General features: G+C 45.8%; 94 protein-coding genes, 1 tRNA gene and 2 pseudogenes (1 of these 97 running past the window's edge). 65 read left to right on the forward strand and 32 right to left on the reverse strand.

What is annotated here, in order from left to right:
* From MKHDV_RS09870 to MKHDV_RS09880, 3 genes are all read right to left on the reverse strand, one after another.
* The coding region (locus MKHDV_RS09870; protein WP_174239236.1) for a zinc-ribbon domain-containing protein at positions 1-553 on the reverse strand (553 nt) is incomplete at its 3' end.
* Between the two features lie 102 nt (positions 554-655).
* The gene (locus MKHDV_RS09875) at positions 656-1,651 is read right to left on the reverse strand and encodes a YIP1 family protein (RefSeq protein ID WP_160714804.1); all 996 of its coding nucleotides are present in this window, start codon (positions 1,649-1,651) and stop codon (positions 656-658) included.
* Positions 1,652-1,762: 111 nt separating this feature from the next.
* On the reverse strand, positions 1,763-2,236 hold the full coding sequence (locus MKHDV_RS09880) for a hypothetical protein (protein ID WP_160714806.1): 474 nt from the start codon (positions 2,234-2,236) through the stop codon (positions 1,763-1,765).
* Positions 2,237-2,764: 528 nt separating this feature from the next.
* Between MKHDV_RS09880 and ahbC the strand changes: the two are divergent.
* The 5 genes and pseudogenes from ahbC to MKHDV_RS09905 all read left to right on the forward strand — a co-directional run bounded on the left by ahbC (position 2,765) and on the right by MKHDV_RS09905 (position 8,892).
* Positions 2,765-3,953, forward strand: a pseudogene (ahbC, locus tag MKHDV_RS09885) (12,18-didecarboxysiroheme deacetylase).
* Between the two features lie 189 nt (positions 3,954-4,142).
* Complete coding sequence (hemB, locus tag MKHDV_RS09890; protein ID WP_160714808.1) at positions 4,143-5,135, forward strand: porphobilinogen synthase; 993 nt, start codon at positions 4,143-4,145, stop codon at positions 5,133-5,135.
* 173 nt (positions 5,136-5,308) lie between these two features.
* Positions 5,309-6,472 carry a heme b synthase gene (ahbD, locus tag MKHDV_RS09895; protein WP_162859855.1) on the forward strand — a complete coding sequence of 388 codons (1,164 nt, stop codon included), beginning with the start codon at positions 5,309-5,311 and terminating at the stop codon, positions 6,470-6,472.
* 35 nt (positions 6,473-6,507) lie between these two features.
* Entirely contained in the window at positions 6,508-6,987 is a 480-nt protein-coding gene (locus MKHDV_RS09900) for a siroheme decarboxylase subunit alpha (protein WP_160714810.1), read from the forward strand.
* A 108-nt stretch (positions 6,988-7,095) separates the two neighbouring features.
* Positions 7,096-8,892, forward strand: coding sequence for a diguanylate cyclase domain-containing protein (locus MKHDV_RS09905; RefSeq protein WP_160714812.1), 1,797 nt, complete (start codon positions 7,096-7,098; stop codon positions 8,890-8,892).
* A 296-nt stretch (positions 8,893-9,188) separates the two neighbouring features.
* On the opposite strand, the gene MKHDV_RS09910 is transcribed toward MKHDV_RS09905, so the two are convergent.
* The 6 genes from MKHDV_RS09910 to aprB form a co-directional block, all read right to left on the reverse strand.
* Complete coding sequence (locus MKHDV_RS09910) at positions 9,189-9,926, reverse strand: hypothetical protein (protein WP_160714814.1); 738 nt, start codon at positions 9,924-9,926, stop codon at positions 9,189-9,191.
* Between the two features lie 94 nt (positions 9,927-10,020).
* Positions 10,021-11,172, reverse strand: a complete 1,152-nt coding sequence (gene qmoC / locus MKHDV_RS09915; RefSeq protein WP_160714816.1) for a quinone-interacting membrane-bound oxidoreductase complex subunit QmoC — start codon at positions 11,170-11,172, stop codon at positions 10,021-10,023.
* Between the two features lie 13 nt (positions 11,173-11,185).
* Complete coding sequence (locus tag MKHDV_RS09920; RefSeq protein WP_160714818.1) at positions 11,186-13,426, reverse strand: hydrogenase iron-sulfur subunit; 2,241 nt, start codon at positions 13,424-13,426, stop codon at positions 11,186-11,188.
* Positions 13,427-13,431: 5 nt separating this feature from the next.
* Positions 13,432-14,670 carry a CoB--CoM heterodisulfide reductase iron-sulfur subunit A family protein gene (locus tag MKHDV_RS09925; protein ID WP_160714820.1) on the reverse strand — a complete coding sequence of 413 codons (1,239 nt, stop codon included), beginning with the start codon at positions 14,668-14,670 and terminating at the stop codon, positions 13,432-13,434.
* Positions 14,671-14,842: 172 nt separating this feature from the next.
* On the reverse strand, positions 14,843-16,840 hold the full coding sequence (gene aprA / locus MKHDV_RS09930; protein ID WP_160714822.1) for an adenylyl-sulfate reductase subunit alpha: 1,998 nt from the start codon (positions 16,838-16,840) through the stop codon (positions 14,843-14,845).
* Between the two features lie 34 nt (positions 16,841-16,874).
* Positions 16,875-17,363, reverse strand: a complete 489-nt coding sequence (gene aprB / locus MKHDV_RS09935) for an adenylyl-sulfate reductase subunit beta (protein ID WP_160714824.1) — start codon at positions 17,361-17,363, stop codon at positions 16,875-16,877.
* A 758-nt stretch (positions 17,364-18,121) separates the two neighbouring features.
* Between aprB and MKHDV_RS09940 the strand changes: the two genes are divergently transcribed.
* From MKHDV_RS09940 to MKHDV_RS09955, 4 genes are all read left to right on the forward strand, one after another.
* Positions 18,122-20,026: a 5-enolpyruvylshikimate-3-phosphate synthase gene (locus MKHDV_RS09940; protein ID WP_160714826.1), complete on the forward strand. Its 1,905-nt coding sequence runs from the start codon at positions 18,122-18,124 to the stop codon at positions 20,024-20,026.
* Complete coding sequence (locus MKHDV_RS09945) at positions 19,995-20,219, forward strand: hypothetical protein (RefSeq protein WP_160714828.1); 225 nt, start codon at positions 19,995-19,997, stop codon at positions 20,217-20,219. Before MKHDV_RS09940 ends, MKHDV_RS09945 begins: the two co-directional genes overlap by 32 nt.
* A 132-nt stretch (positions 20,220-20,351) precedes the next feature.
* Positions 20,352-21,542 (forward strand): pyridoxal phosphate-dependent aminotransferase, encoded by a 1,191-nt coding sequence (locus tag MKHDV_RS09950; protein ID WP_160714830.1) that lies wholly within the window; start codon positions 20,352-20,354, stop codon positions 21,540-21,542.
* A gap of 175 nt (positions 21,543-21,717) precedes the next feature.
* The gene (locus tag MKHDV_RS09955) at positions 21,718-22,791 is read left to right on the forward strand and encodes a DUF6765 family protein (protein WP_160714832.1); all 1,074 of its coding nucleotides are present in this window, start codon (positions 21,718-21,720) and stop codon (positions 22,789-22,791) included.
* Positions 22,792-22,801: 10 nt separating this feature from the next.
* Here the strand turns inward: MKHDV_RS09955 and MKHDV_RS09960 are convergent, their stop codons facing one another.
* The gene (locus MKHDV_RS09960; RefSeq protein WP_160714834.1) at positions 22,802-24,019 is read right to left on the reverse strand and encodes a hypothetical protein; all 1,218 of its coding nucleotides are present in this window, start codon (positions 24,017-24,019) and stop codon (positions 22,802-22,804) included.
* A 371-nt stretch (positions 24,020-24,390) separates the two neighbouring features.
* Here MKHDV_RS09960 and ffh point away from each other — a divergent pair, with 371 nt between their 5' ends.
* The 20 genes and pseudogenes from ffh (at position 24,391) to MKHDV_RS10060 (ending at position 44,909) form a co-directional block, all read left to right on the forward strand.
* Complete coding sequence (ffh, locus tag MKHDV_RS09965; RefSeq protein ID WP_160714836.1) at positions 24,391-25,956, forward strand: signal recognition particle protein; 1,566 nt, start codon at positions 24,391-24,393, stop codon at positions 25,954-25,956.
* Positions 25,957-26,056: 100 nt separating this feature from the next.
* Positions 26,057-26,293, forward strand: a complete 237-nt coding sequence (gene rpsP / locus MKHDV_RS09970; RefSeq protein ID WP_066852338.1) for a 30S ribosomal protein S16 — start codon at positions 26,057-26,059, stop codon at positions 26,291-26,293.
* Positions 26,294-26,375: 82 nt separating this feature from the next.
* Positions 26,376-26,609, forward strand: coding sequence for a KH domain-containing protein (locus MKHDV_RS09975; RefSeq protein ID WP_160714838.1), 234 nt, complete (start codon positions 26,376-26,378; stop codon positions 26,607-26,609).
* A gap of 16 nt (positions 26,610-26,625) precedes the next feature.
* The gene (gene rimM / locus MKHDV_RS09980; protein WP_160714840.1) at positions 26,626-27,156 is read left to right on the forward strand and encodes a ribosome maturation factor RimM; all 531 of its coding nucleotides are present in this window, start codon (positions 26,626-26,628) and stop codon (positions 27,154-27,156) included.
* Between the two features lie 6 nt (positions 27,157-27,162).
* Positions 27,163-28,440, forward strand: a complete 1,278-nt coding sequence (trmD, locus tag MKHDV_RS09985) for a tRNA (guanosine(37)-N1)-methyltransferase TrmD (RefSeq protein WP_160714842.1) — start codon at positions 27,163-27,165, stop codon at positions 28,438-28,440.
* Positions 28,441-28,498: 58 nt separating this feature from the next.
* A complete protein-coding gene (gene rplS, locus MKHDV_RS09990) occupies positions 28,499-28,846 on the forward strand; it encodes a 50S ribosomal protein L19 (protein WP_160714844.1) in 348 nt (115 codons plus the stop codon).
* Positions 28,847-28,975: 129 nt separating this feature from the next.
* Entirely contained in the window at positions 28,976-29,629 is a 654-nt protein-coding gene (locus MKHDV_RS09995) for a ribonuclease HII (protein WP_160714846.1), read from the forward strand.
* Entirely contained in the window at positions 29,623-30,027 is a 405-nt protein-coding gene (locus MKHDV_RS10000; RefSeq protein WP_160714848.1) for a YraN family protein, read from the forward strand. Before MKHDV_RS09995 ends, MKHDV_RS10000 begins: the two co-directional genes overlap by 7 nt.
* Positions 29,969-30,798: pseudogene (rsmI, locus tag MKHDV_RS10005) on the forward strand (16S rRNA (cytidine(1402)-2'-O)-methyltransferase). Before MKHDV_RS10000 ends, rsmI begins: the two are co-directional and overlap by 59 nt.
* 30 nt (positions 30,799-30,828) lie before the next feature.
* A complete protein-coding gene (locus MKHDV_RS10010) occupies positions 30,829-31,587 on the forward strand; it encodes a PTS system mannose/fructose/sorbose family transporter subunit IID (RefSeq protein WP_160714850.1) in 759 nt (252 codons plus the stop codon).
* A 15-nt stretch (positions 31,588-31,602) separates the two neighbouring features.
* Positions 31,603-31,896, forward strand: a complete 294-nt coding sequence (locus MKHDV_RS10015) for an HPr family phosphocarrier protein (protein ID WP_160714852.1) — start codon at positions 31,603-31,605, stop codon at positions 31,894-31,896.
* Positions 31,896-33,683, forward strand: a complete 1,788-nt coding sequence (gene ptsP, locus MKHDV_RS10020) for a phosphoenolpyruvate--protein phosphotransferase (RefSeq protein WP_160714854.1) — start codon at positions 31,896-31,898, stop codon at positions 33,681-33,683. The genes MKHDV_RS10015 and ptsP overlap by 1 nt, the downstream gene beginning before the upstream one ends.
* The gene (gene smpB, locus MKHDV_RS10025) at positions 33,683-34,156 is read left to right on the forward strand and encodes an SsrA-binding protein SmpB (protein WP_160714856.1); all 474 of its coding nucleotides are present in this window, start codon (positions 33,683-33,685) and stop codon (positions 34,154-34,156) included. Before ptsP ends, smpB begins: the two co-directional genes overlap by 1 nt.
* Before the next feature lie 307 nt (positions 34,157-34,463).
* Complete coding sequence (locus MKHDV_RS10030) at positions 34,464-35,843, forward strand: FAD-binding oxidoreductase (protein WP_160714858.1); 1,380 nt, start codon at positions 34,464-34,466, stop codon at positions 35,841-35,843.
* A gap of 12 nt (positions 35,844-35,855) precedes the next feature.
* A complete protein-coding gene (locus MKHDV_RS10035; RefSeq protein WP_160714860.1) occupies positions 35,856-37,190 on the forward strand; it encodes a (Fe-S)-binding protein in 1,335 nt (444 codons plus the stop codon).
* A 189-nt stretch (positions 37,191-37,379) separates the two neighbouring features.
* Positions 37,380-39,893, forward strand: coding sequence for a preprotein translocase subunit SecA (secA, locus tag MKHDV_RS10040; RefSeq protein ID WP_160714862.1), 2,514 nt, complete (start codon positions 37,380-37,382; stop codon positions 39,891-39,893).
* Between the two features lie 657 nt (positions 39,894-40,550).
* Positions 40,551-41,729 carry a bifunctional glutamate N-acetyltransferase/amino-acid acetyltransferase ArgJ gene (argJ, locus tag MKHDV_RS10045; RefSeq protein WP_160714864.1) on the forward strand — a complete coding sequence of 393 codons (1,179 nt, stop codon included), beginning with the start codon at positions 40,551-40,553 and terminating at the stop codon, positions 41,727-41,729.
* A gap of 141 nt (positions 41,730-41,870) precedes the next feature.
* A tRNA-Ser gene (locus MKHDV_RS10050) sits at positions 41,871-41,964 on the forward strand.
* Positions 41,965-42,541: 577 nt separating this feature from the next.
* Positions 42,542-43,294 (forward strand): DNA/RNA non-specific endonuclease, encoded by a 753-nt coding sequence (locus MKHDV_RS10055; RefSeq protein WP_160714866.1) that lies wholly within the window; start codon positions 42,542-42,544, stop codon positions 43,292-43,294.
* A gap of 226 nt (positions 43,295-43,520) precedes the next feature.
* Positions 43,521-44,909, forward strand: coding sequence for an aspartate ammonia-lyase (locus MKHDV_RS10060; protein WP_160714868.1), 1,389 nt, complete (start codon positions 43,521-43,523; stop codon positions 44,907-44,909).
* Between the two features lie 98 nt (positions 44,910-45,007).
* On the opposite strand, the gene MKHDV_RS10065 is transcribed toward MKHDV_RS10060, so the two are convergent.
* From MKHDV_RS10065 to MKHDV_RS10075, 3 genes are read right to left on the reverse strand one after another with little or no spacing between them, the layout of a single operon-like run.
* A complete protein-coding gene (locus MKHDV_RS10065) occupies positions 45,008-48,214 on the reverse strand; it encodes an efflux RND transporter permease subunit (protein ID WP_160714870.1) in 3,207 nt (1,068 codons plus the stop codon).
* Entirely contained in the window at positions 48,211-49,269 is a 1,059-nt protein-coding gene (locus MKHDV_RS10070) for an efflux RND transporter periplasmic adaptor subunit (RefSeq protein ID WP_254060452.1), read from the reverse strand. The genes MKHDV_RS10065 and MKHDV_RS10070 overlap by 4 nt, the downstream gene beginning before the upstream one ends.
* Positions 49,196-50,002: a TetR/AcrR family transcriptional regulator gene (locus MKHDV_RS10075; RefSeq protein WP_160714872.1), complete on the reverse strand. Its 807-nt coding sequence runs from the start codon at positions 50,000-50,002 to the stop codon at positions 49,196-49,198. Before MKHDV_RS10075 ends, MKHDV_RS10070 begins: the two co-directional genes overlap by 74 nt.
* Before the next feature lie 505 nt (positions 50,003-50,507).
* On the opposite strand from MKHDV_RS10075, the gene MKHDV_RS10080 reads away from it, so the two are divergent.
* The 4 genes from MKHDV_RS10080 (at position 50,508) to ade (ending at position 57,310) form a co-directional block, all read left to right on the forward strand.
* Positions 50,508-52,931, forward strand: a complete 2,424-nt coding sequence (locus tag MKHDV_RS10080; RefSeq protein WP_160714874.1) for a Cache 3/Cache 2 fusion domain-containing protein — start codon at positions 50,508-50,510, stop codon at positions 52,929-52,931.
* A 261-nt stretch (positions 52,932-53,192) separates the two neighbouring features.
* The gene (locus MKHDV_RS10085; protein WP_160714876.1) at positions 53,193-54,044 is read left to right on the forward strand and encodes a glycerophosphodiester phosphodiesterase family protein; all 852 of its coding nucleotides are present in this window, start codon (positions 53,193-53,195) and stop codon (positions 54,042-54,044) included.
* Between the two features lie 25 nt (positions 54,045-54,069).
* Positions 54,070-55,419, forward strand: a complete 1,350-nt coding sequence (locus MKHDV_RS10090; protein WP_160714878.1) for a D-serine ammonia-lyase — start codon at positions 54,070-54,072, stop codon at positions 55,417-55,419.
* A gap of 157 nt (positions 55,420-55,576) precedes the next feature.
* Positions 55,577-57,310, forward strand: coding sequence for an adenine deaminase (gene ade, locus MKHDV_RS10095; protein WP_160714880.1), 1,734 nt, complete (start codon positions 55,577-55,579; stop codon positions 57,308-57,310).
* Between the two features lie 368 nt (positions 57,311-57,678).
* On the opposite strand, the gene larC is transcribed toward ade, so the two are convergent.
* A complete protein-coding gene (gene larC / locus MKHDV_RS10100; RefSeq protein ID WP_160714882.1) occupies positions 57,679-58,854 on the reverse strand; it encodes a nickel pincer cofactor biosynthesis protein LarC in 1,176 nt (391 codons plus the stop codon).
* A gap of 223 nt (positions 58,855-59,077) precedes the next feature.
* Between larC and MKHDV_RS10105 the strand changes: the two genes are divergently transcribed.
* Both MKHDV_RS10105 and MKHDV_RS10110 read left to right on the forward strand, forming a co-directional pair.
* On the forward strand, positions 59,078-59,752 hold the full coding sequence (locus MKHDV_RS10105) for a CBS and ACT domain-containing protein (RefSeq protein ID WP_160714884.1): 675 nt from the start codon (positions 59,078-59,080) through the stop codon (positions 59,750-59,752).
* 554 nt (positions 59,753-60,306) lie between these two features.
* Complete coding sequence (locus MKHDV_RS10110; RefSeq protein WP_160714886.1) at positions 60,307-60,624, forward strand: TusE/DsrC/DsvC family sulfur relay protein; 318 nt, start codon at positions 60,307-60,309, stop codon at positions 60,622-60,624.
* Positions 60,625-60,815: 191 nt separating this feature from the next.
* On the opposite strand, the gene MKHDV_RS10115 is transcribed toward MKHDV_RS10110, so the two are convergent.
* From MKHDV_RS10115 to MKHDV_RS10150, 8 genes are all read right to left on the reverse strand, one after another.
* Complete coding sequence (locus MKHDV_RS10115) at positions 60,816-61,091, reverse strand: hypothetical protein (protein ID WP_160714888.1); 276 nt, start codon at positions 61,089-61,091, stop codon at positions 60,816-60,818.
* A 366-nt stretch (positions 61,092-61,457) separates the two neighbouring features.
* Complete coding sequence (locus MKHDV_RS10120; RefSeq protein ID WP_160714890.1) at positions 61,458-62,531, reverse strand: nucleoside hydrolase; 1,074 nt, start codon at positions 62,529-62,531, stop codon at positions 61,458-61,460.
* On the reverse strand, positions 62,515-63,744 hold the full coding sequence (locus MKHDV_RS10125; RefSeq protein ID WP_254060453.1) for an ABC transporter substrate-binding protein: 1,230 nt from the start codon (positions 63,742-63,744) through the stop codon (positions 62,515-62,517). Before MKHDV_RS10125 ends, MKHDV_RS10120 begins: the two co-directional genes overlap by 17 nt.
* Before the next feature lie 319 nt (positions 63,745-64,063).
* On the reverse strand, positions 64,064-64,861 hold the full coding sequence (locus MKHDV_RS10130) for a sulfite exporter TauE/SafE family protein (protein ID WP_160714892.1): 798 nt from the start codon (positions 64,859-64,861) through the stop codon (positions 64,064-64,066).
* Between the two features lie 43 nt (positions 64,862-64,904).
* Entirely contained in the window at positions 64,905-65,630 is a 726-nt protein-coding gene (locus tag MKHDV_RS10135; RefSeq protein WP_160714894.1) for a FadR/GntR family transcriptional regulator, read from the reverse strand.
* 303 nt (positions 65,631-65,933) lie between these two features.
* The gene (locus MKHDV_RS10140; RefSeq protein WP_160714896.1) at positions 65,934-66,293 is read right to left on the reverse strand and encodes a helix-turn-helix transcriptional regulator; all 360 of its coding nucleotides are present in this window, start codon (positions 66,291-66,293) and stop codon (positions 65,934-65,936) included.
* A gap of 106 nt (positions 66,294-66,399) precedes the next feature.
* Positions 66,400-68,418 (reverse strand): PAS domain S-box protein, encoded by a 2,019-nt coding sequence (locus MKHDV_RS10145; protein WP_160714898.1) that lies wholly within the window; start codon positions 68,416-68,418, stop codon positions 66,400-66,402.
* Positions 68,419-68,716: 298 nt separating this feature from the next.
* Positions 68,717-69,025, reverse strand: coding sequence for a hypothetical protein (locus MKHDV_RS10150; protein WP_160714900.1), 309 nt, complete (start codon positions 69,023-69,025; stop codon positions 68,717-68,719).
* Between the two features lie 170 nt (positions 69,026-69,195).
* On the opposite strand from MKHDV_RS10150, the gene MKHDV_RS10155 reads away from it, so the two are divergent.
* The 21 genes from MKHDV_RS10155 (at position 69,196) to MKHDV_RS10250 (ending at position 94,471) form a co-directional block, all read left to right on the forward strand.
* The gene (locus MKHDV_RS10155; protein ID WP_160714902.1) at positions 69,196-70,038 is read left to right on the forward strand and encodes a radical SAM protein; all 843 of its coding nucleotides are present in this window, start codon (positions 69,196-69,198) and stop codon (positions 70,036-70,038) included.
* Complete coding sequence (locus MKHDV_RS10160; protein ID WP_160714904.1) at positions 69,989-70,339, forward strand: tetratricopeptide repeat protein; 351 nt, start codon at positions 69,989-69,991, stop codon at positions 70,337-70,339. Before MKHDV_RS10155 ends, MKHDV_RS10160 begins: the two co-directional genes overlap by 50 nt.
* Before the next feature lie 113 nt (positions 70,340-70,452).
* Positions 70,453-71,658: a glycosyltransferase family protein gene (locus MKHDV_RS10165; protein WP_160714906.1), complete on the forward strand. Its 1,206-nt coding sequence runs from the start codon at positions 70,453-70,455 to the stop codon at positions 71,656-71,658.
* The gene (locus MKHDV_RS18930; RefSeq protein ID WP_254060454.1) at positions 71,651-72,259 is read left to right on the forward strand and encodes a hypothetical protein; all 609 of its coding nucleotides are present in this window, start codon (positions 71,651-71,653) and stop codon (positions 72,257-72,259) included. The genes MKHDV_RS10165 and MKHDV_RS18930 overlap by 8 nt, the downstream gene beginning before the upstream one ends.
* Positions 72,234-73,016: a glycosyltransferase gene (locus tag MKHDV_RS18935; RefSeq protein ID WP_254060455.1), complete on the forward strand. Its 783-nt coding sequence runs from the start codon at positions 72,234-72,236 to the stop codon at positions 73,014-73,016. The genes MKHDV_RS18930 and MKHDV_RS18935 overlap by 26 nt, the downstream gene beginning before the upstream one ends.
* Positions 73,013-74,131, forward strand: coding sequence for a glycosyltransferase family 4 protein (locus MKHDV_RS10175; protein ID WP_160714908.1), 1,119 nt, complete (start codon positions 73,013-73,015; stop codon positions 74,129-74,131). The genes MKHDV_RS18935 and MKHDV_RS10175 overlap by 4 nt, the downstream gene beginning before the upstream one ends.
* A 27-nt stretch (positions 74,132-74,158) precedes the next feature.
* Positions 74,159-74,776 (forward strand): histidine phosphatase family protein, encoded by a 618-nt coding sequence (locus tag MKHDV_RS10180; RefSeq protein ID WP_160714910.1) that lies wholly within the window; start codon positions 74,159-74,161, stop codon positions 74,774-74,776.
* The gene (locus MKHDV_RS10185; protein WP_160714912.1) at positions 74,776-75,978 is read left to right on the forward strand and encodes a glycosyltransferase family protein; all 1,203 of its coding nucleotides are present in this window, start codon (positions 74,776-74,778) and stop codon (positions 75,976-75,978) included. Before MKHDV_RS10180 ends, MKHDV_RS10185 begins: the two co-directional genes overlap by 1 nt.
* A 105-nt stretch (positions 75,979-76,083) precedes the next feature.
* Positions 76,084-76,887, forward strand: a complete 804-nt coding sequence (locus MKHDV_RS10190) for a DUF2334 domain-containing protein (RefSeq protein ID WP_160714914.1) — start codon at positions 76,084-76,086, stop codon at positions 76,885-76,887.
* Positions 76,888-77,035: 148 nt separating this feature from the next.
* Entirely contained in the window at positions 77,036-77,728 is a 693-nt protein-coding gene (locus MKHDV_RS10195; RefSeq protein WP_160714916.1) for an ABC transporter permease, read from the forward strand.
* A gap of 9 nt (positions 77,729-77,737) precedes the next feature.
* Entirely contained in the window at positions 77,738-78,634 is an 897-nt protein-coding gene (locus MKHDV_RS10200; protein ID WP_160714918.1) for a class I SAM-dependent methyltransferase, read from the forward strand.
* Positions 78,616-79,356: an ABC transporter ATP-binding protein gene (locus MKHDV_RS10205; RefSeq protein WP_160714920.1), complete on the forward strand. Its 741-nt coding sequence runs from the start codon at positions 78,616-78,618 to the stop codon at positions 79,354-79,356. Before MKHDV_RS10200 ends, MKHDV_RS10205 begins: the two co-directional genes overlap by 19 nt.
* A complete protein-coding gene (locus MKHDV_RS10210; RefSeq protein WP_160714922.1) occupies positions 79,356-79,931 on the forward strand; it encodes a hypothetical protein in 576 nt (191 codons plus the stop codon). Before MKHDV_RS10205 ends, MKHDV_RS10210 begins: the two co-directional genes overlap by 1 nt.
* Positions 79,928-84,331 carry an FtsX-like permease family protein gene (locus MKHDV_RS10215; protein WP_160714924.1) on the forward strand — a complete coding sequence of 1,468 codons (4,404 nt, stop codon included), beginning with the start codon at positions 79,928-79,930 and terminating at the stop codon, positions 84,329-84,331. The genes MKHDV_RS10210 and MKHDV_RS10215 overlap by 4 nt, the downstream gene beginning before the upstream one ends.
* Entirely contained in the window at positions 84,328-86,304 is a 1,977-nt protein-coding gene (locus MKHDV_RS10220; protein ID WP_160714926.1) for a DUF6785 family protein, read from the forward strand. Before MKHDV_RS10215 ends, MKHDV_RS10220 begins: the two co-directional genes overlap by 4 nt.
* A gap of 3 nt (positions 86,305-86,307) precedes the next feature.
* Entirely contained in the window at positions 86,308-88,263 is a 1,956-nt protein-coding gene (locus MKHDV_RS10225) for a peptide transporter (RefSeq protein WP_160714928.1), read from the forward strand.
* Between the two features lie 515 nt (positions 88,264-88,778).
* Entirely contained in the window at positions 88,779-89,660 is an 882-nt protein-coding gene (locus MKHDV_RS10230) for a formate dehydrogenase accessory protein FdhE (protein WP_160714930.1), read from the forward strand.
* Positions 89,660-90,379: a formate dehydrogenase accessory sulfurtransferase FdhD gene (locus tag MKHDV_RS10235; protein WP_160714932.1), complete on the forward strand. Its 720-nt coding sequence runs from the start codon at positions 89,660-89,662 to the stop codon at positions 90,377-90,379. Before MKHDV_RS10230 ends, MKHDV_RS10235 begins: the two co-directional genes overlap by 1 nt.
* Positions 90,379-90,993: a molybdenum cofactor guanylyltransferase gene (locus MKHDV_RS10240; RefSeq protein WP_160714934.1), complete on the forward strand. Its 615-nt coding sequence runs from the start codon at positions 90,379-90,381 to the stop codon at positions 90,991-90,993. The genes MKHDV_RS10235 and MKHDV_RS10240 overlap by 1 nt, the downstream gene beginning before the upstream one ends.
* The gene (gene moaA, locus MKHDV_RS10245) at positions 90,990-92,024 is read left to right on the forward strand and encodes a GTP 3',8-cyclase MoaA (protein WP_160714936.1); all 1,035 of its coding nucleotides are present in this window, start codon (positions 90,990-90,992) and stop codon (positions 92,022-92,024) included. The genes MKHDV_RS10240 and moaA overlap by 4 nt, the downstream gene beginning before the upstream one ends.
* 323 nt (positions 92,025-92,347) lie before the next feature.
* Positions 92,348-94,471, forward strand: a complete 2,124-nt coding sequence (locus MKHDV_RS10250) for a methyl-accepting chemotaxis protein (RefSeq protein WP_160714938.1) — start codon at positions 92,348-92,350, stop codon at positions 94,469-94,471.
* Positions 94,472-94,550: 79 nt separating this feature from the next.
* Here MKHDV_RS10250 and MKHDV_RS10255 read toward each other — a convergent pair whose 3' ends face one another.
* The 4 genes from MKHDV_RS10255 to MKHDV_RS10270 all read right to left on the reverse strand — a co-directional run bounded on the left by MKHDV_RS10255 (position 94,551) and on the right by MKHDV_RS10270 (position 99,128).
* A complete protein-coding gene (locus MKHDV_RS10255; protein ID WP_160714940.1) occupies positions 94,551-95,027 on the reverse strand; it encodes a glycine zipper 2TM domain-containing protein in 477 nt (158 codons plus the stop codon).
* Between the two features lie 145 nt (positions 95,028-95,172).
* Positions 95,173-95,871 carry a response regulator gene (locus tag MKHDV_RS10260; RefSeq protein ID WP_160714942.1) on the reverse strand — a complete coding sequence of 233 codons (699 nt, stop codon included), beginning with the start codon at positions 95,869-95,871 and terminating at the stop codon, positions 95,173-95,175.
* 15 nt (positions 95,872-95,886) lie between these two features.
* Positions 95,887-97,881 (reverse strand): ATP-binding protein, encoded by a 1,995-nt coding sequence (locus tag MKHDV_RS10265; RefSeq protein WP_160714944.1) that lies wholly within the window; start codon positions 97,879-97,881, stop codon positions 95,887-95,889.
* Positions 97,878-99,128 carry an ABC transporter substrate-binding protein gene (locus tag MKHDV_RS10270; protein WP_160714946.1) on the reverse strand — a complete coding sequence of 417 codons (1,251 nt, stop codon included), beginning with the start codon at positions 99,126-99,128 and terminating at the stop codon, positions 97,878-97,880. Before MKHDV_RS10270 ends, MKHDV_RS10265 begins: the two co-directional genes overlap by 4 nt.
* A gap of 239 nt (positions 99,129-99,367) precedes the next feature.
* On the opposite strand from MKHDV_RS10270, the gene MKHDV_RS10275 reads away from it, so the two are divergent.
* The 5 genes from MKHDV_RS10275 to MKHDV_RS10295 all read left to right on the forward strand — a co-directional run bounded on the left by MKHDV_RS10275 (position 99,368) and on the right by MKHDV_RS10295 (position 105,373).
* Positions 99,368-100,243 (forward strand): transposase, encoded by an 876-nt coding sequence (locus tag MKHDV_RS10275; protein ID WP_160714948.1) that lies wholly within the window; start codon positions 99,368-99,370, stop codon positions 100,241-100,243.
* 268 nt (positions 100,244-100,511) lie between these two features.
* The gene (locus tag MKHDV_RS10280) at positions 100,512-100,748 is read left to right on the forward strand and encodes a hypothetical protein (protein ID WP_160714950.1); all 237 of its coding nucleotides are present in this window, start codon (positions 100,512-100,514) and stop codon (positions 100,746-100,748) included.
* Between the two features lie 25 nt (positions 100,749-100,773).
* A complete protein-coding gene (fdnG, locus tag MKHDV_RS10285) occupies positions 100,774-103,812 on the forward strand; it encodes a formate dehydrogenase-N subunit alpha (protein ID WP_160714952.1) in 3,039 nt (1,012 codons plus the stop codon).
* A gap of 3 nt (positions 103,813-103,815) precedes the next feature.
* A complete protein-coding gene (locus tag MKHDV_RS10290) occupies positions 103,816-104,526 on the forward strand; it encodes a 4Fe-4S dicluster domain-containing protein (RefSeq protein WP_160714954.1) in 711 nt (236 codons plus the stop codon).
* Positions 104,527-104,659: 133 nt separating this feature from the next.
* Entirely contained in the window at positions 104,660-105,373 is a 714-nt protein-coding gene (locus MKHDV_RS10295) for a molybdopterin-guanine dinucleotide biosynthesis protein MobB (protein ID WP_160714956.1), read from the forward strand.
* A 212-nt stretch (positions 105,374-105,585) separates the two neighbouring features.
* On the opposite strand, the gene MKHDV_RS10300 is transcribed toward MKHDV_RS10295, so the two are convergent.
* Genes MKHDV_RS10300 through MKHDV_RS10310 form a run of 3 tightly spaced genes read right to left on the reverse strand, consistent with a single transcriptional unit; the run spans position 105,586 to position 108,644 of the window.
* On the reverse strand, positions 105,586-105,918 hold the full coding sequence (locus tag MKHDV_RS10300) for an STAS domain-containing protein (protein WP_160714958.1): 333 nt from the start codon (positions 105,916-105,918) through the stop codon (positions 105,586-105,588).
* A gap of 13 nt (positions 105,919-105,931) precedes the next feature.
* Positions 105,932-106,372, reverse strand: coding sequence for an ATP-binding protein (locus MKHDV_RS10305; protein ID WP_160714960.1), 441 nt, complete (start codon positions 106,370-106,372; stop codon positions 105,932-105,934).
* Positions 106,365-108,644, reverse strand: coding sequence for a SpoIIE family protein phosphatase (locus MKHDV_RS10310; protein WP_160714962.1), 2,280 nt, complete (start codon positions 108,642-108,644; stop codon positions 106,365-106,367). The genes MKHDV_RS10305 and MKHDV_RS10310 overlap by 8 nt, the downstream gene beginning before the upstream one ends.
* Positions 108,645-108,727: 83 nt before the next feature.
* Between MKHDV_RS10310 and MKHDV_RS10315 the strand changes: the two genes are divergently transcribed.
* Both MKHDV_RS10315 and MKHDV_RS10320 read left to right on the forward strand, forming a co-directional pair.
* Positions 108,728-111,256 carry an ABC transporter ATP-binding protein/permease gene (locus MKHDV_RS10315; RefSeq protein WP_160714964.1) on the forward strand — a complete coding sequence of 843 codons (2,529 nt, stop codon included), beginning with the start codon at positions 108,728-108,730 and terminating at the stop codon, positions 111,254-111,256.
* Positions 111,257-111,319: 63 nt separating this feature from the next.
* Positions 111,320-111,832: a cyclic nucleotide-binding domain-containing protein gene (locus MKHDV_RS10320; RefSeq protein WP_160714966.1), complete on the forward strand. Its 513-nt coding sequence runs from the start codon at positions 111,320-111,322 to the stop codon at positions 111,830-111,832.
* Positions 111,833-112,314: 482 nt separating this feature from the next.
* On the opposite strand, the gene MKHDV_RS10325 is transcribed toward MKHDV_RS10320, so the two are convergent.
* The 3 genes from MKHDV_RS10325 to MKHDV_RS10335 are packed head-to-tail and all read right to left on the reverse strand — an operon-like array spanning position 112,315 to position 113,950.
* The gene (locus tag MKHDV_RS10325) at positions 112,315-112,926 is read right to left on the reverse strand and encodes a C-GCAxxG-C-C family protein (protein ID WP_160714968.1); all 612 of its coding nucleotides are present in this window, start codon (positions 112,924-112,926) and stop codon (positions 112,315-112,317) included.
* Positions 112,913-113,422, reverse strand: a complete 510-nt coding sequence (locus MKHDV_RS10330; RefSeq protein ID WP_160714970.1) for a rhodanese-like domain-containing protein — start codon at positions 113,420-113,422, stop codon at positions 112,913-112,915. Before MKHDV_RS10330 ends, MKHDV_RS10325 begins: the two co-directional genes overlap by 14 nt.
* 39 nt (positions 113,423-113,461) lie before the next feature.
* Positions 113,462-113,950, reverse strand: coding sequence for a DoxX family protein (locus tag MKHDV_RS10335; RefSeq protein WP_160714972.1), 489 nt, complete (start codon positions 113,948-113,950; stop codon positions 113,462-113,464).
* A gap of 153 nt (positions 113,951-114,103) precedes the next feature.
* Between MKHDV_RS10335 and cbiD the strand changes: the two genes are divergently transcribed.
* Positions 114,104-115,216 (forward strand): cobalt-precorrin-5B (C(1))-methyltransferase CbiD, encoded by a 1,113-nt coding sequence (gene cbiD, locus MKHDV_RS10340; protein WP_160714974.1) that lies wholly within the window; start codon positions 114,104-114,106, stop codon positions 115,214-115,216.
* 41 nt (positions 115,217-115,257) lie between these two features.
* Positions 115,258-115,343: the 5' portion of a precorrin-6y C5,15-methyltransferase (decarboxylating) subunit CbiE gene (gene cbiE, locus MKHDV_RS10345; protein ID WP_160714976.1), read on the forward strand. It continues 1,144 nt past the right edge of the window; only the first 86 of its 1,230 coding nucleotides appear in the window; its start codon is at positions 115,258-115,260; its stop codon lies off the right edge, out of view.

Genomic DNA, 115,343 nt, shown 5'->3' on the forward strand with positions numbered 1-115,343 from the left:
GGGGGACAGGCTGCTTCTTAACCTCTAAGGAAGGAGGAGCTGGTTTTGACTCTGCCATATTTCTGGCAGGCTGCTGCGGTTTCTCGCCAAAAGAAGGCTTTTCTGCATGTAATTTTTTATCGTGTTCAGCCTGATTAAGTTTTTCAGCCTGATTACTTTCATCAGACAGTTTTCGCTGTTCAGCTTCTTTATGCGCTTCAGCATCTTCAGCCTTCAATAGCTGCTCAATCTCATCCTGCATCGCAGCAACCATTTCAGACTCTACGTAATCGTCATCAATGGTTGTTTCTACGTGCATACTGTCGCCGGCAGCCTTCTTCAAAGAAGCTTCATTCGTAACTTTAGGCTTTGCTGCTACGCCCAGCTCATCTTCAACATTTTGTGCAACAGGTCTTTCTTCAACGCTTTCCACAATTACCTGATCTTCATCATGCAATATGCGAAATCTAAATTTAGTTTTACAACGTGGACATGTGGCAAGCTGTGCCTTGGACGGAATTGAACTCGCGTTTATGTTTCGAGCAAACTGACATTCAGGACATGTTATAAGCATGAACCAATCCTCTTAAAATCGGAAAATTCACACTCCAAAATTTGGAGCGCGACTGATTCTAACCAATAGCCTTGGCTGGTTGCAGAAAACTGCAACATAGTACTAAATAATACCCTGTAATTGTAAACTATACACTACAAAAGACACAAGGACGAGTACCAGAATTATCACAGGTGGAAGAACACGGGTATATGTTGTTCCGTGTGCACTTTTTAATCCTTTCACGATAATTATCAGCTTCAGCACACCGCCTACCAACGGGCCGACTATCGGAATAATTGAAAGAAGGTCCGCAGTCGCAGCATAGCATAGCACTCGAAGCGTTACGCCCATCCTGCCATTTGCTGCACCGGTTAGTTTAAGTGCCCCGTGGAGTACTGATCCTGTCACAAACAAATAAACTACAAGAATTAACGGGCTGACGAACATAATAGAAAACAGCTCATCAATAGAAAGTGATCCTGCAACTTCCGATGGAATAAGCGGGTTGCCGAAAACACTCTGCCAAACAGTTTCTACAAGCACTGACACAAGAGAGATAATGATAAAGTAACTGAACGGAATGGAGAATTTACCGTTCTTATTCATAATCTCAAAAAACAATGAGGGCTTAAGCAATACACCTTTTATGGTAGCTGAAATTGCGGGGAAAAAGCCCAATTCTTTTACTTCTGCCCATGGAACATCCTGCGGCATACCGTCCAGCGGCTGACCGTCGGTGTAGACCATGCGCAACGGGTCTTCTTGCTCTGAAGTAGACTGTGTTCCATCATTCTTCCAGAATTCGTCATCTGAAAATTCTTCCTGCTCAGGCGCATTGTCTCGGTGGACAGAAGGTGGATACAGATCTTCAGGGCGAACAGGACGCTGTGCTTCGTCAGAAGGCTCGTCCATGCTTGAAGTCTGAATAGACGCAGACGGCTTTGTCTGAGACTTTTCTGTGTCCTGACCTAAAACAAAGTCAGGTTCTTTCTCTTCGACCAAACGGAAACGAAATTTAGAACTGCATTTCGGACAGGTAGCGACAGTCAGATCAGACGAAACTGAGTCCGGATTTACATTACGAGTGTACCCGCACTCTGGACAACGGATTTCCATATTCTATCCTTATATAGTTACGCGACATCCGGCGGCAAAAATAAAAAAGCCGGAGTACTACAAAAATCAAAGGTGTGTGACCTGCATCAAAGCAATATACAAATTCTTACCTTAGGGAAAGAGTAGCCTGCATACGATAAAAAACACGGGGAAATTCACAGAAATAACAGGCAAAACTTTACTCCACTCCGTGCCATGTACAGCTTTTAAGCTGTACGCCAGAAAAATTGAGGCATACATTACAGCGGTAAACGTTCCCGTATACGGAAAAACACTTAAATACAGACACGGTGCAGCATAGCATACACACTGCATTGTTGCAGCATAAGATGCTTTTTTCCCACGCGCTACCCAAAGTAGAGTATGCAAAAAAGCAGCTAGCAGCACCAGTCCGATTGCATAAAATGGCATGAGAACAACCTGCTTCTGCATAATTGCAAGCGGTGTTTCCCACAATGAAAATGCAACAATGACGCTATACGGTCTAAAATAATCTTCTCCGAACATACCGACAAGGTTCCCAAGCCCGATTCGGACAAGCGGAATACTCATCAAAGTAAGAACAGCAAAAAAAAGAGCACGCAATGGTAAACTTTTTCTTTGTTGTGTGGAAAAAAACTTTGTGGGTCTCACATACGGATCTAGAATTGTAACTAGCATATATTTATGGAGTATTGTGTAAAAAAGACGTAGCACGACATGTGCTGGTACATATTGAATTTATGCGGTATACAGATTTTATATCAGTACTAATTACTACTAGCAAAGCTATTCCTTCAGTGGAAACACACGATTAAACAACTCTCTTCCGTACTTTCTTACTAATACCGTTATCTTTTGCTGAATGCAAAGACTGCCTTTCCTACTTTATTGGTTCCAAATTATACAAAAAAGTTTGATTGTATTTAAGACTTCGGAAATTCTTTGCCCTGTGCGAGGTAGTTTGGTAAGGAAAAGCTGCGTCGTTCGTTCGCTCTACGTTCACGCACCAGCAAAATTTTATACATGTTGTTAAAGAGGGGACCTTTCCCTTTTTTATTTTTTTATTGAGGTTCTTCGGATCTCTCATTGGGTCAGATGGCTTTACGCCTTCTCATATTATAAGGAGTCACAATGATAGGCATTTCAAAACTTTACTGTGGTCAGGTTGAACCTTCCGACGCGTTGCGTTACGGCAGGGACTCTGGCAAACTTCCTTCCCACCTGCTGCAGTTTTCAAAAGATAAAAAGCCTGTTGTCGTATGGAATATGACCCAGCGCTGTAACCTTAAATGTGTTCACTGTTACGCACATGCTGTCGATCCTGAAAAGCATGAAGACCTCATCAGCACAGACAAAGGTAAAGAGATCATTGACGATCTTGCTCAGTACGGCGCCCCTGTTATGCTGTTCTCCGGTGGCGAACCACTCGTTCGTAAGGACCTTGTAGAACTTGCAAAGCATGCAACCGACAAAGGTATGCGCGCTGTTATTTCTACCAACGGTACACTCATCACCAAAGAAAAAGCACGCGAACTTAAAGAAGTTGGTCTTTCCTACGTTGGTATCTCACTTGACGGTATGGAAGACGTACACAACAAGTTCCGCGGCGTTCCTAACGCTTTTAAAAAAAGCACTCGAAGGTATTGAGAACTGTAAAGCAGAAGGCCTCAAAGTAGGTTTGCGTCTCACTATCAACAAACAGAATGCTCCTGAAATTCCAAAAGTTTTCCAGCTTCTTAAAGATATGGAAATTCCACGTATCTGTCTGTACCACCTTGTGTACTCCGGTCGTGGTTCCGAAATCATTAAAGAAGACCTCGATCATCAGGCAACTCGTGACGTTGTTGACCTCATCATGGATGAGACCAGAAAACTTCATGAAGCAGGTCACCCTAAAGAAGTTCTTACCGTAGATAACCATGCTGACGGTCCATACGTATGGATGCGCATGATGCGTGAAGATCCTGCCCGTGCTAAAGAAGTCTTTGAACTGCTTCAGTTCAACGAAGGCAACAGCTCCGGTCGCGGTATCGGTTGCATCAGCTGGGACGGCAGTGTTCACCCTGACCAGTTCTGGAGAGAAAAAGTATTCGGTAACGTTCTCGAACGTCCGTTCTCCGAGATCTGGGATGACATGGACATCGAACTTCTTTCCAAAATGAAAGATAAAAAACAGCATGTTGGCGGACGCTGTGCTAAGTGTCGCTTCCTCAACATCTGTGGCGGTAACTTCCGTGCTCGTGCAGAAGCTGTTTACGGCGACGAGTGGGCACAGGATCCAGCGTGTTACCTCACCGACGACGAAATTCGTCCTGAGTAACAGCTCCCCCGCTAAACTATGATTCTACCGGCTCCCGCTGTTCCGCTCTGGAAGAGCGGGAGTCCTTTTATAACTAAGTTTCAGCAGCACAACCAGCCCTACCCTTGTAGCTCGCCGGTTCCATCAACTTCTTGTCACCTCTCCTGCTGAAACAGATACGAACCGATCCTTAACGATCAGGAGGATTCAATGGCTGACTTCTTCAGAGGACGACGTCTTCGCAGCACAGCGGCACTGCGTGCGCTTGTGTGCGAAAATCGTGTTACAGCGCAAGACCTGATTATGCCATATTTCATCGTGGATACTGACGAGTCATCATTCCGCAAAGAAATTTCTTCCATGCCGGGACAATTCCAACTTTCTTTGGACGAATTTGAAAAGCAACTTGCAGAAGCAGTTGCTGCCGGTCTTCGCTCCATCATTTTGTTTGGTATTCCTAAATGCAAAGATGCTACCGGTTCTGAAGGGTACGCAGATGACGGCATCGTACAGCGTGCTGTACGCCTTGCTAAATCCCGCCATCCAGAGCTTGTTGTCATCACTGACGTATGTCTTTGCGAATACACAGACCACGGCCATTGCGGCATTCTTCAGAAAAAGAACGATGACGTTACCGTTGCAAACGACTCCACACTAGAACTTCTTCAGCGTGTAGCTGTTTCTCATGCGAAAGCTGGTGCGGATATTGTTGCACCATCCGACATGATGGACGGACGCATTCAGGCACTGCGTGAAGCATTGGATGATGAAGGTTTCATTAACCTTCCGATAATGTCCTACGCTGTGAAATACTCATCCGCATTCTACGGTCCTTTCCGTGACGCTGCTGAGTCTACCCCGCAAAGCGGTGACCGCAAAAGTTACCAGATGGACCCTGCAAACAGCCGCGAAGCACTTCGCGAAGCAACAGCAGATGTTCTGGAAGAAGCAGATTTTCTCATGGTAAAACCGGCAGGCGCATATCTCGATATTATCCGTATGCTCCGTGACGGTTTTGATCTGCCGCTTGCCGCCTATCAGGTGAGTGGAGAATACTCCATGATCATGGCAGCAGCGCAGAATGACTGGATCGACCTTGACGCAGTTGGAATGGAATCACTTACTGCCATCAAACGCGCAGGCGCCGATCTCATCATCACCTATTTTGCCGAAGACTTTATTAAACGCGGACTGGTACAATAAACATGTCTGATAAAAAAGAATCTCTCTGCGGCTGTGCATCCAAAGATATTGGACGCATTGCCGATAAAGCACCACTTGGTCATATGCACGCTCACAAAGAAGCAATTCTTGATACAGGATTGCCTCCAAAGAACCGCCCTGCAGAAACAGAAAAGCCTGCCGGGCATCCAGAAATGCCAAAAGGCCATCCTGAGGGAATGCCTGCCGGACACCCGCACGGTAAAGCACCCGCTGTTCATCCTCATGGAAACGGTCTTACCGGCTCTATGGCGCGCACTCTTGAAGACGGCTCCCCTTCCTGCAAACTCATTGCATGGGAAGTAACCCGTTCTTGCAACCTTGCTTGCAAACACTGTCGTGCTGAAGCACATGAAGAACCATACCCGGGCGAACTTGATACCGATGAAGCAAAAGCACTGATCGACACCTTCCAGAGCGTTGGTAACCCGATCATCATCTTCACCGGTGGTGACCCTATGATGCGTTCCGATGTATATGAGCTTGTCGCGTATGCGACAGAAAAAGGTTTACGTTGTGTTATGTCTCCTAACGGCACTCTGATTACACCAGAAACTGCTCAAAAAATGAAAGAGTCCGGCGTGCAGCGCTGCTCTATCTCTATTGACGGTCCTGGTGCAGAATTCCATGACGATTTTCGTGGTGTCGAAGGCGCATTTGACATGTCTTTGCGCGGTATCGAATATCTGAAGGAAGCTGGAATTGAGTTTCAGATCAATACGACTGTAACCCGCCAGAACCTTCCATACTTCAAACAGATTTTTCAACTGTGCGAAGAGCTTGGTGCAGTTGCCTGGCACATCTTCCTGCTTGTTCCAACCGGACGCGCAGCGCAGATGGGTGCAGAAGTTATTACAGCAGAAGAGTACGAAGAAGTGCTCAACTGGTTCTACGACTTCCGCAAAACCACAAACATGCACCTCAAAGCAACCTGTGCTCCGCACTACTACCGCATCATGCGCCAGCGCGCTAAAGAAGAAGGTCTTGCTGTTAATGCTGAAAACTTCGGCATGGATGCATTCACCCGCGGTTGTCTGGGCGGCACCGGTTTCTGTTTTATTTCCCACACAGGTCAAGTTCAGCCATGCGGCTATCTAGAACTTGACTGTGGACAGGTAAAAAACACCCCGTTCCCAGAAATCTGGCGCAAGTCCGAACATTTCCGTCAGTTCCGTACTAAAGAAGAATACGACGGAAAATGCGGTGTATGTGAATACCACAACGTTTGCGGCGGCTGCCGTGCACGCGGGTATTCAATGAAAGGTTCACACATGGCGGAAGAGCCATTGTGCAGCTACACACCTCGCCGCCAAAAATAACACAGCCTGTAAACGCCCATATCATCGAGGTCGAAATGGATAAACAACTGGAATCTGCACTGAGCAGCACTGACCGAAAAGTTCTGACAATTATTCAATCCGGTTTTCCGATTGCTCCACGCCCGTATGAAGTTATTGGCGAGCAGGTAGGTATTACTGAAGCAGAGGCTCTGGCGACTGTTCGCTCATTAAAAGAACGAAGAATTATCAGACGCCTCGGCGCAAACTTTAATTCCAAGGGACTCGGCTGGCGCTCTACTTTGTGTGCAGCAAAAGTCCCAGCAGAACAGATTGAATCTTTTGTTGCAGAAGTTAACTCTCACACAGGCGTAACTCATAACTACCTGCGTGATCATGACTTCAACATTTGGTTTACTTTTATCGGCCCAAATTGGGAAACGGTAGTAGAAACCCTTGCAGCAATCACAGAAAAAACCGGTATCGAAGTTTTAAATCTGCCTGCAACAGAACTCTATAAGATTAAAGTTGATTTCAATTTGACGGAAAACGATTAGTCGTCACACTGCACCAACTTTTCTATATTACAAATGGCGCAACTACTAACAAATTATGTAGTTGCGCCATTTACTTATCTTTTCTCTGATAGTATAGAAGGCCATCCTATGCCTCATATTTCAAATCCATACTTTTTCATACTCTTACTGCTACTGTACACAGGCGTAGTGCTCTTTCTTGTGTTCTATTTATTAGTGCATAAAAAGCCTGCATGGATATACAAGTGGGCATGCAACAGAGTAGCAGCTTTCAAAGATTTTGGTAGATTCAGTCCACAGTTTCGGACGAAGCTCTATAGTTCCGGTGCGATCATAGCCATTCGCTTCAATCTTGAGACAGGGAGAGTAAGTGCTATTAACCAGACAGGTGCAGACTTACTCGGAATTACAAAGACCAATAATGAAGTGCATGGCAGCTTTAAACATGGAGAATTTCTTTCACATGAGTCCAGAAAAGGATTAGTAAAAGAACTTAATCTCCATAAGAGAGTTGAAAACTACCCTGCTACATGCGTTGTTAACAACGCACTTGTTAAAATACTCATTACTGCAGAAAAATATGAGAATGGTGATGTTGAAGCAATGGTCATCGACATCACAAAGCACTTCAACATCTATCAAAAAATCGAAGATCAATACCTTTTTCTACAAAATATACTTAACGCTTTGCCTGTTCCGGTATTTGTGCGCGACAAAAGCCATCAATACCCTTTCACCAACCAAGCATTTAACAATACGTTTGGTGATATAAACAGTGACTCCTCTAATAAGTATGCATTTCTGATTCCCCCCGACTTTGAAGAATCAGATGTTCCAACATCTGAGGACTCACAATATCAGGCATCGATTTCATCAAAGTTTCAGGCTGAATTTTCTACTGCCATGAGCACCGGAGTTCATCATTTTGAAGTCCGTAGACGCCCTTTGAAGAAAAAAAATGGACAAATATTCGGAGTAGTCGGAGTCGCAACAGACATCACACATCGCAAACGAATTGAACAAGATTTACGCGATACGACCAAGCGATATAAAAATTTATTTTGGAATGCGGCTGAAGGTATTACAACTGTGCAGCATGACGGTCGCCTTACAGAAGTAAACCCTGCAATGGCTTCGATTTGTGGATACGATTCACCTGAACAACTATTGGAAGAAGTTCATTTCGTCGATAAATTTTGGCGCTACCCTGAGCAACGTGCTGAATACTTGAAAATTGTTCTTGAAAACAAAACAGCAGTTGGTTTTGATTTTGAATTTGTTCGCAGAGATGGAACCATAGGCTGGATGACTATCAGCTCCAGTGGTAAATTTGATGAGCATGGCAATCTTGAATACATTGAAAATATTATTTCTGACATTACCCTGAAGAAACAATCTGAGCTTGAACTTACGCGTTGCGCAACAATCGACAGTACTACTGGGATCTGTAACAGAAATGCTTTAGAGGGACATTTAATAACCCTCCTCAACGCAAAACCTGCCACTCCATTTGCTGTAGTTTTTATTGATTTAAACAATTTCAAACCAGTAAATGACAACTACGGTCACTACACGGGTGACAAAGTTCTAGAAATTATCGCTCAGCGCCTTGTTGCCAACTGTCGTGAAACAGACTTTGCAGCCCGCCTCGGTGGCGATGAATTCATAGTTATTCTCAACGAAGTGAATAACAAAAAAACACTTAGTGGCATTACCGACACGCTGCTGGACATCATTAAAGAACCAATTCTTCTTGGTGGCATCACCCATGTTGTTTCTGCCAGCGCCGGAGTCAGCCAGTATCCGGCAGATGGTGACACAACCGCAGACTTACTTAAAGCTGCCGACGCATCCATGTACGACATGAAACGCTCAAGCAAAGCTAGCAAGATCAATAATCAGCTAGAACTCCTCGCTAACAGCTAGCAAACGACAGTTTGCATATCTGCCTCCAACGCACGATCCTCTGAGACAACCCCAGCATTCCGTTAAAGCGGTTTTCAGTGCTTGGTTGACTCCACCCTAGTCCTACATAGCTGATTACAAGCACACTCGCCTTCCTTATCGCTCCTTCATTGAATTCACACGTGCACCTGTCACGAAAGTAGACACACGCCTTTCGTATAAATCGTTGCGGTCAAAAAAACGTAAGAAGAATACAAAAAAAGCCCAACTGCGAACAGTTGGGCTTTCTTACTGGATGGATTTAAGCTGAGTTATGCTTAGAAACCAAATCCGCTGTCATCGTTACCGGAAGCGCCGAAACCGAAGTCATCCGGTACGGAACTGCCAGCTTCTTCAGCAGGAGCTTCTTCAGCAGGTGCCTCAGCACCGTCTGCTGCAACTACAGCTGCGCCAACAGGAAGAGATGCAATAGCATCCTTCACTGCGCGTGAAACGATATCTTTTACAGAAGATTCAACTTCTGTTTCGTTGATTGCAACTTTGCCGTCGAAAGTTTTGAGTTCTTTCTTAGCTTTTGCGAGATCAGTCTGGGCAGCTTCAAGCTTACCGGAAAGATCTTCAACTTTTTTAGTCAGATCAGCAGTCTGAGCTTTAAACGGCTCAAACTCAGCTACATTAGCCTGAAGGCCTTCTATTGCAGTAGCTTGCTCTGCAACGGTAGCTTTAGCGTCTGCTAATTTATCGAGAACGATAGAAATGCTTGCCATATCTGCAGCTGGAATCGGCTCAACGGAAACGTTGCTACCCAGCTTGGATGCCTGTTTCTTAGTCCATGCATCAAATGGTTCGCCTTCTTCGTAGCAACACTGCATGAAACGTGGTTCCATGCTGTAAAGCCAGCCTTTGGACATTGGTGCTACTACACCTTCTTCGTCAGCGCAAAGTTCGCGCTGTGTGAGGTAGCAAAGTAAATCAGAAACATCGGTGCCGCCTTTACCAGCGATCAAACCGAGGATTGTTTCCATTTTGAAAACTCTACGAGCTTCATCAGACATTGGGGCCTCCTATTATCAAGGAAAGATTTTTTCTTGTAATGGTCTTTTCTTGTTTTAAGAAGTGTGCCTGCCTAGACAGGCACATAGTCGTTTCTTATTGGCGTCCCATGTGACGTACATAGGTAAGCGCGATGGTACGGTACACAATATGGCCAAGCTTAGACCAAGGCAGGTACGCGAAGAGCATCCATACAGCTACCAGGTGGACGTAGTACACGGTGTACGCAATCTGGGGGATGGCGGCCAAGCGGAAGAGCTCGGATAACACGCCTGTCAGAGCGACTGCCCAGATGACATTCAACAAATACCAGTCGTAGTAATTAGACTTGGTTTTTTCCGGATCGTTACCGCGACGGTTATTGGTAAGGATAGCCATACCAACGATCAGAGCAATAGCACCAAGGTTAGCCAGAAGCTTAACAGGGTTAAGCAGGTTAAGCGGTGTATGCAAAAGATCAATCATCGGGATAAGTTTGCCGCCCCAGTGGGATACAGCAATCAATCCGGTAACTACCATCAGTGCAAGGAATGAGTAGAATACAAGCAGGTGACCGGTTTTACGGTCGGACTTGTCGTCCCCACAATCTTTGAACTTTTTATGTGTTGCTACTTCTTCAATAAGGACATCAATAAAGCATCTGAACATGGATTTTTGTTTACCAAGTACGAGTACTTCGCCTTCCGGCTTAAATGTTGCCAAGAGATTCCTGGCACCTTTGAAGAAGATTGCCACCATTCCGAAGAAGGTGATCATGAAAATAGGGTCAATGGTGAAATCACCAGGGAAAAGCTTGCCGTAAACAATCTCACCTTCTGGGAAGAAGGAACCAATCTGCCCTGCACGAATGAACCAAATTACGGCCCAAAGGATTGCAGGAATGGCAATAAGGTTAATCAGGTATTTAGGGCTGGAAAGCCATGTACCGATTATAGGCATCGGATTGATGCGCTTGTATGCCATGTTACGCAGAGCTGCGAGAAGATCGCCCGGTTTTGCACCACGTGGACACATGTCTGAACATGTACCGCAGTTGTGACAAAGCCAGATATCAGGGTTATTCAGAAGCTTATCTTTAAGCCCCCACGAAGCCCATACCATCTCCTTACGTGGATAAGGATTGCTTGCTGGAGAGATGGGGCAGGCTACGCTGCATGTGGCGCACTGGTAGCACTTTTTCAGCGAGTCCCCACCAACAGCTTGCAACTCTTTTACAAACTGGAGATCAGGTTCGATTCTTTGAGCCATTTTCCATCTCCTCCTAGTAGCCCTTGAATGGGTTAGGACCTTTCTCGAAGACCATGTCCATAAAGCCGTCAATCATGCCTGGTACTTTATCGTACTCGTCAATTGCAACTTCATACTGTTCTACGCGGTCAGGTTCAACACCAAGGCGTTCCAGAGTTTCAGCGATGTTTTCTTTACGGCGATTACAAATCTCAGAGCCTTTCACAAAGTGGCACTGGTAATCATCACCGTATTTACAACCGAGCAGCATAACGCCGTCAATACCCTTAGACATTGCATCAGCAACCCAGATGGCGTTAACAGAACCAAGACAACGTACTGGAATAATACGTACGTATGGGCTCCATGACTTACCACGAATTGCAGCCATATCAAGTGCAGGGTATGCGTCGTTTTCACATGCAAGGATCAGAACACGAGGTCCGCCAACTTCCATGTCATCCGGTACATCAATTTCACGGATCATAGAACCGATCTGATCGACACTGTAGTTATCAAAGGAGATAACACGTTCCGGACAAGCACCCATACAGGTACCACAGCGGCGACAGCGGCTGAAGTTAGGAAGCGGAGTACCTTTTTCATCATCATCCAGAGCGCCGAACGGACACTCTTCGGTGCAACGCTTACACTGTGTACAACGAACAAAGTTGAATACAGGGTAGCTAAGGTCACCAGAACGAGGATGAACAGACACACCATGGTTCGCTGCTTCAACACACTGAATAGCTTTCATGGTAGCGCCAATTGCGTCTTCTTCTACAGCGTCCATCATCATTGGCTGACGAACACAACCTGCAGCGTAAACGCCGGTACGACGAGTTTCATATGGGAAGCAGATGTAGTTAGAATCTGCAAAACCGTCGAAGAGATCAAGATCCGGGAATGCTGGACCCTGACGGTATTCAAAGTTCATTACTGGATCTTTTGCAGTAGCAGGAACAATACCGGTAGGAAGAACAACCATGTCTACTGGAATTTCTACGTCTTCACCCATAAGGGTGTTGCCAGCAGAAACTAAGAGAGAGCCGCCTTCTTCAGTAATGCCTTTGATATCAGCCTTGGACATCATGATGCCAAGACGATCCTGCGCTGCTTTGTAGTAACGCTCATGAATACCGGGAACTACCATGGAATCGTACAAAACGTATGCACGTGCATCTTCATGCGCATCGCAAAGGTAGTTTGCATGCTTAAGAGCAATCATTGAGTTTACGTAGCTGGAGTAAGCAAGGTGACGTACAGATTCTAAATCATCATGCACGTACCCTTCTGGCTTCTCTTCATCAGAATCAGCTGTTTCTTCAGCTTCTTCTGGTGCTGCGTAAATGTCGCCGCCTGTTACATTTTCGGTATTAACGATAAATGCAACACGCTTTGCGTCAAGTTTGCCGTCTCGAGCAAGCAGTTCATATTCAGCAGAAGTAACAACATTCGGCATGCTACCGTAACCCAAAGGAGCGAGCAGTTCGTTATCCATTGGCTTCCAGCCAGCAGCAAGAACAACTGCACCAATACTGTATTCCTGACCTGCAACCTGTGCAGTGTACTGACCAGGAGTACCAGCGAGTTTTTCGACAGTAGCGTTAAGTACTACCTTAACATTCTCGTGGGCTGTTACTTCTTCAATTTTTGCTTCAAGACCAGTGTCGTGAGCTTCTTCATACGGGAATGTAAGTGGAACAGTTTTAAGCATGTTCAGCGCTTTACCGCCGAGTTGTGCATCTTTTTCCACAAGAATTACATTGTAACCGTAATCAGCAGCCTGTTTTGCTGCAGTAAGACCTGCCCAACCACCACCGAGAACGAGGATAGTTTTAACAGATTCAAACTCAGGTGGCGCTGGAACTGATGTTTTCTGAAGCTTAACTATACCCATGGTTACGTAATCTTTCGCCATGGCCATAAGAAGTTCAGGAGCAGTACCGCCAGCAGCAGGGATGGTTCCATCCGGGTTCTTATACGTCATTGCACATTGTTCGCGCAGGTTAATGCGCTCCACAAGAACGTTTTCAAACTCGTAGATGTCCCAGTCTACACGAGGGGAAGAACCACAAATTGCGATTCCGTCCAACTCATGCTCGACAATGTCTTTTTTAATTTCTTCACGTGCACTTGATGCAGCAAGTACAGGAAAAATTTTTACGACAGGGCAGGCATCGCCAAACTTTTTCGATACGCCAGTGCTCAGCTCTTCAGCATCAATGATGCCGAGTGCGGACTGGTCAAAATATACGCCAATTTTTTCGGCCATTCTACCTACCTCCCACGAACCGTCTGGATTGCTTTGAGCGCAGCGCTAGTACCAGACTGAGCAGTACGCATAACATCCAGAGGTTTTTGAGCACAACCAGCAGAGAAGATGCCTTTGGCTTCGCCATCAACAACAAAGCCTTCTTCGTCAAGTGTAACCCCAAACGGGTTAGCTTCGCCTGCAAGGCTAGGCTGCATACCGGTAGCAAGAACTACCATGTCATGACGGATTTTAGCTTTGTGGCCTTTTACAGCATCTTCAACTTCTACAATGACATCACCTGTTGCAGCATCTTCTTCTACACCAGCAACTTTACCTTTAACGAGATGTAATTTCTCATCGGCAATAGCTTTGCGCATAAACTTGTCATAACGACCAGGAGTACGCATATCGATGTAGTAGATAGTAACGTCAGCATCTGGGTACTGTTCACGAACATAGAGAGCCTGTTTAAGCGAAGCCATACAGCAGATGTACGAACAGAAGCCTAAGTGGTTCTGGTCACGGGAGCCTGCACACTGCACGAATGCGATCTTATCAGGTGCTTTACCGTCGGTAGGACGGAAAATAGAACCGCTGGTAGGACCGTTAGGAGATGCAAGGCGTTCCATCTGCATGTTGGAAATACAGTTAGTAATCTGACCTGCGCCAAGGCTGGTAAGGTTGGTAACATCATAAGGTTTCCAACCGGTAGCAAGAATGATGCTGCCAACAGAGAGTTCGATCTCTTTTGGAGCTTCATTAAGATCACACGATTCAGAAGCACCGACTTTAATAGCGTCAGCACTGCTCAATTTTTTTGGTTCCAGAACAAAACGGTTCGGGAATGCAAAAGGTGTGTCCATGTAAAGTGGTTTTCGGGTTGCGAGCCCAAGGTTAAACTCATCAGCTACTTCACCTTCAAGAGACGAAGCGAGTTCACCAAGGTCAGCACTGCTCGGAGCAGTACAGCGAGGAGCGATAGAAACTTTAACAGTAAAGTTTCCAGTTTCACCTTCAACAGAATCCACAGTTGCCATTGTTAAAAACTTAACATTTGGATTCTTTTTAATACGCTGGAACTGAATCTCCAATCCACAGGATGGAGGGCAGAGCTTTGGAAAATATTTATTCAGCTGTGCCACTCTGCCGCCGAGAAATGGAGATTTCTCAACGATGTACACTTCGTAGCCGAGCTCAGCAGCTTCAAGAGCGGCAGTAAGGCCGCTGAATCCGCCTCCGACGACGAGTATGGAGTTCGACATTTAGCAATCCTCCCTACAATTGTTTCAGGCCTATAGTCAAAACGGCCTAAGCTAAGACAACAAGTTGAGAGCACTTACTGTCTCAGCTTAGACCGAATTGATAAGGGAAGAAAAAAGGGGCGATTGCGGTGTCCCGCAACCGCCCCGGACGTTCAGTGAGAAGCTCTACAGATTATGCAGTAGGAATGATCTGGTAGTAAGGCTTCTTGTAGATGGTGGTTTCACCAGTCTTAGGATCGTATTTGGAGTTACAGAAGCACTTCCATTTTTCGTCATCGAGGCCCATGAAGTCAGCACGGTAGTAGAAACCAGGGTAACGAGTTTCTGTACGGAAAGAGATGTGCTGCATGTGCAGACGTACGGTCCAGAGACGATGGTAGTTTTCCCAGCAACGGAGAAGTTCGTGAAGGTCACGAGCAGCCAGTTTGAGGGAATCTTCTTCGAGCATATCAAGAAGGTGGAAACCAGTCTTGAGAGCTGCTTCAGAAGTGGTGTAGTATGTGCTACAACCGCCACCGTATTCGTCAGTTGCTTTAACCAGGCGCATCATGAAGTTCTTAGGAGAGATGTACTCTGGGTTAACAACAGGGTCTGTGGATACGTCTTTACCAGCCATGTAGTTGTCGAATGGACGATAGATCAGCTTAGCGAGATCTTTAGAGTCTTCAGCAACTGCAGGTTTGTAATCTTTGTGATCGATGCACCAGCGTACCATCTGTTTACCACAAATACGGCCTTCAGCGTAAGAACCAGAGGAGAACTTGTGACCAGATGCACCAACACCGTCAGCACAAGTCCAGAGGCCCATAACGGAAGTCATACGGTTGTATACTTTGCCGTTAGCTGCGCGAATTTTGTAGTCTTCAGGAACCCATTCTTCATCTGGACCGGAAGCCCAGATACCACAGCAACCGGAGTGGGAGCCGAGGAGGTAAGGTTCGGTAGGCATGATTTCAGAACCAGTTTCTTCAGGCTGAATATTCATTGAAGCCCAAAGGTTAGCCTGGCCAACACACATATCGAGGAAATCTTCCCATGCTTCAGACTCAAGATGCTTCTGTTCTGCAGGGCTAAGAGTTTCGAATGTGGTCTGAAGTGCAGTCTTGGTATCCATGTAAATTGGACCACGACCTTCACGCATTTCACGGAGCATCATGTGGTTACGCAGACATGTTGGGATAACATGGCCTTTAGCGTAGCCGCGATCTTCGTAAGGCTTCAGCATAGCACGGTTAGTTTCACAGTAATCTTCGCCGCGGAAGTTAGTTGCTTTCGCTTTAAAGAGAAGGAACCATGCGCCAACCGGACCGTAGCCGTCTTTAAAACGAGCTGGTACGAAGCGGTTTTCCATCATGGTCATTTCTGCGCCAACCTGAGCACACATGGTGTATGTGGAACCTGCGTTCCATACAGGGTACCATGCACGACCCATGCCTTCACCAGTTGAACGAGGTTTGTATACGTTAACTGCGCCACCACATGCTACAACCATAGCATTGGAACGGTAAACGTGTACTTCGTTCTCACGAAGGTTGAAGCCAACTGCGCCAGCAATGCGGTTTTCTTCGGTAGCATCAAGAAGAAGCTTAACGATGAAAATACGTTCCTGGATGCGTTCTTCACCAAGTGCGTTTTTAGCAGCTTCAGCAACGATGCATTTGTATGCTTCACCGTTAATCATCATCTGCCAGCGACCGGAGCGAACTGGGGAATCACCGTTACGGAGAGACTTGCCAGCAGCTTTAGCAGCAGCACCATCAAGGTTCTTTTCGTTCTCGTCTTTAATCCAGCAAGGCAAGCCCCACTCTTCAAAGAGGTGAACAGAGTCATCAACGTGACGACCAAGGTCAAAGATAAGGTCTTCACGTACGAGACCCATGAGGTCAGTACGAACCATTCGAACGTAGTCGTCTGCTGAGTTATCACCAAGGTAGGTGTTAATTGCAGAAAGACCCTGTGCTACAGCACCGGAACGTTCGAGAGCAGCTTTATCAATGAGCAGAATTTTCAGCTCAGGTGCGTATTTTTCAGCCCAACGTACGGCTTCAAATGCTGCACCACAGTTACCCATACCACCGCCAACCATGAGGATATCTAAGTCATGTTCTACGATTGCAGGTTCTGCGATCGCAACGCCTCGTGGTTGTTCCTTTGTGGGAATCATCGGCATGATAATATCTCCTTAGGAATAAATTCCGTAAAAATTAAACCGCAGAGGCCTTTTTGACCATTGTGATGCCAGCTTCTGCAACTTCAAACTTCTGACCCATAGCTTCGATTGGAGCAACGAGATCTGCTTCAGTAAAGAGCAATTCGTTATCGAGATCAGTTGGCTCCGGCTTACCTTCGAAAGGCTTAATAGAGCCTTCAGGAGTAGTACGGATTGGGAATTTGAAGCGTTTTACATTACCGTTACGGAACTTAACGGTCCACATGATAGAATCAGCGGAACGCATTGGGATACAAGTGCCACCTAGAGGTGCAAAGTCAGCATATGGACGTGCTGTAATTGCGCCCTGAGGACAAATTTTAACACAGGAGTAGCATTCCCAGCATGCTTCAGGCTCCTGGTTGAAGGCCTTCATTTCATCTGCATCGAGAATCATGAGGTCGTTGGGGCAGATGTACATGCAAGCGGTTTTCTCGCCACCTTTGCAGCCATCACATTTGGACGGGTCTACATATGTCGGCATACCTAATCCTCCAACACAACGATTGAGAGTTTACCTAAAAAGCTTTTTTCCCACGATGGGGTCCACCACTCGATGGAGTCGATAAAGCAGGAAATCGTTCCTGCCTCATTCAGGCTCCACCGAATCAGGGGGAGACAGCGACGCGGGCGCTTTCCGTGTCGCTTGTGAAAGTTCTAACAAAGCTTTGGAGAGAAGGTCAAGCATCTTGTGCACTTTTTTCACAAAGACTTTGTCTTTTCTCTTAAATAACTGTTTTCACTATCACTTTTTCAAGAACAACAATTCTTGCCCTGTTGAGCTTTTCCTATTGGACGCCTAACATTTACAATTATTGGCAGGATGTTGCAAGCAATTCAGGCAGAACTTTATACTTTTTTTCACTTACTCATTTTCAGAGCCTATACAAACTACAAGATTGTGTTGCAATTCTAACTGTTTAATTAGATTCAATTACATATTTGTCACCTTTACTGCTTGTTCGCTCATTCACAATGCCCGCTCAGTTTTGGCATTATAATGCCTTTGTGAAAATATGCACATTAGATTTGCCCCCTCTGACCATCAGCCCTCCTAACTATATATAAAGGAGCTAACTACATTCCACCAGCTTCCATTTTGTTTTATAAAACGCACCGTCTCTATTCTTATGATACATTCCTTCAAACAAGAATTTTTGCAAGAAAGCCCGATTTCCACTTGCGACTCTAGCAGTTTCAGGCTAGGGGAACGCCACACCCACAAAGTAAGGCTACATTCTAATGAAAAAAAATATGACCCTTGTTGAAGAAATTTCTGAACTTGATCTTGAGCTTTTGAAACTGCTGGCTCGTCGATCAAAGCTTATTAGTAAAACTCGCCGTCGCAAAAAAGAAGGCGCGGGTACTGATTCTATTTCAAACGAAAAGCGAATTCGTCTGGCATGGGAAGAGTCTGCTTGCAAATTCAGCAAAGACCCTCGCCTCGCACACCAGATGTTTACTTTGCTTCAGGATATTGAATTTATCTCCCGTGACGATGCGGATGACCAGAACACTTTCGGTCTTGCACCTAACACACAGCCTGTGAAGATTGACATTCCTGGCCCGGCTGCACTGAACGCTACCCAGATCTGGATTGCACTTGCCGCTGCTAACGGCGTTGAATGCAACCTTACTGGTATTTCTACTGCTCATCCTATTTCTGACATCGTTAAAGGATTCAACCAGGCTGGCGCACGTCTCAGCTGGAAAGGTAACGATCTTTTCTGTAAAGAGTCTAAAGGACTCGACTTCGCAGATAAGGTTATCTTTGCTGGCAACAGTGAATTTAACGTTTACCTTCTTACACTTCAGGCTGTTGCCAAGCACGGCACACTCAAGCTGACAGGCGGCTCTACCCTTAAAGATGCTGATCTTTCTGCGTTCCGCAACTTCCTGACTCAGCTTGGCGCACGCATCGCACACGTTGTACCTCGTTCAAACGGCTTACCAGTTCGTCTCGAGTGCTCCGGTGTTCTCCCTGAAACTGTTGTTATCCCGGAAAACCTTCCTGAAGAAGCAATAGTTGCTACATTAGTAGCTGCAGCCACATGGGGTGCAAAAATTTCTCTCGATCTTTCACAGAACGAAGCTGCAGCAAACGCTCTTGCGATTGTTACTCCTATCTTCGAATCTGCTGGCATCGCATACGAAGTTGAAGGTACCAACTGTGTAGTTCTTCCTGAAGAACCAGATTTCCCTGTATACCCAGCAATCACCATGGATCCAAAAATCTGTGCAAGCATTCTCGCTTACCCTGCATTTGTAGGCGGCAAAGTTGCATTGCACGGCACATGGCCTACCGACACTGCTGAAGGTGACGCTGTTGTTGCATTGCTTAAATCCGTAGGATTGACTGTTGCAATTAAGCCGGACAGCATCGTAACAGTCAAACCGGAACGTGGTCACACCACTGACCCGATTGACATGCAGAACCTTCCTGCAGGCTACTTCCCGCTCGCTTTAGCACTTACCTGCATTAAAGCAGTTGTAGCGAAAAGCCCTGTACAGATTCCTGCAGCTCCTGCTGGCACTTCCGTTGAAGTTATCGAAAGCTTTGTGGCACAAGCCAACATGCTTCTTGAAGATAATAAAGTACATCCAAATGCAGACGTTCCTCACGCTAAAGTGTGGACCAGCCCTGATGCTTTCTGGACTATGGCACTCGGACAGCTTGCGTTCATGAATCGCCCGCTCCATCTTGCCAACCCAGGCAGCATTACAGACCTGATGCCTACATTCTGGATGTTCTACAACACACTTCCAGAACCAACTATGGTTCGTAAGCCTAGGGAGGAAATGGATGGGGACAAACCAAGAAGACGCAGAGTCTTTACAGACGGCGACCCGAAAAACGAAGAACGCCAGCCAAGAGAGCGAGACAATAACTCCAGAGATGGCGGCTTCTCAAGAGATAGAGACCGTGGCTCCAGAGACGGTGGCTTCTCTCGAGACAGAGACAACAACTCAAGAGACCGGGGCTACTCCCGTGACAGAGACGGCGGTTCCAGAGATGGTGGCTACTCAAGAGATAGAAACAACAGCTCCAGAGATGGCGGCGGCTTCTCAAGAGATAGAGACAACAACTCCAGAGACCGAGATCGCAACTCCAGAGATGGTCAGTCTAGAGATAGAAAAAGATATTAAGCAATTCGATAACGAGCTAAAAGCTATCGAAGACGCTTTTCGCGAATTAATCGCAACAGAAGATCCTGCAAAAGGCATCTTCCACGCCAGCGAGATTCATGAAAACCGTCAGCAAAAAAGCATTGCAGAAGTCAACCGACAGTTTGCAGTGAACAAAAGGAACAGAATCCGGTTGGAAGCTGAGCCATTTTAAGAATAAAAAACGCCGCACTAATTAGTGCGGCGTTTTTTTGTCTTCCAAAACTGGACACTTGTCTCAAGATTGCCTATCAATTTGCTGATTAACAATTTAGTAATTATTGACGCATTTCATACGAGGTATCTCATGCAAATTCTTTCTTCTCAAATTACAGGGTTCATGGAAAACTCTTCATGGATCAGAAAAATGTTTGAATCCGGCATTGCCCTTAAAAAGCAATACGGTACAGATGCAGTATGCGACTTCAGTCTTGGCAATCCAGATGTTCCGGCTCCGGCAATGATCGGTGACATTCTTAACGATCTCGCTAAAGAAACCTCCACTCCGTTTACCTTTGGCTATATGCCAAACGGCGGCTTCCCATGGGCGCGTCAGATTATTGCTGATCTGGTCAAGAAAGAACAAGATGTTGAAATAACTGCTGACGACGCAATACTCACTTGCGGTGCAGCCGGTGCTATGAACGCATTCTTCCGCGCCGTTATGGAACCGGGTGATGAAGTTCTTGCTGTTGCGCCTTTCTTTGTTGAGTACGGTTTCTACACTTCAAACCATCAGGCAACGTTCCGCACAGTCATGTCCAAACCGGACACTTTTGAACTGGACGTTGACGCCATCGATGCCGCGATCACTCCTAACACTCGCGCTATCATTATAAACTCGCCGAACAACCCTACCGGCGCGGTATATACAAAAGAAGAACTCGAAGCTCTTGCCGCAGTGCTGGAAAAGCACAACAAAGCAACCAGTCGTCCAATCTTTCTTATTTCTGACGAGCCATACCGATTTCTCGCTTTTGACGGCGTAGATGTTCCAAGCATCCTGCCGTTGTATGACTACGCGGTAGTTATGTCTTCCTTCTCTAAAAACCTCTCCATGGCAGGCGAACGGGTCGGCTACATTGCTGTCACCCCACGCATGGAAGCAAGACAGGAACTCATCAACGGCCTCATGCTTACAAACCGCATCCTTGGCTTTGTAAACCCGCCTGTTGTTGGCCAGCACATGCTCAAGGCTGCACTCGAAGCTCAGGTTGATCCTGCAATCTACGAGAAGCGTCGTGACGCGATGGCTAAAGTCCTCAAAGAAGCAGGATACGACTTCCATCTTCCAAAAGGTGCATTTTACTTCTTCCCTAAAGCACCTGGTGGTGACGACGTGGCATTCTGCAGCCGCCTTATGGAAGAAAAAATCCTTGCCGTTCCGGGTACCGGATTCGGTGGCCCTGGCTACTTCCGACTTACTTTCTGTGTAGAAGAAGAAGTTATCAACCGATCCGCAGACGGTTTTAAACGCGCTATCGACAGCATGGCGTAACACGCTGAAACGCAATAAGGGTGTGGAACTTTAGTTCCACACCCTTTTTTTATTCTCAACAATTCATCGACAAAAAGCATTAAATAACTGAATTTTAAAAATAATAAGCATATGTTTTTTCAAACATCCAGACTGGCAAAGCCGTCATCAAACGAATTCAGGGGAGTGATGCACCATGCAGATTGATATGCATTATTACGGAACATACACCTTGGCACGAGTCGCAGGACTTGATCAGGAAACTGCTGAACTCATAGCGACCGCTTCCCAATTTGTTGATGACAACACTTCCGTCTCCACTATTCGCTTTTCAGATGGTGGACAGATGACCACAGCCGCTACCGGACACCATTTTGAACATACCGAAAATATATCTTCCAACGCGCAACGAAATATCTGGATTCCATTTCACTTCCTGCCAGGAGCGTACGGAGATACTTTTAGCGAACGAATTATCTGTAAAAAGAACAGTGCGACAGCAGCGGAAATGACAGAAAACCATCTCCGCCTCTCACACAAGCCTTTTTCTCCATTGCTTATAGGGATTGCAGCTCACGTCATTGCGGACACATTCTCTCATTTCAACTTTTCCGGTGCGAGTTCACGTAGAAACAGTATCGACCAAGCATCCATAACAGTACTGGAACCTCAAAATGAAGATACCGCCCTTGCCGAAGAGCGGATGCGATTCTTCGAACGCTTTAAATACGTCCGCCCTAATATCCGAACGATTCCAGAAGAAGAGTTGATGGGTACACTGGGACACGGGGCAGCCGCATCGTATCCTGACCTCCCCTATCTTGCATGGTCATACAACACAGAAGAAGCCCCTGCCCAAACCATACGTCGTCATAATCAAGATGACTTTATGGAAGCCGCAGAAATGCTCTATTCCCTGTTTGTACGGTTTGCTGACCAAAGACCGGATCTAGCAGAATCACCGCCAGTACCGTTCGATTCGATACAGGATTCACTTGCTATCATTTTCGCAAGCCCCGGCAACAAGCACCAACGTTCCGGTTTCTGGCAATTTGCTATGGCTCAAGGAGTATTCTTAGAAGGTCGGCAGGAAGAAATCCCACCTTACAAAGGACAGATGTGGAAGAACAGCTGTGAAGAGCTTGCCAGCTGCCCGGACTGCGCCCTCATTACAGAGATGGATATTTTTAAATTCTATCAAGCTGCATCTATACATAGAACTTATGTATTGCAGGAGTTACTGCCAGCACATGATATCAGCGTGCATTAGCTGAGCAGCTCTAAATCACAGTTATGTCCCTCACAGCTGAGGACAAAAAATCCATATACGCATCAAGCGACATACCTAAAAAGGATATGGTGTAGTCCGTGTGGCTATCGGCACCAATCGAAAAGCACAGTGAATGCTCTCCGCCTGCCCCCACGCTTTCTATTGGATGATTGTCCAATAGAGTCTCCATTGTTTCCGTTTCTAACACCGACTCTATTCGAAGAGAGTCGGCTCCAAGTTCGAACTTCTCGACGACTACAAAACTCCCTGCCCAGGATTTATCTGCATGAAGGGTGAGATCAACATCTCCCCAACTGCAATCAAGCAAATCCATTGTAATGTCATCATCTGGCAAAGAGGTTTGAAGCGAATCACGTTGGTCATCCGGCTCCTCCCCTGATCTATTCCTGGTACCTGGGGCTCCATTCTCAAGAACTCTCCCTGATGACTTATCCATTGGCTCAAGAACAACCGGAACACCTATTTCTATAGGCTCCCCATCATAATAATTAATCAGATCATCATCACCAGTGTCCAACCTCTCGCCGCCAAGAATTCCCTCCACCGTTCTAAAATCATACGTAAATGAATCATCTTTTATCTGAGTAGCACCTGTGTCGTTTTGCACTTCAGCAAAATAATGATTTTCTGTTGAGGAAGAGATTTCAGAGAACTGACAGCCATCATTAAAGGAAGGTTGATCCACATACTGGTGATAATGATTAAAATCAGAAAGAGGACTTGGTTGAAATTCAGTGACCACGTCCGTGTCTATTTCTGAACCTATACCTGCTCCCCGCAAGGAACCAGTGCTCAAGGTGCTAAGAACTTGCTCCACAAAGCAATCAAAAGGATCGTCTGGAGTCAATTCGTGGAAAAGATCAGAAAAAAAAGTCGCACTTTGTTCTCCAAAGTGCGTCAGGCTATCAAAAAAAAGGGAAGATGGTTCATCAACCCCTAAGATGTCTTCTCTATGTACGAAGCTGAGTGGCATGAGACGCGAGAGATCATCACCCATCATATCTTCAGTAAAGCATGTTGAAACGCAACCATCCTTTTCTATTGCTGGCTGCGCGCCCTGCTCATGTATGGCAGGTTCTGCTTCCTGCTCAGAATTCTTTACCTCTATATTTTCACCGTCAGAAATGATTTCATTTTTTGTTTCTCTACTCTCTAACCGTTGCATCAGCACTCGACGAATAACTGAGGGGGTACGAAGTAAATACATATTTCGACATTAATCCTTTCGATCGACAATAAAGAGACCTACGAGCCTAGGGCTATATTTATTCTGCATCACCCAAGGTTCATATTATAACCTGTCGAATCTGACTAAAAGACTCAACAAAGCTATCTGCAAAACATTTTGAATGCGGGAAGCTATCGGCAAAGCGGTTACAACTATCCAAAACTAAACACTATTTATCTATAATTGTTGGCAAATTGCATGCACTGCAAAATGCTTACTTTCCTTTCATAGTGAAATAAAGTACACCTCGCTTGCCGGTTAAGGCGCTTGGGCCTCTGCCTTTCTAAACTTGACTTATTTCGTAATCTCACTTAACGAACCATCTCTTATGTCTATCTTGCGGAGCGCTGATGTTTGAGACCTTATCTGACAGATTAAACGGTGTATTTGAAAAGTTCAGTGGTCAAAAGACCTTGAACGAAGAAAACGTACAGGCTGGCCTGAGAGAAGTGCGCCTTGCACTGCTCGAAGCAGACGTTAACTTTAAAGTTGTTAAAGAATTTGTTGCCCGTGTTGGTGATAAATGTCTTGGTCTCGATGTACTAAAAGGTCTCGACCCTGCTCAGCAGGTAATCAAGATTGTACATGACGAGCTGGTTGAGCTGCTTGGTGGCGACACCACAGACTTAGACCTTACAGGCTCAAAACCGGCAGTCATTATGATGGTCGGTTTGCAGGGTTCCGGTAAAACTACCTCCTCTGCAAAGCTTGCAAACGTGTTGCGCAAGCAGAACAAAAAGCCGTTCCTTGTTCCGGCTGACGTTTACCGTCCGGCTGCTATTGACCAGTTGCAAACACTGGGAAAACAGCTCGGTATTCCTGTGTTCAACTCATCTCCGGATATGAATCCGGTAGATATCGCATCTGCTGCTCTTGCTGAAGCTAAAGAGCAAGATTACGATGTTGTACTCATCGATACCGCTGGTCGTCTGCATATCGACGAACAATTGATGGAAGAACTTGCGACTATTAAGCGTAATGTTTCTCCACAAGAAATTTTGTTCGTAGCTGATGCTATGACCGGTCAGGACGCTGTAACTGTTGCAACCTCGTTCAACGAGCAGCTTGAAATTTCCGGTGTAGTGCTCACCAAAATGGACGGTGACGCGCGCGGTGGTGCCGCACTTTCCATTAAATCCGTTACTGGCAAATCCGTTAAATTTGTCGGTATGGGTGAAAAACTTTCTGAGATGGAAACTTTCCATCCAGACCGTATTGCAGGTCGCATTCTTGGAATGGGCGATGTGCTTACGCTCGTTGAAAAGGCGCAAGCTGAAGTAAGCGAAAAAGAAGCCGAAGAAATGGCTCGCAAGATGCAGAAAGCGGAATTCGACTTCGAAGATTTCCGCACTCAGATGCGCCGGATGAAAAAAATCGGCTCACTGGACAGCATCTTAAAAATGATTCCGGGCATGGGCGCGCTCAAGAACAAACTTGGTGACCTTAATGTTCCGGAAAGCGAACTGAATCGTGTTGAGGCAATTATCAACTCAATGACGAATCAGGAGCGCCGCAGTCCGCAGCTCATCAATCAGAGCCGCAAAGAGCGTATTGCTAAAGGTTGTGGTCTTAAACTCAAAGACGTTAACGACCTTATCAAAAACTTTACGCAAATGCGTCAAATGATGAAACAAATGATGGGTGGCGGTAAGGGCAAGAAAGGCAAATTCCCTAAACTCCCAGGAATGGGCGGTTTAGGTGGCGGCGAAATGCCTGATATGAATGCCCTTGGCGGTATGGGCGGTATGCCTGGCATGGGTGGTTTACCTGGTATGGGTGGCCTCCCAGGCATGGACGGTTTTCCGGGAATGGGAGCGGATGATTCCTCCACCCCTTCCAAAAAGGAACTCCAGAAAAAGCGTGACGCCCGCAAAAAAGAAAAGAAAAAGAAAAAACAGGGTCGTAAGAAGAAATAATTACGCTCCTAATTAAAGAAATATACTGACTCAATAACGTCAGTATTGCATTCTTAAAAAAAAACCATATGATTACAAAATATAATGGGAGAACAACAATATGGCCGTTAAGTTGAGACTGACCCGTATGGGCAACAAGAAGCGTGCATTTTACCGCGTGGTGGCTGCTAACAACCTGAGCCGTCGCGACGGACGTCCTCTTGAGTACCTCGGTTACTATAACCCAATGGTAGAACCAGCTGAAATCAAGCTCGACATGGAAAAGATCGAAAAATGGCTTGCGGAAGGTGCAGAACCTACTCCAACCGTTCGTGGTCTTATCAAGAAAGCTAAGTAGCTTTTTCTGTTGACAGCTTTCTCTCAGCAGGTCATCGATAGTTAATATTGATATCATGCTGAACAACGAGTGGAGGTGAGTCGTGTTGAAAGATCTAGTTGAGTATATCGCTAAGTCACTGGTGGACAACCCTGACGATGTTATCGTTACTGAAGTTGAAGGTGAACAGACATCTGTACTTGAGCTCAAAGTTGCGAAAGAAGACCTAGGCAAGGTAATCGGCAAACAGGGTCGCACTGCTCGCGCAATGCGCACCATCCTCGGCGCCGCCTCCACAAAAGCCAAGAAACGTTCTGTTTTGGAAATTCTTGAATAGAACGTCCTAAGGGCACATGACTGAAACTCATTTCATTGAAATTGGATTGATAGTCAAGCCACACGGATTGCGGGGGGAAGTCTGCGTAAATTACTTCGCGGACTCCCCTTTTCTCTTGAAAAACACAGTCTGGCTTCAAAAAGGCAAAAGCGCCCCTGTTGAACACAAGGTCGTTTCATCCCGCCCCCACAAAGGGCAGGCTTTGCTTACGCTTGAAATTTGCCATGACAGAAACTGTGCTGAAGAGCTTCGCAATGTGAAGGTTTTGGTTCCCGATGCCGAACTACCGGATCTTACTGAAGAAGAAGTGTACCTTCACGAACTAGATGGTATGAAAGTTGTACTCGAAAACGGCTCCTTAGTTGGCCGTATTACAGAATTTCAATTCAACCTCGGTTCAGAAGTCTGGGTTATTACAACCGATGACAAGAAAGAAGTACTCTTCCCTGCTACAGAAGAATTCGTCGTCGACATCGACATTGAAAAAGAAACTGTTACCATAGCGCCGCCTCCCGGCTTACTCGAACTCTACCTAAGCGAGAAGTAGCGCAAAATGCAGTTTAACATTGTTAGCCTCTTTCCAGAGTTTTTTGACTCTGCGCTTACATGCGGGCTTATGAAAAAAGCGTCGGACTCCGGTCTGGTCGCTTTTGATTTTCACAACCCGCGCACGTTTGCATCCGACAAGCATCAAACCGTTGACGCCCGCCCCTATGGCGGCGGCCCCGGCATGGTTATGATGCTTGATCCGCTTGCTCAAACATTGCGTAGCATTAAAAAACCCGGGCGTATTCTTATGATGGCGCCTAAAGGAAAGCCTTTTACCCAGTCCATGGCTAAAGAGCTTTCCAAGGAAGATAATCTTACGATCATTTGTGGTCGGTATGAAGGGTTTGATGCCCGTTTAGAAGAGCTTTTCGACATTGAGCCAGTCTCCATTGGTGACTACGTTCTCAACGGTGGCGAAACAGCTGCTCTATCGATAATTGAATCCACAGCCCGTCTTGTTCCTGGTTACATGGGACATGAAGATTCCGGCGAAGAGGAAAGCTTTTCCTCTGGACTGCTCGAGTACCCGCACTACACTCGCCCTGTCGAGTATGAGGGCTTGACTGTTCCGGATGTTCTACGTTCTGGTGATCACAAGCGCATTGCAGAGTGGCGTAAAGAACAAGCGTTGAAAATTACTCTGCACGAGAGACCCGACATTCTTCATAGTGCCCCACTCGACGCTAATGATATGGAAACTTTGAAGAATGAGGACAGAGAACGTATTGGAAGAAATCTTTATTGCGCGCTGGTACACTATCCTGTGGTCAATAAAGAAAATAAATCTGTTGCTGTTTCTTTGACAAACCTCGATATTCACGATATAGCCCGCTGTTCATGCACCTATGGTCTAGGTGGGTACTATATTTCAACGCCTATTGAAGACCAACAACAAATGCTTGCAGATATTCTCAAGCATTGGGTTACAGGCGCGGGAACAACCGCTAACCCCGACAGAGGGGAAGCCCTGCAAATTATCAAGGGCGTCCGCTATGTTGAAGAAGCGATTGAAGATATTATAGAGCGTACAGGCCAACGCCCTCTACTGGTTGCGACGAGTGCCAGAGGGGCTGGAGACATACATTACGAACAATTTCGTGACGTAATGGTGGACCGACCTATACTGCTCCTGTTTGGTACAGCTCACGGCCTTGCACCGCAAATTCTGGATATGTGTGACAGAATGCTGCGTCCGGTTAGATACCTTGATGGGTACAACCACTTATCTGTAAGAACTGCTGCTGCTATCATCATTGACCGGATATTAGGTGATGCCCTATAGGGCTAAGCCGTAACGTAATTTTATAACGCAGACTCGTGCTGCGAAGAAAGGCATTAATATGAATATTATTGAAAAAATTGAACGCGAACAGCTTCGCATGGATATCCCTAAGTTTAAAGCTGGTGACACTGTTAAAGTTCACATGCGTATTATCGAAGGCGAAAAAGAACGTATCCAGGTTTTCCAGGGTGCAGTAATTCGTGCAACCAAAGGCACAACCGACTCAACTTTCACCGTACGTAAAATTTCTGACGGTGTTGGCGTAGAACGTGTATTCCCTACACATTCCCCATCCATTGAGCGCATCGAAGTTATTCAGGAAGGCCGCGTACGTCGTAGCCGTCTTTACTACCTCCGTGACCTCAAAGGTAAAGCTGCTCGTATCAAGCCGAAAAACCGCTGGTAGTCTTAGGACTTCAACGATTTGGTCTTCAAAGGGAGTTGGCAATGCCAGCTCCCTTTTTTACGGTCAACAATCTCTATATTCTCTGCCCAACACATGCTACGCTGCACCCTGTAATGTAACGACACGCTTATGAATCAAAATACACTCACTATTTTTACCGCTTCACCCGAAGAAGCAGACTGGCCAACGCCATTTGCCGGTATCGATGAAGCTGGTCGCGGTTGTCTTGCAGGCCCTGTAGTAGCTGGAGCCTGTATTCTTGATCCGTCCAATCCTATTGAAGGGCTTACGGACTCTAAGAAGCTTACAGAAAAACGCAGGCAAGCCTTGTACCCGCAGATCAAAGAGAAATCTCTTGCATGGGGTATTGGCGTTATCTGGCCGGAAGAGATTGATCGTATTAATATTCTGCAATCCACCTTTCGTGCAATGTTCAAAGCAGTAAATTGCTTAAAAGTAGACCCTGTTCTGCTGGCTATTGATGGCAATGCCACCATTCCTAAAGAAATTGCAGGGTCCATTGATCAGCAATGCATTATTAAAGGTGATTTGAAAATTCAGGCTATTTCTGCTGCATCCATTCTTGCAAAAACTTTCCGCGATGACCTTATGGTCAAACTAGACAAACGTTACAGCGGATATGGTTTTGCAGGCCACAAAGGATACGGCACAAAAGAGCATATTGCCGCTATTGCAGCAAACGGCCCGTGCAGGATGCACAGACTCACATTTGCCAAAGTAAAGCCTGAACCACCAAAGCAGGAACAAAATTCCCTATGGTAGCACGTCACCTTGAAACAGGCACAGCCGGAGAAGATGCTGCAACCGCCCACCTTGTTGCCCAAGGCTATTCTATAGTAGTCCGCAACTGGCGCGCAAAACAGCTCGAACTGGATATCGTCTGCACCAAAGGTGACTATGTTATTTTTGCTGAAGTAAAAACACGTTCCTGCTCAGGTATGAGTCCGGCTATTAACGCCCTGTCCATGCCTAAAATGAAAAAGCTATGCAAAGCTGCACAGCTCTATATTTCTCAAAACAATCTTTGGGATACCCCCTGTCGTTTTGACCTGCTTGCAGTAACCAGAACCGACACTGAGTATCAGGTGGAGCACATTCAAGATGCCTTCGAACTCTCCCAGCTTATGGGTGGTGGCAACACCGCTTGGCAACCATGGTGATCTTTCCCCAAGGGCACAAGAAGTGCTCGCTACAGTCGATATGGTTCTTTCAGAAGATACCCGCCGTACCGGTCTGCTTTTTAAATCTACAGGGGTCACCGCAAAAAAACTTGTAAGCTTTCACGATCATAACGAAGAAGCGAAAGCTCCCGGTATTATTGCTGCAATGGAAGAGGGTCAGGTCTTTGCGATTGTTTCCGATGCTGGCATGCCGCTATTTTCTGATCCAGCTACCGCCTTGTGAAACTTGCCCGTGAAAAAGGCATAAAGGTTTCCGTCGTTCCCGGTCCAAGTGCACCGCTTACTGCATTAGCTGCAAGTGGCATTGCTCCGCAGCCATTTACCTTTGTTGGTTTTCCTCCGAGAAAAACCAACGATCAAAAAAAACTTTTTGAAGAATTTTCCATGCTGCGCACTACTATTGTGTTCTTTGAACGCAAAAACCGTTTAGCAGCAACGCTTAAAGCCGCTTTTGAAGTTCTTGGCCCACGAGAACTATGTGTGGCTCGAGAATTGACCAAGCTCCATGAGGAGTTTATCTTAGGTCGACTGGAAAAACATGATGAAATACCAGAAGATCTGTTAGGTGAGATAACTGTTGTTATCGGCCCTCCAGAATCTAACGGTAAAACAAGCGAAGCTGAACTGCTTGCTCTTATTACTGAAGAGACTGAAATTGGCGGCAAGCCGAAAGAGATTGCCCGCCGAGTTAAAGAAGAAGCTTCTGGCTGGACAGTAAAAGCCGTTTATCAGTTCATGCAGGACAATTAATCCCAAAACGTTATACGCTCAGGATTACTAATGCTTACTGCCCGCACTCTCATAACCTGTTTCCTCCGTACATACCTTGTAGGTACGGGATTCAACACTCGCGGCCTGCAGAACACAGGCTTAGTGTTTACTATGGAACCGGGACTGCGGGAACTGTACAAAGACCCTGATGCGCTACGTGAGGCCAGAGGCCGTTATTTAGAGCTATACAATACCCATCCTTTTTGGACGCCTCTTCTTGTAGGCGTGTTCCTTTCCATTGAGTCGCATATTGCAAGAGGCAATTTGCCTGCAAAAATGCTCGGCTCAGTTAAAGAAACTACTACCTACACCCTCTCTGCAATTGGTGACTCCTTTTTTGGAGGAAGCTTGCTGTCCATGTGGGCGCTGTCCACAGTTTGCATGCTTGTCTCAGGATTTGATTCTATTGCTTTAGCATGGACGCTGCTACTCTTTGCAGCCTTGCAGGTATTCAAGTTCTTCACCTTTGTATCCGGAGTCCGGAACGGCCTACAGATGATTACAAGTCTCAGGAACTGGGATCTTATTAACTGGGGAGAAAAGATTAAAATCGTTAACTCCTTCATCCTGGTTCTTATGTTGTATCTTTTCTGGCCGGGTACCCACAGCATTCCAGAGTGGCTGCTCATTGCAGGCACTCTACTAAGCGCAAGTTTTGTTGTGGGAAGACTACATTTATCACGCGTATTGCTGGTCTATCTTTTACTCTTTCTTATGTTTTTTATACTACCGTGGATTAGCAAGGTTATTCCACTTTCCCCAATTTAGAGGAATTGACAACCAATGGAACCTACAGGTGAAAATAACAGCTTAGAAGCAGTTGTTTGCGTAGAGAACGAGCTAGGACTGCACGCACGTCCGGCAGGCAAAGTTGCTCAACTTGCGCAATCATTTCAGGCTGACATTGCTTTTTGGGTGGCAGACCAACAAGCAGACGCAAAGTCCATTCTGGACATTCTCTCCCTTGCAGCACCGCAAGGCACAGAGATTTGCATTAAAGCTTCCGGCTCGGACGCCAGTGAAGCCCTTGAACAAATCAGTCAACTTTTTCATGACAAGTTCGAAGGGGATAGATAGTGGCTCGTAAAATTCTTCGCGGCATACCTGTCTCAGCAGGTATCTCTATCGGTAAGGCTTATTTTGTTAACCGCCAGAAAGAACGCCGCATACCGCGCGAAACCATCCCCCATCATCTGGTGGGTATTGAAACCGAACGACTTCACAACGCTGTTGAAGAAGTCCGTCAGGGATTCATGGATGCCCGTGCGCGTATTCCAGAAGAATTAAAAGAACACGGCGCCATCATCGATTCCCACTTGATGATTTGTCAGGACCCAAAACTTATTGCGTCAGCAGCAAAGAATATTGCTGACCGAGCTATCACCGCAGAATGGGCGCTTGAGCGTTCCATCAACGCTATTGGCAAAGCTTTCAGCGCCATTGATGATCCATACATTCGAGAGCGAATGCAGGATGTACGCGTTGTTGGTGATAAAATTATGCAGGCATTGATTGGCACTCCGAAACCGGTAGAGTTACCGACTGGTCGTCGCGTTCTTATGGCGCATGACCTTACACCGGCTGATGCCATTGAGATTGAACTCAGCAGAATTATGTCTTTTGCTACGGCAGAAGGCGGCAAAACCTCTCATACAGGTATTCTTGCACGTTCTCTGCAAATCCCTGCCATCGTAGGCGTTGAAGACCTTGAAGACTCCATCAGAGATGGAGATCTGGTCATTGTCGACGCTTTAAAAGGACTTATCTTCATTGACCCGAGCGAAGAAGAGCTTGCCCACTACGGTGACAGAAAATACCAATTTGAAGACTATCAGAAAGCCATTGTAAAACAGTGCCACCTTCCGGCCGAAACCGTAGACGGCTACCGCCTTGAGGTTTGTGCTAACATTGAGCTGGCAGAAGAGCTGGTTCAAGTAAAAGACAATGGCGGTCAGGGTGTCGGGCTCTATCGTACTGAATATGCATTCTTCAACAAAAAGAAGATGCCGGACGAAGAGATGTTGTATGAAGAATACACCACTCTGGCAGAGCAGCTTTCACCGGGTAAAGTAATTTTACGTACGCTGGACGTAGGTGCAGACAAGTTATTAGATGAGCAGGCCATGTTAGAAGAAGCTAACCCTGCATTGGGGTTACGCGGTATCCGCTTCTGCCTGCGCTATCAAAGTCTCTTCCGTATGCAGCTGCGCGCCATGCTCCGATCATCTGTCCATGGCAATGTTTCCATCATGTTCCCGATGATCTCCGGCTTAAAAGAGTTGCGTCAGGCACGTTTTGTACTTAACTCTGTTAAGAGCGAACTTGATGCCGAAGGCGTTGCCTACAATCCGGATATTCCAGTGGGTATTATGATCGAACTGCCAAGCGCAGTCATGATCGCAGATACCCTTGCCCGGGAAGTAGATTTCTTCTCCATCGGAACAAATGATCTTATTCAATATTCACTGGGTATTGATAGAACAAACAAACATGTTTCTTATCTTTACCAGCCGCTACATCCAGCCATTGTACGTTCGATTAAGTACGTTATCGATGCCGCGCACAAAGAAGGCATTGAAGCGTCCGTATGTGGCGAAGTAGCATCAGACCCGTATTGTGTACCGATTTTAATGGGCATGAGGGTTGACGGAATTTCCATTGCGCCGCAAGCTATTCCGGGAATTAAACGCATAATCCGCCAGATTGATATGGAAGAGTGCATTGAACTGTTGGGCGACGTGCTTACACACGCCACCGTATCCAGAATCAACACTAAAGTTCGTAAGCGTATTTTTAAACGCTTCCCTGAGGAACTTTCATTCTTCGCATCACTCATTGAGCAGGATGATATAACGGAACCGTAATGAGCAAAAAGAAAAAAAAGAAAAGTGGCGGCAGCTTTATTGCCGTTAATAAAAAAGCACGTCGTTACTACGAAGTGCTAGATACCCTTGAAGCAGGCATGTCACTCCTTGGCACTGAAGTAAAATCAATGCGCGCAGGGCAAGTGGCCTTTACCGACAGTTACATCAGTTACAAAGACGGTGAAGCATGGATCGTAGGGCTGCACATTGCTCCTTACGAAAATGCCGGACACTCACAGCACGAGCCAGAACGCGAACGTAGACTTCTTCTTCACCGTCGTGAAATTGAAATGTGGATGACTAAAGTAGAACAGCGCGGCCTTACTGTTGTGCCGCTTAAACTGTACTTTAAGAACTCCCGCATCAAGCTGGAAATCGGTCTGTGCCGTGGTAAAAAACTGCATGACCAACGTGAAACTATCAAGCAGCGTGATGCCGCTCGTGATGTTGCACGCCAAATGCTGGATCGCTAACCATATCTTACCTATGCCGGAAATAACGTATTATTACGTTCTTTCCGGCATATTCTGTTGTATGGTAAAAGATAGTTTGCTGCGAGCAACACTTGTTCGCTGAAGGTCTTTAGCGAACAAACTGTTTGTTATCTCCGGTAGCCAAAGAACCTGACACTGTCGCTAGCCGTCCTCTCTTATTCTTCGAGAACGGCTGCCGCTTTTACAAAAAGGCTTCTTTGAACTTTCTAATAACTTACTAGTGAGTAATTTTTGATTGGCAAATACGCCCAGCGTTTTATTCGCCAATCACTTTCAGGATAGATGTATGCCGCTACTTTCTCTTCCACAGCGTCGTTTTTTACAAGATCTTTTCTCCGATGCAGATTGCCTGCTGACACCCGAAGAAATGGTTGTTTACGAAGCCGATGCGAGCCGACTTGAAGGCACCCCCCTTGCTGTTGTTCGTCCAGAAACAGATGAGCAAATTATTGAGCTCATGCGTTGGGCGCATAATGAATGCATTCCGTTGTATCCAAGAGCCCGTGCAACAAACGTAGTAGGACTTTGTGTTCCGCAACAGCCGGGTATTGTCGTTTCAACGTTGAAAATGGACTCTATTCTAGAAGTCGATTCTGACGACTTTATTGCTAGAGTTCAACCGGGTGTCATCACTGGCGACCTGCAAAAGCGTGTTGAACAAGACAAGCTATTCTACCCGCCAGACCCAGCAAGTTTAGGAATTTCCACAATCGGCGGTAACGTAGCCACCTGTGCCGGTGGTATGCGCGCGTTGAAATACGGTGTTACCCGTGAATGGGTATTAGGCTGTAAGGCTGTTTTACCCGGTGGCAAAACCATCACCTGCGGTGGCCGTAACCACAAGAATGTTGTGGGGCTTGATCTGCTTCGACTGCTCACAGGCAGCGAAGGGACACTTGCGTTCATGACAGAAATTACGCTCAAGCTTATTCCAAAACCAGAATCCACAGCATCAATTCTCGCAGGGTTTGCAAACCTTGAAGAGGCACTGCACGCTGTTAAGGTTATGTTTAAAGCAGGTATGCTTCCCGCTGCTCTCGAATTCATGGGACCAGAAGTTCTAACAGCATTAAAAGATGCCGGAACAGTTCCATGGCCTCCTACAGTCACAGCTTCACTGCTGCTACGTTTCGATGGCTCACATCAAGCTTTGAAAGCAGACCTGGACAAAGCTGAGGCCATCTTTAAAGCATGTAACGTGCTTTGGTCTACCACTGGTCTCGGCAAAGAAGAGGAAGAGCCACTTTGGGATGTTCGACGTTCCATCAACCCTGCTTCCTTTAAAGTAGCGCCAAACAAATTTTCCGATGATGTTACCGTTCCACGCGGCAGACTTTTAGAAGCTGTCACTGGCATCCGTAAAATCGCAGACACGTACAGCCTGCCGATTCTTACGTTCGGGCATGTGGGTGACGGCAACATTCACGTCAACATCATGCACGATGCTACAGACGCAGACGAACTGGCTCGTGCCAAAACGGCTAAGAAAGAAATTTCAGAATTTGTTCTCTCTTTACGAGGAACTCTTTCCGGTGAGCACGGTGTTGGATTGATTAAAGCGCCGTACGTTCATTTACAGCTTAGTGAAACCGAACGCTCACTCATGAAGCAGATCAAAGAGGTATTTGATCCGCACTCCATTATGAACCCGGGCAAAGCGTTTTAAGGGGATAGAAGAATGACACAAGACAACTCACATAAAACTACCCCTGAAGCCAAAGGTCCTACAAAAAAAGAGCGCGAAGCAGCCTGCATTCTTTGCGGCAAATGTGTTTCTGTTTGCCCCGTATTTCTTGCCACCAAACAGGAAGAACTTACACCAAAGGCAAAACAGCGTACTATTGCTTCCCTCAAAGAAAATACGCAAAAGCTTAATGTTACAGACTGTAACAAGCTAGCAGAGATGTGCATATCCTGCGGTAAATGCGCTCAAACTTGTCCTCAGGGACTTAATTTTCCAAAGCAGCTTGCTAACATGCGCGCCGCCCACTCCGGCTGGCGTCAATGGGTCTGGAACCGCTGGGTTAATCAGGGCACTGTGCTCTGGCCTATGCTTTCCACCTTAAGCAAAGCCGCACCGGACTCTAAAGGGAAAAACGAAACAACCCGCTTCGTGCAGTCTATTCAGGCGATGCAATCCCCGACAGATATTCCACCGTACATTGCCATCGCCAAATACGACCAAGAGTTGGCAAAAGGACAACGAGTACTCCTTTTTGCAGGATGTACCGCCAACCGCGTGCAAAAAAGCTGGAAAAAGAAAAGCGAATCCATTCTTAAAAACCTTGGGTACCAGCTGCTTCCTGCCAAAAACTTAACGTGCTGCGGGCTCACACTGGAGCATGCAGGCGTGCCTGATGCTGCACACAAAAGCCGGATGCAAAACTTACGCGCATGGCGAACAGCAGAACGTCCGCTTCTCGTGACATTCTGTGCAACCTGTTATCTCGGATTAGCCGAATATGCCCATGATGAGTCTTTAGACTGGGCAGAAGGCGAACAGAAAGCGTGGACAAACGCATTGCGCCCTCTTTCTTCATTATGGGGCAATTCACTTTTCACAGTCGACACCCCAAGCCATCTTCTTATCCGTTACCATCAGCCGTGCCATTGGCATGGTAAAGATGCAGATTATGCATGGCTGAAGGAAGTTCTCTACGAAGAAATAAGCGCACCGGACTCCGCATCATGCTGCGGCATGGGCGGTATCGCGCAACTTGGCAACCGCAACCTTACCCGAACCGTTGCAAGTCGCTGTTGGGATAATTTGCTCCAAAAGCCACTAAAAAAAGACGACAGTATTCCATGTTACAGCAAGCCGCAGGGAAACTGTCTTTGTGACCTCTATGACGAAGAAGATGAAGAAACACTGGAACTCTGCGATGAAGTAGAATCCACATATCTTGTTATTACCGGTTGCAGCGGATGCACACTTCAGCTTCGTGGGACAGCGCCAACGCACAACGGCGAAAAAATAAAGGTGGGACACTGGCTCGATATTCTCGCGCCATAATCGTTCCTAGGTGCCCATAACGGGCAAAAAGTGGCTGTGCCTCTTGCCAATCCTCATTGCGTTATTAACTGTAATCCAGTACAAATTGTTGGATTGTCCTGTGTCTCAGTGACAACGATCACAGCCCGATTATTACAAATTTTCCTCTCCATGTTCATTTGGAGTTATATACTGTTTTCAGGAGAAAGAATGATCAATTTCGTTATCAAAAAAGTATTCGGCTCTCAGAACGAGCGCTACTTAAAAACCCTGCGTCCGTTGATTGCAGAGATCAACGCACTTGAACCTAACGTTCAGAAAATGCAGGATGAAGACCTCCCAGCACGTATCGCCGAACTCAAAGCTGAAGTTGCCAACGGAACAGAGCTTAAAGAAATTCTCCCTGAAGTTTTTGCAATTGTTCGTGAAGCCAGTGTGCGCATACTTGGTATGCGTCACTACGATGTACAGCTGATTGGTGGCTGTGCACTGCATGACGGTAAAATTGCTGAAATGAAAACTGGTGAAGGTAAAACACTTGTTGCTACTTTGCCAGTTGTCTTGAACGCGCTCACAGGTAAAGGCGTGCACGTAATTACCGTGAACGACTACCTCGCAAGCCGCGATGCCGAATGGATGGGCAAACTTTACAGCTTCCTCGGTCTTACCACAGGTATCATCGTTCATGGTCTGAACGATGAAGAACGCAAAGCTGCTTACGGTTCCGACATTACATACGGCACCAACAACGAATTCGGTTTTGACTACCTGCGTGACAACATGAAGTTCTACAAAGAACAGCTTGTACAGCGCCCGCACAACTATGCAATCGTCGATGAAGTTGACTCCATTCTCATTGACGAAGCCCGTACTCCTCTTATCATCTCCGGTGCCTCTGAAGATTCCACCGCCCTGTACGGACAGATTGATACAATCGTTCCTTTTCTTACAAATGATGTTCACTATACAATGGATGAAAAAGCCCGTTCTGCATCTCTTACAGACGAAGGCGTTGTCCGTGTAGAAGAGCTTTTAAAAGTCGACAACCTGTACGATCCAACCAACATCACCCTGCAGCATCATGTATTGCAGGCACTGAAAGCACACAAAATCTTCAAACGTGATGTAGACTACATCGTCAAAGATGATCAGGTTGTTATTGTTGATGAATTTACCGGTCGTCTTATGCCGGGTAGACGCTTCTCAGACGGCCTGCATCAGGCACTGGAAGCAAAAGAAGGCGTTAAAGTTGAAGCAGAGAACCAGACACTCGCTTCCATCACCTTCCAGAACTACTTCCGCATGTACGAAAAACTGAGCGGTATGACTGGTACTGCAGACACAGAAGCTGTTGAATTTCAGCAGATTTACAACTTGTCTGTGTGTTCCATCCCGTCAAACCGTCCACTGACCCGTAAAGATTTTCCGGATGTTATCTACCGCACCAACCGAGAAAAATTCAATGCTATTGCAGATTCCATTGCCGAACTGCATAAGGCTGACCAGCCAGTTCTCGTTGGCACAATCTCCATTGAAACATCCGAGCTTATTTCTCAGCTTCTCAAACAGCGCCGCACCCCGCATAGCGTATTGAACGCGAAGCACCACGAGCAGGAAGCGGAAATTATCGCTGAAGCAGGTCAAAAAGGCCGCGTTACCATTGCTACCAACATGGCTGGTCGTGGTACTGACATCGTGCTCGGTGAAGGCGTAACAGAAGCTGGCGGCTTACACATTCTTGGTACAGAACGCCACGAATCACGCCGTATTGATAACCAGCTGCGTGGTCGTTCCGGTCGTCAGGGTGATCCGGGTTCCTCCCGATTCTACCTGTCTCTGGAAGATGATCTCATGCGCTTGTTCGCATCCGAACGTATGTCCGGAATGATGCAGAAACTTGGCATGGACGAAGGCGAACCTATCGAAAACAGCATGGTTTCAAAAGCAATCGAAAACGCACAGAAACGCGTTGAGGGTCGCAACTTTGAAATCCGTAAAACTCTTCTGGACTACGATGACGTTATGAACCAGCAGCGTGAGGTTATCTACACCCTTCGCCGCGACATCATGATGAACGAAAGTCAGGAAGAGCTTATTCAGGAATTCCTCGGCGATCTCATGGATGCTCTCTACGAACAGTGGAATGCAACCAAACCAGAAGATCGCAAAGAACTTGCTGAATCTCTGCCAGCACAGCTGGATGAAGTTTTCAACCTCTCCGCATCTATCAATCTCAAGCCTGTTCCATCAGAAGAAGAAACACACAAAGCGGTTCAGGATCGCCTTGCTGTGCTCAAAGATGACGCAAAAGAAGTATACGAAGATGTACTGCGTTACTTCCTGCTTGAAGAACTTGATCGCTGCTGGAAAGAACACCTTCTCACAATGGACCATCTCCGCGAAGGTATCGGTCTGCGTGGCTACGGTCAGCGCGATCCTAAGCAAGAATACAAGCGTGAAGGCTTCGAACTTTTCCAGGATATGCTTTTCCGTATCCGCGAAAACGTGTTCAAAGCGCTTACCCGTCTGCGCATCCAGCGTCCTGAAGAGGAAGAGCAGGAAATTCTTCGCGACGAATTCCGTCACAAAGAAGAAACAGACGTTACCTACTCCGGTAGTGAAGATGAGCACAAGCCGTCCAAACGCACCGAACCAAAAATCGGTCGTAACGCTCCTTGCCCTTGCGGCAGCGGCAAGAAATACAAAAAATGCTGCGGCGCTTAGAGCAGGAATAAAGCGAATTGCCTGCGGCGCGTTATATTTTCTTTTTGTTTTTTAGCCTTCGGCGTGTCGCCGACGGGGAAGGGCTCCGCCCCTCCACCCCGCAAGGGGGAATCCCCCTTGACCCGATTAACGACAACCGCACGTCTCTAAAAACAATTACGACTTAATTACGCTTTATTAAAGGGTGGAGTTTTTAACTCCACCCTTTTTCTTTTTACGCTAGACTATACTCCTAAAAAAACTTCTCTCCTGAGAGCTAGAAATCTTTTTATTAAGCATCTACCATAAAAAATGGTTCTACACGAACAGCATACCCCCTACCTTCTTCCCCAAAATCACAAAGTCAGTGGGGTATAAGCCGCGTGAGAACATAAGCAACAACATGTCTCGCATAATAAAAAGTTTGAAGGGGGGTCTGGGGGGGAAACTTGCAAGCTTTAGCCGTTCTCGAGGCACGAGGGATTACGGATAAAGACAGTGAAACAGTTTCCAGCCCAGCCGCCGGAGGCAACCGTCGGAGACAATTATCAAAAGTTAACCGACTACAAGTTACCATTGAACTTATTGGTAGCCATTGACATTCTAAGAAGTCTCGCAAATTATGACGTGTTGATTAATGGAACTACGTTTTAACCAGTAACAAAGACGAGAGATGCCGTGGATACTCCTAAAGGATACAAATACGCTGCCATTGAAGGGAATTTAAAGTATTCTGGCAGACTCGACCTTGCGCTTATCGTAAGTGAAACACCTTGCGTTGCAGCGGGTACGTTTACGACAAATAAATTTCAGGCTGCTCCTATATTGGTCGCCAAAGAGCTTGTAGAAAATTCTTCACGAGTTCAGGCTGTAATGATCAACGCTGGCAGCGCCAACGCATGCACTGGGGAAGAAGGACTTGCAAATTGTAGGCGATCACTGGAGCTTGTTGCTTCTGGTCTTGGGCTTACATCTGATGCAATTCTTCCTGCTTCAACCGGTGTTATCGGCTTACAATTCGACATGGAAAAATGGGAAGCTGCGGCACCTGTTCTTGTTAATGCTGTTGGCAACCACACGGGTGATGATTTTGCAGATGCAATCATGACCACGGATACCTTCCCTAAAAAAGCAAGCCGATCCATTGTTGTTGATGGTAAGACTGTTACCATTGCAGGCATGGCAAAAGGCGCAGGCATGATTTGCCCTAACATGGCAACCATGCTGGGCACTGTAATTACAGATGCTAAGATTGACGCTGCTATGTGGAAACGCATTGTGAAGGTCGCTGTTGACGGCTCATTCAACTGTGTTTCTGTAGACGGTGACACTTCTACAAACGACTGCGTTCTTGCTTTAGCGAACGGTGCGAGTGACGCGTGTATTACAGATGCTACTGAAGCAGAATTTCAACACGCTGTAACTGCAATTATGCGTGAGTTATCCTACCAGTTGGTGCAGGATGGCGAAGGTGCTACCAAAGTAATGCAGATTATGGTTTCCGGCGCTAAGAACGACGCTGAAGCCGATCAGGTAGCACGTACTGTTGGACATTCTCCGTTAGTAAAGACTGCCATCTACGGCAAAGATGCTAACTGGGGTCGTATTGTCGCAGCAATTGGACGAAGTGGTGCAGAGTTTGAAGCAAACGATGTACAGCTTACCATGTGCGGAATTGAATTATTCAAGAATGGTCAGCCTACTGATGCAGACTTTGACACCCTTCTGAAGCCGTATTTAGAAAAACGTGATATTCTCATCGACATTGTTCTTGGAAATGGTGAAGGTAAAGCAGAATTATTTGCATCTGATCTTACTCATGAGTATATTAACATCAATGCAGATTACCGCAGTTAGCAGCGCTTTTCGCGCAACCCTACAGAAAACGCCGCATATTTTAAATTTATTTTTAAAATTGCGCTTGACAGTTACCCCTCGTTTTCTGTAAACACTCTTTCGTCGCAACGAAGCAATGTCTTCGTGAAGACCACAAAACACGGTGAGGTGTCCGAGTTGGCCGAAGGAGCTCGCCTGCTAAGTGAGTATACGCCTTAAAAGCGTATCGAGAGTTCGAATCTCTCCCTCATCGCCAGTGTTTATTTGGGTTGTATCGCAAGATACAACCCTTTTTTTGTGCCTGTTGTTCAGTAGGCACATCATCACCTTCCCCATCTTCAAAGCTTTTTTTAAAGCGAATCAAGCAATCTCTATCTTTCCATGCCAGTAGGTTTCGTGCTCATCGTTTAACCGTGTGAGTGTTCGTATGCACGTCTTTCTATGAGTGTACTGGTGGTGTCCTTGTGACTGTCTTATGAACATCCACACGTGCACTTTGTTTAGACATGTTTTTGGCTACAACCCACTCCGTTTACATTCATCTGATCACACGATACCTCAGCAATACTTATCCTCAGCTCTTCCTAAAGAAAAATCTATTTTTGTCTGTAAAAAGCTTCTGAGAATTGATGTACAATATTTGATCATCACTTCATTATAAAATTTTCTAATTCATATTCTTTGGAATGAAGAGACATTTTCTCTGTGTTCTATATGTACTTTTATTATCTTTCTTCCAGTCTATAATGTTGGATAACGTAAAAAACACGCAATACATTCGTATTGTTGTTTTTTATTGATATGTATTCCAACTTTTCTGGAAGGGATGATTAATGAAAAAGCTTCTCCTGATTATATCTATTGCTTTGTTTGCAACCTATCCATCCACTTTATCCGCAGAGATATACAAAAATCTTATTCCTCAAGAGAACATTTCTGAATATATAGTTCACCACGACTTCTATTCTCTTGGGTATGATGAAGAGACTGAACAGGCAGCTTGGGTCATGTACGAGTACACTAAGGAAGAAGCCAACACTCCGAGGGTGCAACGAAAAGACAGGTTCCGCCCCGACCCTGCGATTCCCACTCGCTCTGCAAATTTGCGTGATTACAAAAAGTCCGGATTCGACAGAGGACATCTTGCCCCCGCAGCAGACATGGCCTTTTGCACACAAGCAATGCGCGACTCCTTTTTCATGTCAAACATGAGCCCGCAGCAACCTAAATTTAATCGTGGTGTCTGGAAAAAACTCGAAGCAACTGTCCGTCGCTGGGCAGAGCATGACACTGTTATCATAATCACTGCAGGCGTCCTTCATGGTGACCAATTTATCGGGCGCAATAAAGTTCTCGTTCCCGATGCCTACTATAAAATTGTCTACATCCCCTCCCAAAACAAGGCTATTGGATTTCTTCTCCCGAATGAAGGCTCAAAGAAAAAGTTACATTCTTTCGCCGTGTCGATTGATGCCATCGAAGCGACTACAGGTATCGATTTCTTTTCTGCGCTGGAAGATTCTCAGGAAAATGCACTCGAAAGCCAATGCGACATACAGAGCTGGGAATGGGGTCGTTCAAGGTAGTCCTGACTGCACAAAATATCTGCTAGATAACGCTCGCGATAACATTACTTTCATGTTTAACTGCACCTAACGTTAATCTTGTATATGTCATCAGCATCTAAAGAATTTTAAAAGCTTTCTCTTACTCCATTGCTGCTCTGGGAAAGCTGCTGCAACCATCAGATTAAATTCTAGAAGCGCACACTGATGCATATTTCATCAACAGCCACCACGTTGCGGAGACCCTATGAACGAGCAATATCGCATTGAGCGTGACTCTCTTGGCGAATTTCAAGTTCCTATAGATGCGTATTACGGGGTACACACAGCCCGTGCCGTACTGAACTTCACCATCACCGGCATCCCCTTGCATCACTTTCCAGAGTTGGTCATATCACTTGCACGCGTGAAGAAAGCGTGTGCTCTTACAAACTTTGAAAGTAAACTTCTCACAGACATTCAAGCCAATGCCATCATTGAAGCATGTGACGACATTATTGAAGGTGATCACCACGATCAATTCATTGTCGATATGATGCAAGGCGGCGCAGGCACCTCCACAAACATGAACGCCAACGAGGTTATTGCAAACCTCGCTCTGGAAAAAATGGGTTATGAGAAAGGTGACTACATCCACCTGCACCCGAACGATCATGTTAACTGTTCACAATCCACAAATGATGTGTATCCAACCAGTGCCCGCATTGCAGTTTTGAGCAAATGCAAAGCGTTGACAGATCAGCAGCTGGAACTCAGTGAAGCTTTTAAGGAACGGGCAGAAAAATTCAGCACAATTCTAAAAGTTGGTCGAACACAGTTGCAGGACGCTGTGCCCATCACACTGGGCTCTGAATTCGCAGCATATTCAGTAACCATCGAAGAAGATGTTGAACGCGTTAATCAGCTGTCTCAATTGCTTAAAGAGATAAATCTTGGCGGCACAGCTATAGGCACCTGTATTAACACCCCCCCGCATTTTTCCTACAAGGCAGTCCGTCACCTTAGCAAACTTGTTGGATACGAACTTACTCCCGCTGCCAATCTTATTGAAGCGTCATCAGATATGGGTGCCTTTGTTACCTTCTCTGGAACACTTCGCCGTATAAGTGTAAAGCTTTCCAAAATTTGTAACGATCTCAGATTACTCAGCAGTGGCCCTTGCGCAGGTTTTGGTGAAATATCACTACCTCCGGTACAAGCTGGGTCATCCATCATGCCGGGTAAAGTAAATCCGGTTATTCCCGAAGTCGTGAATCAGGTTGCATATCAGGTCATAGGGCACGATGTAACAGTAACCATGGCTGCGGAAGCTGGACAGCTCCAGCTTAATGTTATGGAACCTGTCATTATTTTAAACGTGTTGCAGTCAGTTCATATGCTTATTAATGCAATGCACGCCCTTGCAACCAAATGCGTTAACGGCATCACTGCTAACGAAGAACGTTGCGAAGAGCTTCTGCATAACAGCTCTGTCATGGCAACTGTCTTGGTACCAATTATCGGCTACGAAAAAGCTGCAGACATCGCAAAACTTTCTCTTAAAAAACGTATTCCGGTTGCTGAGGCAGCAGCTAAACTTGGAATTCTGACAGAGGAAGAAGTCTACGACGCCTTTACCACATGCCATCTGGCATAGCCCTATTCATTTTTCTGTAATCCAGTACATAGCAAAAAACGCCCCTGACAGAGTTACTCTGTCAGGGGCGTTCATTTTATCAGGATAACAGGTAGCGGCTAAGCGGCATCACCCGGTGCAGAATCTGCACCCTTTCGTTTTTCGCTTTCTTCTATGGATTCTTTCAAGACTGCCTCAGTATCGTTCTGTTCTTGTGCTTTTTTATTGGTCAATTTTTCCCAGCGCGCTTTTGCGCCTTCTTTAAGGGAACAAAGCACAGGTACAACAAGCAAGGTAAGCATTGTTGCGACAAACAGACCGAAGATAACTGCAACAGCCATCGGGCTCCACCATTCAGTTGAGTCTGACTTCGTAATGAACGAGAACGTAAAGAAGTCAAAACTAATGCCCACTGCCATTGGCAGCAAACCTAGAATGGTTGTAATCGCGGTAAGCAATACAGGGCGGAAACGGGTAAGGCCAGCCTTAACAAGCGCCTCACGTGTTTTCATCCCTTTAGCTCGCAACTGTTCAAAGTAGTCAATAAGTACAATTGCGTTGTTAACAACAACCCCCGCCAATGAAATTACACCAACACCTGTCATAACGACACCGAACGGCATTCCACAAATAAGAAGCCCTCCGAACACGCCGATAAGAGACAACAATACGGATGTAAGAATAATAAACGGCGTTGCCATTGAGTTGAACTGCGCCACCAGCACAAGGAAGATAAGGAAGATCGTCGCAACAAATGCTTCAGTGAGAAACTCCGAAGCCTTACGCTGCTCTTCCTGCTCACCCGAGAAGGTGTATGAGTAGCCGCGAGGCCAGCTCATTTCTTTTAGGCGCACATCAAGCTCACGAATAACATCGTTTGCAAGACGTCCTTCGACGTTTGCAGAAACCGTAACAACTCGTTTCTGGTCTTTATGGTTAATAGCACCAAGACCGGAGGCAAGTTTAACAGAGGCTACAGATGTAAGCGGAATAGGTTCGCCATCTGCGCCGGATACGGTAATACGACGTAACGCTTTAATAGACTGGCGTTCACTTTCCGGAAGCTTTGTCAGAATATCGTATTCGTCTTTTCCCTCACGGAATACGCCAACTTTTACGCCGTTAATCGCTGCCTTGATGGTGTATGCAATTGTATACGTATCAAGACCGAGCAATGCAGCACGTTCTTTATCTACACGAATCTGAATTTCCGGTTTACCGGAAACAAAGTCGTCTTTTATATCAACTGGTCCCGGGATATCACGCATGACAGCACGAATGTTATCAACAATCACACCAAGCTCTCGCATATCCTTACCGTACACTTCCAAGTTGACTGGAGCGCCGGTTGGAGGACCACCTTTTTCTTCTTCAACACGAACTTCCGCACCGGTGATCATAGCGGTAAGGCGGTCACGCACCTCGTTGATAATATCAGAGGATTGTATTTCGCGATCTGCGATTGGTTTAAAGTCCAGAGTTACAGCACCAAGATGTGTACCTGTGCCACCGCCGCCGAATGTTCCTCCGGAGCCGGAACCTGTGTTGGCAATAACAAAACGAACATCTTTATACTCTTCCCCGACACGTTCAATCACACGCATAAATCGGTCTGTAGCATCAAGGTTTGTTCCCACAGGAGCCTTGATGTTTACGTTTGCGCGTTTAGGTTCTGCTTTCGGGAAAAACTCAACACCTTTGCCGTAAGTTCCGAAGGCAAAAATAGATGCGAAGAACATAACTACAGAAATACCAAGAATTATAAGCCGGTGATCCAAAGACCAATTCAACATCCCAAGATAGATGCGTCGTGCGCCCGTAATTTTTTCTTCACCGTTATCCATAAACTTAGCCGGAGCCGCAGTTTGGAATCGTGATGAAAAGACAGGGTTAATAACCAACGCAACGAACAGGGAGCCAAAAAGTGCAAGGATTACTGTACGAGGCAGATAGGACATAAATTCGCCCATAATGCCCGGCCAGAAGATCATCGGGAAAAAAGCACCAACAGTTGTTAATGTAGAGGTAATAACAGGCCATGCAACCTCGTTAGTACCATCCATTGCGGCCTGAAATCTGCTTTTTCCTTCCTGCATATGCCTGTAGATATTTTCAACAATAACAATACCGTTATCCACCAGCATCCCGAGTGCAAGAATAAGCGAGAACAGCACAACCATGTTGAGCGTGATGTCCAGCAATCGTAGCAGCACAAAGGTAATGAGCATGGAAAGCGGGATTGCTATGGAAACAAAGAAGGCAGATCGTCCACCGATAAATAAGAATACAACCGCAAGTACAAGCACAAGACCAGTGAGAATGTTGTTCTCAAGGTCAGACACCATCATGCGGACGTCTTCTGCTCTATCGCCGACAACATCAAGAATCAATGTTGGCGGGAGGAATTTTTTCGCCTCTTCAAGAGCAACAGTAACGCCTTTGTTTACCTCAATAATATTTTCACCGCTTCGCTTAATGATCTGAAGCGTAACGGCGTTTTGTCCGTTCATACGGCTCCGCGTTACAGGATCTTTGTAATGATCCTGAATTTCGGCAATATCTCGAAGGTAAACAGGCTTTCCATCGCGCACAAATGCAACAATGTTATTGATCTCTGAAGGAGTTTGGAAATCCTCAGGAACACGAACTTGATAGCGGGCGTCACCAATATTCATTGAGCCGCCCGGCATGTTCACGTTGCCCTTCTGAACAGAGTTCACCAAGGCGCTAAACGGAACATTGTATGCACCGATACGATCAAGGTCGAACTCAACATGAATCTCGCGTTCGAGGCCACCCATGAGGCGAGCATCAAGAACACCTTGAACAGACTCAAGCTTATCTTCTAAATCTTCAGCAAAAACCTTCAGCCGTTTCAAGCTAAAGGGACCGGACAATACAATCTGCATTGTCGGCATATCAGAAAAGTTTGCTTCCGAGACAAGCGGGTCATCTTCTAAATCGCCCGGAAGGTCGCCTGATGCCTGATCAACTTTATCACGCACTTTTTGCAGTGCATCATCAATAACTACGCTTGGTAAAAACTTAATCGCAATGGCGGATTCACCATCTTTCGATGTCGATCTAAGCTCTTCAACATCTGCAAGTCCCTTGAGCTTTCTCTCAAGAGGAATAGTTACCAGCTTTTCAATATCTTCAGGGGCAACACCTTCGTAAGTTGTATTTACGAAAATATAGGGAATCGTAATATCTGGCTCAGCTTCACGCGGCAGTGAAAAATAGCTACTTAAACCAGCTAAAATTATAAGCCACAGTAGAACAAATACTACGGACTGCCTCTTCAACGCTACTTGGTTAAGTATCATCGAACATCCACCTTCACGCCGTCTTCAACTTCTCGCTGTCCTGCTACAATCAGTTTTTCACCGACATTCAAACCGGCAATAATCTGCACTCTGTCGCCATCAATAACGCCAAGAGTAACTGTACGGGCTTCTGCTACGCCATCTTTTTCAATAAATGCGATACGTTCTCCGCCTTTATCGATAACAGAAAATAGTGGAACAGATACGATATCGCTCAACGCACGACGTACAAAACTTGCACGCGCAATCATACCCGGACGAATACGACCGTCTGCATTTTTAACAATAATTCTAACCGGGAAAGTACGGGTTGCTGGATCTGCTTTCCATGCAACGAAATCAACCACGCCGCTCCATTTCTCGTTCGGGTAGGCATCAAACACAACTGGTGCGATCTGCCCTTTAGAAAGAAAGCGTACGTCCATTTCCGGCACACTGAACGTAATTTTAATCTGATCAACGTTCACAATGTTTGCTATAGGATTGCCTTTAGAAACATATTCACCCGGATCAACATTAACTTTGTTCACAACACCGGAAACAGGAGAAACAACAATACCGTGCTCGTATTTAACTTCTGCTTCTCGCAGATTTGTTTCAGCGACAGTAAATTCTGTTTCAGCCTGCTCCAACTCTTCGCGTGAAAGAACGTTACTTTTGTAAAGCTTTCTACGGCGGTTAAGTTGGTGCTTTTTCATTGTAAGGTTTGCATCAGCACGATCTTTTGCAGCTTTCAATGCTTCAAGATCAATACGAACAATATGCCCGTTTGCCGCAACAGAATCCCCTTCTGTTACACCAACCCACTCAATGAGTCCGTCTTGTTCTGCGGCCAGTGCTACATCGTACATCGCCTCTGTTTCACCCGGCAGCATAATTTTATCTGTAATTGCAGCTGGAATCAGAGTTTCAACCTTAACATTTACAACATATTCTTTTGCAGTCTGCACATTCTCTGTCGTGTCGCTTGCTTCACCATTGCTACATGCCGTCAGACTTACGAGCACGCTTGCAACAATCAGCATCGCACAAATTTGGGAAATCAATTTCTGCATCCATCAACTCCGAATAGTTCTTAATGCCTCCAATAGAGAAGGCAGTAATATGTTGTGCAATACCGAAGACTTCATCATCAGTGAAAACTGTCTGATTTCGAGCTAACAATAAGTCATCAATATGCATTGCGTAGAAAAAAAGCTGTGAAAAATAGCCGCTTGTCAATGAATCAAGTTGTTTTGGACCCCATACATTCCCTGTCATTGTGTCGATAATCGGGATAACTCCCCCGCGTAATTCGAGCCAATCTTTCTCAGAGACATGCAAGAATTCTTCAAAATCATTAATGAAGGCATCAAGCAGCAGCTTGTTAAGTTCCCAATACTCATCACCATGCGAGATAAGCATTCCACTCACACAAGCCAATGTAAAACCAAACAATCGTTCTTCCGGTTCAGCAGAATCTGTTAATCCACCATGCAACGGGTATATCCCCCGAACCTCATGCAAGAACTCTTCTAAAACAGCAGCCAACAACTTATTTTTATTACCAAAATGATAATTTACAGCAGACACATTAGCATTTGCAGCAGTACAAATCTCACGCACTGTTGCGTTGTGTCCCTTTTGAGAAAAAATGATGCGGGCCGTATTAAAAATACGGCTACGGGTATCCAACGCACTTTGCGCTTGATTACGCCGCTCTCTCCATGCGTGTAACGCCTGTTCCCGCGATTTATAATAATTACGCGCAATTTCTTTAAACTGTGCGGGAATTATTTTTCTATCCATTCGAACCTCACCTCAAGCAAATTCAAACACCGTTTGAAACCTTATTTCAAACACTGTTTGAATCTGTCAAGTGGTTTCTATTTATCGCGCGAAATGAACATGTTGAGAAAGGATTCTTACCCCCACTCTGACACTACTTTTTTTCCTTTTACATCAACAATCACCATAAAACATGTAATTCTGCTTATTTTACTCAATACAAACAAACACTTACTCTATCAATAATTCTAAACCCTATATCGGCTCTGGTTAAAGTTTTTTCTAAAATTTCCGATAGATAACTATACTGAATTACAAGATTCATTCTTCATTATGAAATTTTTATGTGCAAACAAAATTTGATTATAGAACTACAAATAACAACTGCCAGCTCACTACTTACTTCAAAAAAAGAACTCAACCAGCAGTACATTGTGCACGCTGGATAAATGGCTTGCTAGATTGGTACATCATGACCACCCATTGACGTATCAAAAAACAATCACAACTATCGGGGGCTAGAAGAATGGAGCTAAACTTTAATCGTAAATTGATCGGCTCTGTATTGCTTGTAATTGTCACACTGTTAGGTGTTCTTAGTTGGAACAACTACTCAGTTTCACATAGTGCACTGGTAAAACTTGGTGACCAGTTTATCAGCACAATGGTTGTGGGACTAAAAGACAGTGTGGAAATGCAGCACCAAATTACACTTGAAAAACTCGAAACCGATGTAAGTGTTTTTGATGATGAAATCGAAAACCACGGGGGGTTACGTGTAAATTCACAAAAAACTGTAACAACTACTATCACCAATCAAATCAGCAAAAAGTCTGAATCCGTAACAATTCCAGTCCTTCAGCTTGGAGCAGAGGATTCCGCTACGGTGCTGAATGCCAGCAACAAACTTGTTGATAAAGTCCAGGAAATGGTCGGTGGTACTGCAACAATTTTTCAGGCACTTCCGGGAAAACTTCTACGTGTTTCCACCAACGTAAAGAAACTCGACGGTAACCGTGCAACTGGCACATACATTCCTGCCAGCAGCGCAGTGTACAAGACAGTTATGAACGGTCAAACCTTCCGCGGCAGAGCCTATGTAGTAAACGCATGGTACGTAACAATATACAAGCCACTCAAAGATTCCAGCGGCAACGTAATTGCAGTTGTGTACTGTGGTAGACCAATGATGACCCCGCCTCTGCTCGAAATGATTAAAAAGATCACCTACGATGGGCATGGGTATCCGTTTATTGTGCGCTCTGACGGTAGTTTCGTATATCATCCGGACGCAGCGCTCATGGCCGACGGAAATTTGAATGACACAGAAGCCGGTAAGATTATGATGAAGAACAAAAACGGCTTCACTCAATACGAATACAACGGCACAAAACGTCTCTCATTTTCTCAGACTATTGAATCCAGAGACTGGCTGATTTATTTCACAATACCGGAAAAGTACTTGAGCCTTGGTGCCGATGAAACCTTGCAAAAGTTAAGCATTGCAAGCATTTCCGGCGGCATTCTCATCTCAAGCCTTGTTCTTATATTCCTGCTGCGTAGTTTGCTCCGACCTCTCGAAGAGTTGGGGAACACCACAAAGAAAATTGCAGCGGGCGACCTGAATGCACGAACTGATTATCATCTTAATGACGCTATCGGAAGTACTGTTACTTCAGTTAATACAATGGTTGCAGAACTTAAGGCCAAACTTGGGTTCTCTGAAGGTGTTCTAAAGGGCATTCCGACTCCGTGTTCCATCATCGGACCGGACTTCACAGTCTCTTGGTCTAATCAGCATCTTTGTGATTTAATCGGAAAAACTGGAACTCCCGAAAGTTATGTAGGAGTTAGCTCCGGTAAGTTCTTCTATAACGATAACAGCTATGAAACCCTGTCTGACAAGGCCATCCGTACTGAACAGTCATTACAGAATGACATTGAGTACAAACATCCTGACGGGAATATTCTCTACATTGCTGTCAGCACCACTCCGTTCTATGACATGGATGGTAAGCTGCTTGGTTCAGTAGCATTCTGGCATGATATGACAGAGATTCATGAAAACGAGTCTGTCATTATTCGTCAGAATGAGCGTATTGCCGACACTGCTGCACAGGCACATTCCATTGCGGATCAAGTGTCCTCTGCTGCTGAAGAATTGTCTGCACAGGTAGAACAATGTAGAGTCGGCGCCTCCACTCAGGCTGCGCGCGTTGGTGAATCTGCCATCGCTATCGAAGAAATGAACTCTACTACCCTTGAAGTAGCTAGAAACGCATCTGATGCCGCAGAAAATGCTGATAATGCTCGGAAAATAGCCGAAGAAGGTGCAACTGTTGTATCTCAGGTTACGACATCAACAGAAGAAGTGCATTCCCACGCCAGCTTAATGCAAAAGACGCTTACGGAGTTAGGAGCACAGGCTGACGGGGTTGGTAATATTATCAGTGTTATTAATGACATTGCAGACCAGACAAACTTGCTCGCACTAAACGCTGCAATTGAAGCTGCACGAGCAGGAGAGGCTGGACGAGGCTTTGCAGTTGTTGCAGATGAAGTCCGCAAGCTTGCTGAAAAAACAATGAATGCAACTAAAGAAGTTGAGTCTGTCGTGCAGGGCATCCAAAAAAGCACCCACGGCACTCTCGACCATATGAGTGACGTTGCTGAACTTGTAGAAAGCACCACTGCCCAGACACATAATGCGGGCAAGGCGTTAGGACAAATTGTAGATACGGTTATGGAAACTTCAGACAGGGTGCGATCCATCGCTACGGCTGCCGAAGAACAATCCGCAGCAGCAGAACAAATTGCCGGAGCAGCAGGTGAGGTCAACCGCCTTGCGGATGAATCCGCATTGGCTCTTACTGAGTCTTCGCACGCAGTTGTTGAGCTTTCCAGACTAGCTCAGAGTTTGAAAACGCTTATTGATGATCTCCAACAGTAATAAAAAAAAAAGAGCTCGTGTCTTAGGCACGGGCTCTTTTTTTATGGTCTCAATATAATTCCTGTCATCCAGATCACATCAGCAAACACAGCCGCACTTGAAAATGCTACCAATGCTCCTTCATAATTTCAGTCTTCACTCTCTGCCCTATGGGTGATATGGCGTTCTTGTCGGTATAAAATTCCATGCAAGTACGTATTGCTGCCACCATCCCTTGCTATATCTTCAACTAAACTTTGGCAGACTGTACAGGAGAAGACTGTGTTTACAGAAAAAGCTAACGAATGCATTACGCATGCGCATCGTGGAGCACGAGCTTACGCTCCGGAAAATACCATGCCCGCGTTTCATATAGCCCATGAACTTGGTGCTGAAGCGATTGAGCTTGATGTAAACCTGACTAAGGATGGGTACGCGGTCATTTTCCATGACTACGTGCTCACCCGCACCACCAACATTGCAGAACTTCCCCATCTGCAAAAGCATGGCGAAAAAACAGGAATCCATCACCTGACACTCGAAGAAGTGCGAACGCTTGATGCAGGCAAGTGGTACGCAGAAAGCGACCCACACGCGCAGATTAAAAACGGCACGATTTCCGCTGAAACTGCGTCAACATTTACCGGCACGACCATTCCTACATTGGACGAACTGCTCATTTTTATTAAACAGTCTGGTATGCTGCTCAATCTTGAGATCAAAGATCAGACTACAATTGATGATCACAGCCATACCATCGTGCATATAGTCCTCGAAAAAATTCTCAAACACGACGTAAAAGAACAGACAATGATCTCTTCTTTTAACCACGACTATTTACAAACTATTCATACAGAAATGCCGGACATGCCTTTAGGGGTTTTGACTGAAAAGCGCATTGAACAGCCTGTTGAATACTGTAAAAAGCTTAACGCTTCCGCATACCATCCATGCCGCACTTTTACGACAGCCGATGACATCAAAGCCCTGCGCGAAGCCGGACTCATGGTTAATATCTGGACAATTAATTGCGAACATGAATTATACGCCTTTGCCAACTGGGGAACCAGCGGCCTTATCTCCGACTTCCCAGACCGTGCCATTGCCGCCATACAAAAAGTAATCTCAAGCTAGCAAATACAATCAACAGGAGTTCTCCGTGCCGACATACTCAGAAAAGACTCTTCAAGAATGGAAAACAGATCCACTTATTCGTGATGCAATAGCGCTGGATGAAACCACATGGTTCAATCCAGACACTCTCCCGTTTGCTGATGCAATGAAGCACATTGCACTCTCAAAAGCAGATGTTGAAGATGCAGCAGCACGGCTCGAACGGTTCCGTCCATACATCGAAAAAGTTTTTCCTGAGACACAAAGGGCTCAAGGGCTTATTGAATCCCCGCTTCGCCGCATCCCGAATATGCAAAATGCGATGGCAAGCTATTTCAATATGACGCTATCTGGAGAACTTCTGCTCAAATGTGACAGCCATCTGCCTATCTCCGGCTCAATCAAAGCTCGCGGTGGTATCTACGAAGTTCTCAATCATGCAGAAAGTCTTGCGTGCGGAACCGGACTCCTTTCCCTCTCCGACGATTATTCAAAATTGGACAGCGCAACATTCCGCCAATTTTTCAGCAACTACACCATTGCGGTAGGTTCAACAGGTAACCTTGGACTCTCCATCGGCATAATGAGTGCTCAGCTCGGATTCTCCGTCAGTGTCCATATGTCAGCAGATGCAAGGCAGTGGAAAAAAGATATGCTGCGCTCAAAAGGGGTAAACGTCATCGAGTACGATTCCGACTACTCCCTCGCTGTTGCAGAAGGTAGAAAGCAGGCAAAAGGCGATCCAAGTTGCCATTTTATCGATGATGAAAACTCCATCACACTCTTTATGGGATACGCTGTAGCAGCGGATCGGCTCAAAAAACAGCTCACAGAAGCAAACATCACAGTAGATGCAGAGCACCCGCTTTTTGTGTACCTTCCATGCGGAGTAGGCGGTGGCCCCGGCGGTGTTGCTTTCGGTCTTAAGCTTGCCTTTGGTGACAATGTTCATTGCTTTTTTGCAGAACCAACCCACTCTCCAGCCATGCTCATCGGCCTGCATACAGGCTTACACGATGCTGTTTCTGTTCAGGATGTTGGAATAGACAACCGCACAGTTGCAGACGGCCTTGCCGTCGGTCGACCTTCAGGCTTTGTAGGCAAGACATTACAACATCTGATAGATGGTGCTTTTACCGTCAGTGATGAGACTATGTTCGAGCTCTTAGCACTGCTTGCAGATACAGAAGATATTTGGATGGAACCTTCAGCACTTGCGGGAATGTCAGGCATTGCACGCGTTCAACACAACGAAGAGTACCTGCATCTGCACGGGTTGCAAGATTATATGACAACAGCAACGCACATTGCGTGGGGAACAGGCGGGAGCATGGTGCCGCGTGAAGAAATGCAAAAATATTACGAAGCCGGATGCAAGTTGCGCGACATATCCTAGTTAATCACTCCGTTAAGCGAACACAATGCAAGTATCATCAGCACGTTATCAAAAGATACAATGAGAGACGCCTTCTCCTTTCATCCAAACGTGTTACGTGATATTTGCTCCATACTTAATACAAATTTTATGCTCCAATCATATATAAGGATAGATCATGACTGAACGCGAAGCTCTTGCACGCCGCATTGACATGGCGGCTGGACGAACTCCAGTAGATACTCTCATCACTAACTGTAAAGTGGTTGATGTTTTCTCTCAGACAATCTTCGAAAGCCCTGTTGCCATCGGTGACGGTAAAGTTGTCGGTTTCGGCGAATACGAAGCGGCTAAAACTATCGATGCTGCTGGTGGATACCTTATGCCGGGTCTCATCGACGGGCACGTTCATATTGAATCTTCTGTTGTTTCTCCTGCACAGTTTGCAAAGTGTGTTCTGCCATACGGCACAACCACAATCGTAGCAGACCCGCATGAAATTGCGAACGTATGCGGCCTGGAAGGCATTCGCTACATGCTGGATGCATCCAAAGACCTACCGCTTAATGTACGCATCATGCTTCCTTCTTGCGTACCGGCAACACCGTTCGAAAACTCCGGTGCTATCCTTGAAGCAAAAGAACTTTCCGAGCTGATCGACCACGAAGGGGTGCACGGTCTTGCAGAAGTTATGAACTTCCCTGCTGTTATCAACAGCGATCCAGCAATGCTGGACAAAATTTACATGGCATCCTCACGCAATCGCATTGCCGACGGTCACACTCCGGGGTTATCCGGTCGTGATCTCATCGCTTATGCGGCAGCCGGAATCAAAACTGATCACGAATGTTGCACCATAGAAGAAATGCACGAGCGTATCCGTCTCGGCATGTACGTGCTCATTCGTGAAGGTTCAGCAACCAAAGATCTTCGCACACTCGCAAAAGGTCTTACAGATGCAAACTACCGTCGCTGCGTATTCTGTACAGATGACCGTGAACCAGCAGATATTCTTGCAAATGGCCATATAAATACGAACCTTAAAATTGCTGTTGAAGAAGGCGTTGACGCACTTAAAGCAATTACCATAGGTACCCTTAACGCAGCAGAGTGCTATGGTCTTAAAGGCAAAGGTGCAATTGCACCAGGCTACGATGCTGACATTATGATTGTGCGGGATCTTACCAATTTTGAAGTAAGCCACGTGTTCACAGATGGTAACCAGATTGCCGAAAACGGCGTTCTGCTTGTTGAACCAAAAGAGATCGTACGTGACTCCGTTCGTGACACTGTGAACCTTGCTGATATCACTCTCGACGATCTTAAGCTCAAGCTTTCCAGCAACAACGTACGCACCATCAGCGTTATCCCAGACACAGTGCTCACCGAGTGTGTTATCAAAGAAGTTGTTCTGGATGAAAATGGCTGCTTCAACGCGAAACAAAACGAAGGGCTCACCAAAATTGCTGTGGTAGAGCGACACAATGCGACAGGCAACATCGGCCTCGGCATCTTCGAAAACTACCACATAAAAAATGGTGCAATCGCCACCACAATCGCACACGATTCACACAACATCGTAGTCGCAGGCGATAACGACGAAGACATGCTCGTTGCCATCAACGATCTCAAAGAAATTGGTGGCGGCATCACCCTCGTTCGCGATGGTAAAGTGCTCGGGCATCTCTCACTGCCAATTGCAGGGCTTATGTCCGACCAGCCTGCGCAGCAAGTTGCTACAAAAATGGAAGAGCTGCTGAATCTTTCCAAAGAATTTAGTATCAACCCGAAACTACAGCCATTCATGACCCTCAGCTTCATGAGTCTGCCAGTAATCCCAGCGCTCAAACTTACAGACGGCGGTCTCTTCGATGTGACTACCTTCTCCTTTGTTCCTGTTGAAGCTGACTAATAGTAAGTAGATTGGCCTCCGGCGGGTCTTCGACGAGCCTCGCCGGCAGCTGGGGAAAACCTTTCTGTAGAAAGGTTCTTAGGAATCTCCAAAGACTTTTACCTGCGAGTTTAGCCCGTTGCTTATTTTGCCTCGCGGCTTACGCTCCACTACCTTTCATACAATAAAAAAGGCTGTCCTTCATATGAAGGACAGCCTTTTGTTATTTCAAGTTAGTACGTTTAAGCCGCGTGAAAACTCTATTGACGGGCGTAATTCGCATACTAAAAGTTTTAGGAAAGGGGTCTGGGGGAGAACCCTTTTCCAAAAGGGTTTCCCCCAGCCGTCGGAGACATAAAAAAAAGCGTCGCAGACAAAAACCTAGCTAGCTACGGCTTAGTATTACCATACAACATGTAGCGAAGCTCTGGCAGACTACGGCCAGTTTTTTTGGAAAATTTGACAAGCTCTTCATACTCAGGCTTAGAAATTGTCATCCCGTCGACGCTGTAGCTTTTGCCATCCATCTCACCGAAGGGAGTTTCTGTGCGCTCTTCTTTACGTGGCAGGAGCACGCGTTCTGTTTTCTGCCTACGGATACCGAGAGTATGCGTGTGCGCAAAGAAAAGTTGCTCTATTTTTGCTAACTCACTTGGCTTGCAGAGAACTTTAAGACTTCCCGCGGGTCGATTTTTTTTCATTACCCCTGCGGTGAAGAATACATCCAACGCTCCGGCATCCATGAATATGTCGAAACAACGTCCTAACTCTTCGCCGGTCAGATGATCGATATGGCTTTCGAGAACGTAAATTTCATCCGTAATTGTGTCGGGATTTGAGGAAGTTGTTTGTGCTTGGATTTCCGACTCAAGAAGACTTATGCGAAGGCCGCCACCGGATTCTCTTTGACCGTAGCCGAGACCTGTTTGCAACAGAACTCCATCAGCACCGGACTTAAAATCAGTTACGAGTTGATCGATGAGTAATGCACCGGTGGGAGTTATGAGCTCTTGTTCACATTCGGTGGCGAATACCGGTTTTCCTTTGAGTAATTCAAGAACAGCTGGCGCGGGAAGTGGTAGCGTGCCATGTTCGCACTCAACAGTTCCGGAAAACCACGGCAGTTTGGAAGCTGTAATGCTTGTGATACCAAGTTGCTCTACAGCCCAGAAAGCACCGATCACATCGACGAGTGTGTCTATTGCACCCACTTCATGAAAATGTATGTCCTGTACGGCTTTACCGTGGACGGCAGCTTCGATTTCTGCCAGTCGCTCGAATGCGTTTATAGAACGTGTCTGCACGTCATTGGAGACTGAAAGCTTTTCGATGATCGAAACAATCTCTGGTAAATGTCGAAGCGGCTGGGCATCTGGCCATTCTATGGAAAGAGACGCGCCTACAATTGATTGTCTCATTGTACTTACAGGTGCGATTGATACGTAAATTCCTGCTTCGATAAAAATGCGCTGTAATAGCGACAAATCCACACCCAGATCATGCATAGCAGCCAAAAACATATCGCCGCCAAGTCCGAATCGACAATCAAGATACAACGCTTTCATTCTCTATTTCCTTTCATCACAGGTACATTAAGGCTACCGGCCCATGCACGACACATTATAAAACACTAATCTGATCTAATATCTACTAAGCCAACAATAGTGCAAAGTACAGTCGCTTTGATATAGCAATTTTCGCTTGTTCACCTACAAAATAAATGCTTATATATAAAACAAGTATACTATCAATGATCAAACGTATGTGTGTATTTCAGGAGGAAAAATCATGCTGATTCGTGACTGGATGGCAAAAGATGTAATTACTGTCTCGCCCGATACATCAATGATGAAGGCCTCCAAGGCTTTAAAAGCACACGACATTAGCCGTATCCCTGTTGTGGATCACAGCGGTCGTGTCGTCGGGATAGTCTCAGATAGAGATATAAAAGAAGCCTCTCCTTCCAAAGCTACGACACTAGATGTGCACGAGCTTTACTACCTGCTCTCAGAAATCAAAGTTAAAGACATCATGACGGTTGATCCGCATGTTACAAGCCCGACCAACACTGTTGAAAATGCTGCCATGATGATGATTGAGAAAGACTTTGGTGGTCTTCCTGTGGTTGATGAAGACGGTAAATTGGTGGGTATCATTACCGTAAGTGACATTTTTAATGTTCTTATCACCATCACGGGTGCCCGTCAGGGTGGTGTTCAGTTCGGTATTCGTTTACCAAACGAAGCTGGCACACTGCGCCCTATCCTGAACCTTATGCGTCAGCATAAAGCGCGTATTGTTTCTATTCTTTCCGCTATGGAAGAAGAGGAAGGAAAAGGCAAACGCGACGTGAACATTCGCATTATGCCGATGGAACGCACCAAGGAAAACCAGATTATCGAGGATCTTAAAGAACAATTTGATGTTATATTCTGGGCACGTGACAACGTTCACCCTCAGTAAAATATCACTCGTCTTGTAGATTTTTAAGCGGCTCTTTTGGAGTCGCTTTCTTTTTGACACTCACACAACAAACGTACCCACTCGCAGCCCTTGTCAAATCGTTGCTCACGCCGAGATGTATCCATTTTGCAACATGCACAGTTGCAACAATGCAACCGGTTTTATAATTCACACCTCTGTCACATTAGATTAGCTCTTCATAGGGTTATCTTTTTTTCATCAGACAGAGGTAGCCCACTATGATCCTTGACAATATCAGCATGTTTGGAAGCTTGTGTTTTTCGGAACACTGTGGCATCTTAGCGCCGTTGATATCACTTGTTTTTTCCTTTTTTTTGTTCCGTAAGGCGACAAGAAAAATCGAATTTTATGGGCTTGCCCATTGACAAAATGACTATCACGGCTTTAACAAGTCAGTGTTTGCTCTATAGAGCAAATCTGTATGGAGACAAGCAGTGGATCACTGCTTTACATCAGGTTGTCAGCTGTTGCTGCAACCCGGCATATGTCTGAGCTAAATATCACGCTTATAGACCATGTCCAAGGAGGACAAAATGGCTGAAATTACTTTTGAAGGTAAATCTTTCGAGGTTGATGAAGACGGCTTCCTGCTTAAATTCGAAGAATGGTGCCCTGAATGGGTAGATTACGTTAAAGAATCTGAAGGCATCTCTGAGATCTCCGAAGATCACCAGAAAATCCTTGATTTCCTTCAGGATTACTACAGAAAGAACGGTATCGCTCCTATGGTGCGTATCCTTTCTAAAAACACTGGCTTCAAATTGAAGCAGGTATACGAACTCTTCCCTTCCGGCCCAGGTAAGGGAGCATGTAAGATGGCTGGTCTTCCTAAGCCTACCGGCTGCGTATAGTCAGCTGATCTTACAGTTTGAGCATATAAAGCGGGAGATTTTTCTCCCGCTTTTATTTTGTCCAAAAAAAACCAGCAAGCGCAATGCGCTGCTGATTCTCACCCTTTACACACACACGTCCCCTCAATGCCTTCGCATCAAGGGGACACATGCCACAACTAAATCGCCTAACAGTCTGATATGAGAATAGCTTAATGCTCTGTTGTCATATCTGCGTTATCAAGCAAATCAATCCATTTTCTTTCTTCTTGCAACAACTCGCTTTCGAGAGCTAACTGCACGGACTCTTGTGTTTCACGCATAGTTCCAAACAGGCTTTCAACGTGTCCCACTATATTACGCATAATCTCGGGAGTGACGACAAAATCTCCGCCGTCATTTTTCTTCACGGAACGCACAGTTCCAGAAAATTCAGAAAATTCTTTCCCAAGTTTTGAAATCATATCATCCATTGCATTTTTGATCACGATGACCCTCCAGCGTATATATTTCATTTCCCGATTCAGCCCGTACTCTTTCAATCAATCGAAAAAGTTAAGCTTTCAAGACGTCGCCTAAAACATCCGCAGGAAACATGAGCTATTAACCTAAAATTACTGAACTTTTAGTTCAGAAACTTATTTTTTCTCTTTCTTGAAATGCACACTAGAACGCAGGTACTTTTGCAACAAGTATATTTTTTTCCACAAGCAGTGCAAAGTTACGAACAAATTCAAGTATACTGGTGCTACAGGGAGTTTTTTTATCTCTAAAAAAGGGTCAACAATAAACAAGCTCACTTGGCTAATTACAATAACAGTAGCAACTAACCTCGCTAAAAACCAATTATTTCTTCAACTGTTAGATTCTAACGAAACAGCTCGGCTCAGCAAATCACATAATACTTGCTCAGCCCTTGCAGTGTCTACGTTAACAGCAACCTCGACCTTCAACTTGGTTGCATAATCAGCAGTTTTGCACAAAGAATCTACATCCTGTGGAAAAAGTTCGTATCCTTCTAGAAACCTTACTATGTCTGCATTCATATATCTGTATGTACATACTGACGTGTCCAGTAGAGCGAGTATGGTTAGGGGGTCATGCATGTGTGCACCAACCAATTTCCGCTCAAAAATACTCCACTCAAGCCACGGTTCAATGTTACGTATTAGAGTTTTTCCTAAAGTCCCATGTGCAGCTAATTTAATTTTTTGCATATGCACATTTCGTAAATAAAAATGGCTTGTGACATTGGCTGTAATAAAACGAACCGGAATATCAGCCTTCAACACTTCAACGGTCGCCTGTTTATCGTACCAGGTATTAAACCTAAGCGTTGTTTCCCATATTTCCGGTGGAATATCCGCAGTATCCCATTCGAATGCCAACTCGCCTTCCTGTGGCTCAAACGAGCCACCCATATGAATGACTTCGTTAATAAGCGGAGCAATATCCGGATCTTTTTGTAATGCTAACGCAAGGTTAGTAAAGCTGCCTAATGCTACCACCACTATCTTGTTTGGATTAGCCCGCACAGCATCAATCAGTACATCAACTCCTGACGGGAGTGTGGAAACATCTACAGCCGGAACCTGTGGCGCATTATCCCAGTAAGCCGTCCATGCGCTGTACGCTTTTGCTTCCAAGAATTGGTGATGCGCCTCTCTATCACCGGAAAGGGGCGTTTCCGCCCCCAACCCTACAGGAATATCAGTAATTCCGAATTGCTTAAGAAGATACAGAGTGTTTTGCGCCGCCTCATATGCCCTGCAATTACAGGCCGAAGCAACAATGGCCTTCACGTCTACCTTTTCTGACACAAGGCTTACAATAAGCGCTATGCCATCATCCAGATCACGCACAGGCATTCCAAAAGCATTGTCTGTATCAATAACAAGCGGAATTGCGTCACTATTTTTTAAGAACATGCTCTTCCCAGCCTTGTTCCAATGCTTCCAGCCACTCAGAAGGGATCTCTGGAACTGCTACAGCACTCAGTTCAGCAGGCTTCAGCGTTGCTTGGCCAAGGTCAACCTCAGCAAACTGCGCTACAACCTCTGGGGATAATTTGTTCATATCCAATACAGGAAAATCACCCCAGATATTCGGAGAAAACTTCGAAAGTTGTGCCTCAGGGGAAAGTAAATAGTTCATAACAATAAGTGCTCCGGATTTGTTTGAAGCATTCTTCGGAATAGCCGTAAAATGGGTGTTGTAAATAGAGCCTTCTTCCATGACGAAAGTGCGGACACTTTCAGGATATGTTCCGTCTATGACACGGTTCTGTGCATGAGTCGGATGGTACGCCATCATCACATCAATTTCCCCGCGAGAGAACAATGTAGCCTGAAATGCTGGATCTTTCGGATATGCTCTTCCTTCCTGCCACAGGTACGGTGCAATATCGTTAAGGTATGCCCAAAGCTTTGGTGCATTAGCGTCAAACAACGCCTGATCAAATCCATTTGCATACTGCTCATGCCCGCCAGTTACTGCATAAAAAACCTGACGGATGAATGCGGAACCTGTGAAGTCCGGCGGAGACGGGTATGTAAATTTACCAGGATTCTTCTTCACCCATTCTTGTAATTCAGCAAATGACTTTGGAGGATTCGGCGTGCGCGCACTGTCGTACTCAAAAACAAATTGTGCACGACCATACGGTGCCTCATACCCATCCACCGGGTATCCAAAATCTGTCGCAGCTTCGTCAGGATTCACATATGCCAAATAGTTTGGAAGAAGCGGCGTGACAGGCCCTTCTATCAGATCGGCCTTACGGGCATTCTTGAAATTTTCACCATTTATCCACAGCAGATCAATGCTGCCTGTGGATTTTCCAGCACTCTTCTCAGCCAGCATTTTATTCATAAATACTGGAGCACTCATAGGCACTCTTTCAACCGTTACCCCGTACTGCTCTTTCACAGCAGGAGCGATGACATTGTCTATCCAGTCGTTGACGTTATTCATGCCACCATACATGTAAAAACGTACGGTCGTGTCTTTTGCACGAGCCACATGTTCATCCCAACTGATATCCGTTGTTGCCTGCTGCTTCTCTTCTGCACCGCAGCCCGCTGCCAACAAAAGCAGCAAGCATACCGCTCCCGTTGCAAAAAAACGAATAAATTGTTTCACAAATCACCTCGGTTTGTTGAACGCCAGATATGCCAGAGGCAACTGACTAAAGTCATTTCTTCAGATTAAGACCATGCGCCCAATGCACCGCTTCAATCTTACACGCACAAGAAGAACTAAGGTAAGAAGTAGTTACGACTCGGCATTACCATTGCAAAACGAGTTTTCTCATGCAATCTGAATCTTAGTTTCAGTATTATTGATATTGCTGATAAATAACAACCACCGACTTGCATTTTTCCTTATCATTACACATAGAAAAAGGCACTCTATCTAATAAGAATAGAGTGCCTTTATAGATTCAGCTGACTTGTATCAACTAAAACAGACTTAAAAGCATCTTTGTTGCCACAACAAGCAGTAATGCAGCAAAAATTTTAGTTAATTTTGCAACAGGAAGAGAGTGCGCGAGTTTGGCTCCAAGAGGAGCTGTAAACCAACTGGCACTGATGATACCGAGAAGCGCCGGAACATAAACATACCCGAAAGAGTATGCAGGTGTGGATGGATCAGAAAATCCAGTTGTCACATACCCGATTGTCCCAGCAAGCGCGATTGGCAATCCGATGGCGGAAGCAGTACCAATTGCAACACGTAACGGCACGTTACAGAAAGATAGGAACGGTACAGACATAGTACCACCACCGATACCTACGATGCTGGACACCATACCGATAATACCACCAGCACCTGTAATGCCAACAGTTCCCGGGAGTTCACGGCTGGCTTTCGGCTTGATACCAAACAACATCTGCGAACCTACGTAGTACAAGAAACAAACAAAAATACCTTTCAACAGGCTGGAAGACATACGGGAAGCAACTTCTGCTCCCAGCAAGCCACCAATAATAATACCCGGTGTGATCATACGGAACACATCCCAACGCACTGCACCACGCTTATCGTGCGCTCTAAAACTTGCAATCGAGGTAAAGATAATTGATGCGAGAGAAGTACCCAAAGCAAGGTGCATCAGCACATCCGGAGAAATTCCTTGTAATGTAAAACTAAACACCAGCAACGGAACAATAACCAGCCCGCCGCCAATACCGAGCAAACCTGCCAGCACACCTGCAAATGCCCCGACAGCCAGATATAAAAGCACCACTGAAATCATAGAAGTTCTCCATTCTCATTACAACAAACGGGGGGGCGAGACACTACCCTTCCCCTTCCAATTCGGAAAGCGCTAGCGATTCAACATACGCTATATGCTCATACATTTCCTTGCGTGCCGTCTCAGGATCTCTATTCTCAAGCGCACGCAAAATACGTTCGTGAGTCTCAATAGCCCAGTGCCTGCGATGACTGTTTTCCAAAGTAAATTCTAAACTCTGCGACACAATATCATGAATTCGCGTGACCATCTCCAGCATAACGCTGTTTCTGGTTCCGGCTGCAATTAACTTATGAAATTCACAGTCTGCCTCAGAGCCTTTGCGCCCCTGACTTATTTCATCAATCTGTTCATCCAGAACCCGTCGCAGTTCAATCAATTCGTCTTCCGTAATATACTGTGCTGCAATTGCGGCTATCTGCGGTTCAATAACTTTTCGTAATTCGAGCACTTCCACATACCGGCACTTATTTCTATCAAGAGCTGCCGAAACAGGCTTCCTGCCCTGTGCTTCTTCAATTCTTCGCACATATGTACCGTCGCCTTGTCTCGAAAAAACAAGTCCCTGCTCTTCCAGCTTACGCAAAGCTTCACGTACCCCGTGACGCGATACTGAAAAAATTTCCGCAAGCTTACGCTCTGAAGGAAGCCTTTTACCCGGAAGAAATTCTCCACGAGTAATAAGATCACGCAGCTGATCCGCAATGTTTTCATGCACTCGGCGCTGCCTTGTACTATTATTGCTAGTTCCCTTTTTGGACGACGTCATACCTACTCCTTACGTATTGCAGCTCACTATACCATGAGCAGGCTCACCTCAGCCACTTGCATTGGTCAGACCAATACGAACGTGATAGCAAGCCCAAAATCGTCTGTAAACAAAAAAGACATCTGTTGTGTATTCTCAAATACATTCAAAACAGCCAATTGCAGGATATCTCTTTCGTTTTACACAAGAATCTAAAATCCAGTGTACGCTTTTGCCTACAAAAAAAGCCAAGTTTCGACATGCATATTGCAAATCAAAACTTGGCTTTTCTTATGTGATTACATTCTTCACTATTTGTAACTTCTACCCTTCCAAAATATGCTCAAGTGCTGTGGAAAGCAGCACTGTCACATGATCATCTGCAAGGGAGTAATATACATTTTTCCCAACCTTTCTGTACCGCACAAGTTTAGCGGTTCGTAATAATCGCAGCTGATGTGAAACAGCAGGTTGGCTCATTCCGATAATCGTAACAAGGTCACAAACGCATAGTTCGTGATGCGACAACGCGTTCAGGATACGCATGCGTGTCCCGTCGCCTAAAATTTTAAATAATTCTGAAAGACTATTCAGGTGCTCACTAGGAGGCATGGCTTCTCGAACTTTCGCCACTGCTTCATCATGAACACATGTAATTTGGCAAACAGGTGTAAGTTCTGCCACCCGCTCCTCCTGCAAAGTTAGTATGCTACAGAATAAATCTGATTAACGGTGATGATACTTTAGTCTACTGATAAAGTCTATTTAGCCAGCTTCGAAAAAAGAAAAGCTATTTACTCATGTCTACAGCGCAAATAGGAACCGCTGCACGTACCAGTGTTCCCTCACCGTTGAGAGATAAAATATCCAAGCTACCGTTAGCAAGTTCAATCCGTTCGCGCATACTGCCAAGCCCGACACCTGCTCTTGAACAATTATCCACAGCAAAGCCTACACCGTCATCCTGTACATACAGTACACAGTTATTGCCTTCCTGCTTGATGTGGAGCGAAATATTATTACCACGACTATGTTTTGCCGCATTGGTGAGCGCTTCTTGAGCCACGCGGAAAAGAACTGTTTTCTGCAACTCACTGAAAATTTGTTCAGACAAGTCAAAAGTACCGGAGAAAGAAAAGGAGGGATGCAGAATAGATGCTTCGTTCAACAACCAGCGCAAGGCAGAAATAAGCCCTAGATCATCAAGAATTGTCGGACGAAGCGCCATAATGATGTGGCGTAATTCAACAATTGCACCTTGCAACAGTTCAATCATTTTGCCGAGCCGTGCAGGAGCAATTTGCGCTCCCCGTTCCATACGCGCCACTTCACTTTCCAATAAATACTTGATGCCGGAAATGGTCTGTGCTGTGCTGTCATGCAACTCACGTCCGATCCGCTTTCGCTCGTCTTCCTGTGCTGAAAGCACCCGTTTTGACAGCAGCTTCATCTGCTCTGCCGTACGTTTTTCAAACGTGATATCTTCCGCATATATCGCGACAGCGCTAATATCCAGACTCTCGGTAAATACGGGAAAAAAAGATACATTCCAGCATCGGCTCACATCCGTTTCTATATGCTCTGCCATCCCCATCACCAACACAGCATCAAAAGCACCGCGCCATGCATCTGCAACGCGTTCACTCAAGATATCAAAAATATTCACACCGTCTGCAGACTGTCCCACGCATTTAAATTCCTGTCCGGCGGCATGGTTCATGGTAATAACCTGCCCATCCGGATCAACAAGCAACGCGCAATCACCCATCGCATTCATTAATGCTTTCAGGTTATTTTTGTGCTCATGCACCTTACGCTCTGCTTCGATCCGTTCACTGATATCAATAATAAATGCGTAAACGAGTAGACGGCCTCTGTTCTTAGCGCCGACAAAGTGAACTTCAACATACTTCATTTCACCATTTGCCTGACGATGAAGCGCAGTAAATGACACCTGTCCGGAACGCCTCACTTCATCAATTCTGTCGTGAACGGCTGAAGTAGACATACCCGTTATCTTCTGCAACGGCTGACCGATCATATCACCCTGTTCATATCCATAAAATTCTGCCGCACCGCTGTTCGCTTCTTCTATTTCGAACGTGGCGGTATCCCACAATAAGCGAACACCATGCTTGTTCAAGAAAATATTGCGGAACCGTTCTTCACTTTCCACAAGCGCCTGCTGCTGGCGTTTGCTTCGCGCAACTTGCTCTTCCAGTGTGTTGTTCACTTTTGCAAGAATGGTGGTGCGTTCTTTTACCCGTTCTTCCAGTTCATCACGGGTTTGTTTTAACCCTATTTGCGCTGTTTTCTGGTGCGTAATGTCTGTAGCGACATACAAATAGACGGTTCCTGCACCATCAGCTTTAACTATCTGTGTACGAGTCTCAAACCACACGTATGTACCGTGTTCGCTTAATTTGCAGCACTCGCCATTTGTTTCTTGCTGTCTTTCCCTAACAGCAAACACATTTTGACCGACACAACGCCACAGGCTCGTTTTCTTTTGTGTAAGCCTTTTAGCGTTGGCACCTTCGAGCGAACCGAAATATTGTTCAAAACGGTCATTCCAATACATGGGACAACATGTCTCAGAAAACAATGCAATCGCCATAGGGCCTGAATCCAGTACCTTTAGCAACAACTCATATGGCAAAACAGATTGCGACGACGGCACTGTATCCGTACAGCTAGGAACTTCAGCATCACAAATATACTGCGCAACAAATGCCTCAAAGTCGTTTGCACTTTGTTGTTTGTCCGCATTGCTTTTTATACGCCCATTCTTTCCTGACACACCTGACATGCAATTCTCCAATAATAATTTCGGCTCTTCGGCTACTCATACTCATACGGAAAATAAGGTTAATTGCAATACGTTACGCGACTTTCTAAAACGTTTGGTCATAGTATTTTGATTCTATAATAACCACAAAACCGCTCTTTATTCGTACTCTTGAACGGTAACACACTCTTATTAATAGTTATAATAACAAAAACACCCCGCAAAGAGTAGTCTCTGCAGGGTGTCATCTGTTTCACAAAACATTGCATGACCTCCTTTAAGAAAGGAAATCACCAAGGATGTTTATCTTATATCAGTGCTAAACGCTTACGCTGGCCATCAGCTCTGTGGCTAACAAGGCAATACGATCCGGATCATCGCTGGAGAGCAGCTCCTGCAATGCTTCGAAAGGCAACATAGCGCTGTCGTAATCAACAGTTAATGTTTGCGTAAAAATGTTCAGATTGGTCTTCTTAATGGCAGAACTTCCACCTTTGGCTGCATTCTGCAATTCCGGGAACTTAGGATGATTGCGGATAGCTAAGCTAACTTTAACCTTCAACCTACCCGGAGTATGTTGTTTTACTGTAAGATATTCTTTTAACTCTGCTAAAACACGTAAATCCATTATACCAAGTCTCCTGCGAGTTACTCGTATCAGAAGCAATCTGACTTATTACAAATGAGAATATTTCTAAAATAAAATGCAGTGGTTCATTACCACTTCAACCAGTTATTTGCAAACCACATCAAGGCTGTTTAACCATGCTTAATTACAACAAATCGATGATATGGAACATGACAAGGAATTGTAACTTTCAATGTTCCTACTGTTATTTTCCCCATACAAACGGCAAAATAACTGATCCAGTATCTACTGACACGCTTTTAGATTTTCTTAACAATAAAAATGCCCGTTGGTTAGTGGGAATGACAGGTGGAGAGCCTTTCATTTATCCTGATTTTGTTTCTCTATGTGAACAAGTTACGCAAAATCATTATATTGGTGTGGACACAAACCTAAGTTTATCTACTCAGATAGCAGATTTTGCAAAAAGAATTTCTCCTTCACGCGTTAATGATATCTATGCATCTTTGCATATAGAAGAACGTGAAAAAAGAAATGCAGTACCACAATTTATAGAAAATTATCATACACTTGCCGATGCAGGGTTCACCATTAAAGTTAACTATGTACTGCATCCTTTAATGGAAGATCGATACGCTGCTGACGTCGAATTTTTCAAAAAAAATGGTGTTCCTATTACGCCCCGTCCATTCAAAGGTATCTACAATTCATTAAAATACCCGCAAAACTACTCTGCAAATATCAAAAGCATCTTTGCTAGTCATCCGGGAGCAGGAACCAAAATGGTGTTCAACTTCCGCGGTGTTGACTGTAAAAGTGGTCATTCTTTCATTCGTATGGAACCGGACGGAACAATCTTACGCTGTCCGGGAGACAGAACCGTACTCGGTAACATTCATAATGATGTCTCCCTCAACGCCGGTGCCACACCTTGCGCCGTTGACAGATGTCCATGTCAGGGAATCAACTATGTGGACCTTAATCCTGCCGAGGGATGGTTCATTGAAGGAATGCGCTCGTTTCTCACCGGATCAGAAAAAAAACGCCGCTAATGCCTTCCGCCAAACACTCGTCTATGACAGCGAGCACTCCAGCGCACTGAACAACATTGGAATCTTTGCACACGGCAATGGAGACTATGCTCACGCCAAACGACTTTTTGAACACGCAAACAGCATCCATCCACACATTCCGCTGTATAAGCAGAACCTTGCCATAATAGAAGATCTTATCAGTGAGCAAAGACTATCTCCTGACCATCCTGAAATCAGCGAAATAGTACGCCCGAGCGCTACAACAGCCGAACATTTTGTCGCAACAGGACAAGCAATACCGCTGTCGGAAGAAAAATAACGTTTCACCACGGGCTCTTACAAAAACAATAATACTATTTTTTTCTGTAATGATTCACAGACTTAGATACTTGCATTCACTGTGAACATCTTACCAAGGTGCGGTAATTACTCATGAGTTCTACATACAATATCCTCATGTATTCCCACGATACATACGGACTTGGGCATATACGAAGAACAATGGCTATTGCACGGAATTTAAGTGCGCCCGGCGTTAATATTCTTATTCTGACAGGGTCTCCCATTGCCGGTCGCTTCCCCATTCCGTTCGGTGTCGACTTCGTCCGCATCCCCGGTATGATCAAGCAAAGCAATACCGTCTATGTGCCGCATTCCATTAAAGTTGATCCACAAAAAGCTTTGGAAATACGGCAGGAAATCATCACTGCCACTGCAAAGTCTTTTGACCCTGATCTGTTCATTGTGGACAAAGTTCCTGTGGGTCTCAAAGGGGAAGTACTCCCAGTACTCCAATGGTTTAAAACATCACGTCCTGACACTAAAGTAGTGCTGGGATTACGTGACATTTTAGACGATTCAGCATCTACCCGTGCAGAGTGGAATGAAAAAAACTACTTCAACGTACTGGATTCCCTATACTCCGAGATATGGATTTACGGACAAGAAAATTTTTACAACCCGATTGTTGAATACGGCCTTCCCCCTTCCATCAGCAACAAGTGTGTCTTCACCGGCTACATACCTCGCCAGACACCCAATCGAAAAATCACACTCAAGCAACTTATGAATGGAAATGGAAACGGAACAGCTGATTCCAGCAAGCTTATTGTTGTAACCGCCGGAGGCGGAGGCGACGGGTATCACATGCTGGATACCTATCTAACAATGATAGAAGAAACACCGGACATTCCATTTAAAACCTATATGGTTTCTGGCCCGTTTGTTCCGCAGGACTTGCAAGACTCGCTTGCAAAACGAGCAAAAAAATGTGGTGTCATTTTCGCCACTTTCCATAAACGGTTGGAAAAGATCATGGCGGCAGCTGACCTTGTAGTGAGCATGGGCGGGTACAATACTATCTGCGAAATTTTATCACTCAAAAAACCATCGCTCATTATTCCTCGGGAAAGCCCGCGACTTGAACAGCTCATCCGTGCACGCGTATTACAATCCGCAAAACTGGCAGACTATATCAAATGGGATTGCCTCACCCCATTAGCACTGCGCGAAAAATTGGTCACCATGCTGGAAGACTCTTCACAGTATGAGCAAAGTATTAACGAATTTTCCATGACCGGACTAGAGATCATTCGCTCACGACTCTCCGCATTTAAAGGGGACACCATCGATGCATAGCGTACCTACACTGGGTATGATTCTGAAAGGATACCCGCGCATCTCTGAAACTTTTATCTCCAACGAGATCAAACTATTAGAAGAACAAGGCTTTACTATTCACATTTTTTCAATGCGAAAACCGCGTGAAACATTTTCACACAAATCAGTAAAGTCAATCCACGCACAGGTAACATACTTACCGGAATATCTTTCTCTAGGCTTCCCGCGTCTGCTGTGGAACACGCTTTTATGTGCCCTGCTGCACACTCCGACGTTCTGCAAGACGTTCAAATTCTTTCTTTCCCGCTTCTCAGGAACCGCGAAAGTCCACACGTGGGTTAAGCATTTTATGCAGGCATGTGTGGTCGCCAATACGGTTCAAGCAAAAAACATTACCCATCTCCACAGCCACTTTGTGCATACTCCGACATCCGTTGCCATGTACGCAGCCAAGCTTGCGAATATTCCGTTCAGCTTTACCGCCCATGCAAAAGATATCTACACTCAGAAGCCGGAACGAGTTGCAGAAAAAATGCAACACGCTCTTTTTGCTATCACCTGCACAAAATACAATAAGCTTGCGCTGGAAACCATTGCCAGATCATACCCCCGCCCCTAATGCTCCGCCCCGTTATGCATTGGCTCCGATAGAGGACGGCTCTCCGGTTCGAACTCCGCAACCCGGCTACTGCCCAATCCATACAATCTACCACGGCATAGACTTGTCCCTCTTCTCTACAAATAAGAACGGACTTACAAACCACCCTCCCTATTCAATTCTCACGGTGGCACGTTTGGTGGAAAAAAAGGGACTTTATACAATTCTGGAAAGCCTTCGCCTCCTATTTTTGCGCAATCTTCCCTTCAGATACACGCTTATCGGTGAAGGACCATTGTTAGAAAAGCTTGAAAGCATTGTGTACCAATATGGACTCACTGATTTTGTAGAATTTACAGGCACGCTTCCTCACGAGGAAGTACTGCGCCATTACCGCAAAGCCGATCTTTTTCTTCTGGGATGCACCACCGCGCAGGATGGCGACAGAGACGGCATTCCCAATGTGCTGGCAGAAGCCATGGCAATGGGAGTTCCTGTAGTTGCAACCCGCGTGTCTGGAATCCCTGAACTTATAGAACACAACAAGTCCGGTCTTCTTGTTCCTTGTGACAATGCAGATGCACTGGCGAATGCCACGGAACAGCTACTTACCAACGAAGCACTTCGTCAGACCATCATATCCGGTGCCGAACGTAAGGTTCATAAAGTATTCAACAACAGACAGCTGATTATGGAGCTTGGGGATATATTTGAAGAAAATGGCATTGTTCGGGAAGAAGCAGACACCATGTCAGAAATGGAGTGGTCATCTTCATGAAAATTGCGTTCTGCACCCCGTTCAAACCACTAACACATCCACGCATATCCGGAGATGTGACCATTGCAGAAGACTTAGCAACATTTTTCAAGACTCAAGGGCATGACGTATGGATAGTTCCACAAGTATCTACACGCTATATCTGGAAAACCCCTCGTAACTGGGGGCAAGCATACGCAACCGCGCAGCTTGTAAAAGAGATACTGCAAAGTAATGAAAAGCCCGATGTATGGTTTACCTATCATTCGTACTATAAGGCTCCGGACATTTTAGGATCTCTGGCAGCAAAAGAAGATATTCCATATACGATTTTTGCCCCGTCCCATGCGCCCAAGCGAAAGAAAAGTTGGAACACCAAGCCGGGGTATTATCTCAATAAAAAAGCGCTGCAACAGGCAACGCATATTTTTGCAAACAAACATCGAGATCTGAAAGGGTTACAACAGATTATCCCTTCCAGCCGTCTAACATTCATCCCGCCCGGTATCCAGACAACTAAGTTCACACGGGATGAAACATTGCGCGAAAAAAATCGCACTGTATGGAATGCAACAAACAGCATTGTCGTGCTGACAGTTGCCATGCTGAGAGAAGGAACAAAATCGGAAGGCGTAGAGCATGTGATTAACGCTTGTCATGATCTGATCTCTCAAGGGCATGACATTCAGCTGGTCATCGCGGGAAACGGCATAATGCGCGCGTATCTCGAAAAAAAAGCTCAGCAATTGTTGCCGAACCGATACACCTTTCTGGGTACTGTTCCTTCAGAACAATTACCGCAAGTCTATTCCAGTTGCGATATTTTTGCCTTTCCCGGCATCCATGAAGGACTTGGAATGGTATATCTGGAAGCCCAAAGCTGCGGCTTACCAGTCGTTGCATGGGATCATGATGGTGCCCCGCAAGTTGTGAAGAATGGAAAGACAGGCATCATTACCCCGTCGTACGACCACAACGCTTTTACTCAAGCAATTGCCAGACTGGTAGAATCGAAAGAATTACGAAGAACCATGGGCACGGCTGCAACAACACATGCTGTGACCAATCATAATATCCAACATAACTATGAAGAAGTAGACGCAAAGCTTCGTGTCATCACAAGAACAACATCATAAGCCAACTACTCCACCCCAGAGGTTGCCATGAAACAAACACATATTGGTCTCCTACGCCACGCTCCCACAGGCTGGAATGCCATGAAACGAATTCAGGGACAATACGATGTTCCGCTTCCGCAAGAAAGTTACGAAGTCATTGACGGATGGATTCCCTCCATCATGCAGCATCCGTGGACACGAATCCTCACCAGCGATCTATCCCGTGCATACTTCACCGCATTAGCATTGAACAAACATTTGAATATCCCGTTTGATCTTGATTCTCGCTTACGGGAGCAGGACTGGGGCGCATGGACTGGTGATTCAATTCGCCATCTGCGTGAAATTGCCCCTGAAGAAGTAGCGCGTCAGGAAGCAGCAGGATGGGAATTTACACCACCAAGCGGTGAAAGCAGAACAAAGGTTCTCAACAGAACGCTTGAGGCATTGCATGATGCAACCCTCCGCTGGGAAGGGGAAAATATCCTCATCGTGACCCACTATGGTAATATCGCAATCCTAGCCAACCATCTTATGCATAAAAATTTTCTTCCCGAGGAAGGAAGGCTTATTGAAAAACATGCCCTGCATCGTCTTGTTGCAGAGCAAGCCACACCGGAATCAACTCAATATTCTGTGTTAGCCCTTAACGAGGTGCTCTAATGCGCATTGTTCACTACTGCCAGCATGTGCTTGGCATGGGGCATTTTTTCCGTAGTCTGGAAATAGATAAAGCACTCGAGGGGCATGATGTAACCCTCATTACAGGTGGTACTCCTTTATCCATCACCTATCCGCCTCATGTGCAGGTTATTGAGCTACCCTCACTCTCCATGGATGAAGAGTTCGGTGCATTCATTCGTACAGACAAAGACGGCACCAAATATGTTCTCACAGAACACGAGCTTGATGCCATTAAAGCGCAGCGCACAACGATTTTAACAGAGTCACTCAAAGCATTGCAGCCGGACATTTTTCTTGTGGAACTTTTCCCCTTTGGTCGTAAGCAATTCAGCTTTGAACTTATGCCTGTTCTGGAACTTTCAAAACAAAACGCCTTCCCCAATATGAAGACAGTGTGCAGCGTGCGGGACATCCTTGTCGAAAAAACAAAACAGCAGGAATTTGAAGAGCGTGTTCTTTCTATTTTGAACACCTATTTTGCTGCTGTCCTCGTGCATACTGATCCAAAAGTGATCACGCTGGATGCAACCTTTCCCCGAATCAACGACATCAAAATTCCAATTTACAATACTGGATACATCACACCGCTGCCTCACAACATCAGCCCTAAAGCAGTTCGAGAATCACTCTCCATTGCACCGGATACGCCGTTCATTCTTGGTAGTATCGGCAGCGGGTCAGTGCATCCGGAAATTATGGAACAACTTGCAGCCGCATCCATTCAACTCAACAATTCAACGCCCCATAAACTCCTCATATCCACTGGTCCTTTTATGCGGCAAGACAGCCAAGTACGCATTCAACAGCTCTGCGATCCACACCCGCATATTACTGTCACCGATTTTATTCCGGATTTCATCAATCATCTCAGCGCAGCTGACATCTCGTTGAGCATGGCTGGATACAACACGACCATGAATTTACTCGCAGTAAACACCTACGGATTGGTGTATCCGTTCGATCAAAATCGCGAACAACGTATGCGTTCAACAAGTCTGGAACAGCTCGGAGCACTCAAAATTCTTGAACAGGAAGACATGCAGTCAGATCACCTTTGCAATCTACTCACGCAGCACATCAACACCCCAGCACCGCCACCGAATCATCAAGTTGATCTACAAGGGGCAGCTGAATCTGTTCGAATATTAGAGCAATTATTGAGTCATAAAGCAGCAGGGTAAAGACAACCTTTCAAAACGCAACACTGTCAAAGATAGCTTTGCTGCAAAACAATTATGTTGAAAGATAATTTTGTGCATTTTTAACCTATTGGAGGCAGTGAGACTATGGCAAAACAACGACCGTATATTTCAGCGCTATGGCATGCAGTGCCTTCCAATATTCTAGCATTACTTGCACAAACTATTCAGGCAGGCGTAGAAGCGCACGCAGAAAACGGCCATCCTATGGGAGAAGTGCCTACAATCTTTTTCCGCGCGGATGACGTAGCCATTCCATCAACTCCATGTCGAAAAATGCTGCAAATTTTTGCAGAGCACGACACACCGCTAGCACTGGCTGTCGTACCTGCATGGAGCACAAAAAAGCATGTTGAGGCTCTTCAGTCTGTATCACCAAACAAAAACCACCTGTGGGGCTGGCACCAACACGGTTGGTCACATGTAAACCACACAACGCATGGTCGTAAGTGTGAGTTTGGTAGCGACAGACTTCATCAGACATGCGCAGAAGAATTGCAGAAGGGGTATGAAACCCTGACATCGCTATTCGGAGAATCTTTCTCTCCTATCTTCACCCCGCCGTGGAACAGAATTTCAGATTCAAACATCCAAATTTTACAAAACATCGGTTGTAAAGCCATCTCACGTGTCTCTTCTGCACCCCATCAAGAAATTCTGCCGGACATTCCGGTAAATGTTGATCTGCACACCCGTAGCGAGCTCACGGCGGCAAGTGGCTGGAATGAACTTCTGGCAGAGTTGCGCTCGGGCATTGCTTCCGGTCGATGCGGCGTCATGCTGCATCACGATAGAATGAACAGTGCTGCCGAAGAATTTTTGCAACGCCTTCTGATAATTTTACAAAGCTACCCTGTCCGACCTGTTCCCATATATTCCTATATGCTATGATGGCGATTACTCATGATTTTGCTCAACCATAGAACACAATTTTACAGCATGCAGTCAAAGATTGTTCCTTTTATTGCGTAGCTTCAGAGAACATTCTTCTCTACTAAAAATCTGGGTTGTATGTTGAGCAGCAACTGTAGGGATAGTTATGCCGGAAAAAACATCACGCACCGGATTTTTCACTCAAGACGAAAGCCATCGTATCGGCTTTCCGTGGAGTAAATCATTCGACTTTGCGGTTCAAAATTTACGCAACCGATTCACCCGCTCTCTCATCACCATGAGCAGCCTTATCCTCGCGGTTGCCTTTCTTGCGTTTATTCTGGTTAACCTGAATATCGCGACCGGACTTGTTCAATTCGGTGGAACCCAATTTGCGTCACTCCTCACAGAAATGGGGTTTGATGTTGATACCGCCCTCGGCACTGTAACAACAGGCCCCAAAGAACGCTGGATAGTCCTCCTCTCTCTTCTCGTATGTACTGTCGGCATCATCAATGCGCAGCTTATGTCCGTTACTGAACGCTTCCGCATTATCGGTATATTCAAATGCCTTGGTGCACTTGATTCTATTATTCTCAGACTATTCCTTATCGAAGCAGCAATCATCGGCATTATCGGTGCAGCCATCGGAGCAGCCGCAGGGATCGCTTTTGCGTTCCTAAACGGGCTGGTCAATTTCGGTGTCGCGTCCCTAATTCTTGTTTCACTGGCCGATGTATTTGTCTCATTTCTTATTGCAACAGCTACCGGATTTACGCTGAGTATTATCGGCGTATTGTACCCCGCAATCCTTGCAGCACGCATGGAACCAGTAAAAGCACTTAACGCACAGCACTAGGAACTACGCATGACACGCACGCTCTCACAGTCCAAACGCAACCGTATGCTCACTGCTTTATGGTACCTGTTGCGCAAGCCGCATAAAGCGCTGAAATCTATTTATCGCGATAGGCATGACACGCAATGGTGGCAGCAATACGTTACGAAATCATACGGACTGGGACTCGGTCTGCCACAGGTGGATCTGCTTGAGCTTATACCGGAATTTGAAGAAACAATTACGCCGTATGCCATGCTGGAAGCCGCAGCAACGCCTATGGACATTGCCCTGCTAAAAGGACTGGCCCGATCATATGACGACTGTGACTATCTGGAAATAGGCAGATGGCGCGGTGAATCTATTACCAATGTGGCACCGCATACCAACACTTGCTATTCCCTGAGCCTTTCCCCAGCGCAACAGTCACAAGCAGGATTCAGCAATTCCATGATCCGGCAGGATGGATTTTTTATTACACCTGAGCAGTATCCCAATATTACATGTATTAACTGCGATACACTTTCATTCGATTTTTCAACCCTTACAGAAAAATTTGATCTTATTTTTGTCGACGGTGATCACCACGCAGCAGCAGTCACCAGTGACACTCAAAATATTTTCCCTCTGCTGAAAGACGATGACTCGATGATTGTATGGCATGACTACGCCGACTCACCGGAAAAAGTTCGTTGGGCTGTTCTGGCAGGTATTATGGACGGACTGCCACCGGAAGAGCACCGGAACCTGTATCATGTATCCAACACTCTTTGCGCCATCTACACACGAAAAAAACTGTCAGCAACGTATCAGGAGTTTGCCATAACTCCGGATAAATTTTTTGAAGTAACCATCCGCGCCCACAAGCTGGAAGCACCGGCAGCAGCGCACAGCCAGGGAGAGGCTCGATGGAACAAAAGCAGATAATTGTCCGAGTTGAAGGCGTTAAAAAGACCTTTAAGATGGGTAAACAACACGTGCATGCACTGCGTGGTGTCAATCTGGAAATCTACGCTGGTGAGTACCTTTCCATCATGGGCTCTTCCGGTAGCGGTAAGACGACGTTGTTCAATATGATCGGCGGGCTGGATAAACCGACCGAAGGAAAAGTCTTTATCGATGAAGTGGATATTTCGCAGTTGGATGCCTATGAACTGGCATGGCTGCGTAACCGCAAAATCGGATACATATTCCAGACATTCAATATTATTCCGACTTTGACCGCGTTGGAAAATGTCACCCTGCCTATGACCTTTGCAGGCGTGCATAGTGATGCCGCAACAGAGAAGGGACTAGAACTGCTTGACCTTGTAGGACTTGGTTCACGCCATCAGCACAAGCCTCTGGAATTATCCGGTGGCCAGCAGCAGCGTGTCGCCATTGCACGTTCCTTCGCGAATGATCCTGCCATTATTCTTGCGGATGAACCTACAGGCAACCTCGACCAGCGCACCGGTGAAGAAGTCATCGAACTGCTGCGAACTCTGTGCAGAGAACGCGGGGTAACCATCATTACCGCTACACACGATTACAAAATGATCAATGTTTCTGACCGAGTTGTATGGGTCAAAGACGGACGTGTTGATAGAATAGAACACCGCGACGAACTGAATGTTTCTCTTGGAACAATCGGAGAGAAGGAGCGCTAATGAACTCCATCTTCGCCATACCGGCTCGCAAGGTCTTATCCTCGTTATGCATAGCTATGCTTTTTGCATCTTGTTTTGTGTTCTGCTTCACCGTTCAAGACAGCTTTGCTAAAAAAAGTTCAGACAGTGCCAAACAGTTTAGAAAGACAACCTACGCTCTTTCTTTACTCCATGACAGATTCACAGGATCGCAAGGAGTAAAAGAGGCTGCACGCTTTATCCATGACCATTTTAAAGCAGATTTTTCGAATCACAAGTCTGTCAAAACTGGCATTCAATCCTTTCTTCTCCCTGTTACACATTTCAAAATTGGCACTCTTAAACGAGCTGGTATCATAAACCAGCAACCAGTAATGCTTCCGCCTTTGCGCCTGAATGCTGTCACTCCGCCAACCACGACAAAGGAAGGTATAACAGGCCACATTATTTACGTTAAGAACGGTGACCTTGTTGAGTTCAATGGCAAGGACGTACAAGGTGCCATTGTCATAATGAATCTGGCATCAGGGAAGAACTGGGTCAACGCTGCACAACTTGGCGCATCAGCCTTATCTACGTTGATGACGGGCATATGACACCACCAACAAAAGCTCTTTTTAATGACAAATTTGAGCTCACACCTATCGACTTTCCCCGCTTCTGGATTTCACATCAAAAAGCGGTAGAACTTTTTGGCGATCTCGACGCGCTCTATGATCAAACCATGGCGCAAAATCAAGAAATCAAAGTGACTGTCTCTGCCAATGTCCAATGGGTTCAGGCAGAAGGTGAAAACGTATGGGCTTTTATTCCCGGAACAGGGGAAGACGCTGATAAAGACTATATGCTCGTTGAGGCATTCTACGACACAGGCGCTTTCGTTCCAGAACACGCCCCGGGAGCAGATGAATCAACTTCCATCGCCACGCTCCTGTCCATTGCTGAACGTCTTGGCGACAATCCGCCTAAAGAATCTGTTCTGTTGCTTGCCACATCCGGACACTCCCAGAGTAATGCCGGAATGCGCTCTTTTGCGTCGCTATTAGCACAATCACTGGGCAACATAAAAAAACTATCCACAGGTCTTGCACAAAAAGCTTCTGACACACGAGACACCATTGCAATTCTCAACAATCCAAATCTGCTGGATACGCCGCAATCACTATCCACTTATTCTCCAAGAGAATGTGAGTTGCTCCGGCTTGCACTCGACTCCGTATCCAAAACACAAGCAGACATGTACACACGGGAAGTTTCACAACTGCGCCTTGCCGCAACCGGCTCAGAGGAAGACAACAGCCGTATTAAAGAACTCGCAGCAAAACGGCTGGAGCTTCGTAATCTCCTCTGGTTAAGCTCCAAACAGCAAGCAACGCGCCCTATTCCACCAGAAGAACTTACAATATTACGCAGTCTATTGTCGCTTGCCACTGCAGAACAGCAGGAACGGTTCGCCGACCTCGTCATTCGTTTACGCAGTGCAGAAAGCAAACGGCTTTTAAAAGAAGCAATTGGCGAACGCACATTACAAGCAGGTTTCGGGCTCTATCTTTCTACCCACAGTTCTGGTGTTGGGGGATTTACCCGAGGCTACTTATATGAATTAAAAGCGAGCATTAATCGCACATCGTTCTTCGGACCATTATCGGAAATGGTAACGGAACATGCCAAAAAATTACCGAACTATGACGAACTATGGCAGGATTCACTACACCCGACTCCGACAACGCCATGGCAAAGTTATCTTCCAGACAATCCGAAGTTCAGTAGCGAAGTTTTAGCTATTGCCGGTTTCCCGATGATCAGTCTTGCGTCTCTGCACGATTTCCGTCCGTTGTGGGGAACTCCGTACGATGTTCTGGAAGCCACAGATCAAGAATACGCACTGATTCAAAATGAATTTATTACGTCACTCATTACAACAATAGCAAACAACCCCCTGCCTGTTATTGATCGAGGCAGAAACGGCTCTGCCACACTGGGCGGAAGCGTAAACTTACAGCGTCAGGGTGAACCGTTTCCAGATAAACCTGCGGTGGGTACGCTTGTTCTTGCCTATCAAGGACCTACCCGTTTTTACTCCATGGTTAATACAGATGGCAGCTTTGATCTTCCGGGACTTGCAACATCCCAGTTCACTGTGCACAAAGCTGTCATTGAAGCCTATAAAATAAATCCTGAGACCGGCCTTGCCGTATGGGCAGTGGATAAACCGACTACCGGCAAAAGCAACTATCGTGTAAAAATGCGCCGCAATAACATGGGGACACAGCTCACCATGTTTGACTGTGCGCAAACTACGCTATTTAACCTGCTTGATGCTCGAACACTTGCGTATCTGTACCGAACAGAGATTATTGATGCGCGGACTGAAACCAGCCCGTTACGTTTCTGGTATTCTCGTCTGGATACACGCAGTTCAACACTGGGGACATTCTTCCTTGAACCGGAAGTACCCTTCAAGCTCACACTTTCGGACACCGTTCTCGGTAAAAAAGTTCTTCTGTTAAATAACACTCCAGAAGATCCGCTGGGTAAGGGATACCTCATCAGCGAGTGGCCTGTTATTCCGTTTACTGAATACCATGCAGCAAAAGACATGTGGACGCTGCTCATTCCACGCATTGCAAATCTGGAAAGCAAAGGTATTCACAACGAGCGTATATCCAGTCTCTACAGCCAGGCACAACTGCTTTTAAAGCAGGCAGATGAATACTATACGCAAAAAGACTGGGTCGGTTTGCTTAACACATCCCGCGCATCACTTGCGACAGCTTCGCTTGTGTACAACGATATTGAAGGAACCCAGCGAGACGTTCTCTCCGGCGTGCTCTTCTACATTGCGCTGTTTGTACCGTTTGCCTACTGCCTTGAACGACTGCTCTTCGGGTATGCTTCCATCTATAAACGAATTCTTGCATTCCTCGGACTGCTCACAGCCACAATCCTTGTGGTCTATTTTGTACACCCTGCATTCCAACTTACATACAGCCCGCTCATTGTAATTCTAGCATTTTTCATCATTGGGCTTTCGTTCCTTGTGTCGATGATCATATTCCTCCGCTTTGAGCGAGAGATTAAGAATTTTCAGGAGCAATCGCACAATATACGAGTTTCTGAAGCGAATAAAAGTGCGACCTTTACTGCTGCGATGGCTATCGGAGTGAGTAACTTACGCCGCAGACCGTTGCGTACTGCGTTAACTATTGCAACGCTTACCATTCTGACATTTACCATTATGAACTTTACCTCTACCAAAAGCATCCGTACTGCCGGATGGGTAGAGTTCAGCAACTCTGCTCCATATTACGGATTACTGCTAAAGAACCCGAACTGGCGTGATATGCCGGTAGAAACACTGCAAATCACCACAGATTTGTTTGGAGCTGAGGGAATATTATCCCCGCGTGTATGGCTTGAAATCCAAGACAAAACACGCGCCCCGTTCCTGCCTGTGGAATATAACGGCAAGGAATCAGTAGCACGTGCACTCATCGGGCTTGCTCCTTCTGAAACAGAGATGAGTACGATAAGTAAGCATCTTATCTCCGGGTCATGGTTTGAGGAAAGTGATCAGCACGCCATTATTCTTCCTGAAGAAATTGCGACCCAGCTTGGCATAACCTACATCGGTGCAATTGCTCCTGAAGTTCTCTTTTGGGGGATACCTTACACCGTACGTGGCATCATAAAGAACAAAGCACTGGCCGAAAGTAAAGATCTTGATGGCGAGCCAATCACGCCGATCATTTACCCTAACATTGCCGCTTCCGACCTAAGTGATACTGAGGCTGAAGCACTCAATCGAGGGGAAGACCTCTTACGTTACGAAAGCCGGTACGAACATATAAGTGGCGCACGCACCGTTATTATTCCTGCACGAACACTTTTATCCGAAGGCGGCTCACTTAAAGCTGTCGCCATTAAAACAGGGAAAGATAAACCGGACGATGTAAACCATGGTCTGCTAAATCTCGGCTACCGCTTCGGTATGCTTATATTCAGCGGCACCACTTCTGGTACATATCTGTACTATGCCTCTAATTTTATCAGCTACAGTGGTCTTTCCACTATCCTGATTCCTATTGGCATTGCTGTACTGATTGTTCTGAACACTATGATCGGTTCAGTGTATGAACGCCGCGGTGAAATCGGCGTTTACACATCTGTCGGACTGGCACCGTCCCACGTGGCTTTCCTCTTTGTCGCAGAATCTCTAGCCTTTGCGGTCATCAGCGCAGTGTTCGGTTATCTCATAGCGCAAACGGTGTCCGGCTTTATGTCCGGCACGGAGCTGTGGGCTGGCATGACTGCTAACTATTCCTCCACTGCCGGTGTTATGGCTATGTTGCTCATCATAATTGTTGTGCTCATATCCTCCATCTACCCTTCCAGAATTGCGTCAGAAATTGCCATTCCGGATGTCACACGAGCATGGAAACTGCCAAAACCGGAAGGCGATGTTATGCGCATCGAATTGCCATTCCTTGTAAGAAGCTCTGAACAGGCCTTCGCCGGAGGCTTCCTGTACGAGTACTACCATGGACACGCGGACATATCGCATGGGGACTTCTCAACTGAAGACATCACATGCTCTTTCCTGCCGCCCGATGATCTTGTTGAAAAAGGACTCATACCAGACGCAGTACAGCAGGATGCCGCAGGTGACGCATGTCTTACTTTCGATTTTAAAACGTGGCTTGCCCCGTTTGACTTTGGTGTACGCCAAAATGTGCAGCTTATCATGTGTCCTTCTGAATCGCATCACGGTTTCAAAGAAATTCATGTAATCCTGACCCGCGAAGCAGGAGAAAAACGCGTCTGGCAAAATCTGAATAAGCCATTCCTGCATGGTCTGCGGAAACAACTTCTTGTATGGCGTTCTATCGAAAAAGGCTCACGCAAAAGCTATGAAGATGACTTTAAAACTGCCTTTGCTGAAACAGGAAAAGAGATTCCGCATACAGCGATGGAGACCAAAGGAGACAGCGCATGAATACATTACGACTCCCCGCTCTAGCCTTTGCCATTCTTCTCGGCATACTCATGTGCGCAGCAGGGCCATTCAATACCGCATGGCTTGGCGGTACACCGCTTGGTGGTGGACATTTTCCACTTGCACCGTTTTTCATCTCATTCTTTTTATTTATTGGCACAGCAATTATTGCCACATCAACAAACACAAAACCTATACTGAATGGTACTGAGCAACTTGTCACATGGCTCTTTATGGTCATCGGTATAGGTATCGGATATTCCGGACTGGCAGAATCATTCTTCCTTAATATTACTGCACCGGTTTATTACCAGACTGGTGGATACGGCTGGGTAAAAACACTCACTCCTTACCTTCCAGACTCATGGTATATGAACGACCCTTCCGTGGTGAAACCGTTGTACGAAGGATTCATCGGCGGACGGAACATGAGCCTCCTGCAAGTTGTTCAACAGATCCCTTGGGTAGCGTGGACAGGTGTTCTTACATTGTGGGGACTATTCATCATGATGGCGTACCTCACCATGCTTTGCCTCGTTAACCTGTTCGGCAGACAATGGGTAGAAAACGAACGCGTCAACTTTCCTCTCCTGCGCGTGCCGCAGTTTTTGAGCGATGCTTTGGACTCCGGTACAATGCGGGAATTTCTGACCAATAAATTCCTGCTCTGGGGCATTGGTATTCCAGTATTTATTCACATGATTAATGGGCTGAGCTACCATTATCCGTCCATTCCTCAACTGCCAATGATCGTACTTGCCGGACAATATTTCCCGAAATATGGGCTCTTTTCCGGTTTCAACAAGCTGCAACTGTTCCTTGTTCCGGCATACATCGGCTTTGCCTTCCTCGCCACACGGCAAATCGCGTTCAGTTTCTGGTTCTTCTATATCTTCGGTGCTCTTTTTATGGGTATCCTGTATGTACTGGGATTCAATGTTCCTCAATCTGCCATGGGCATTAACTTCGGACCAAACCTTGCGCGCCCGGCAGAAGCTATGGTCATGGGCTCTACCCTGATTTTCTTTTTGTTTATTCTCTGGCTCGCACGTGAGCACCTCGTTAATGTTTTTAAATCAGGCTTACGAAATACAGATGTTCATCAAGGCGAAATTATACCTGCAGCATGGTCTTTATGGGGCGCAGTTGCCGGTATCGCAGCCATGATGGTTTGGTGCCGATGGTTCGGTATGTCCATTGGTGGTTCCGTGGTAATGCCTGTCATCTTCTTTGTAATCTTACTGGTTATTTCCCGCGTCATCACTCAAGGCGGGCTGCCACAGTTTATGCTTACTGCTGCACCTTCCGACGGTGTTACCGGTATACTTGGAACCCGCTTCCTTGGCGTAGCTGGTATTGCCCTTACGGCTGTGATGCAAAAAATGATGTTCCTTGATGTTCAAGAATCCCTCATGCCGAACCTTGTGCACGGCAACAAGATTTCCGAAAACACAAAAAGTAAACGGCGCTTCTTCCTTGCGCTGACAATTCTTCTCGCCCTGTGCGTCTGCACCGCATTCTGCTCCATGCTCATTCTTGGATACAAAACAGGACTGCGTGATCTTCAACTCGAAGTTCAATCACAGTCCATATTATCCATCTATGAAAATGCAGGCAGATTAATTGATGCACCACTGAGCGCCAACTCGTGGACCACATCTTTCGCTATCATTGGTGCCATATTCATGGGCGTACTTGTATTTTGCTTCTACAAGTTCCCTTGGTGGCCGCTTCATCCATTAGGTTTTATCGCAGCGTACAGCAAAAGCATGCGCATCCTGTGGGTTTGCTTCTTCCTCGGGTGGCTCTGCAATTATTTGGTACTGCATTACGGGGGCACAGCTCTCTATCGAAAGATTCAGATGGTATTTGTGGGGCTTGTTATCGGTGACATGCTTATGGGCGGCGTATGGGCTATCGTGAGTCTCTTCTCTGGAATTGTGTATCCAGTATTTCCGGTACTTGGGGGATAGGTCATGTATCAAGATAAAGAATTACAAGAATATCGTGATCTACTTCAGCCGCCTACTCAATTTGAAGAAGGCTTTGACTGGAAAACCATAATCGGTGCTGTCTTCATCGGCTTCCTGATGATGCCGGGCAGCATGTACTTGCAGCTCGTTATCGGGCAAGGAATCGGCCCTGCTGCACGTTGGGTAACCATTATTCTCTTTGCAGAAGTAGCCAAGCGCTCATATACCGAATTAAAACAGCAAGAAGTTTTTCTCCTGTTTTACATGGCAGGTGCTGCGCTTGCATCGCCATTTTCCGGTCTTTTATGGAGCCAGTATCTTGTCCAGTCGGACGCGGCCAAGATGCTGGGACTTACAGAATTTATTCCAACGTGGATTGCGCCACAACCCGGCTCAGAAGCACTGGCGGACAGAACATTTTTCCATCAGGATTGGCTCATTCCAATTTTGCTTCTAGCGGGCGCGCAGCTTGTTCAGCGTATTGACCATTTTGGTCTGGGCTACGCTCTCTTCCGTCTTACATCTGATGTGGAAAAACTGCCGTTCCCAATGGCACCGGTTGGTGCATTAGGTACCATGGCTTTAGCAGAATCTACTGAAGACCGTAAATCCGGCTGGAAATGGAGAGTGTTCTCCATAGGCGGGGTAATCGGACTTCTCTTCGGCTTTTTCTATATACTACTTCCGGCGCTTTCCGGCTTACTTTTTGAAGAACCCATACGGCTGATCCCGATACCGTGGATTGAGCTGACACGACATACAGAGTCGATTCTTCCTGCGGTTGCTACCGGCTTCCAGTTTGACCTGACGCTCGTTTTTGTTGGTATGGTTCTTCCGTTCTGGGCAGTCATCGGTGGGCTTGTAGGTCTGCTTGTAACCATTGCCGCAAACCCTTTCCTCTTCGATGCTGGAATTCTTCATCGTTGGAAACCGGGAATGGAAACTGTTGAAACGGTCTTCGCTAACAACTTCGACTTCTACATGTCTTTCGGTATCGGCCTTGGTCTTGCCATTGCGATTATCGGTATCTGGCAGGTTATCCGTTCTTTCAGCTCAAAAAGCGGAAAACTGGACTTTTCAAAACTCTTCAAGCCACCTCCTGGACGTGGTGATATTAACTTCTGGCTTTCAATCGGCATCTATTTCTTCTCAACCATGACCTACATACTCATTTGCCACTGGCTTGTTCCAAGTTTCCCTTGGATTTTCTTTCTCATTTACGGCTTCATCTATACACCGATTGCATCATACATCAGCGCCCGTATGGAAGGTATTGTCGGACAGTTTGTTTCCCTGCCGTTTGTACGTGAGGCAAGCTTCATCGCTGGAGCTAAATATTTTGGCTACAACGGGATAGAAATTTGGTACGCCCCGATTCCTTTGCATAACTATGGTGAAGCAACCGTTCAGTTCCGTGAAATCGAGCTTACCGGTACAAACTTGCGCGGCATTATTAAAGCTGAGTTTGTAGTGTTCCCAATTGTTATTATTGCCTCGCTCATCTTCTCCCAGTTCCTCTGGAGACTGGCACCGATACCTTCGGCAAGTTATCCATATGCCCAAAAGATTTGGCATTTGCAGGCACTGAACTCTCTTCTCCTGCAATCATCAACGCTTGAAGGTAACTCGCTATTCTATCAGGCTCTCAGCTACGCCTATGTTGGCTCCGGTGTCGGACTCGGGATCATTTTGTACGCGTTCCTATCCGTATTCGGGCTCCCCATAATGCTTATTTATGGAGTTGTGCGCGGACTTGGGCAATCTACCCCGCACGGCATTATTCTAGAAGTAGTCGGCGCGTTGCTAGGACGCTATTTCTTCCTAAAAAAATACGGAAAAAAATGGAGGCACTACGCACCAGTTCTACTTGCTGGATTCTCCTGCGGCATGGGGCTCACCGGCATGCTTGCCATGGGTTGCACATTGATTCTGAAGTCCCTAAGCCAACTTGCGTACTAAGGGGAGATTTCATTTGTAACCTCCCCGCACATTCTAGAATCACAACTTGCTAATCTGACACCATAAAAAACAAAAAACCGGAAAATCGACACACGATTTTCCGGTTTATTTTGTCTAACGCTCTGTTATTGACAGAGCATAATCAAAACTTACTATAATAGTATTATCTACTAACCACCACCTCGCCTCTTTTGTCCACATCCGGTGCATAGTGCTTCCTTCACAGAATGGCATTCATCCTGTAAATACAAGCACTGCAACCATGTCGACCCTCAGTTACGTATTCGTTCATCATTTCAATACATAACGTGCGATGTGCTTTTGCTTTAAACAAACAATGTTCATTCTGGTTATTTCTGGTTCTTTTTAGTTATACAGTGTCGTGCTATTTTTCGTACAAAAATTCACATTGTGTAATACTATGAGCAGGAAATAAAAGCGTTGTTCTCACTCGTAGTCACGATACAGTACGACCTTCCTGAATGTTCAGATATAAATCTTCCTGAGGAGATAGCATGGAATTCGATTTGGAATTAGAAACAAAAAGACTTGAACGTAAACTTAAACATATCGCTGGAAAAGGTTTTCTCCCTCAAGCTCTTTTGCAAATCGTAAGCAACACAGCTGTGCTTCAACTTGCAAGCCGTGTTAATGTTTCTGTGCAGCCGCTGCGTCCTCAAGTTACACAGGACATGCACATTCAAGGTGCACCGCTTGTAAACAGAGCTACGTTTACGTATGATCCTAAAGAAACTGCTATTCTCTTTGGAAAATTACTGGCAATGCTGGATAAAGCTGAGGAACCGCTGGCATCTTCTGCTGTTAAAATCCGTGAAGCCATTGAAAAACAAGAATTAAGCATTCAGGAAGCATGTGATGCATTTATTGCAGATGACAATATGTTCTACGCTGACTGGGCTGCCCGTATTCCAGAATCACCGAGCCTCGTACGTTTTCTGGCTCAAGGCAGCCTGACCCCGTCATTACAAGTACAGACAGATCTTTTAAAAGAGCACAGAAGCGACGAAGAACCTTGGCCTCATGGACACTGTCCGCACTGTGGTTCCCAGCCGCTCATCGCTACTTTGAAAGAAAAAGAAGGTCTTAAACACCTCACCTGCTCCTTCTGTCGTCTTGAGTACCGTGCAAAACGCTTACAGTGTGCTTTTTGTGGTGAAGAAGGCCACGATAAGCTTGAATACTTTAAAGCTGACGGCGAACCGGGGTACGAAGTACATGTATGTAAAACATGCACCTGTTATATCAAAGTTAGCGATTTCCGCGAATTTGACCGGGTGAGCATCCCAGTCCTTGATGATCTTGAATCTCTCACTCTTGACATTCTAGCACGTAAACAAGGATACGCTCGCCCTACACTCTCAGCATGGGGGTTCTAATGCCAAAAAATGAAACTCGTTGTAGCTGCGAACCAAAACCAATTACGGTTACGCAGTATAAAGACGGCCAGTGGGCTGTGCATCCTGACGTCGTAAGTATTGAAGTACCCATCAAACTGAACTTCAACGGTGAACAGCACATGCTATGGGCATGGCCGGAGCACCTTGAAGATTTGGTAGCAGGTCATGCTCTACTCGACCTTGGTGGCGGTAGTGTCAAAACTACGGTTGAAAAGGTCAGTGAAGGCGAATTTACCGTGACCACTGGTGATGCCATTGAAAACGACCTTGAGCCGGGTAAACTTCACGGTTCAGAAATGCTCGGAGCAATGGCTACCTTTATTGCAGAAGAGGGCCAATGGCATGGCACTGGTTGTTTCCACCGTGCCGGTGTGTACAATGCCAGTACACACACCATGCTCCACCGCACAGAGGATATCGGACGTCACAACTGCGTTGACCGCCTTGCCGGATGGGCAAGCCGTACAGAAACACCGTTGTCCGGTCTCGTACTCATGGTCTCTGCCCGAGTAACAGCTAGTCTGTGCGCCAAGGCCATCCGTGCCGGATACAAGTTTATTATCAGCCGTTCCGCTGTAACAAGTGCTTCTATCGCAATGGCAGAAGAACACGGTGTTACACTGGTAGGCTTTGCTCGAGATCAAGAAAAACGCTTTACCGTTTTTCACGATTTACAGACTCCGAGGGTCCTTACCTAATGCATAAAGACGGTTCTGATAATCTCACCGGAATCGTTCTTGCTGGTGGATTAAGCTCCCGCATGGGTCATGATAAGACTCGCATTCATGCGCATGGAGATTCCGAACCTGATTTGCTTGTGTACACATGCAAGCTGCTTGAATCAGTGTGCTCAGAGGTCTGGATTTCCAGTAGGGATGTCAGGCCGCACGCGGACGGGTATCTCTGGGTTAAAGATGAAATTGAAGGCAAAGGGCCTATAGGCGGTGTAATGACCGCCTTGCGCGCTGCGCAGGGTCCTGTGCTTGTACTTTCATGCGATCTACCGTTTATGAACCCCGAAATGCTGCAACAGCTTATCGACTTTTGGAAACAGAAGCCTGAAGGAACGTTGCACACAACCTTTTTACAGGCAGAAACAGGCTTCATCGAAGCTCTTGTTTCTATCTATGAACTCGAGGCGCTGCCCCTTTTTGAACGTGCAGTTGATGACGGGATGTATAAATTGAGTCGCGTTGTTCCAACAGAACAGCAACACTGTTTGCCATATGTCCAGCAGGAGTCACTACCGTTCTTTAACGTAAACTATCCCGCAGACCTTGAAATGGCCCGCCGGATCATAGCTGCAATATGACACATACCACATTAAGTGCAGAGACAAAGGCGTCCTTAGCTCTTACCGATAATCACGGGCGTACTGTCAATTATCTGCGCGTATCGATCACTGACCGCTGCAACCTGCGCTGTATGTACTGTTGGTCTGCCGACGGCATGCAGTTCATCCCTCACGATAACATTATTACCTACGAAGAGATTGCCAGACTCGTCGACCTTTCCGTCGAAATGGGAGTCAGCAAAGTCCGCCTGACCGGAGGCGAGCCATTTGCCCGACGCAATTGCCTTGATCTTATCGAGATGCTGCTTAAAAAACATCCCGATCTTGATCTGCGTCTTACCACAAACGCAACTCTTATGAACGGCAAGGCGAAAGCATTAGCTGACCTTGGTGTCCGTCACATAAATATTTCTCTGGATACCTTTGAACGCAAAAAGTTCCAAAGTATTACAGGCCGTGACATGCTCCGAAGCGTGACACGTTCCATTGATGAATGTTTAGCAAGCGGACTTAAGGTAAAAATCAACACTGTTGCGCTTAAAGGCGTTAACAATGATGAGCTGCCTGTCTTTGTCAACTTCGCTAAGAACAATCCGGTAGACGTGCGTTTTATCGAATTCATGCCTATGGGAAGCTGTAGCACATGGAACGAAAGTAACTTCTGGTCTGCTGATGACATTTTTGAAGAAGCTAGCAAGCTTGCTGTCCTTACAAAACTTGAAAAAGGCGAACGACGCTCCGGCCCTGCCAAGCTGTTCGGCATAGAAGGCGGTAAAGGGCGACTTGGTTTTATTACGCCAATGTCCAACCACTTCTGCTCTTCTTGTAACAGACTGCGAATAACTGCTAACGGAATGCTGCGCACCTGTCTTTTCTCTGACAGTGAGATCGATTTACGCACTATGTTGCGTAATACTTCGATTACCGATGCAGACATAGCCAACGTAATGCGTGAAGCTAATGTTGGTAAGCCACTTGGTGTTGAATTGCTTAAGGCAAAAAAACAAAATGAAGTTGCGTTAAAACGCATGAACGCCATTGGCGGCTAGTTTTACCTAAAGCATAACAGCAAATGCATGCTGTTATGTGCCCCGACCATATCTGAGAATCAAAAGAGTGGATGCAACTATGCATCCACTCTTTTTTATTGGAAAAATAGTAAAAACTTATTTTTACACATGCAACATATTGTAAATGTGGAACTTTACATCACATGAACACTGTTTTTATGTGTAATGCCGCATTGATAAGCTAAAGTAATACCCTTATATCCCGATTTGGATGAAGTGCGAACAAGGTAACAGCTGTGCATCCACAACTTTTATCTCTTTGTATATTCACATTCATAACCCAACACGCCTCGGAGTTATATATGAACTTCAAATCGCTAAAGCTAAAATTACTCGTACAAATTTCTGCTTGCTTCATTGTATTCATTGGACTTCTCCTCGTCATTTCAATCAGCTCTATTCGTGAAGAAGCTATTGATTCTGCACATCTTTTATCAGAAGAAGTGGTACGAGAGCACAAATTGTCGATCGAGAAAAATTTTGACAAGGGCTTTACTATTGCCCGAACCCTTTCGCAAACCATTGAAGGAATACTCAACGCGAACACATCAAAAAGTCGAGAACAGCTTGTTCAAGTGTTAAAGAATGTTGCTCTCGGAAATCCCGATCTATTCGGAGTTTGGCTGGCATTTGAGCCGGATGCCTTCGGTGAAGACTCTGCTTATTTGAACGAGAAGACATTCAGCATGAGTAACGGTCAATTTGCTCCATACTGGAGCCGCTCCGGAGGGAGATTAAGTTTAGCACCTTGCCCGCCGCTTAATGACTCATGGTACACGTACAGTCGCGATACGCGTGAAGAGTACGCAACTGAAGTCACAAGTTATACAACCTCATCTGGTACTTCCTACAGTGTTTCAAGCCTCTCTGTTCCGATTATAGTGAACGGAAAAGCCATTGGAGTTGTCGGTGTCGATCTTTCGACCGATTTTCTCAATAACATTGTAGACACGCTGACCGCATACAACGGAAACTGTAATTTAACGCTTGTAGCTTCAAACGGTAAGGTTCAGGCCCATACAGGCAAGCCTGACGCATTAGGAACATCAATCGATAGAATTATCCCGAATGGTCGATCCTTATTCCAGCGCGCACAGCAAGATGAAGTTGTTCAGATAGAAAACGATGACCTTCTCCGTGTTCTCGTGCCGGTTCAACTCGGCAATACAAAAATGAAATGGGTTGCCACCCTGTCGGTAGCTAAAGACGTTGCACTTTCCAGCGCTAATGATCTAACCCTGAAGATGATCCTACTTGGCCTGCTATGCATTCTCGGTGCACTAGGTGCCACCTTCTATCTTGCCGGTTTTATCTCCCGCCCTATTATTCAAAGCTCTGATGTTATCACTGAAATTGCACAAGGCAATCTTTCCGCCCGTTGTCATCCAAAGGGACAAGACGAAATTGCCACCATGCAACACGCCGTAAACTCTATGGCAGAAACACTTCAGGAAAACATCCATGAAATTGAGCGGAATATGAAAGAAGCACGCGCCCGTTCTAAAGAAGCAGAAAGAGCCACAACACAAGCGAAGTCTGCTGAAGAAAGCGCGTTACAGGCGTACAGTCAGGGACAGGAAGCTGCAAAAGAACTTGATTTGCTTGTGCTGAATCTTACCTCGGCATCATCAGACTTGAGCGTGCAGATCCAAAGCACTTCAGAAGGTGTTAACCAGCAGGATGCACGTAACAGCGAAACCGCCACTGCAATGGAAGAAATGAACAGCACGATTTTAGAAGTTGCCCGAAACGCTTCAGAAGCTGCTTCCAGCGTGGATGTTGTTTTCCATGAAGCAGAGTCCGGACTTGCTGTTGTGGGAGAATCCGTTTCCACGATTCAAAATGTATCCAAGCTTTCAGCACATCTTACAAAAGAAATGAGCCAGCTCGGTTCGCAAGTTGAATCCATTGGTGAAATTCTTAATGTGATTAGTGACATTGCAGATCAGACAAACTTGCTCGCACTGAATGCAGCTATCGAAGCCGCACGTGCTGGCGATGCTGGACGTGGATTCGCGGTTGTAGCGGATGAAGTACGTAAGTTGGCTGAAAATACAATGGAAGCAACCGGACGCGTTGGAACCGCCATTCAAAATATTCAAGCTGGAACTCAGCAGAATATTAATGCCATGACCAACACAGCCAATGCAGTAGAAAATGCAACAACATTGGTTACCCAGTCTGGTGAAGCTTTCGAACGGATTGTAGCCAAAATCACCCCTGCCACCGATCAGGTACGTGCCATTGCAACGGCAGCAGAGCAACAATCTTCTGCAAGTGAAGAGATCACTCAGGCAATTGAAGAAATCAGTCGTATTTCCTCAATGACTACTTCTAAAATGAATGATGCTGAATCTGCCGTACACGATTTGAATTCAGTTTCTGATTCATTGAAAGTAACTATGAATAAATTGCTAACCGTCTAAAATTTTTGCCCCGATACAAAAATGATGGATATAAAAAGAGCGACCCGAGGGTCGCTTTTTTTATATCCAATCTCTACAACTAGTACGGAAGTACTCTTGTGCGTCCGTTTGGTGAAGTCACCACCCGAACACGCTGACCTACGCTATAGTTTGACCCTTCAGCTGCCTGTACAATTGATACAGACCTTCCGGCATCTAATCTTACAGTAATCTGTACACCGTCGGTTTTTTGAAATTCTTCTTCCGCAACTGCACCGGCTACAGCACCTACAATTGCACCACCGACAGCACCTACAACGGCACCGGAACCACCACCAATCTGACTACCAAGAACGCCACCGGCAACACCGCCGCCGACCAGGCCTACACCTGTATTATCATCCTTAATAGTCACCGCATTCATACGTGTAATTGTTCCGTAGCTGATATTATCAGCCTGCATTGTCTGATTACCGGAGTAAACATTAGGACTATGTCTATTTGTACAACCTGCTAGAACAGCAAGCGCGATCAATACCAGTAGTATTTGATACCGTTTTGTTGTTGACCGTGTCATGTCTCACCTCCTGATAGTTAGGTACCTTGTAAAAAAATAACAAAAAAGCTACCAGACTGAACACGATTTTTTTAGCAATATCCCCACAATTCGGGGCTTAAAAGCCAATCACGCGGCCTAACTATCAAGCATCGTGGACTATATCCTACATTTCCAATTCTTGTATATTATCTACAAAAGTTGCAAATCTAGTTACACCCATGATTTCAAACACATTACGGAAGTTTTCTGACAAGCCTGAAATAACAACCTTGCCACCGTCGTTGTAGAAAGAACGGATTGCATCCGTTAATAACGCTATCGCAGCACCGTTGATAGATGTGTTTTCTGCAAAATCCAAAACAATCCGCTGCGCTTTTCCAGCACCTTTAAAGGCGTGCTTTATCTCTGACTCATCCGCTGTACCAAGTGTACCGCGAACGGTTATTACCATTGTATCGCTTGTGAATCGTGTGGACAGTGTTACAAATTTTTCTGTGCTCAACTTAATGCGCTCTTCCACTCGTTCCAAAGCTTTTTGGAGTACTTCAAGGCGGAGAGGCTTATTGATGAAGTCTGTCGCATCAAGGTTTAGCGCCTGAATAGCAACATCCATATCGCCATGCCCTGTAATAACAACCACTTCAACACTAGGCTCTTCTTCTTTAAGACGACCGAGCACTTCAATACCGTCCATGCCCGGCATTTTAATATCAGTTAACACCAGCGGCGGATGATGTTCTGCAAAAACTTCAAGCCCGCGTTCTCCGGAGTTAGCGAGCAGGACTTCGTGTCCTAACGTACTTAATAACAATTCAAACATTGTTAGTGTAGGTTGCTCGTCATCAATCACTAAAATCTTCATACAAATTACCTTTCCCTAATTGGCTGCGAGAGCCACCTCTTGACGCGGGAAACGAACAGTAAAGCATGTGCCGTCACCTACTGCGCTTTGAATATTGAGCTCTCCTCCATATTCACGCACAATGCCGTAGGATATGGCAAGGCCTAGTCCCATTCCTTGCCCTGTGGCTTTTGTTGTAAAGAATGGTTCAAATACCTTCTCTGCCACATGGTCAGGAATACCGGTTCCGTTATCTTCTACCGAAACAGATACTCCTTCGTCGTCATATTCTGTTCGAATCAGGATACGGCCTCTCACATCCGCTCCATCTTCATTTCTTTCTACAATAGCGTCACGGGCATTAATTACCAGATTCAGCAACACCTGCTGCAACTTGTTGTGCTGTGCAGTAATGTACGGCAGTGCCGGATCAAGTTCTGTGACAATATGAACATCTTCAATAAGGAATTGCCTGCTGAGTAATGAAACAACAGACCCTACCGGCTCGTTCAAATTAACGTCTTCAAGCAGTAAATCTGCCTTTCGACCGAACGACCTGAGTGTATTAATGATGTCAGAAGCCCTGTCTACCTGAGTGCTTATTTCTGTAATCACCTGTACATATTGTTCTTGCGGGATTTCAATACCCTGCTCATGTACCATGGTTAAGAAATCGCTGCCCATACGGATAGCATTCAATGGCTGATTAAGCTCATGTGCAACCCCTGTGGACATTTCACCAAGAGACTTCATTTTAGATGCCTGAATAAGCTGGGCATCTTTTTCTACAAGATCGGTAACATCCGTTGTAGCAACAATTATTGCAGGACGAGTACGATAGCTAATGAGACACGCAGTTACGTTGACGTACATCGGAATGTTACCGTTACGTAAATGCACAACACGCGCGGACTTCATCGCCTCTGCGCATAAATCATCATTGTTAAAGTATTCAAAGCATTCTTTTGCATGCTCTTCACCCAGAACTGAATATCGCATACCGACCAGTTCATCACGGGAATACCCGTAGATTTCTTCTGTTCGCGGGTTTGCGTCCACAAGTTGCTGTGTAAGTACATCCACAACAAAAATAGGGTCAGGACCACTGCGGAACAAGGAACGGTAGGTACTTTCAGATTCCTGCAATCGACGACGGTACAAGCGAATAGACCACACCATGTTTCGGAAGGACGTGGTTAACTGCTGTACTTCATCGCCATCGCTCGGTTCATTATAGAATGCACACTTCTTACAACGGTGCGGCCTGGCTCCCGCTTTCGATCCCGCTCGCTGTTCATCAAAATGCCAGCAAGGGAGATCCGTATCGTGGAAGGCAGGACACGCTATTTGCTCCTCAGTATTCATAAGATCTGAAGAGCTAAAATTACCCCGCGACAAATCATCAGATATCTTCGTCAGCGTCATGACAGGATCAGCAATATATTTTGTTAACCTGTGACTGACCCAGAAAGTAATAATAATGACTGCGGAAATAAATCCTAAGAACATTGCGCGCAACTTACCAACGAGGTTATCTATATGCGCCTTAGATAACCCCACATGAACCGTACCTATTTGGTAAATACCCTCTTTAATGGGTACTGCAATATCATACGCTTCATGCTCTCCAAGTGGCACAACCTCCACACTCTTCTCCACCCTTTCGGTTACGGGGTTAACACCCTTTAACCTTTTAGGAAACGGAGTGGTAAAAGTATGGCTAAGTATTTTTCCGTTTTTTCCTTCAACGTAAATATACGCAACGAGATTTCTACGCTCGTTGAGTTGCTTTTCATCAAAAAGAACATTCAGCAAATGGTCTGTGTCATTCTCTAGAATATATTCTGTGCCACGCGTTGCAACACTGTGCGCGATGGCTGTACCCCGCATTTCCAGTTCCTGAGTCAAACCGGAAATAAGAATCCAACGCGCGAGCAAAGCAATAGTGCCGCTGATGAGCAGAATAACTATCAGAATAGAAAAGAAGAATTTATTCTTCAAACTAAGCTGTGCAAATTTTGAGCGAATCATTGCTTAACAGGCTCCTCAAGTTTGACCAAAGCTCTACGCTTCAACAATAGGTCTGTGTCGTCAATCAATTTAAATTCGCCATTCTCTAACACGGTATAATACACCATATCCAAGCCCTGATGATCTTTAGGCGTAAACGCCACAGATGCATAACCGCCAAGCGGAAATTCCTCCATGGATTCTAGCGCATTCATAAAACTTTCACGGGTCAAATTTCTTCCTGCTCTACGCAGTCCCTCAACCAATACCCGTGCATTCAGGTAGCCCTCAAGACCAACCGCATTAGGAACGTCGTCCGGATAAAATTCATTCAAATGACGTACATAATCGTCCGCAATCCCCATCAGGTCTCGAACCTGAGGTGCAGACGGAGGAGGAACAACTTGTGAAACAAGCACCTCTCCCTTTATGTCGTCCGGCAGACGTCTGGCAAGCTCTTCCGCACCAACAAAAGACAAATTAAAAAACGCGGCGTCCAGCCCGAGAGCGTCCGCTTTTTTTATAAATTCTGCACATGGCTCGTACGTACCGACAAGCACAACAGCATCCGGTTGAGCACCGACTATACGCTGTAACGCTTCATCAATATCAATTCCGCCACGAACATATGAGCCACGCGCAACAGGCGCAAGCCCTACTTCACGCAAAGCAAGCTCAGTCCCCATAAGACCGTCAAATCCATACGCATCGTATTGATAAAAAACTGCAACGCGCTTGTACTTCATACGAGACACAAGCAAATCAACAGCGGCTTTTGTTTCCTGATAGTAGGATGCGCGAATATTAAAGACATATGGATTGAAAGGCACACGCAAGGCATTGGCACCTGTAAAGGCTCCAACTAGCGGTATTTTGGCATCTTCTATCAAAGGTAAGACACGTACAGTGGTAGGGGTTCCTACAAAACCGAAGAGAGAAAAGACGTTGCCGCTACTAATAAGCTGATGTGTATTAGCAAGGCATCTGGTCGGGTCATACCCGTCATTGATGGCCTGCAACGTGATGAGCCGGCCGTGTACGCCCCCAAGAGCGTTGACATTGCGTAAATAGCTTAACGCACCACGCAAGGTTTGCGTGCCCAGGTAACTAGCGTGCCCCTCGAGGGCAAGCGAGGAACCAAGGGTGATTTCAGTGGAAGAGACACCTGGCACCATGGCATGCTGTCCAGTTTTTTTCACTTCCGTTTCACATCCCAGCAGTACAAAACAAAGTACTGCCCAAGCCGCAAACTTGAATGCTTCACGCATACACTCTCCCTAGAAAAGCAGGAAAAAACAATGGGACCCTTCTTATATGATGTATACTCTCAGGTAGTTATTCGCAAGTTGTTTGTGAATCAAAGCTGACTCTTACAGACTTCCTACGTTGACATATACAGTATTTTGCAAATTTTATAACACTTAATAATTTCACGTTTTTGATTGTGCAACCAACTAAAAAGAATGTAGTTCTTGCGGTAGTGTCATTTTAGCAGTAAGTAGGCTGTATGCAAGAAACAGCAGTTTTCGACCTTTCAATGCTTGATTCTGAAGAAGCAGCATTAGAATACCTTCTTTCTTTTTGTTGGCCTTCTGGTGTACGGTTTTGTCCAAGATGTGGACAACACAAACTTTACACTTTGTCGGGGGGTCGCTATCGCTGTGCAACTTGCAAATATACATTTCAGGATTTCAGCGGCCGCTGGATTAACAACGGCAGCCTGTCTCCTTCCACATGGCTCCATCTGGCACACATGTTCCTACAGGAATACACTGTGCACGAACTGGCACAAGAAGTTAATCTTTCCTACAACGCTGCCTACAAAGCAGTAACAACCATTCGTTTCGCCCTGCTTGCGCACGCAACTGATGCGCGCCAGCTTCTCGGGCCGGAAACCGGTCTTGGTAAATACATCAACGGAAAGAAACTCACCGGTGCACCGCCACCTAGAGCCAAGGGTGCCATCCCTGTTTTCGGAATTATGGAACGAAACGGCTGGGTCTTCATTGACCTTGTCAGTGGCATAGAGGCAGAAACTGTCTTCCACTTCAACCATAGCTTCCACCTTACGCTCTTCCGCGCCGGTAACATTATATACACGGGTAAATACCGTCAGTATGATGCACTTATCCTGTGCGGAGACGATTCCCTGCCGTATGAATACATACGAAAATACAATCACGACTTCCCGATTAAAGAAGGCTCCTTCTGGGAATTCGGTCACTCCCGTCTTAAGCGCTTCAAGGGTATCACCCCACAGCGTTTCCCGCTCTACCTCAAGGAACTTGAGTTCCGCTACAACAATAAAGAGGGCGACATTCTTTCCCTTTTATTGAACCAGTTGTGCGACCTTGTTCCTGACTTTGACCCTTTCAAGAAGTAAGTAATCACAGTAAAATTTCAACATGTTAGACACTTACGTCTCATATGGTGTCAAACTGTGCGTATATATTGTGCCAGACCGTGCGTAATTGATTTTCGTCATATCACAACATACTGATTTTACAGGCTATACACCGTATACCGAGTGCAGTAGACCTTCTAAGTTCGTTTCTTTTGTCGAATGCTTTCTTTCGTCGCTAATATACCTCCATCATAACGATTACATCGTGTCTCCAACACTGTGATCATTTTGGAAGGGGTTTTTTGTTATGGAACGTAGAAATCGTTCGCAACACAATGAAGCAAAGTTGCTTCCTTTTTCAGGACTCGGGATATCCTTATCCTGCGTTAGTACGCGTGCAGCGTTGTGTGAACTTACGCCCATCCCAACTGGAAAAGTGTCCTCTATTCGACCATTGCTTTCTGAATACATACCGATCTGTAACGGATACGGCTCCGGATTCAGCATGTTAATTGCGCTTGGTCGTGAAATTAGAGGCCGATGACAACTCTTCATTACTAGGAGGAACAATGACAGTCTCCCGTAGGCAATTCCTCAAGCTTTCTGCAGGCGCTGCCACCGCGTCTGCATTTGGCGGACTTGGCATTTCTTTAAAGCCAACCGTCGCGAGAGCTGAGCTCCAAAAGCTTAAATGGGCTAAACAGACAACGTCCGTATGTTGTTACTGTGCTGTAGGCTGCGGCCTTATTGTACACACGGCTAAAGACGGTGAAGGCCGTGCAATCAACGTAGAAGGCGATCCGGATCATCCGATCAACGAAGGTTCCCTTTGTGCGAAAGGCGCGTCCATCTGGCAGCTCGCAGAAAATGCAAACCGACCACAAACTCCATTATACCGTGCTCCTAACAGCGGAGAATGGAAGCCAGTTTCATGGGACTGGGCACTCACTGAAATCGCTAAACGTGTCAAAAAGACTCGTGACAAATCTTTCCAGCTCAAAAACGACAAAGGCGAACAAGTTAACCGTACCGAAGCAATCGCTTCTGCGGGCTCAGCAGCTATGGATAACGAAGAGTGCTGGGCATATCAGTCATTACTCAGATCTCTCGGCTTGGTGTACGTAGAACACCAAGCACGTATCTGACACAGCGCAACTGTAGCGGCTCTGGCAGAGTCGTTTGGACGCGGTGCGATGACAAACCACTGGATCGACCTTAAGAACAGTGACTGTGTATTAATCATGGGCAGTAACGCTGCCGAAAACCATCCGATTTCTTTTAAATGGGTGATGAAAGCTAAAGACAAGGGCGCAACACTTATCCACGTTGACCCTCGCTTTACCCGTACTTCCGCTAAGTGTGATGTATATGCTCCTATTCGCTCCGGTGCGGATATTCCGTTCCTTGGCGGTCTGGTCAAATACATCCTCGATAATAACAAATTCTTCCACGAGTATGTTGTTAACTATACCAACGCATCATTTGTAGTTGGTAAAGACTTTGAATTTAATGACGGTTTATTCTCCGGCTTCGATCCGAAGAAAAGTTCCTACGACAAGTCAAAATGGGCTTTTGAAATGGATGACAAAGGTGTACCGGTTCGTGATGAATCGCTCAAAAACCCGCGTTGTGTATTTAACCTGCTTAAAAAGCACTTTGAACGTTATGACGTAGATACCGTCTCCACCGTTACCGGAACTCCTAAAGAAGATATTCTTAAAGTTTACGAAACATACGCAGCATCCGGTGTTCCAGATAAGTCTGCAACCATCATGTACGCAATGGGCTGGACTCAGCACACTGTCGGCGTTCAGAACATCCGCACAATGGCCATGGTGCAGCTCCTCCTTGGCAACATCGGCGTAGCCGGTGGTGGCGTGAACGCCTTGCGTGGTGAATCAAACGTACAGGGTTCCACCGACCACTGTCTGCTCGTCCACATTCTGCCTGGCTACCTTGGTACACCTAAGTCCAAATGGTCAGACCTTGCAGCGTACAACAAAAATTGTACTCCTCAGTCTGCAGACCCTATGTCCGCTAACTGGTGGGGCAACAAGCCTAAGTATGTATCCAGCTTTGTAAAAGCAATGTATCCGGAAGCATCGCCTGAAAAAGGCTACGAAATGCTGCCAAAGCTTGATGCACACAAGCAGATGACTGAATACTACTGGCTTTCCATGTTCGAAAAAATGCACAAAGGTCAGTTTGACGGCTTCTTTGCATGGGGACAGAACCCTGCCTGCGGTGGCGCAAACGCCAATAAAAACCGCGAAGCAATGGCAGAACTGGACTGGCTTGTTAACGTAAACATCTTTGACAACGAAACAGCCTCCTTCTGGCGTGGTCCTAAGATGGACCCGAAAGATATTAAGACAGAGGTCTTCTTCCTTCCGTGTGCTGTTTCCATTGAGAAAGAAGGTTCAGTTACAAACTCTGGTCGCTGGATGCAGTGGCGCTACAGAGGACCTAAGCCATACGGACAGACACTTCCTGACGGTGACATCATCCTTAAACTCACCGACAGAATTCAGCAGCTCTACAAAACAGAAGGCGGCGCATATCCTGATCCTATCGTAGGTCTTGGCCTTAACGATTGGCAGAACAGCCATGGTCATTTTGACCCGCATGGTATTGCAAAACTTATCAACGGTTACTTCTTAAAGGATACCGAAGTTAAGGGTAAGCAGTTCAAAAAAGGCCAGCAGGTTCCGAGCTTTGCCTACCTTAAAGATGACGGCTCCACCTGTTCCGGTAACTGGCTCTACTGTGGTTCCTACACAGAAAAAGGCAACATGGCTGCCCGCCGTGACAAAACTCAGAATGGTGCACAGGCAAACATTGGTCTGTACCCTAACTGGGCATGGTGTTGGCCTGTAAACCGTCGTATTCTTTACAACCGCGCATCAGTTGACCTTAACGGTAAACCGTATGCACCTAAGAAAGCGGTTATCGAATGGACTGGTGACAAAACCAAATGGCAAGGCGACATTCCTGATGGCGGCTGGAAACCGGGTACAAAGCACGCATTTATCATGCGTAAGCACGGCTTCGGTCAGATTTACGGACCGGGACGCGCAGACGGACCATTCCCAGAGCACTATGAACCGCTCGAATGTCCAATTGCGAAAAACCCATTCTCTTCCCAGCTGCACAACCCTACTGCTTACCAAATTAGCAGTGAGGAAAAAGCAGTTGCCAACCCGCGCTTCCCTTACGTTGGTACAACCTACCGCGTAACAGAGCACTGGCAGACTGGTCTTATGACCCGTTATCAGGGTTGGTTGATTGAAACAGAGCCACAGTTGTTCTGTGAAATCAGTGAAGAACTTGCGAAGAAAGAAAACATTGATAACGGCGAGACGGTTAACGTTTCCAGCCTACGCGGCAAGCTCGAGTGTGTTGCCATCGTTACCAAGCGCATCAAGCCTTACAAAGTCCATGGTCAGGACGTACATCTCGTTGGCCTGCCTTGGCACTATGGCTGGGTGACACCGAAAAACGGTGGTGATTCTGCAAACCTCCTCACACCTTCTGTGGGCGACCCTAACACCGGTATTCCGGAGACTAAGGCGTTCATGGTTAATGTGAGCAAGATAAAGAGAGCGTAAGCCATGGCTAAAAAATTCCTCGTCGATCTTACACGTTGTACGGCATGTCGTGGTTGTCAGGTAGCGTGTAAGCAATGGAAAAAGCTTCCGGCCGAAGCAACTGTGAACTGGGGCTCCCACCAGAACCCTAGAGATCTGAGCTTCAACACATTGCGGCTCGTCCGCTTTGAGGAAGTCGTTAATGATGGCAAAGTTGACTGGCTGTTTTTCCCTGAGCAGTGTCGTCACTGTTACGAGCCGCCTTGTATGGGGCAGGCTGAACTTGATGACGAACGCGCTGTAGTTCAGGATGAAGAAACCGGTGCTGTTATCTTTACCGAATATACTAGAAATGTTGATGCTGAAGGCGTTCGCGAATCATGTCCGTACGATATTCCACGTAAGGACCCAGCAACGGGACAGCTCTCTAAATGTGACATGTGTATCGACCGTATTCAAAACGGCATGAAGCCGTCCTGCGTTTTATCCTGTCCAACAGGCGCTATGACGTTTGGCGAAGAAGAAGAAATTGATGCACTGGCAAAAGAACGACTCGCGGCTGCGCAAAAGCGTTACCCAGAAGCCGTTCTCGGCGATCCGGACGATGTACGCGTGGTCTACCTATTCCAACAGGACCCAACCAAGTACTTTGAAAAAGCAATTGCAGCGGCTTCACCAAATATGATGAATCGTAAGCAGATGTTTGCACGTCTGCTCGGCACAACAAAAGCATAATAAGTCGCGATCCTGATACGAGGCACGCAGATACCCATCTGCGTGCCTTTTTTTATTTGAAGATAACAATGCTTGATTTTTCCTGAACCGAAGGCGAACATACATTTTTAAACAACGTATTGAGGTTTCCGTCATGAAAGCAGTCAGCATTGTTGGATACAAAAAATCAGGCAAAACTACTCTCACCCGCAAAATTGCAGATGCTCTTGAAGCACGCGGCAAAACCGTGACAATTGCAAAGTTCACTCATTCAGGATTAACAAAACCAGATACCGACACTGGCCACTTTATGAAAGATGGCAGAGCCGTTATCGGTCTCGGTGAAAAAGAGTGCGCAATTCATTGGGGAGAAAAAAAGATGCTTCCTGATATGCTTCCTTTAACACAAGCTGACTATTTGCTCGTCGAAGGCGGCAAAACATTGAGCTGGTTACCGCGTATTGTTCTTCTTCGTGAACCGGAAGAGCAAGAAGCGCTGGATAGAGGTCTCGCAATCGCATCCTTTGGAGATCTCAAAGCGACAGGTGTTCCAAGCTTCACGTCTGCAAACTTTGATGAGCTTGTGGATCGCATTGAAGAAAAGTCATTTATGCTTCCAGCACTCGACTGTGGAGCCTGTGGTGAAGAAACCTGTGAAGCAATCGCTCAAAAGATTGTTGCAGGCAAAGCCACCATGAAGGCGTGCAAGTCCATCAACAACTCCGCAATGACGATCACCGTAAACGGCTCACCAGTCGGGTTGAACCCGTTTGTGGAGAACATTATTCGAGGTTCCATTGAAGGAATGCTCGGTTCCTTAAAGGGATATGCACCGGGCAGCAAAGTAGAAATAAAAATTTCGAAATAAAATACATGAGCCGATCAGGAATCCCTGATCGGCTCTTTTTTTATTTCTCATGCAGAAACAGATGGTTCTGCCAAATCTTGAGTCATATACTTTTTGCCAGACACATTTCAAGCAACGTATTGAACTGATGAGACTGGCTGACATTGTTACGCAACAGAATGCAGCGTGCCAGAAAGAAACTCACAGTCATCACTCGTGATAACGAACTTTTTTTAAAAATCGCTCACCGCATCATCACGGCTTGTATACATTCCGAACAGCTGGTCATAACCGGATATTTCAAAGACTTCCTGAATGTAATCACGCGCACAGCATACAGCCACTTTCCCACCATTCGGATGAAGCTGCTGATATGCCATTACAAGAATGCGAAGGCCTGCACTATTAATGTAATCAAGCTCTTCAAAATCAAATAGCAAGCGTGAGTACCCGCCGCCTATCAATTCTTCCACTTTGACTTCAAGCTCTTTTGTATGGGAACCATCCAGACGGTTGCTCATGGCGAGAACCGTACAATTGGGTAATTCAATGGTTGATAATGCCATATCTGGCTCCTTTCTAATGAGTTTCCGGATCTATTTTTGTACAAATAAGAACATAGTTTTTGCCCGCATGGCGATAGTATGTAAACGAATCCATGAGCTTACGTACGAGGTGAACCCCCATACCTCCCACAGGTTTTCGCCTTTTTTCTATCGGTGTATCCAGCTCTGGTTCCTTTATTTGAGAAATATCAAACGACATTCCGTCATCTATTATCTTAGCGTAAAACACGTCCCGTTCAATGCACACAACAACATCCACCTTTGGTTCCTGTGTGTCTGTAAACGCATAATCAAAAATATTACTTATCAGTTCATCCAATGCGAGAGTGATCTTAAAGACTACAGAAGGCGCAATAGAGCGTTTATCTGCCATTTCATCTATAGCAGATACAAGCTTGATGAATTCATCACGGGAATGAATCACCATTCTATAGCAAATACGCCCGTTACTCATCCTTATCCTTATCCTTCTCTTCTATGAAGAAATCAAGGTTGCAAATAGATACTTCTTCACACCCTTTATTAGCATTTTTATCTTTCTTAATAACCACAAGAGTTACGTCATCTGCATTCGGTACATTCTTTTGCCATGCTTCTACAGCTTCAAGCACGTAGTCTCGTATCTCTTCTGCTGTTTTGGAAGCATGTTTACGAATGACTTCACGTACCCGGTCTTTGCCGTACAAGTCACCGTACCCACCTTTACGAGCTTCCCAGATACCATCCGTGCCTAATAATACGATTGTACCTTGCTGAGTAAGATCAATTTCACTCTCTTCATATTCAAAACGCTCAATAACACCAAGCGGCAAGCCTTTGCCGCGCAGTTCAGTAAATTCTTTTTGTTCCGGCAGATATACTATTGCTGGATCATGTCCTGCTCTAACCCATCGCACGGTATCGCTATCTAACATTATTTCCAGATAAAACAGTGTCATAAACTGCCCAGTACCATGAATATCCTGCGCAAGTAGATTGCTGACCTGAGAAACTCTGCGAGACGCACTTATACGTGTGCACTCTGTATGTACTCTCAACAACGCACGCGCTGTGGTCATCAACAAAGCTGATGCAACACCATGACCGGAAACATCGCCGACAACAACGGACAGCACAGGATTACCATCACACGCCGTCATGTAGTAATCGTAATAATCCCCGCCAGTCTGATCACAGTAGCGAATAGCACCGGAAATTTGCCACCCCGGTAATTTTGGGCTTCTAGCGGGAAGCAAATTTTCCTGAATCTCATGCGCAACATCCAGCGCTTGCTGAGTCTCCAGTAAATGCTCCAATTGAGGCCCTATTCGGTTGAAGGTCTCCACAAGAGTATCGCGTTCATCACCGGTTTTAAATTCAACACGAGCATTAAAGTTACCCTGAGCAAGCTCTTTAAAGGCTTCCACCATCAAGTTCATCGGTTTGGAAATAGTCTGACTCGCGTACATGGCAAAAAGGAATGTCAAAAAGACAATTACAACAACGGCAATTTCCACCACACGCTGTTGAGCAGAGCTTGCCCAATAAAGATAGGCAAGTATCTTATTAGTCAAATGCATTACGTCATCTTCAGGCACTACTGCGATGAAGTAACTATTTTCTTTGAACGGCGCCCAAGCCACAAGACTGGATTCCCTATCCCACGGCATTAGCAAGGTACCGGATGTTCCTGAAGCAATGGCATTCATAAATTTTGCCTTCACTTCATCATTATTAAACTTGACCCATTGCTCTTTCGAACCACCCATGACCCATGTGTATTCACGGTCGGTTTTTCCACGCTTGTAGGTATGAGCAATTGTGCGCAGGCCCGCGCTACCAGTCACTTTGTCGTCAGCCTCTTCCGCAAGAATCAGACGGGCGTGGTTCGACCATGCAGCAGAAATATTTCCACCGGAAAGTCCCTGTTCCATGAGAACATCAAGACCGACAACGCCGACAATCTCTTTTTTTTCATTAAACAGCGGAGCCGACACGGTAAACACAAGCCTGCCCGTCGAGATATCCCGCAGCGGTGCTCGCCAGACCATTTTTTTTTCCTCAACAGCCAGTCGGTACCATACGCGCTTACGCGGATCATACGTTTTAGGAATACCACCATGAGCAGGATAATACGCTAACAGCCCAGACTCAGTACCAATGTAGAGGTTGTAGATGAATGAGCCATATGATTTTTTAAGCTCTTTGAACAAGGGGAGCAGTCGAATCAGTTTTCCCGCTTGAAGCTTTGCAGCGGCTCGCTCTATCTGATCTTGCGGCAGGAAGTATGCGATATCACCAAAGGAAATATACTTGCTTATGTCATTGCCATATTTGACCATATACTGACGAGTTGGTGCATGCTGAGGATCGACGACGAGGTCTTCAGGATACGGAACAGTCGGTTTAATCTGATCAGAGTAAAGCAGTTTTTCCTTAGATGGGGCATGCATATCAAGAAAATGCTGAGCAGAAAAAGCCACAACATCGATAATGACGCTTCGCATCCGCTCACTGTTCTCAAGATTTTTAGCAACGTTGACGGCGATATTTTCAATAGAAAGACTCGCCTGTTTCACCAAGTCTTTACGGGTACTTTCATACAAATAATCTTTAATATCTGTTTCCAGCTGTTGCACCGTTATGAGAGTGCCACAGATGGGCAACACACTGAACAATACCAGCGTGAGGAACAACTTCCATCGTAAGGACAACCTATGAATAAAGGTCAACTTTCTAAGTGCCATTCCTCATAGTACCGTACCTTGCTTCTTAATATTGTTATATATGCCCGCACGATGTGTCTTTCTTACATCAAAGGATACCAAGCATGGCAAATGAGTCCACACCGGTTACAAAGCGTTCTATGTACTACTGGGTATTACATAAAAATAGACCGCTTCAACTGGCCATGATTACGATCATTGTTGTAACGGTCGCAATGCGACTTGTTCCTATTGAAATGCAAAAGCGTATTATCTCTGATGCCATTCAGCTAAAGAAAGTTGATGCTCTCATCTACTACTGTATGATCTATATCACTGCCGTATTCTCTGCTGGTATCCTCAAATATGCGATCAATATACTTCAAGCAAAAGTAGGCGAAAGCACACTCTTTAGAATTAGAAAGCACCTGTACGATCATATTCTCACACTCCCCATGCCTTTCTTCCGCAGAACCTCACCGGGGCTTGTTGTTTCAACACTTATGGCAGAACTGCTTCCTATGGCGACATTTGCGGGCATGGCTATTTCTGCACCGCTAGTTAATATCCTTACATTCTTCGCATTCGCTGGATACATGCTCTACCTCGACCCACTTCTTGCCGGACTTTCCGTCTCAATCTACCCCATTGAAATGATCATTATTCCTATCTTGCAACGTAAATACAACAAGCTCAATCGTCAAAGAACAAATGGATTGCGACAGACAAGCAGCATCATCAGCGAATCCATGACAGGGATTCATGAAATCCAAGGAAACTGTGCGTTTTCGCTTGAAGAAACCAAATTTAAAAAATCAGCACGTTGGCTTTACAACATTACCTACCGTCTCCTAATTGTAAAATTCGGCATCAAATTTACAAACAACATATTCCAATCCATTGGCCCGTTCATCCTATTTTTAGTTGGTGGTTATCTGGCGATTCAGGGGAAATTCCAACTGGGTGCATTGGTCGCGTTCCTGTCTGCGTACGAAAAATTATACGATCCTTGGAAAGAGCTCATGGAATTTTATCAGCTCTATCAAGACTGTGTCGTACGCTACAAACAGGTAATGGATTATTTTGATCTCGCGGCAGAATTTGATTCAATTCCGGAAGGTAGAGCTACCTATAAACTGAATGGCGACATTCATATTAAAGATCTCTCTTTCACTATCGGAACAAACATTCGTATTCTTGATAATATTGATTTAGATATAAAAGCTGGTGAGCACCTTGCTCTCGTAGGCTTTTCAGGAAGTGGTAAATCCACCCTCGCAAGTGCTGTAGGGCAAATGCTCAAATATACTGGCGGTAATGTGCAGCTGGATGGATACGAGGTTGCCCAACTGAGTAAGCAGGATATTGCGGAAAACGTTGGGATTGTTGCACAGCACCCATTTATTTTTGACGGCACTATTCGCAACAACCTAGTGTACAGCAGTGAAGCGCTTATGCGGCAAAGGGGTGAAACAGACCCTGTGCTTCCGGACTTGGATCGAATCATTGAAGTGGCACAGCAGGTTGGTCTCTTTGTTGATGTACTCGGTTTCGGCCTGCGCACAACTCTTAAAAAGGACTCATCACCTGAGTTGATAGAAAGCCTGATCCGAGCACGTGAGCAGTTCCAGCAATTGCATGGTGCGAAGCTTCATAACGACATTGAATTCTTTAATTCTGAAAAATATCTGCAATATGCTTCCATCGCTGAAAATATTGTGTTCGGTGCATCACGGGATGAAAACATACTTCTTTCAAACCTTCACACACAACAACATTTCGTCAACTTCCTTAAAGAGTTCAACTTGCTTACTCAGCTGGAACTACTAGGTTGCCTCATTGCCACGCGTACTATTGAGCTTATCCATAATTCACCGGATGAGCAGGAACTTTTGCAACGTAGCCCAGTTCCGGCTGATGCGCTTCCAACCTATCATCAGATTGTTGAACAACTGCGCAAATCGCAGACTCTAGAAGAGGGGCTGGTTAAATTGGAGCAGGATGCACGTGCCTCACTTCTTTACCTGAGTCTCAACTTTACACCGAGCCAGCATTCCATCGCCTCCATCCCAGAAAAACTATTCACTTCGATAAGTAGCATTCGCAAGTCATTCAAAAAATACATGGATGAACATATGCCGCAAACATTCACTACATACAGTAGAGAAAACTATGTGCATACGCTCACCATTATGGACAACATCGCATACGGTCACATCAAACTCGATAATGCAGGTGCTGAAGAACGCGTTCAGCGACACATGAACCAGTTACTCATTATTGAAGGCGTACTGGAGCCAATTTTGGAGATTGGTCTGAACCACAACGTCGGCAATATGGGTGAAGATCTCTCCGGTGGTCAGCGCCAAAAAGTTGCGCTGGCACGTGCCTTCCTTAAACAACCACCTATTTATATTTTTGATGAAGCCACATCTGCACTCGATAACGCGTCACAGACACGCATCCAGAATATTATGGAACGCATGCTGAAAGGCAAAGCGACCATACTCTCTGTGGTACACCGCCTCGACACCCTACCGGGGTATGACAGTGTGGCCGTGCTGCGTAGTGGCAAGCTTGTAGAAAAAGGTACCTACGAAGAACTTATGGAGAAAAAAGGATCCCTTTATGAGCTTGTGCACGGAGCGTCTTAACGTTTCATCACTCTTATGCTTACGTTCATTGTAAACTGACTGATACATAATTCAGGAGATAGTATGGATACCCCTCAAAAGCCCCCGTCCTGCGAATATGATCGAAATTTAGAATTGCTGCTTAAAGCAGAAATTTTTTCTAAATTTCCAATTGAACGTCTTCGTTCGTATGCTTTGCTTGTAAAGCGCATGAATTACCAAGCTGGTGGATACGTTTTCCATCAAGGAGACACAGACAACAAAGCCTACTTACTCGTGCAGGGTTCACTTTCTATTACTCATACCTACTCAGATAAGCCCAGCACACACGGCACCATCACTCAGGGGCGAGTATTCGGTACGTTGGCATTACTTGCAGATACAGAACGTCTTTTTTCTGTTGAAGCTGTTGTGCCTTCAACCTGCCTTATTCTGCCGCGCCCTAAAGCGTTAAGTGAGCTTGATAAAGACCCTGAAAACGCAAAAACGTTCATAAAAATTATCACAGATCGCTTAAGCCATTGGGAGAAAAATTGTCTAGTAGAAGCAGCAACAATTGAAAGTTGCCCATGTAAATATGGAGTAAGCTTGATTTAAAATAAGGCAGCGCTACTATTTTGCATGAAGTGACAGTCAAAACCTTACATCATACTGTTTTTTCAACTTCATACATAACTATCAGTAACAATAGAGTATTCTACAAGCACCACTGTCTTTTGAACAACTGACACTGCTATTTTAACTTGCAACCGATATTGATTGAGTATACAACTTAATCAAGCTATCTGATGTAGCCAAAAATTTCTCTCTGCAGCACCTTCGGGTGCGCTCATTGCCACTCCAGTCTGTCATCGACTAGCCCGCGTTTGACAGACTGCTTACCGAGAGAACAGCGGTCTTCTCCTCTGTCTTTAAATATATGCCTGCAACATATATGCGATCTCTCGGTCGGCGAACCGACTAGCCCACACCTTGTCGGTTCGCCAACCCTTTTCCCCAATAGTTCCCTAGTGGACAAAAAAAAGCCGTATGCATTGCATACGGCTTTTTTCATATCTCATGTAACTTACGCGGTTATGTTATCGACATGCAGCTGCACATTTCTGAACAAGACTTCTCAAGGTACTTCCTATTCGCATACCCAAAACCTGAGGTTTTGATAACGGCTTCCGTATTGGTTTTTCCAAAACGACCCCGTTACGTTCTGCTATAATCATACGTGCTGCAAGCTCAGTCACATTTCCAGTAAGCATTGTACACTGCGCAAAATGCTTTGCCGGATCATCTTTGAGGTGGCGCGTGAGACTGCGACAACAGGTGGATTTATGATTTCTCACAAACGCATCATGTAATTCTTTTCCGCAGTCACGTGCGTGTGCATTGCTTGTAGCAATGCGTCCTTTTCCGGTAAACATACCTACAGAGGCAAGTCCCCCAGCAAGAGCACCACACATGCAACCAGCACTGCCCACCCCCATACAGAAGGTTGAACCAAGGTTGATTGCTTCCTCTTCAGAAAGGGAACCATCAAACGCATCGTTCAGGGTAAACAGTACGGCTTCGGCACACAGCAGAGCTCGTGTCTCAAAGAGATTCTCGGCCTGAAGTTTCAGCTTATCAATTGTAGCTGCAATTTCAGGAGATAGTTCAGCGTCAGCAAATGACGCATCAGTGTACTTATTTAATTTCATCTACAGGGTATCCTGCTTCTTTCCATGCTTTAATACCACCCGGGTGACGGTAAACATTGGTGTAGCCAAGTTTGCGTGCCCACATGGCACCATTATGAGAACGGGTACACTTTACAAAGCCGCAATAGAAAACAAGCATACGATCTTTATCTGAGCCAAGAAGCGCTTCAAATTCTGCCTGAGTTTTGCCTGCGGTTTCGTTAGTATCCCAGCTGGTCATATCTGGAATAGGAAATAAAAATTGTTCAGCAGCAGGAATGTGGTTCTTTTTGTAAGAAGCTTCGTACGGCATGGTATCAATAACAAGCAGGTTGCCCTTACTCAAAGCATCTTTCAATTCCTGTGTAGAGATTACGTTGTAATCACCACGCTGGACTTCTTTAGCAAGCTTAATGGACTTAGTTTCGAGGTCCATTTCAGATTCACCAATACCCATGAATCCGCTTAACATAACAACCCCAACCAACAACACACAGCATACAAAAATCTTACGCACAGCATACTCCAGTTTGAAATATCTTTTTAGTAACAGCGACTACAAAATTTTAGCAGTCTGTTTTCTTCGCATGGGAGAAAAAAATAAAAAACAACAGGCAGCCAACAGACCCACATCCCGTATGAATGCCTCTCGCAATGCACTGCCATCATCATAACCGGCAGGAACTTCACCCGCGGCAAAACAGCCGCAATCGGCAATGACAAGTCCTTCGTACATGGCGTAGCTAAGCACTGCCATAAACATTACGGTCATGGCAGTGATCGCAGTCAAACTCCCGCGCACATTCCAGACAAGCCCAGCACCTGCCAGAATTTCAAGCACAGGAAGTCCAACTGCTACATATGGAAGCAGTTCCAAGGGAACCACGCCAAATTCTTCTATGATGATCGCAAATCCACGTAAATTCCAAAGCTTTCCGGCTCCCGCATATACAAAAACGGCACCGAGAAAAATGCGCACAACCAGCATAACGGTAGTGCGTTTTAAAATACGTGGAAAAAATTTATCGAGCAGATACATACTCATTGTTTTATCATCCTGAAGTTTTTAATCAAATCGATAATCCTCATTGCAATCACCACATTGCATCAGCTTTATCTATGATAGCGGTAATATTTGCAGATAGTACAGCAGACTAATGTTTTTGCAATTTCGCCCACACAGCAGTATACATTGAAAATGGCTGAAAAGAGACTACGAGAAGGATACACAACAGGCTCATCAGCATCGGCTGCTGCCGGTGCAGCGCTCCGTTTACTGCTCAAACAGCAGACGGTTACAGCGCTTGAAATAGCCCTCCCACCGTTTTTACGAGAAAACGGGGCTACAGATGCGCCTAAAGAACGACTGATAATCCCTGTTTATGCAGTTCACCTTGAAGAAGGTGGAGCTGTTGGCAGTGTTATAAAAGACGGTGGTGACGATCCGGATGCAACCAATGGGTTACACATTGAAGCACATGTTTCGTTATTTCCTGACAATGCAGAGATCATTCTTGAAGGCGGGAAAGGGGTTGGCAAAGTGACGCTCCCCGGATTACCCGTACCGGCAGGAAATCCTGCAATTAATCCAGAACCACAGGAACAAATAAAAGCAGCAGTACGAGAGGCATGTGCCGAAGCCAACTACACTGGCGGCGTGCGTGTACGTATAGAAGTGCCGCGCGGTGAAGAGCGATCCAAGAACACCATGAATGCCCGATTGGGAATTCTCGGTGGAATATCTATCCTTGGAACACGCGGAACCGTAAAGCCCTTTAGTCATAGCTCATGGAAGGCAACCATTCTGCAAGGTATGGATGTTTCACTTGCAGCCGGTGTAGATTACATAGGATTTTCCACAGGCAGACGCAGCGAGCGGCTACTTATGGAAACCCTGCCGGAGTGGAAAGAACTCGCCTTTGTTCAGGCAGCAGACTTTGTTCAGTTCTCACTGGAGTCAGCGGCAGACAAAGGGTTCAAGCGCGCGGCATGGTCATGTTTCTTTGGGAAACTGGTCAAGTTGGCGCAAGGACACGCATACACCCACGCCAAAACTGCACCTGTTGATTTTCTATTACTCGCACAATGGTGTCGCGAAGCCGGTATCGCCGACTCTTTGCTTCCTGAAATTGAGGGAGCCAACACTGCGCGGCAAGTACTCGACATCATCAAGGACGATCCAAACAGAGAAACAGCGCTGCGCCACGTAGCAACCATAGCACGTGACATTGCGCAGGCATGGGCTAAAAACTCCGTAGAAATTACTGTCTATTTATTTGATTTTGATGGCACACTGCTCACAGTTGTGTAATGTTACCAAAGCATTGCAACCGGAAACTTGCTGGAGGGATTATGGCTATTCACGTTGTAGGTCTTGGAATTGATCCTGACACGCTTCCTGAAATTTACGAACAGATTATTACAACTGCTGATGTGCT

The organism is Halodesulfovibrio sp. MK-HDV, from assembly GCF_009914765.1.
Lineage (GTDB): Bacteria > Desulfobacterota > Desulfovibrionia > Desulfovibrionales > Desulfovibrionaceae > Halodesulfovibrio.

Excerpts from the sequence above, each read along its gene's own strand:
- MKHDV_RS10305 (WP_160714960.1), bottom strand. The coding sequence starts at position 106,372 with ATGAGTAACGGGCGTATTTGCTATAGAATGGTGATTCATTCCCGTGAT.
- rpsP (WP_066852338.1), top strand. The coding sequence starts at position 26,057 with ATGGCCGTTAAGTTGAGACTGACCCGTATGGGCAACAAGAAGCGTGCA.
- MKHDV_RS10220 (WP_160714926.1), top strand. The coding sequence starts at position 84,328 with ATGAATACATTACGACTCCCCGCTCTAGCCTTTGCCATTCTTCTCGGC.
- secA (WP_160714862.1), top strand. The coding sequence starts at position 37,380 with ATGATCAATTTCGTTATCAAAAAAGTATTCGGCTCTCAGAACGAGCGC.
- MKHDV_RS10145 (WP_160714898.1), bottom strand. The coding sequence starts at position 68,418 with ATGTCAGGTGTGTCAGGAAAGAATGGGCGTATAAAAAGCAATGCGGAC.
- MKHDV_RS09875 (WP_160714804.1), bottom strand. The coding sequence starts at position 1,651 with ATGGAAATCCGTTGTCCAGAGTGCGGGTACACTCGTAATGTAAATCCG.
- MKHDV_RS10070 (WP_254060452.1), bottom strand. The coding sequence starts at position 49,269 with ATGCAGAAATTGATTTCCCAAATTTGTGCGATGCTGATTGTTGCAAGC.
- MKHDV_RS10180 (WP_160714910.1), top strand. The coding sequence starts at position 74,159 with ATGAAACAAACACATATTGGTCTCCTACGCCACGCTCCCACAGGCTGG.
- MKHDV_RS10240 (WP_160714934.1), top strand. The coding sequence starts at position 90,379 with ATGCATAAAGACGGTTCTGATAATCTCACCGGAATCGTTCTTGCTGGT.
- MKHDV_RS10205 (WP_160714920.1), top strand. The coding sequence starts at position 78,616 with ATGGAACAAAAGCAGATAATTGTCCGAGTTGAAGGCGTTAAAAAGACC.
- MKHDV_RS10105 (WP_160714884.1), top strand. The coding sequence starts at position 59,078 with ATGCTGATTCGTGACTGGATGGCAAAAGATGTAATTACTGTCTCGCCC.
- MKHDV_RS09910 (WP_160714814.1), bottom strand. The coding sequence starts at position 9,926 with ATGTCTGATGAAGCTCGTAGAGTTTTCAAAATGGAAACAATCCTCGGT.
- MKHDV_RS10335 (WP_160714972.1), bottom strand. The coding sequence starts at position 113,950 with ATGAGTATGTATCTGCTCGATAAATTTTTTCCACGTATTTTAAAACGC.
- MKHDV_RS09900 (WP_160714810.1), top strand. The coding sequence starts at position 6,508 with ATGGATAAACAACTGGAATCTGCACTGAGCAGCACTGACCGAAAAGTT.
- MKHDV_RS09945 (WP_160714828.1), top strand. The coding sequence starts at position 19,995 with ATGGTCAGTCTAGAGATAGAAAAAGATATTAAGCAATTCGATAACGAG.
- MKHDV_RS10235 (WP_160714932.1), top strand. The coding sequence starts at position 89,660 with ATGCCAAAAAATGAAACTCGTTGTAGCTGCGAACCAAAACCAATTACG.
- MKHDV_RS10120 (WP_160714890.1), bottom strand. The coding sequence starts at position 62,531 with ATGTTCTTAAAAAATAGTGACGCAATTCCGCTTGTTATTGATACAGAC.
- MKHDV_RS10295 (WP_160714956.1), top strand. The coding sequence starts at position 104,660 with ATGAAAGCAGTCAGCATTGTTGGATACAAAAAATCAGGCAAAACTACT.
- aprB (WP_160714824.1), bottom strand. The coding sequence starts at position 17,363 with ATGCCGACATATGTAGACCCGTCCAAATGTGATGGCTGCAAAGGTGGC.
- MKHDV_RS10280 (WP_160714950.1), top strand. The coding sequence starts at position 100,512 with ATGGAACGTAGAAATCGTTCGCAACACAATGAAGCAAAGTTGCTTCCT.
- MKHDV_RS09960 (WP_160714834.1), bottom strand. The coding sequence starts at position 24,019 with ATGTATTTACTTCGTACCCCCTCAGTTATTCGTCGAGTGCTGATGCAA.
- MKHDV_RS10250 (WP_160714938.1), top strand. The coding sequence starts at position 92,348 with ATGAACTTCAAATCGCTAAAGCTAAAATTACTCGTACAAATTTCTGCT.
- MKHDV_RS09995 (WP_160714846.1), top strand. The coding sequence starts at position 28,976 with ATGAATCAAAATACACTCACTATTTTTACCGCTTCACCCGAAGAAGCA.
- rimM (WP_160714840.1), top strand. The coding sequence starts at position 26,626 with ATGACTGAAACTCATTTCATTGAAATTGGATTGATAGTCAAGCCACAC.
- MKHDV_RS09955 (WP_160714832.1), top strand. The coding sequence starts at position 21,718 with ATGCAGATTGATATGCATTATTACGGAACATACACCTTGGCACGAGTC.
- MKHDV_RS10230 (WP_160714930.1), top strand. The coding sequence starts at position 88,779 with ATGGAATTCGATTTGGAATTAGAAACAAAAAGACTTGAACGTAAACTT.
- MKHDV_RS10155 (WP_160714902.1), top strand. The coding sequence starts at position 69,196 with ATGACAAGGAATTGTAACTTTCAATGTTCCTACTGTTATTTTCCCCAT.
- MKHDV_RS10080 (WP_160714874.1), top strand. The coding sequence starts at position 50,508 with ATGGAGCTAAACTTTAATCGTAAATTGATCGGCTCTGTATTGCTTGTA.
- MKHDV_RS10325 (WP_160714968.1), bottom strand. The coding sequence starts at position 112,926 with ATGAAATTAAATAAGTACACTGATGCGTCATTTGCTGACGCTGAACTA.
- hemB (WP_160714808.1), top strand. The coding sequence starts at position 4,143 with ATGGCTGACTTCTTCAGAGGACGACGTCTTCGCAGCACAGCGGCACTG.
- MKHDV_RS10225 (WP_160714928.1), top strand. The coding sequence starts at position 86,308 with ATGTATCAAGATAAAGAATTACAAGAATATCGTGATCTACTTCAGCCG.
- MKHDV_RS10215 (WP_160714924.1), top strand. The coding sequence starts at position 79,928 with ATGACACCACCAACAAAAGCTCTTTTTAATGACAAATTTGAGCTCACA.
- MKHDV_RS10130 (WP_160714892.1), bottom strand. The coding sequence starts at position 64,861 with ATGATTTCAGTGGTGCTTTTATATCTGGCTGTCGGGGCATTTGCAGGT.
- MKHDV_RS09950 (WP_160714830.1), top strand. The coding sequence starts at position 20,352 with ATGCAAATTCTTTCTTCTCAAATTACAGGGTTCATGGAAAACTCTTCA.
- smpB (WP_160714856.1), top strand. The coding sequence starts at position 33,683 with ATGAGCAAAAAGAAAAAAAAGAAAAGTGGCGGCAGCTTTATTGCCGTT.
- MKHDV_RS10315 (WP_160714964.1), top strand. The coding sequence starts at position 108,728 with ATGGCAAATGAGTCCACACCGGTTACAAAGCGTTCTATGTACTACTGG.
- larC (WP_160714882.1), bottom strand. The coding sequence starts at position 58,854 with ATGAAAGCGTTGTATCTTGATTGTCGATTCGGACTTGGCGGCGATATG.
- MKHDV_RS09940 (WP_160714826.1), top strand. The coding sequence starts at position 18,122 with ATGAAAAAAAATATGACCCTTGTTGAAGAAATTTCTGAACTTGATCTT.
- MKHDV_RS10165 (WP_160714906.1), top strand. The coding sequence starts at position 70,453 with ATGAGTTCTACATACAATATCCTCATGTATTCCCACGATACATACGGA.
- MKHDV_RS10185 (WP_160714912.1), top strand. The coding sequence starts at position 74,776 with ATGCGCATTGTTCACTACTGCCAGCATGTGCTTGGCATGGGGCATTTT.
- MKHDV_RS10075 (WP_160714872.1), bottom strand. The coding sequence starts at position 50,002 with ATGGATAGAAAAATAATTCCCGCACAGTTTAAAGAAATTGCGCGTAAT.
- rplS (WP_160714844.1), top strand. The coding sequence starts at position 28,499 with ATGAATATTATTGAAAAAATTGAACGCGAACAGCTTCGCATGGATATC.
- MKHDV_RS10255 (WP_160714940.1), bottom strand. The coding sequence starts at position 95,027 with ATGACACGGTCAACAACAAAACGGTATCAAATACTACTGGTATTGATC.
- MKHDV_RS10015 (WP_160714852.1), top strand. The coding sequence starts at position 31,603 with ATGGAACCTACAGGTGAAAATAACAGCTTAGAAGCAGTTGTTTGCGTA.
- MKHDV_RS10265 (WP_160714944.1), bottom strand. The coding sequence starts at position 97,881 with ATGATTCGCTCAAAATTTGCACAGCTTAGTTTGAAGAATAAATTCTTC.
- MKHDV_RS10320 (WP_160714966.1), top strand. The coding sequence starts at position 111,320 with ATGGATACCCCTCAAAAGCCCCCGTCCTGCGAATATGATCGAAATTTA.
- MKHDV_RS10030 (WP_160714858.1), top strand. The coding sequence starts at position 34,464 with ATGCCGCTACTTTCTCTTCCACAGCGTCGTTTTTTACAAGATCTTTTC.
- MKHDV_RS10210 (WP_160714922.1), top strand. The coding sequence starts at position 79,356 with ATGAACTCCATCTTCGCCATACCGGCTCGCAAGGTCTTATCCTCGTTA.
- MKHDV_RS10190 (WP_160714914.1), top strand. The coding sequence starts at position 76,084 with ATGGCAAAACAACGACCGTATATTTCAGCGCTATGGCATGCAGTGCCT.
- ahbD (WP_162859855.1), top strand. The coding sequence starts at position 5,309 with ATGCCAAAAGGCCATCCTGAGGGAATGCCTGCCGGACACCCGCACGGT.
- MKHDV_RS10000 (WP_160714848.1), top strand. The coding sequence starts at position 29,623 with ATGGTAGCACGTCACCTTGAAACAGGCACAGCCGGAGAAGATGCTGCA.
- MKHDV_RS10135 (WP_160714894.1), bottom strand. The coding sequence starts at position 65,630 with ATGACGTCGTCCAAAAAGGGAACTAGCAATAATAGTACAAGGCAGCGC.
- MKHDV_RS10010 (WP_160714850.1), top strand. The coding sequence starts at position 30,829 with ATGCTTACTGCCCGCACTCTCATAACCTGTTTCCTCCGTACATACCTT.
- MKHDV_RS10300 (WP_160714958.1), bottom strand. The coding sequence starts at position 105,918 with ATGGCATTATCAACCATTGAATTACCCAATTGTACGGTTCTCGCCATG.
- MKHDV_RS10310 (WP_160714962.1), bottom strand. The coding sequence starts at position 108,644 with ATGGCACTTAGAAAGTTGACCTTTATTCATAGGTTGTCCTTACGATGG.
- ade (WP_160714880.1), top strand. The coding sequence starts at position 55,577 with ATGACTGAACGCGAAGCTCTTGCACGCCGCATTGACATGGCGGCTGGA.
- moaA (WP_160714936.1), top strand. The coding sequence starts at position 90,990 with ATGACACATACCACATTAAGTGCAGAGACAAAGGCGTCCTTAGCTCTT.
- cbiD (WP_160714974.1), top strand. The coding sequence starts at position 114,104 with ATGGCTGAAAAGAGACTACGAGAAGGATACACAACAGGCTCATCAGCA.
- MKHDV_RS10065 (WP_160714870.1), bottom strand. The coding sequence starts at position 48,214 with ATGATACTTAACCAAGTAGCGTTGAAGAGGCAGTCCGTAGTATTTGTT.
- MKHDV_RS10035 (WP_160714860.1), top strand. The coding sequence starts at position 35,856 with ATGACACAAGACAACTCACATAAAACTACCCCTGAAGCCAAAGGTCCT.
- MKHDV_RS10200 (WP_160714918.1), top strand. The coding sequence starts at position 77,738 with ATGACACGCACGCTCTCACAGTCCAAACGCAACCGTATGCTCACTGCT.
- MKHDV_RS10260 (WP_160714942.1), bottom strand. The coding sequence starts at position 95,871 with ATGAAGATTTTAGTGATTGATGACGAGCAACCTACACTAACAATGTTT.
- qmoC (WP_160714816.1), bottom strand. The coding sequence starts at position 11,172 with ATGGCTCAAAGAATCGAACCTGATCTCCAGTTTGTAAAAGAGTTGCAA.
- MKHDV_RS10275 (WP_160714948.1), top strand. The coding sequence starts at position 99,368 with ATGCAAGAAACAGCAGTTTTCGACCTTTCAATGCTTGATTCTGAAGAA.
- aprA (WP_160714822.1), bottom strand. The coding sequence starts at position 16,840 with ATGCCGATGATTCCCACAAAGGAACAACCACGAGGCGTTGCGATCGCA.
- MKHDV_RS10270 (WP_160714946.1), bottom strand. The coding sequence starts at position 99,128 with ATGCGTGAAGCATTCAAGTTTGCGGCTTGGGCAGTACTTTGTTTTGTA.
- MKHDV_RS18930 (WP_254060454.1), top strand. The coding sequence starts at position 71,651 with ATGCATAGCGTACCTACACTGGGTATGATTCTGAAAGGATACCCGCGC.
- MKHDV_RS10195 (WP_160714916.1), top strand. The coding sequence starts at position 77,036 with ATGCCGGAAAAAACATCACGCACCGGATTTTTCACTCAAGACGAAAGC.
- trmD (WP_160714842.1), top strand. The coding sequence starts at position 27,163 with ATGCAGTTTAACATTGTTAGCCTCTTTCCAGAGTTTTTTGACTCTGCG.
- MKHDV_RS10055 (WP_160714866.1), top strand. The coding sequence starts at position 42,542 with ATGAAAAAGCTTCTCCTGATTATATCTATTGCTTTGTTTGCAACCTAT.
- MKHDV_RS10290 (WP_160714954.1), top strand. The coding sequence starts at position 103,816 with ATGGCTAAAAAATTCCTCGTCGATCTTACACGTTGTACGGCATGTCGT.
- ffh (WP_160714836.1), top strand. The coding sequence starts at position 24,391 with ATGTTTGAGACCTTATCTGACAGATTAAACGGTGTATTTGAAAAGTTC.
- MKHDV_RS10175 (WP_160714908.1), top strand. The coding sequence starts at position 73,013 with ATGAAAATTGCGTTCTGCACCCCGTTCAAACCACTAACACATCCACGC.
- MKHDV_RS09920 (WP_160714818.1), bottom strand. The coding sequence starts at position 13,426 with ATGGCCGAAAAAATTGGCGTATATTTTGACCAGTCCGCACTCGGCATC.
- MKHDV_RS09925 (WP_160714820.1), bottom strand. The coding sequence starts at position 14,670 with ATGTCGAACTCCATACTCGTCGTCGGAGGCGGATTCAGCGGCCTTACT.
- MKHDV_RS10150 (WP_160714900.1), bottom strand. The coding sequence starts at position 69,025 with ATGGATTTACGTGTTTTAGCAGAGTTAAAAGAATATCTTACAGTAAAA.
- MKHDV_RS09905 (WP_160714812.1), top strand. The coding sequence starts at position 7,096 with ATGCCTCATATTTCAAATCCATACTTTTTCATACTCTTACTGCTACTG.
- MKHDV_RS10110 (WP_160714886.1), top strand. The coding sequence starts at position 60,307 with ATGGCTGAAATTACTTTTGAAGGTAAATCTTTCGAGGTTGATGAAGAC.
- MKHDV_RS10060 (WP_160714868.1), top strand. The coding sequence starts at position 43,521 with ATGAACGAGCAATATCGCATTGAGCGTGACTCTCTTGGCGAATTTCAA.